Origin of the sequence: Fibrobacter sp. UWB11 (genome assembly GCF_900143015.1) — a bacterium.
Classification (GTDB): Bacteria; Fibrobacterota; Fibrobacteria; order Fibrobacterales; family Fibrobacteraceae; genus Fibrobacter.
Window position 1 is genome coordinate 1 of sequence record NZ_FSRT01000002.1, and the last position, 115,343, is coordinate 115,343.

Below are 115,343 nucleotides of genomic sequence, written 5' to 3' on the forward strand. Positions count from 1 at the left end.
CTCTTGATTAATTTGACTTCCAAGAAATTTTCTTGGGCCGTCACTAAGCACATCTCCGATTCCTTCAATCTTCCCGAAAGTCTCGCGGGCTTTCGTTTTACTCTCGATTCTTCGTTTTGACCGTCGTTTCGAGGGTGAGACCAATTATAGAATTTTCAGGAATAAAAACAAGGGGTCATTGGCAAAAAAATTCACTTTTTTTCACTTTTTTCGTTAAAAACGGGTTCTATCCCGTTTCTACATCATGATATTCACATTCTATTCACCACTTTTTTAGGAGACCTCAAAAAGAAAAAGGGCACTTTGCCCTTTTCAAGCCCAATTTTTGGTGAAAAAATTTTTGGAGAGTCCTAAAAACGGCCCTTTTAAGGGGCAACCACCCTATTATGGATGTATTCCAGAGGATTTGTACAGGTATCCAAGTCTACTTCCGTCGATTTGACCTGCCAACGGAACCATGTCAACTGCCTTTTCGCATAATTTCGCGTTTTTCGCTTCACTTCTTCAAGGACTGATTGCACTTGATTGCCGTCTTTTGCACACAAAAGTTCTTTATAACCAAGGCTCTGCCATGCAGGAGCTTCTAGCGGAACCGTTTTTGCCAATTCATGAATTTCATCTAGCCAACCATCTGCAATCATTTGATCCACACGCGTATCAATTCTTGCATAAAGATTTTCACGAGCTCGATTAAGCCAAAACACAGGCAAGACACCAATTCCCCCTTCACGTTCCTTTTGCCATTCCGAGAGTTTGCGGCCTGTCAGCTGGAACACTTCAAGAATACGAATAATGCGCTGAACATTATTCTCTTCGACCTTTTCCATTGCCTCGGGATCCACTTCTTTTGCTTTTTTAAACAAACTATTACTTCCAAACTTTACTGCATCATCTTCGAAAGATTTTCGAATAGACTCATCAATTTTGGGAATCTGCGGAAGTCCTAGCATCAAAGACTGAAGATACAGGCCTGTTCCCCCAACCAAGATGTAATTCTGGTTGGTATTTTCAGACAAAAGTTTTTTCGCATTTGCACAAAAATCGCCCGCAGAATAAACCTTGCGCGGATCAAGAAAATCAATCTGATGGTGTTTCACCCGAAGCATGTCTTCCGTAGAGGGCTGCGCAGTTCCAATGGCAAAACCTTTGTATATCTGACGAGAATCTACGCCGATGATTTCGGCGTTAAAGCGTTCCGCCAGTTCCAGTGAAAGGCGAGACTTGCCAACACCAGTAGCTCCAACAAGTGCAAACAGAATAGGCATACGCGCTCAATGTAGTTATATTTATAGGCGTAATGATTAAGCTTAAACACATTGTCGCACTTTTTTTAGCGTCGGGGATTTTTGCCGGTTTGGCATTTTTTTTGAACAACCAAGATAAGGCGCATCATATTCTCGAAAAAATCGAGGAAACTACCGGTATGCACTCCCCCGAATCAGCTCCGGTTGAAAACGACACAATCCCCTTCGAAAAAGGCTTGCAAGACGAGCTCAAGATTATTTCGTCGACTTATTCCAAACGTTCCAAGCGTACTATTTGGACCCTTGCTCGCGGAAAGACCATCGTTGTCTATCTTATGCAAGCGCAAAAGTTTATCCAGAAGCGCGGAGGAACCGTACTCTTGATGGAAGAACTGAACGACAACCCAAATTCATACCAATCCGCAAAGGTGGATATTTTAACGCCCAAGGGCGATTCGCTTCAGCTGACACTTCAAGTTTCGGACAATATATTCATGAAAAACGCATCGCTCATGTCGATTGCGTTTCAAACAACAAACTTGTCTCATGAGATTATCGAAAAGCTAAACCACCTAGATTTTCCGTTCGACTTACTCGTTCCTCCATTTGGTTTAAACGATGATTTCTACAAAGACCTAAACAAAATAAACAACAAAGAAATTGTTCTATGGCTAGCCATGGAATCAACCAAGTTGAACAAAGTCCACAACAAGCTCCGTCCGCTCCGCATACACCACACCGAAGAACAAATTGAAGAAAACATCAACGATGCAAAGGACGTTCTCCCGAATGCAGCAGGCATAGCAACTCGTTATGGAGAACAGGCGGTCAAGCATAAACAACTTTTGCAAGCTATCTTAAAGCCCACCGAAAAGAAGAACATGTGGTTTTTGGATTTATCCATGGAAGAACGTACGGTCGTTCCGCAAACATGCAAGGACTTTGATATTATCTGTAAAATTGCATTCCCGTATAATCCGGACAATAGTTCTGTCGAAGACTATGTCCACCAGAAACTCAGGGAAGCCCCCAAAAGCGGAACATCTATAATGATTCTCCCGCTGACAGAACAAAATTTGTCTAAAATTGAGGACATTGCCAAAAAAGCTGCCAAGCAAGGCACGACCCTCGTTGACTTATCTACTTTATTCAATTCTAAATAGGAGAGCCTATGTCTATCAAACTCGGTGTAAACGTGGACCACATTGCTACAATCCGTGAAGCCCGTAAAGGCAAGGAACCAGACCCAGTCGCAGCAGCCATGATCGCTGAACTTGCCGGCTGCAACGGCATCACCGCCCATCTCCGTGAAGACAAGCGCCATATCCAGGACCGAGACATCAGACTCCTCCGCGGAACTGTTACGACCAAGCTGAATCTTGAAATGGCACCGACACAAGCAATGGTGCAGTTTGCCATCAACCGCCAACCGGACATGGTCACCCTCGTCCCGGAAGTCCATACCGAACTTTCTACTGAAGACGGCCTTAACGTATCTGCAAAGATTGATGAACTTGCAAAGTACATCATGACGCTTCGCAACAACGATATTCTCGTAAGCGTGTTTATCGATGCCGAAACCGAACAGGTCAAGGCAGCCAAGAAGGTCGGTGCAAATTTTGTTGAATTCAATACAGGCAAATATGCAACGGCATTCGAACTTGGCAGCCGCGAAGAAGTCGACCGTGAAGTTTCTGCATTGCAGGACATGACTGTTCTTGCGCACAAGTATGGTTTGAACGTGCTTGCAGGTCGTGGACTTAATTACAGAAACGTAGAAGCAGTCGCCCAGATTGACGGCATTGACGAAATCATCATCGGACACAGCATCGTAAGCCGCGCCGCACTCGTCGGCATGGAACGCGCTGTAAAAGAAATGATTGAAGCAATTAGAAGTTAGTCACTAGCAGCTAGTCATTGGTTATTAGTCATATCATCGCGCCAAAGGCGCCAAACTTTAAAACTAAAGACCAAGAGCCAATGACCAACAACTAAAATCAATAGTCCCTATATTCCACGTTCTCTAGCACAAGCCCCTGCGGGGGCGCCCATGTGCGCTCGCCTTTAAATTGCTTGGCGAAAATTTGATTGACCGTCCCTTCGGGATAGCGACCTCGCCCAACATCAAAGAGTGTGCCGACCATGGCACGAACTTGGCGATGCAAAAAACGATTCCCTTTAATGTGGAACATGCAGCTCCAGTCGTTCAATCGTTCCAGGCGAAATTCACTTAACGTACAAAGTGTCGATTTTCCGTCGTTACGCGGAATGCAAAAATCAATAAAATCGTGTTCTCCGAGGAACGAGGCGGCTTCACGCCCCATCGCATCGATATCGAGATTGAGAGAACCACATTCCCAGCCAAAGTCACGCATCAACGCAACCGGACGAGTAAAAATCGTGTACTGGTAATAGCGCAATACGGCATCGTAACGCGCATTAAAGTCTGCAGCACAAGGTTCCAAATCACGGATACGGATAAGGCGTTTTGTAAGACCATTAACAGAGCGAACAACCTTCACTGGATCAAGTTCACCGTCAAAATCAAAGTGAACGCACTGTCCACGAGCATGTACGCCCGTATCGGTTCGGCCCGACCCCGTCACGCGGATTGGTGTACGCAAAGCAATCGACAACGCTTCTTCGAGCGTTGATTGCACAGTTACAAAGCGGAGCTTGCCGCCACAATTCTGTTCTTGCCAGCCGTAAAAGGCACTGCCTAGATATTCGCAACGAAAGCGGTAACGCATTAGTTACCTGCTTCTACAGCTTCCTTGATAACAGCCTCGACCTTAGCCTGAGGAATTTTCAACTTCGAAGCAATTGCCGAAGCAGGGAACCCTCTACGAGACATCTGCAAGATCTTGCTATTCACCGAAGATTCTCGATCAAAGCGGTTCATCTCAAGCGGATGAGCGACAGCCGTAGCTACAACTTCGGGTCTCGGTGGGGTTTGTTCCTTTGGATGCGAGACCTTGGATCGGTCATGATGCAGCACGTCAGAAAGCGACTGCATGGCTGAAGTAATACGTTCTCTTGCGGTCGGACGAAGTACAGTCTTTCCGTTAAACGGCGATGTCAAAATGCGATTTTCAGGAACGCCATGTTCATCTTCAAAAGCAGCCTTTGTCGCACCGACACTAGAAGATTCCACATCAGCGCCCGTCTTTGTTTGCATTTCCATCGTTTCACGACGCTTGGCTGCAAATTCCTGAGCTTCGTCGATAATAGATTTTTTCGGGGTATGAACTCGTGTCGTTGTAATCGTTTCGGTATCGTCAACAGCAGGCATCTCACCCGTTTCTTTTGCTTTAGCAAGCGCTTCCATCATTCGAGTTTCAACCACTTTTTTGCGATGGATAAGCACAAGCACGAGAATCACGGCGCAAAGGAGGACCGCAAGTGAGCCTCCGATAATCCAAAGCAAAACGCCACTAGAAAAGCCGCCTACGTTTTCTTCTGATTCTTCAGCATCGCCTTCCGTATTAGAACGCATGGCCGAAAGATCTTCCCAGGCATTGGAAAGCTCATCGCGGATTTTTACCTGAGTATCGACATTGCCCTGTGCATTCCACAATGCAATTTCCAAAGAATCAATTTTGGCACGAGTCTGCATGTATCGGTTAACGTCGAACGAAGTGGACGAACCCGAGAAATCAACTTTGAGATAAACAATTAAGGCGCAGGCCAAAACAAAAAGAACAACTGGAGCAGCATATTTCTTCATGCCCGGAAATCTAGAAATTATTCCCGCAACATTTTCATTTTGAAAGTTTGACACTAAGCAAAACCTCTTTTTAACATACCTATTATTAATTGTAGAAAAATTGCAACGCCTCATTGAGATGTTCACAACACTTTTCAACACGAATCTAGTGAAAAACACCTTTAGGTTACAAACTTTAGATACCTTTATGTTCAAGAACTCTTTGTTCTCCTCCTAACCCCAAAAAAAACACCATAGCCCCAACAGCTTTGGTGTTTTTTCGTTTTTACCGTAATTTCGTGCGCAATCATTCCAATTTATACGGTCTATATACGCACTTTTTCGCCTCTATTCGCTCAAAATGAGACTTTTTGCGAAAAGTTTTTATAGTTTCAAGCTATGCAGCAGCAAGCACTTAGATTGTCCCGTATTACGATTTCGAATCTCCGCTCTATCCAGCGCGAGACGTTTCCGCTTAGTGATTTTACCGCTTTGATTGGCTATAACAATGCCGGAAAAACGAATATTTTGATGGGAATTCGCTGGTTGCTAGCCAATTTTTCGCTGGATATCTCGTATTTTGACGACCCGAACCACCCCGTTGAAGCCGAAGGGATTTTCGAGGGAATTACAGAACAAATTTTAAACCGCCTTGGAGACGAAAAGGCGGCAGAACTCGAGCCGTTCCTTGCAGGCTCCACACTCCGCGTCAAGAAAGTCCAGCGCATCCCGGGCGAGCTCCCCGGCAATATTGAATTTTGGGCATTTAGCCCGTCTAACGGCAAGCGCAAAGGCAAGGACTGGGTCCGTGTCAACGACAAATTCATCGCAGCGTTCAACCGTATATTCCCGGAATCCATCGCAATCTGGGATTTTGAGGGGAACAACGCCTACACAAAGCTCATGCACGAGATTTTCAAGCCACTCGAGCGCAAGTTCGGTGGCGAGCTGAGTCAAGTCATTGAGCAGTTTACAGAATTGCTCGCTCCAGGGAGCGACAAAAGAGCTGATGAAATCCAGGCTTTCGATAGAGAAGTCAACACGGCTCTCCGTCCTCTTTTCCCGAGCGTTAAAGTAGAACTCGACATTCTTGTACCGACTCTTGAGACATTCCTCAAGAGTGCAACGATTAAGGTTGTCGATGAAGATGACGGTTTCGAACGCGACATTTCACGCATGGGTGCGGGTTCGCAACGAGCCATCCAAATGGCGCTTATCCGTTACCTCGCCGAAATCAAAAAGCATCACAACAATCATTATCTGAGCCGCACGCTCATGCTGATTGATTCACCGGAACTGTTCTTGCACCCGCAAGCTGTTGAACTTGTGCGCGTTGCCCTCAAGAACCTTTCGAACGAAGGCTATCAGGTTGTCTTTGCAACTCATTCCGCACAGATGGTCACGAGCGAAGATGTGAGCACATCTCTCTTGATTCGCAAGAATAGGCAACGCGGTACATTTATGCGCAAACGAATGGAGGATGCCGTTCGTCAAGTCGTGAAGGATGCGCCGAGCCAGTTGCAGATGCTGTTTAGTTTGTCTAACAGCAATGAACTTTTATTTGCCGATTATGTGCTGCTTACCGAAGGAAAAACGGAATGGCGAGTACTCCCCGCCCTTTTCGAACGCATTACCGGGCAATCTTTTGCACTTATCAAATGTGCGCTCGTGCGTCAAGGCGGCGTGAGCAATACACGCAAGAGTATGCAGGTTTTGAGCGCGATGGACATTCCCGTGCGAGCCATAGTCGATTTGGACTACGCGTTTACCACGGCAACCCGCGACGGATTTTTGAGCGCTAACGACCCGGACATTACCGAATGTCGCAACTTGTTCCGCGAGCTCGCCTGCCACAACCATTTGCGCTTGGTGAACGGCCTCCCTGTCAACAAGCACAGCAATATCAGTGCCTCTACGGCGTATGCAATGATGGCATCTATGCCCGAAGCTGAACGCCCCATCCGCAATATTCATAACAAGCTTTGTGAGCAAGGCATTTGGGTCTGGACGCGCGGCGCAATCGAAGAGCACCTTGGGCTGAATGGCAAAAACGAGATGGTGTGGCGAAACTTCATTGAACGCAGCAAGTCCAAGAACTTTATCCAGACGCTGCCCGACTACGACGGCATTGAAGCCTTGTGCCAATGGATTATCAACGGGAGCCGCGGGCAATTCTAAGAATTTCACAGCGAAGCAAAAAAAGGAGTGCGCATTTCTGCGACACTCCTTTTTTAATGCCTTGGATCCTATCGCTACGCTCCAGGATGACAAAGTCCGGGGTGACATTCTAGATGTTGTCGATAATCGCGTTGAACGCTTCGACGGGGCGCATCCACTTCTTGAGAAGTTCTGCCTTCGGGATGTAGTAACCACCGATATCGGCAGGCTTACCCTGTTCGGCAGCAAGAGCAGCGACAATTTCCGTTTCCTTTGCGGAGAGAGCAGCGGCGATCGGAGCGAACTTGCCGGCGAGTTCTGCATCGTCCTTCTGAGCGGCGAGAGCCTGAGCCCAGTAGAGAGCGAGGTAGAAGTGGGAACCACGGTTGTCGAGTTCACCGATCTTACGAGCCGGCGTGCGGTTGAATTCGAGAATCTTGCCGTTGGCAGCATCAAGCGTATCGGCCAAGACCTTAGCCTTCTTGTTGCCGTCCTTCAGCGCGACCTGTTCGAATGCAGGCACGAGTGCGAAGTATTCACCGAGAGAATCCCAGCGGAGATAGTTTTCGGCGAGGAACTGTTGCACCTGCTTCGGAGCAGATCCACCTGCACCCGTTTCGTAAAGGCCACCACCAGCCATGAGCGGCACGATGGAGAGCATCTTTGCAGAAGTACCGACTTCGAGAATCGGGAAAAGGTCCGTGAGGTAGTCGCGCATCACGTTGCCCGTCACACCGATAGTATCGAGGCCAGCCTTGGCGCGCTTCATCGTTTCGACGATAGCCTTGCGCGGGCTCATAATCTTGATGTCGAGACCCTTGAGGTCATGTTCCGGCAAGTAGGCTTCGACCTTCTTCTGGATTTCGCGGTCGTGAGCGCGTTCCGGGTCCAGCCAGAAAATCGCGGGCGTGTTGCTGAGGCGGGCGCGCGTCACAGCGAGCTTCACCCAGTCGCGCACCGGAGCGTCCTTCGCCTGGCACATGCGGAAAATGTCGCCCACTTCTACATTCTGCTGCAAGAGCACTTCGCCCTTGCTGTTTACAGCGCGAATAACGCCCTTGCCCTTTGCAACAAACGTCTTGTCGTGGCTGCCGTATTCTTCGGCGCCCTGAGCCATGAGGCCCACGTTCGGCACAGTACCCATCGTCTTCGGGTCGAAAGCGCCGTTCTGCTTGCAGAATTCAATCGTTTCGTCGTAGATTCCAGCGTAGCAGCGGTCCGGAATGCAGGCGACAACTTCTTGAAGCTTGCCTTCCTTGTTCCACATGCAGCCGGAATTGCGGATCATTGCCGGCATCGAAGCGTCGATAATCACGTCGCTCGGCACATGCAAATTCGTAACGCCCTTAGCAGAATCAACCATGGCGAGGTCCGGGCCTGCGGCGAGCGCGGCGTCAATAGCAGCCTTGACTTCGACTTCCTTGGCATTGCCTTCGAGGCGCTTGAACAAGTCACCGAGACCGTTGTTGGCATCGATCCCGAGTTCCTTGAAGAGGTCAGCGTACTTCGTGAACACATCCTTGAAGAACACGCGGACAAAAGCACCGAACAGCACCGGGTCAGAGACCTTCATCATCGTGGCCTTGAGGTGCACGGAGAAGAGGAGGCCCTTGGCCTTGGCTTCCGCCATTGCATTGGCGATGAACTTTTCGAGAGAAGCCATGCGCATGACGGTCGCATCGATGATTTCGCCCTTGAGAAGCGGCTTTGCGGCACGGAGTTCCGTCACAGCACCAGCTTCATCGACAAATTCAATCTTGAAGGAGTCGGCTTCGGCCATCGTGATGGACTTTTCGTTACCGTAGAAGTCATCGGCCTGCATGCTGGCGACATAAGTCTTCACGGATTCGTTCCACACGCCGTTGCTATGCGGATTGTTGCGAGCATAGTTCTTGACAGCATTAGGAGCGCGGCGGTCGGAGTTGCCCTGGCGAAGCACCGGGTTCACGGCAGAGCCCTTCACCTTGTCGTAGCGGGCGCGGATAGCCTTTTCTTCGTCGTTGGCAGGAGCATCCGGATAGTCCGGGAGAGCGTAGCCGTTCTTCTGGAGTTCGGCGATAGCGGCCTTGAGCTGCGGCACCGAGGCAGAAATGTTCGGGAGCTTGATGATGTTTGCATCCGGTTCAAGCGTGAGCTTGCCGAGGAATGCGAGGTCATCCGTCACCGGCTTGCCTGCAAACGTCGTACCCGCCGGGAGCGTGTCCGCGAAAGCGGCAAGAATGCGGCCCGGCAAGGAGATGTTCTTAGTTTCGACATCGATATCTGCAGTCTTTGCGAAAGCAGATACGATAGGAAGCAAAGACTGAGTCGCCAAGAACGGCGACTCGTCCGTAAGGGTGTAATAGATTTTAGTATTCATACGCCCCTAAGATAGAAAATAGCTCATGAAAGTTAAGTTCTATATCTTGGAAATGGGCTAGTCTTTACCTACCAATTTTAAATAGTTATCTTCACCAAAATGTTCTATAAATCTTTCTTTACCACCATACAATTCTACATATCTATCCGTTTCAAACAAAGCAAACCATTCTTCATAATATCTGGACCCATCAAACGAAATTGTCCATTCACCATAAGGTTCTATTTTTTCAAGAGTTTCCGGCTTGTCGCAATTCCAATTATCGCTCACATAAGTCGTTTTAACAATGGGGCGATTCATAACATCCCAATCAGGAGAATCCAGCAACAAAATCATCGAATAGTGGACAGTCGTATCTTCAGGGCAATTTCCACTTTTCACAATATCCGTCACGTAAATTCCGTTTGCATCAAAATTTGTTACAAAATGTCCCTTTGCCCCAACATCTTTCAGAACGATGATGTAGAAAATTTCCGGGGGATACCACTTGAGTCCCTCTAATCCATCCGCCGGATAAGTCGCCAGATTCGGGAAGAATTCAGCCACCAAGGAATCTGGCAATACATAAACACCCTCTTTGCGATATGCATCTGCATTTTTAGTATCGGGCAATGTGTTATAAGCGTAGCCTAAGCTATTAACATGCTTGAGAGCGAGTTCGTCATCTTCTCTTTCTTGATAAACAAAGTTATCGCAATCATCTAACCCTACCGTACTATCAATTATCGAGAATTGCCATCTATAAGCATACATGGAATGCTTTTGAGCCCTACTCCATTCATAAACTAAATTACTAACCCTATTCACACTATCTCTATACAAACTATCCGAGAAAGGATCAATATAGACATAATTTTCATCATCGTAAGGAGCGTATTTTATTGAATCTTCAAGGCACTGAATTTTATACCCTTCGGTATAAGAATTCAATACTTCATCAGGCGTTTTACCTTCAGGAATAAAAGATGCACAAGCTAAACTCAATTGATTCATATTACAGCCATCTCCAAAATCCATGAAAAGGCCGTTTGATGCGTTGCAAGACTGCTTGAATTCTTTTAAGTATTCACCACAAGAGACGCCATACCCAAAAAACTGATTGAATGAAGTCATGCCAATCGATTTTATAACAACAGGAACGCCATCCACATCAGTAATTTTAGCATCAACAACCGTTTCATTGCGGTGAGTACCCAAATAATCATCTGCAAGGCACCTTTTTTCTTCAAATTTGGAACCTTCCCATTTACATCTATGATTGTGTTCATCGTATGACATCGCGAGAAAAACACCTTTTTGATCTTTTCCATTTTCTTGCTTATATGTCACAACATCACAAACCTTACGCCCATCTTTACTTGGATAACTGAAAACCTGATCGTTCTTGACGCTATACGGACGCGTATTGAAATATTCAATATAACGGTGATCAATCTTTGTTATATCAGAACCAAAAATGGCTTTTAAAGAATCAACTTTCGTTGAATCCACCAATGTGTATAGCGAGTTCGCCAAAATGGTTTTCTGCGCTTCAGTCAGCTCAGCCATCGGCGATGTGCTCGGTTCCGTTGTCGCCCCTGTAACATCAGGAGTCGTCGATACCTCCGCACAAGACACCCAAAAAGCGGCAAGTCCACTCACGATTATTTTATTAGCTCTCATCATCTCATTCCTCCTTCCCTTTTGTAAGTGGGAATAGTTGTAAGTTCAATCGATAAACTTTATCGTATTCTTTTTCTTTTGCAGCCATGGCAACCACCTGCTGCCGGAGCGTTTCAAGCTTTTGCACAAGCCACTGGTACGTCGCTTCGGAAATACCAAGCGTCACGCCTGCGATGTGGCGTTTTTCGGGCGGCACTTCGTCAATTGCCTCGGTTGCAAATTTTGACATTTGACGGTTCATGGAACGCAGCGCCAAAGGAATCGCCTCGGAAGATCCCGTCACGACCTTCTCGGTCTGCACATAGGTATCTTCGCCGACCTTCTTTAGGAATTCCGCATGGCACATAAAGTCGAGCGAATGGCGAACTTCGGCGGCACTCACCACTGGGTAGCAGTTACGCGCGAGTTCGAGCGGTTTTGCGCCCGGCATAATCGGAGCAAGTTCACGCAGCACCGGATTTACCCACGATTCGAAATACTTGAACGCCTCGGCATCGACGACTCGTAAGCGGTTTTCCTTTGCGATTTTCTGCATTTCATTAAACGCCTGGATTTTCGTCGCATCGTTCTTGGCATCGCCAAAACGTTCCATCGCAAAGAAATAGTCGCGGTCAGCGCCGGCAAGCTCCATGGCATCGGCCACTTTTCCGACGCCCGTTTTGCTCAAGCGGCTTTTGCCTTCGCACACCAACTGGATGTAGTTTGGCGAAGAGAACCCCGCCAATTTGGAGAATTCACGCCATGAGAACAAAGAACTGCGTTTGCGTTCTTCGTAGAAGTCTCGCATGTATTCTCGGTAGTCTTGATATTCAGTGATTGGTTTCATACCTATAAATTAGTTTTTGCGGCATAGCTCTGCAATAGATTTTATTATACAAAATCAAGATTTTTAAAGAAATTTCATCAATTTTTAGATTTTATAAAAATTTTTAGAAAAATATTATACAGAGCGTATTATAAATAGCCCCATTGTCCAAAGACAACACTTAAAAGAAATTCATAACAAAAATCGGCCTATTATAATGTAAATTATAGAAGCGGTGTGGGTTTAAAAACTCTTCTATAGGTCTTTTTATGAAGAATTTTGGGTTTGGTAACTACAAGTTTTTTGTAGCGGCAATGTCTGTCGCGTCTTTTTCGTTTGCGGCAACCTATACTCCCCCATCAACAGCAGTTTCGAAAATCAACAGCTATCGAGGCTATTCGGAGCTGACCTCGGCGGCATCCGACATGGATATCGACCAGTACACCTACAACATGACCACATGGCAAATCGCAAACGGCGGTTTTTACAAAGCCATGGCCGACAAGTATAAAAGCGCGTATGGCGGCGGTCAAAAATCCGAATGGCAAGCTAAAGGCGGTGGCGACCTCGGCACTATAGACAACAACGCCACCATCCAGGAAATGCGCCTCCTTGCCGTGCGTTACAAGGCGACAACGAACAACAGTTACAAAGCCGCATTTAAGACAAGTTTCAATAAAGCCGTCAATTTTCTTTTGACCATGCAGCGCTCCAAAGGCGGGCTACCGCAAGTTTGGCCCAAGCGCGGCAACTATTCCGACCAAATCACGCTGAATGACAACGCCATGATCCGCGCCATGGTCACGATGATGGATATCGCCAACAAGACAAGTCCATTCGACAGCGACATCATCGACGACGCCACCCGCAGCAAGATGAAATCGGCTCTTGACAAAGCGGTCGATTACTTGCTCAAGGCGCAAATCGTGAACGACGGAAAACTCACGGTATGGTGCGCCCAGCACGACACCAACAGCTTTGCCCCAGTTGGCGCACGAGCCTACGAACTCCCGAGCAAATCTGGCAACGAATCCATGGGCGTTGTGTGGTTTTTGATGAACTGGCCAAACCAAAACGAAGCAATCCAGAAGGCGGTCAAAGGCGCAATCGCTTGGTACAAAAAGAATAAACTAAAAGACAAGGCGTTTAGCAAGACCGCAGGCGTTGTGGACAAGGCGGGTTCATCGCTGTGGTTCCGCTTTTACGAAGTCAACAACGACAACTACTTTTTCTGCGACCGCGATGGTGCTAGCACCAAGACGCAGGACTTCATGAAAATCAGCGAAGAACGCCGCAAGGGCTACCAGTGGGCAGGCGATTACGGCTCTGCAATTCTAGGCACCGAAAATGCATACCTTGAAGCACTCGCCAAGATGGACGACAACTATGTTCCACCTCCGCCAGCACCAGCTATGTGCGGAAACGACACATGCAAAACGTACATTGACGGTGTAGACTTTATCGACATTCAAGGCGTCAAGGAAACAACCAACACGGGATTCGTCGGCGAAGGTTACGCCAACGTTGACAACTCCACAGGAAGCTATGTGACCTACGGCGTCACCGCATTCAAGGAAGGCAAATACACTTTGTTCATCAGCTTTGCAAACGGTGGCGGTTCTGCACGCGGTTACAGCGTTTCTGCAGGAGACAAGACGTTACTTGCAGACGGCAGCATGGAATCGACCGGTGGTTGGACCGAATGGAAAATACAAAAAATCGAAATCGAATTGCCAATGGGCTATAGCGAACTCAAGTTCACAAGCCTTTCGAAAGACGGTATGGCGAACATCGATTACATCGGCTGGATGAACGATGATTTAAAAGTGGGTGAAGTTGAAGTTCCCCGTTCATCAATTGAGGCAATGCGTGCAATTCGCAAAACGCAGCAAGGCAACCGCTACTTTGTAGATTTTAGCAACAAAGCCAATGGCGCAGGGGCTTACTTTATGCGTGGCGGCAATACATTCCGTGTGAATGGGAAAAGTACGAAATAGGAGATTCCCGCTCGGAGTCGGGAATGACAATCCGGAACAAGTCCGGGGTGACAAGCAAAGAAGAGGTCTTATGTTGAATAGTTGGGTTTACAGGTTTGCAGTTTGTATGCCGCTTGCGATGGCGGTAAGTGCGTTCGCCATTACGAAGCACGGGTTTGACTTTGTCTTGGGCGTCGATGGAGATTTTAAGGCGGCTATCGCAAAGGCCTCCTCTTCGGGCGCAAGCGAATCTAACCGTTTTATCTTATTCGTGCCAAATGGTGAATACAACATTACCAAAGTCACCGGCGATGAACACGGCAAAACGACATTCAGCGGCTCGAACATATCCATTATCGGGGAGTCTGTCGACAAGACGATTATCTGGAACACGACCGACACCGAAGGCATCAGCACAACGGCAACGCTGTACTTCCCCAGCAACAAGAACATGTACATGCAGGACATCACCCTGCAAAACAGAAGTTCCGTCAGTTCTTCAAATGCGGCCCGCCAGGTGGCCTTGCAGCAAAACGCAGGAGACAAGTTCATCTACAAGAACGTACGCCTCTTGAGCGGTCAAGATACGTACTACACCAAGAAAGGCCGCACGTATTGGGAAGGTGGCGAAATTGACGGAACCGTAGACTTTATCTGTGGTGGCGGTGACGTATTCTTTGAAGGCACCAAACTCGTGATGACGCGTAACGGCGGCTACATCACTGCATCGCAAAACCCTGACACCTGGGGATACGTCTTTAACAACGCCATCATTGAAGTCAGCAATTCTAGTTTCAACAAGACATTCTATCTCGGGCGTTCTTGGGGCCGCGCAAAAGTGGTCTGGTTGAACACCATCATGCGCGCAGAGCCCAAAGCCGAAGGCTGGGGCCCCGACATGAATTCCGCCCCCGTAGTTTTTGGTGAATACAACAGCAAAAACGGAAGCGGTGGCGCTATCAACACAAGCCAACGCAAAACATATTTTAACGGAGGCAAAGACGCATCGACAGCAACAACACTCAAGACCGTGTGGAATGCAAACGATGCCGCGAAATACACGCTCAAGAATGTACTTGGCGGCAGCGACAACTGGGAACCGAACAAACTCACAGCGCAAGTTTCAGCACCTAAAATTTCTCAGGAAGGCGCCAACATCGTTTGGAACGATGACGACAACGCCATTTGCTGGGCAATCTTTGTGAATGGCAAATACCACAGCAATACCACCACAAATTCCATTGACGTCGGCGGCATCGCCGCAGGTTCCAAAGTTACGGTCCGCGCCGCAAATTCCATGGGCGGCCTCGGTGCAAGCTCCAACGAAATCACCGTCCTCGAAGCAAATGTCACCTACTACAACTTAACAATCAACTCTTCTATTGGCGGCTCCGTTATCGCCTCCCCGAATCGCGAAAAAATTGCAGAAGGCACTTCCGTCACATTTACAGCGAAACCCGCCAGCGGCTGGAAATTTGCAGGATGGACCGGCAAAAGCGCAAGCGATGCCGGCAGCGAAAGCACTTGGAAAACAACGATGACAAAGGACATCGAACTCGGAGCCATCTTTGAAGCCAAGGGCACAGACACTTTCCAGGCCGAAGACGGCATCATCGATAACGCCATCAACGAAAGCACAAACGCAGGCTTTGCTGGCACAGGCTACATCAACTTCGGCACGGGAAAATCGACCGTGCAAATTCCCGTATATGTAGAATACCCAGGCGAATATACAATGGAAATGACATACGCAAACGGCAGCGGCAAAGCTCGCAGCCTCGCCTTCGCAGCCCCCGGCACATGCACCGCAGGCGTTGACGGATGCAAAGGCGCCGAAGTCGTTTCGTTCGAAGCCACCGACAAGTGGACCACATACCAGACAAAAGAATCAACCATTACGCTCCCCAAAGGCGCAAGCTACATCACGTTCTCCATCGTTGATGGCAATGACGGCCCGAACCTCGACCAAATCAAGCTTACCGAAAAGAACGTTGAGAAAAATCCTGTGGCACTCCCCAAGATTAAGCGCACCGACAGTGCTGTTTTGGAATCGCGAATCTACGACACGAAGGGCAATTTGGTCCGCCAAACAAAAGGAAATGCAAACATGGCTGGCCTTACTCCGGGCATTTACATTGTAAGGACCTCCAGCCAAGGTAAATACAAACAAAAAATTGTTCAAGTCCGCTAGAATTTGTTAATTTTAGAGCATGCTTGGAATTGAACAGAAAAAAGGAAATGACGACCAGTTGTGCGGCAGAATGATTGCCTATGCACGCATTTTGCCCTCCCCCGACGCCGAACCTAGCGAAACTCCGTTTAATGACATGATCAAAAACGGGCTTTTGACATTGGAAGGCGATTTTCGTCAGGCAGAACACAAGCCAAGCAGAAGAGAAGTCAACCGCGCCGTCGACGCAAAGTTCAACAATTTTCTCAAAACCATGGAAGAAAACGGTGTTGAACTTCCTGAAAACATAGACGTTGACGCCATGCGCGAACGCCTCCATGAACTTTCGAACATGGAAGTCATCCCCATTCCAGCTCGCATCGGAAACTTCAACAGCGAAGAAGACATTCTCAAAGAAGAAGCCGACATTTACTATATCGGTGAATTCATTGGTGCAAACCAAGCACACTATTGCCTTACGACGCTCCCGATATACTATCAAGCAAAGTACCGCGAACAAGCGAAACGAAGCGAAATGGACATGCTCAACGAAATGCTTTCGCAGTTCGAAGAAGGTGACTTTGTCAATACAGAAGATATCCAGAAAGACACTGAAGAGCTTTTCCCGAAAGGCCTCACGCTCAACACTTTCATGGGCGACCTTTCAAAACTCCTTAACGTGCGCGTGATTCCGTTTTTGCTTGCCTGCGAATCGGACAACGACTACAACACGCAAATTCAACTTTTCTACACGTTCATGAAGGGATACCCCGATCAGAACGACATCGAAAGAATCGATAAGGCTTTGAGAATTCTGCGCAAACAAAGCGATTCCATCGAAGCCCGCAACTTGCTCGAGCTCAGCTGCCAAAGAATCAGCGCTATCTACAACGAAAATTCGCAACTCGCAAACGAACTCGGGAAGCAGATTCAAGCAATCGAAGGCATTTAATTAAGACTTCTAAAAAAAAAGCGGCGCGGATGCGTCGCTCATTTTTATAATGAAGATGCCCGCTCGGTGGCGGGACTAGCACAATTTTTATTCTTTCACCAAGAAGCCGACCGTTGACTTTTCACGGACAAACGTTTTCTTGGCAACATTCTGGACATCAGCGACATTCACCTTATCCAAATTATCTGCCCAATTGATGAAATAGCGATAATCGCCGTAAACTTCATACCAACCAAGCATGGTTGCCACATTTTCCATATCGGTCAAACTGCGGATAAGGCCTGCATAGGCGCGATTTTTTACCTTCTGGAACTCACGTTCACTCACTTGTTCTTTCTTGAGTTTTTCGAGTTCTTCCCACACGATTTTCTCGACCTTTTCGCGGTTGGCATCGGGGCGGAGGTTCACGCGGACCGAGAACTCAGAAACATACTTGTTCGGGCTATTGCTTGCGCTTACGCCAACAGCAAGTTTTTCTTCTTCGACAAGGCGCTTGTAAAGGCGGCCAGAACGTCCGTTTAAAACGCCTTCAGCAATATCGAGCGCATAGAGCGTGCTATCACCAACTGCCGGAGTCTTGAAGACGAGCGTGTACAAATTCGGAGCGTCCTTACGCTTTACGATCAAACGCTTTTCGCCCGCCTGTTCCGGATCGCGCACCGTAAGTGCCGGGAACGAATCGCCCGTCGGAATCGGTCCAAAATATTTCTTGACAAGAGACATCGCTTCAAGCGTATCCAAATCACCAGCCATCACGAGAATAGCATTACGCGGTTTGTAATACTTGCGGTAATGTTCATCGGCCTGTTCTCGCGTCAAGTTTTCAATATCGCTAGGCCAGCCAATGGTCGGCACGCGGTACGGGAACGCCTCATAAATCATAGAATTGAGCGTTTCGTAAAAGCGGCCTGTCGGACGGTCATCATAGCGCATGCGGCGTTCTTCACGCACAACAGAGCGTTCCGAATAGAACTCACGCAAAACGGCGTTCTGCATGCGGTCGGATTCGAGCCACATGAAGAGTTCCATCTTGTTCTTGGGGAGCGTGACCGTATAAGCCGTCAGCAAGTCACTCGTAAATGCATTAAGCCCTGTGCCACCTGCAGCCTGATAAGCGCCCCAAAGTTCATCCTTCACAAAAATCTTGCGGTGTTCATTCACCACGGAATCGTGTTCAGCCGTAAGCTTTTTAACAAGCGCTGTGTCACCCGCCTGCTTTGCAGGACGGATTAGAGCTTGCAAGGAATCTTGAGTCGCCATGAATTTGGCATCGGCAATGCTATCCGAGATGCCGACTTTTTTGGTACCCTTGAACAATTCATGTTCCAAAATGTGGGCAAGTCCCGATTTACCCGGAACTTCGTGAACAGAACCGGTCACATAAAACAAACGGAAGCTCACCGTAGGTGCCTGCTTGTTGGGGTATAAAAGCACCGTAAGTCCGTTATCCAGAATTTCCTTATGTACGGGCAAATTTACAGCAGCTTTAGACGTTCCGGCAAGCAACGCAGGAACCAAAGCGCAACTTAAAGCAATTCGAGCGAAAAGTTTTTTCATGATAGATAATTTACTAAAAAAAATATGGAGATTTTTTCTCCATACGCGAAAGACAATAAAAAAGGGGGCTTTCGCCCCTAGTTTACTTCACTTTAATCTTTTTCGATTTCACGACTTGCCCATTCAATTCGAGCACAGCAATCACAAGCGCTTTTCCACGCAGATTATCCATGTGAACTTCGCAGTATTTGTCGGCAAACGATTTCTTCATAAGAAGAGTTCCGTTTACATCGAACAAAGCAACCGTTTTAAGTCCATCTATATCTGCATGGACCTTCAAAGCTCGGTCAGCAACAGAGAATTGAACTGCAGACGGAACTATGTTTTGCGTTGCAAACATAAATGGTTCTGATGACGAACTCAAGTCTTTTGAAGTACTAGAAATAACGTTAGAAGAAGAAGACTTCGCCTTACTGCTAGACGACACAGACGAAGAACTTACGCTTGAAGAACTCGAAGCAGGCTTGCTCGAAGAAGAAACCGCCTTGCTTGAAGAAGAACGAACGGCACTAGAAGAAGATGCCGGTGAAACTGGAGATACTCGGCTTCCGCGAGTTTTGAATTCCACATGGTCATCTACAATTTTTATATCATAAACTTCAAGTCCAAGACTATCACCACCCCATGTCACAAAGCCATTATAGCTATTAACGCCCCTACTCGTCGGGAAAGCATCATCTTTAGCACTGTAGACATCCGCTTTACCATCAGCTTCAACTAAATCGACTTTCATGGGATCCGTGGTATTGACTTCGTTGTACATCCAAGAATATCTGTCATAATTGATATGCCAAATCAACAAACCCTGATTCGGAAGACCCTCGTCAAAATCTTGTTTTAAACGGAAATCGACAAAATAGTATTCAGCATCGTTTTTCGAGGTCAGTACAAGACCATCATTTTCTTGAATAGTCTTCAAAACAAAAGTCGTATCCGAAATTTCTAACCGGCGCGGTTCAAGCCAACCTAAACTAAAGCGTTCAAAAGCGGACAAATTCGCAGGCGAGCACGAAGTCGACTTATACTTATTTTGCGGACAGTTATAAGAACCTGCATCCATCAAGTCCCAAGCGCCCGGCGTATAACGAACCTTCGTACGCGTGTCATTGACATAGACATCATAGTGGTCCTGCAAGCCAAGGACATGGCTAAACTCATGGCAGAATGTTCCAATACCATTTAATGCATCTGTACTTTTCCGGTACAAATAGGCCTGACCATCTATTTCAGGAGAACAGGCGTAACGATACATGGACATATTGCGCGTAAGACGCTTGCTTACATTATAAGAATGTGGCCAAATAGCGGATTGCACATCCGTATCAGCCGAACCGACACCTGCATAAATCATGTAGACAAAATCTACAATTCTATCGTTGTCACTATCGTAAGGCGTAAAATCGACACCAGCTGCCACAAGCGAATCCATAGCTTCACTGACGGCATTGACAGCTCCTGCCGCTATATTATTGGGGTCAACCAAAGCGCCATAGGAATCGCGAGTACCCTTAAGGGTTATAGGTCCATACACATCAAATGTAGGACGATATTTTCCAGAAGAATTCAAAATAAAAAAGTCTCGCGCGCTACCTTTCATAAAGTAATTCGAATAGCCCTCTTTATTAAGGAAATCGTGGTATTCCTCATAGGCATTATCGCGCTTAAACTTTACATCGCTAAACTGGACAAGAATAACAAGCCCGCGAACATCACCTTCTTTTTTGACGTTATTCACAGACGGGCGCATCGGGGTATTGGTATTTTGGGTTGTCCGCCCTCCCCAAGCATTAGCCTTCATGGGAGACGAGGACTGGAGCACCTGAGGCTCGGAAGAGCGCTGTTCCTCCAACTGTTTTAGGCGTTTTTCGCGAAAATTTTCAAGAATTTGACGAGAATTGCGTTTTTTGAGGAAATTTTTCTCTTTGGCACCACGTTTGGACTTGGCATGGACCCTCATCCCCGTCTTTTTGCCATGTTCGTCGGCATAATTCCAATAGCCGCTGGAGTCACGTACCACAAGTACGCTATCATCTCCAGTAACGGTGTAATTAAAGTGTTCGTTTCCGACCTTTCTAATCTGCACAACGGAACCATCAGGCTGCGTTGAATTGATTAAAAACGGTGCAGCTTTAACGGCCCACACAGATGCGGTACCGACTAAAGACCCAATCAATATACACTTCCACCAACTCATATTATAAACATATATTCTGATGGCGGATTTAGCAAAACAACAATAAGTTTTTTACATGTTTTTCGTTGACAGAACGCCAAAAATTAGCAACAGCCGATACAAAAACTTACATTTTTGACAGTGCAAGAAGCGCTCCGCCGCATAAAATCACAGAAACGGCAATCGCAAGCTTGATTCGTTCCGGTTTTGTCGGATATTCACCGAAAACGACCACGCCCCAAAGCAAGTTCACCAAAAGGTTCAACTGCGTCAGCGGATAGCCCACGGCATACCCCAAGGAGCCCTTCGTGTCGATAGCCCAGAAGCAGCCATGCTGCCCGACAACCCACAAAATGCCCATGAGCATGGAAGAAATCGAAGGAGCCAAGCCATATTCAAAAAGGGCACGGCGCTTTATACACAAAATTGCAACCAAAAGTTCTGCGGCTACGAAAATACCTATAGAGAACGAGCTCATGAACTCGAGTATAGGAACTTCGGCAAACTTGTACGGTATGAGGTAAAGACCAAAAATGAGACCGCCCAAAAGAGAACGCCAATTTCTAAAAATATTCCCCTGCGGAGGAGCAAGCCTACTCAAACCAAAAAGCAACAGAAGAATTGCCGGAATTGAAAAGTAAAGTAACGTCGATTCCGAGAAAACAAGCACGCCACTTATAAATGAAGCAAGAATGCTCACGCCCATCGAGCGCACACCGGCACCTGTCAAGTCCTGTTCGGCCTTTACGGCCCAAAAGCAGAACGCCCCCGCACATACCCAGAAGAACCCGCAAAGGAGGCCCACCGGCAAAACACACAGCGTGTCCGTTGCAATCGAAATGGCAAGTTGGCCAAGGAACATACCCAAAGCCATGCAAGAGAGGTACGCCCAAGACGAGAACTTGGACCAAGCCTTGAGAGGGACCATGTAAGTGCCGAACGCAAATACGGCTAAAACGAGACCAACGTAACTATTTCCCAATGCAGAACCCCGCAAATATTTTTTGTAAAACGTCTTCGGACGAAATTTCGCCCGTTATACTTTGGAGAGACCGGCGCACCAGTTGCATTTCAAACGCAATAAGTTCCACCGCCGGATTCGTACGAATAAGAGAAAGCGTACGGTCGATGCCCGCGAGAGCATCTTCGAGGCAGTTCTTTTCGCGCTCGCTCGTAATCCAGAGGTCTTCGGAATTTTCCATTTTCTTGAAAAGAGCGGCATTCATCTTTTGGCGAAGTTCCGCGAGACCATCGCCCGTTTTCGAGGAAATGTGAAGGTTTCCGTCCTGCTGAGATGCGCGCAAGTCCGATTTCGAAATGACGACAAGGTCCGGTTGGATTGCTTCCGCCACGCTCTGCTCGCGGCAGGCTCCACTATCGTTCCTCGCAATGACGTTGTTTCCATCCACGACAAGAATCTTCATGTCAGCTTCAGCGAGGATTTCCTTGCTCTTTTCCATACTGAGCGCATCGAGCGCATCAGAAGCCTTGTCCGCGATACCCGCGGTATCAATCAAGCGGATTTCACCGCCATCCAAGAACAGGCGAACTTCAACAAAATCACGGGTCGTGCCCGGAATATCGCTCACCAAAATTCGATCTTCGCCAAGAAGTGCGTTTACAAGGCTCGATTTGCCCGCATTCGGAGCGCCGTACAAAACAGCAAGCGGCAAACGGCTCACATTGGCTTTTTCCTTGAAGCTTTTCAATATAGATTGCACACTTTCGCGAATCGCTTCAATCTTTGTGCCCCAAGTTGAGTAATCCGGGTCGGCCTCTTCTTCGGCAAAATCAACATCAAGTTCGAGACGCGCCGAAATGTCCATGACCTGTTCCGTGAGCGTCTTGACCTTTTTCGAGAGCGCACCGCCGAGCAAACGATGGGCATTCTTAAGCTCATCACGATTTGCACTATGGATCACATCCGCGACAGATTCTGCTTGCACCAAGTCCATGCGACCATTCAAAAACGCACGGCGCGTATATTCACCGGGTTCCGCAAGACGCACGCATTCAACACTCTTGATGACCTGAATCAGTTCGCGAACGATAATCGGGTTTCCGTGCGGATAAAGTTCCAGCACGTCTTCGCCAGTATAGGAATTTGGACCTTCGAAAAAGATGTACAGGAGGCTATCGATAACCTGGGCCGTTTTCCGGTCGCCATTCACGATAGTTCGGTAATCCCTTGCCGTTGCAAGTCTCGCTTCGCGAGCCTTTAAATTTTTTATCGCAGATTCGCCAAACAATAACCGAATTACATCACGCACTTTGGAACCGCTTACGCGGATTGCGGCAACGGCACTCACGCCGGCCGGCGTCATCGGGGCAACAATCGTTTGAGAATCCATGAAGAAAAAGATAGTAATTAGCAGTTAGTCATTGGTCATTAGTCTTTGGTCGTTAGATAATAATCGCTCCCTCACCCACATTCTTTCGTCTCTCGTCTGTAGCGAGCCTGCGAGCGGTCTCTCATCTAATTACTAAATTCTCTAACAACTAATAACTATTAACTAGCAACTACGATATGAGCAACTTCAAACTTATTTCCCGTCCTTTGGGCACTGTGCAGTGCTACGTTTTGCAGCGCGACGACGGCGCTGAATTTGAAATTTTAAGCGGATACGGTGCAGGCCTCAACGCCTGGCGCATTCCCGACAGCAAGAGCGGTAAACTTGCCGACCTCCTTTTCGGCTACCGCGAAGGCGATGACATTTACAAAATGGGGCCCGACACAAACGCCGGTTGCCGACTCGCCCCCTTCCCGGGACGCGTGGCCTATGCCAAGTTCAATTGGAACGGGAGCGTTTACCAGCTCGTGAACAACGTGAGCTGGGCCCCGCACGCGCTCCATGGATTCTTGCAAAACAAAGAATGGAAGTTCGTGAGTTTCGAAAGCGATAACGAAAAATGCACGGCAACATTCGGCATCGACTGGCCGGGTGCATTTACCGGATTCCCATTCCCCTTCCGCGCCATTAACAAGATTACGTTCACCGGCGAAAGTTACAGTGTCGAATCGACCGTCACGAACATCGGCAAGGGCGACCTCCCCTATTCCGAAGGTTGGCACCCCTATTACACGCTCGGCGAAAAAATCAACAATCTCGTCATGAAGCTCCCCGAAACGGACCTCGCCCTCCTCGACAAAGCCGATATTCCGACAGGTGAATTCAAACCGGATACCCGTTTTGTAGGCGGCCGGCTCATCAACGAAGAATTCATCAACGACTGCTTCGTTCTCAAAAATGAGCAAAATTTTGAGAACATTTTAGCCACCACGGAACTCAAAAGCGATTCCAAAACTCTCCAAATTTGGCAAAAAGCCGGTAAAGAACAATATAACACCATCCAGATTTATACTCCACCCGACCGCATGAGCATCGCCATCGAACCGATGACCGCGGAACCCGATACTTTAAACCATCACAGAGGTTTAATCGTTATCAAGCCGGGTGAATCTCGTACATTCAGTTTTGGGGCAAGTATCCAGAAAAACGCCTAAAAACGCTCAAAAACACCCTTATATTTTCTATAAACATATTTTTTCCTTTCCAAGCAAAAATGTTGTTGCATTTTTGCTTTTTTCATTATATTTTTGAGAACATAAATACTAAGGAGTGAACATGGGATTCAAAAAGGTTTTCTTAGCATGCAGTCTTTCCGCAGCATGTTCCGTTTTTGCAGCACAATACGAAGCTGAAAGCGCAACCCTTTCCGGGGACGCAGCCGCAGCCTCTAGCACAGCAGCTTCTGGCGGCAAATACGTCAAAATGAACGGTGGCGACATCACATTCTCTAAAGTCGTAGCCGAAAAAGCGGGCAAATACACCATCGTCATCCATTACATGAATAACTACGGTGGTTCCAAGATCAACAACGTAGAAGTTGGCGGAGCCTCTTCCGCAGTCACATTCGACGAGACGGACAAGGGCAAATTTGCCGACGTCGAAACGGTCATGAACCTCGCCGCCGGTGAGAACACCATCGCTATCACCAATAGCTGGGGATGGATCGACGTGGACTATATCGAAATCAAGGGCTATGAAGCAAAGGCATTCAACCTCTGCAACGCCCCGGTCACAAAAACCGCTACCCCGTCCGCCATCAAGCTTTATAACTTCCTCGTCAACAACTTTGGCAAAAAGACCATTTCTGGCGTGATGACCGGCAACATGGATGCCTACACCAAGGGCGACGCCACCCAGCACGAAGACGTTCAGGCCGTATTCAAGGCAGGCGGCAAGTACCCCGCACTTGTTGGAGTCGACCTGATGAACGCTACCGGCGCAAGCAAGGACAACAGCTGGTTCCAGGAATATACCGAAAAGGCCATCGATATCGCCAAGAGCACCTGGAAAAAGGGCGGCATTCTGGCATTCACATGGCACTGGCGTCCAGGTGAAGAAGAGAACTTCTATGTCAAAGGCGCAAATGACAACTACACCGAATTCGACTTCACCGAAGCTTTCGTGACCGGCACGACCAATTGGGATACAGTTTCGACCGCTTACAAGGCTCTCGTCGCAGACATTGACCTCGTTTCCAAAATCTTCCTTGACCTCCAGAAAGAAGGCATTGCCGCCATCTTCCGCCCGTTGCATGAATCTGGTGGCAACTGGTTCTGGTGGAGCACGCATACCGGCAAGCAGTTCGCCGCACTCTACCAGTTGCTCTACGAACGCATGGTTTTCACGAACGGCGTAAACAACCTCATTTGGGACTTTAACCCGAAGGACGCCGCCACGATGTCCTGGACTCCGGGCGAAACCTACTATGACGTGTTGAGCGTAGACATTTACAACAATGCAAACGATCACCAAAGCAACAGCGCCGCATTCATCGATCTCACGAACAAGGCAGGCACAAACAAGATTATCTCCCTCAGCGAAAACGGCCCGATTCCTGACGTCGACAAGATGTACGAAGACGGTGCCACTTGGAGCTGGTGGATGCCGTGGTACGAATCCCCGAGCTGGAACGGTGGCTACGTAAGCCAGACCGCAGCCAATGTGTGGACAAAGAACCTTGCCGACGAACGCATCATCACCCTCGACAAAATGCCGGGCTGGGACAACTATAACGAAGCGGCCGCAGCAACTAACGTTTGCCCGACTTCTACGCAGAACGCCAAGTTCGGCGCAGACACCGCCAAGGCTAATCCGGAAAATGTTGACCTTGTCATGGGCGTGACCTACAAGGCTATCAACGATAGCGGCGCTAACATCCAGTACACCAAGGTTCCGAACTTGACTGGAGCAAAGAGCATTGCAGTCACGATCGAAAACAAGGGTTCCGGAGGCGAAATGAATGGCATCTGGATTGGCATGGCATTTGTCCGCGACGGTTCCGCCGATAAGGCATGGACCTGGGAACAGTCACCGTCTGACGGCTGCTGGCTCAACGACGGCGCCAAAGCCACTTGCGAATTTGCCATCGAGACTTACACCGATGACGCAGGCGTTGAACACCCGATGGACCTCGACAAGCTTTTCTCCGTCACCTTCATCTTGGCTGGCGCTAACGGATTCGAAGGCACGGTGCTCTTTGACAACATGGTCACGGACAACGGCATCATCATCAACGGATTCAACAAGAAGACGGAACTATTCACCGCCGCAGACCAGAGCAAGGGCCACATCGCAAGTATCGAGCTCTATAACAAGGACGGCACTCCGGCAACTCCTTCCTCTATCAAGCCGATTGCAGCAACAAAGAAGGCCGGAATCCGCATGAACGGAACTAGCATCGCCTTTACCGCAAGCAAGGCAGGCTTTGCAAGCATCGACGTATTCAACATGAACGGCAAGCGCGAAGCAACACTCTACCGAGGCACCCTCAGCGCAGGCGAACATTCGTTCAGCCTCAAGAACCTCTCCAAAGGTCAATACATACTCCGCGTAAAGGGCAACGGAATCGCAGCCTCCAAGCCGATTCTTGTCAAGTAAGTTTATAACACATAAAGCTGAATACACAAAGGCGACCGTGGAAGCGGTCGCCTTTTCTTTGTAAAGAGGAAATCAAGCTTCTTAGCTAAATCTAGATACTCGCGAACTCTCCGTCAACTGTTTGAATTTTTGTCAGAAAACGCCTCAAGGAACTCATCTTAATAAAAAATCAAGGCGCTGAAAGATTTACGCAGTGATTTCCTTTTCGTGCAACAAGTTCATAACCAAGAGTCGAAAGCAAAGCATTCAACGTCTTTAAGGTTATGTTCACCGGTTGCATGGCTCGTAGATTTTGAATCACCGATGTCGAAATTCCAGACGCTTTCGATAAAGCACGAACACTAACATCCTGTTCCGCCATGGCATCTAAAATAAGCTCAGACAAAAGGAAATTTGCATATTCCTTTTCAAAGGCTTTCTTTTGTTTCGGGTCGGACATGATCCTTTCAAATGTCGATTTAGCCTTCTTCATAATACTCTCCCTTCTGTACACGAGTGTTATAGCTTTGCATAGAAAATATTGCCCTTTGTTTTTCGTTTTCAGGAAGCTTTTGCGATTTTTTGCAAAACGCATTCGTTATGATAATTTTCTTCCCGACATAAAAGAAGGAAAGAAATCGATCCGGTTGTGGTTTGAATGCATAAATCTTATCACCTTCATTCCTGAACTTGGTTATATCTGAAATTTTTCCTGAATCACCTATTCTTTTAAACAACATTAGTACTTTACGCTTTTGCGCATCACCTAATCTATTGAAATAGTCAAACGCCTGACTTGTACCATTTTCATCGTAATACCATTCTACAGTAAAGCACGGACCTTCATAAGCTAAAATTTCTCTCATTACAAATGTATCTCCTTTTTGATACGCTGTCAAGAGCGGCAATTTCAAATACGGATACATTTGCGAAATTCATGCCAGCAGAAAAATTACCGTTTTCACGCGAAAAACGGCAAATTGCAATTTGAGAAAAAGTGATTAATCGATTTAATCACTGATAAATCAGTTCATTAACTCAGCAAATCACTAGTACATTTAAGGTATTAAGATGTTTGTCTATTTTAATGACAAAGTCCATCATTTTCTGTTTGTTAAAGACTCATTTCCACTACAATGCTGTTGCTAAAACGCATTATTGTTACTAGTTTTACTAGAGCATAACCCCCCCCCCCGGAAATGCGACCATACCTTGAACTCTTGTAGTCCCCAATAATCAGCAACGAGGAAAAAATCTCGCCTAAAATTATTTTACCGCAGCAGACGGACGATAAATTTTACTAAGACGTCTAGACTTGGTTATAATACTCACTGTGTTTTCCGTCACGTTTGGCCCCGTCCAAACATTCATTTTTCTTACAATCGTGTGAAAAACTTGCACTTTTTCACAGCGCTTATTGACTTCATTTTTCACGAATTTATTTTTCTATAGACGATATTTAGGATGTTTGGGGGTGTGGACATTTTCCACAAGTTTTGTCAACACTCAAAAGTCGGGATTGCCCTATTTCATCGTTATTTATCTAGTTTCAGAGAAAAATAAGGATACGCTATGAATTGCATCAAGACTTTAATCGCAGTTTCGCTTCTTGGAACAGCCGCATTTGCAGCTCCGGGACTCACCGTGAGTGGCACAGACCTTCAGTACAACGGAAAGAAAATTTTCTTCTCGGGTACAAACCTCGCTTGGAGCGACTACAATTCCGACGTGGGAGCCTCCCCTCTTGACGAAAACGCATGGCGCAAAGCCGTGGAAGGCACGCGTGCCGCAGGTGGTAACGCAATCCGTTGGTGGCTCTTTAACAACATGAGCCAAAGCCCGACAATTGACGAAACAACGCACTTGGTCACTGGCCCGAAGGAAAATACCATCGCCAACATGAAAAAAGCTTTGGACATTGCCGAAGAATACGGCGTGATGGTCTCGATGTGCCTCTTTAGCCACAACTTGATGGAACCGAACCAGTGGGGTCTTTACAACGAAAAGCTCGACATCACTGCTAACGAATTGCTTTTCGAAGACGCGGGCACCAAGGCGTTTATAGACAACGTTCTTATTCCGGTCGTAAAGGCTATTGGCAACCACAAGGCTCTCATGACTTGGGAAGTCTTTAACGAACCCGAGGGCATGACTAGCGAATGCAGCGGTTGGACCACAAAGAAGATGGCACTCGCCAAAATCCAGAAGTTTACGAACAAGGTTGCAGCGGCCATCCACACAACAAACCCGGAACTTCTCGTTTCGACGGGTAGCGTGAACATCAAGTATCAGAAGCATTGGAACGATGCAGCCCTCATCGAAGCGGGTGGCGAAGCGAATGGTACGCTCGACTTTTTCCAGACCCACTATTACCCGTACTGGCAAGACAATTCCGTAAGCCCGTTCGTAAACACTGCGGCCCAGATGGCAACAAAGTACAGCTACGACAGCAAGCCGATGATCATCGGTGAATTCCCGGCAAGCGGTTGGGCTGGCAATACATACCGCTCCAATTTTGCCGCAAAGACAGAAATTACAACGGAAGAATGCTACCGCAAGGCTTTTGACGGTGGTTATGCGGGTGCTCTCGCTTGGCAGTACATTGGCGACAAGACCGAAGCAAACTTTGGCGGTTACAGCTACACGATTGAACCTGCGCTCGATGCCATGAAGAAGCTCGCCGCAACGGAAGAAGCAAGCATCAAGATTAAGGATGTGAACATTGAAGGCGGCAATGGCGGAAACGGCATGATGGCTGTGACCTACGGTGCCGACAATGGCCAGGTGGAATACCAGAACAAGGGCGGTTGGGACCTTTCCGGTGCAACGACGTTTACGTGGACCGCAAAGAATAATGGTTCTTCTGACGCAGACATTTACCTCATCTTCAAGCTTACGGATTCTTGGACATGGACCGAAACGGATGGAAGCTGCAAGGTTCCGGCAGGCGAAAAGGTCACTTGCTCTATCGACATTTCTAGCTTTGCCGACCGCAACAAGACGCTCAGCATCACGTTTGCGAACTACGCCGCAGGCTACACCGGCACGGTGATTTACGATGACATCAAGGCTGGCGCCACGACACTCTTTGACTTCAATACCGACAAGTACGACGCCTTCAAGCGTGGTTACGAGAACACCGAAGAAATGATTCCAGAAATCAAGATTGTGTTCGATGAAAACTACGTTTTTGGAAAGACCAGCTTGGTCAAAGGAAAGGTCGCAGCATCGTCCAAGTTCACCATCAACGGCGACAAGATTATGCTCAACACAAAGGCTAAGGGCCAGGTCAGCGTCGACGTGTTCGGCATGAACGGAAGAATCATCGCCACGCTCTTTAACGGAAAGCTCAGCGCTGGTAATTACGTGTTCAGCCTTGCTGACATGCCGAAGGGCCAGTACATTGTTCGCATGAAGGGTGCAGGCCTCACAGCCACGCAGCCGGTGATTATCAAGTAAAATTAAAAAAAGACCCCAGCCGGGGTGATAAGCAAAAGAGTCCCGACGATGTCCGGGACTTTTTAGTTCGCAACAAAAATCCTTTGAATTTAAGGTGCAAAAATATAGATTTAGAGATGGAGAATGGAATGTTTATGAAGAACTTTAACTACACAAATTTTGTCGCTACGGCAACTGTCGCAGCACTCGCAGGCACCGCTTTTGCGGCCACCCCCATCCGTTTAGAAGCCGAAGACGCCGTCCTTGCCGATGACCACAAAGTCGTCGTAATCACAGATGCCAAAGCTTCGGGCGGAAAGTCCGTCGATATGAAAGACGGCAATTTGGAATTCAAAGTAACAGTCCCCGCAACAGGCTATTACACGCTTTGGGCAACATACCAGATACCATCGAATTCAACCAACAAAATCCAGAACTTGACCGTCAATGGCGTTTCTGCAGGGCAGATTTCTTTTGGAATTTCTGACGAATTCACGACCATCAAGGGTGCGGGCAAAATCAAGCTCACCGCAGGTGAAAACAAAATAGGCATCATCCACAGCTGGGGTTACGTCAACCTCGACTATATCGAGCTCACCGAATACGAAGCTAGTCCGTGGAATCTTTCCCCGACGCCAGTCACGCCTGAACCGACCGAAAGCGCACAGAAGCTATACAACTTCTTGCTTGACAACTTCGGCAAGCGCGTGATTAGCGGTGTCATGACAGAACGCCCGTTCGAAAACAACGGCCAATATACACCACAAAACTACGAAACGCAAACCGAGCTCAAATACATTCACGATGCAAGCGGCAAGAACGTAGTTCTAGTTGGTTTTGACTTTTTGCACGCCTCCGGCAAGAATTCTGAAGAACAGTGGTATCAGGGCTACACACACGCTTCGCTAGAAATGGCAAAGACGGTCTGGAAAGCAGGCGGCATTCCGCAATTCAACTGGCATTGGAAAGATCCAACGCACGAAATCGAAGCATTCTACACAAAATCAGGCAACGAAACCTCATACACCGAATTCAGCATCAACAAAGCTTACGACGAAGCCTCCGGCAAATGGAAAACTGATAGCGATGCATACAAAGCTATGGTCCGCGACATGGAAATGATCGCCGATTCGCTTTTGACCTTGCAAAAAGAAGGGGTCGCTGTTCTTTGGCGCCCGCTCCACGAAGCCAGCGGAAAATGGTTCTGGTGGGGCACCGATGGCGCCAAGCCGTGCGTTGCTTTGTACAAGCTCATGTTCGATATTTTCGTGAACAAGAAAGGTTTGCACAACTTAATTTGGGTGTGGACTACCGACGAAGCAAGCGATGCTCTCGACTGGTATCCGGGCGATGAATACGTGGATGTTGTTGGTCGCGACTACTATTACTACCCGCGCGAATCCAATCACTCTAGCCTTGTGGGCAGCTTTGAAACAGTGAAGGAAATGTTCGGTGGCAAAAAAATTGTAACGCTCAGTGAAAACGGCTCCGTCCCCTACCCCGACGAAATGAAGGCTGATGGCGCCAACTGGAGTTGGTTCATGCCATGGTATGGTGATTACGCCATGGAAAGTTGGGCAAACGACAACAATGCCGAAAGCTGGAAAACCGTGATGAACAATGATTACACGATTACTCTCGAAGACATGCCGGGCTGGGAAAAATACCAGATTGTTGAAGTCCCGACGACGGGAATCAAGAGCGTTATGGCAGCAACAAAGGCTACCGCTAATTTAGTTGTAATCGGAAAGAATTTGCAGATTAGTATTCCGGGCATTGCTGCAGGTGCTACCGCAAAAGTCGCCATTTTCGACATGCAAGGCAATCAGGTGGTGATCCGTGCCATCAATGGTGCAAATGCTAGCATCAACTTGAACGGAATTGCGGTTGGGCAGTACCTCGTGAAAGTGCAAGGCAAAGGATTTGCACAAAACGGAAGGATTCTGGTAAAGTAATAGGAAATGGTGATCCCGGCACTGTGGCCGGGATGACAATGTAAAAGCAACGCTTCCGGCGCAAGTCCGGGATGACAATGCAAAAAAAATTGGAGTGTATGTTATGGAATGTAAATTAATCGCGGGCGCATGCTCCGCAATGGCTTTTGCCACAACAGTTGCAACAACATCAGTTTACGCGGCACCGACTACTTACGAAGCCGAAGACTTGAGCGGCGCCACCGTTGCTGAAGGCACAGAATTTTCAGGCGGCAAATACGCAAAGCCCGCCGATGCTAGCGGTATCACGTTTACGGTCAAAGTCGAAGAAACCGCCGTTTACGACATTACCACGAAAGTTTTCATCAAGCAATACGACTGGATTACCTCTAAAATCGTAGTGAACGGCGTTGACGCAGGTTCGCTCCTTACTACTCCGCGCAATTGCGATTCCACTTACGTCATCAGCGCATCGGCAAAGATGAAAGTCGGCGAAAACAAGATTACAGTGGGCAATCAATCCATTGGCGTCGACTACATCACCGTCGAAAAGCATCCTGATCCAGAATTCAAAATCGGAGCAGCCCCTGTAACGCCAAACGCTTCGGAATCTGCGCGTAAAGTATTCTCGTTCTTACGCGAGAACTTTATGAAAAAGACAATCAGTGGCATGATGATCAGCGACCAGAATTTTAATTACGATTATGGCAACATGAAACTTTTAAAGCCTGGTGAATGTACTCCGGCGGATTCCTGCAAATATAGCGATGCAGAAGTTTCATGGAAGGGTCAAACCGATATTGCCGAATTCTACAAACGTAGCGGCCATTACCCCGCTATTGGCGGATTCGACATGCTCTTTGCTACAGGCGGTCATCATGAAGAAGGTTGGTTCAAAGGTTACACCGAAAACAATCTTGCCATGACCGAAGAACTTTGGAAAATGGGCGGCATCCCGACTTATACTTGGCATTGGAAAGTCGGCAAAGACACCGTATTTTATACAAAAGATACTTATCCGAACAACGGATTTAACGCTAGCGGTTGTACAGAAGGCGTTCAAGGAACCTCCGAAAGCAACACATGCTTTAACTACACCAAGGCTTTCAAAGGCGAACAATGCAAAGAAATTGACGAAACCTCTCAAGAATATAAAGACATTGTCGCTGACATCGATATTGTTTCGGGATATTTCCAGGAACTGCAAGACAAGGGTATCGCTGTCGTATGGCGTCCGCTCCACGAAGCTAGCGGTGGTTGGTTCTGGTGGGGTGCAGGTAGCCCTGAATGTTATGTACAACTTTATCGATTGGTTTTCAACCGCATGGTCGGCACAAACAAGCTCAACAACTTGATTTGGGTTTGGAACATCAATACTGATCCGAAATACGGTTACGATTATAGTGCACTCAATGCAGCATGGTACCCCGGTGACGAATACGTCGACATTGTAGCCGTCGATATTTACGACCCGCTCAACAACCACAATTCCGGAGCCAACTACTTCAACAAAATCATAAGTGATGTAGGTACAAGCAAGATGATTGCTTTGAGCGAAAACGGAGCCATTCCAGACATCGACAGCATCGCCGAAGACAAAGCCTATTGGAGCTACTGGATGACATGGAGCCAGACTTGGAGCGGAAACTTCTTGGAAAAGACCCCCACGGACATGTGGAAAAAGAATCTTGATGACAAACGCATTATCGCTCTCGACAACATGCCGGGTTGGGACAAAATGACCGTACACAATTCCGTTCAAAAGCGTACTACCAAAATTTCAAACAACATAAATCTTGCTATAAATGGTAAAAATTTGTCACTTTCAACAGCCACTAACGGCAACGCCACAGTCACTATTTTTGACATGACCGGGCACCGTGTTGCAACGCTTTTGCAGGGAAATATTTCGGCCGGAACTCATAGCTTTAGCTTGCAATCCATCACAGCAGGAAACTACATTGTAAAAGCAAGTGTCAACAATCACACTACAATGCAAGTTTTGCGTTTAAAATAGTGAGTGATGCAACATGTATTTTAAAAAAAAGGTTCACTTTCGAACCTTTTTTCTATTTTTAGAGCATGACCGAAAAGAACCCCCTTTATTTTACAATTCACGGACATTTTTATCAACCGCCCCGCGAAAATCCTTGGACTGGCGTTATCGAAAACCAGCCGAGTGCACGTCCGTTCCACGATTGGAACGAACGCATTGCAAGCGAGTGCTATAGCCCGAACTCCGCAAGCCGTATTTTAAATTCTAAAGGCAAGATTGTAGACATCGTAAACAACTACGATTTCATGAGTTTCAACATCGGCCCGACTCTCATGGGCTGGATTCGTACAAATACGCCTGACACATACAAGCGCATTAAAGAAGCGGACAAGCGCAGCCAAGATCGCTTGAATGGCCATGGCAACGCCATAGCCCAAGTTTACAACCACATCATCATGCCGCTTGCAAGCGAGCAAGACAAGCGTACACAAATCCGCTGGGGCATCGAAGATTTTAAGTTCCATTTCGGTCGCATGCCCGAAGCCATGTGGCTCGCCGAAACAGCAATCAACTTCGAAACCGTCGTTGAACTCATCAAGGCGGGCATCAAATTCACAGTTCTTTCGCCTACGCAGGCTGACAAGTTCCGCAAGTTTGGCGACAAGAAGTGGACCGATTGCAGCAACACGAACATCGACACTACGCGCCCGTACCGCATTTACCCGCGCGACAAAGAAGGCAACCTCGTCTGTGACGGTTACCTCGACGTATTCTTCTACAACCCGTGGCTTTCGAGCGCAGTCGGCTTTGAACATTTGCTCCGCGATGCAGGAACATTCGGCCACCGCATTGAAAGCGCCTGGGACGCCAATCGCAATGAACCGCAACTTGTAAGCATCGGTACCGACGGCGAATCTTACGGTCACCACGAACCGTTTGGCGACATGTGCGCTGCATGGCTTTATAACAAGTTCGCACCGCAGAACAACATGGTCCCCGTAAACTACGGCTGGTACCTTGAAAAGTTCCCGCCCAAGTACGAAGTCGAACTCAAGAATTTTTATGGCGAAGGCTGCGCATGGAGTTGCGCCCATGGTGTTGGTCGCTGGTACAGAGACTGCGGCTGCTCCACCGGTGGCGGCGCCGACTGGAACCAAAAATGGCGTGGCCCGCTCCGCGATGCATTCAACCACCTCAAGGAAGTGGCCGACAACATTTTCGTTCGCGAATTCGAAAAGATTTCGAAAATCGACCCGTGGGATGCCCGCAACAATTACATTCAGGTACTCGTTGCTCCGGAAGACGAATCCCGCAAGGAACAGTTCCTCAAGGATACGCTCAAGGACTACGACAAGCAAGAAGACCGCGCCAAGGCAATTCGACTTCTCGAAATCCAGAAGTTCTGCCTGTTCAGCTTCACGAGCTGCGGTTGGTTCTTCAACGATATCGAAGGTTTGGAACCGGTTCAGAACATGCGTTACGCCCTCCGCGCCATGCAGCTCTTAAAGCCATTCCTCCCGATGGGTGATAACCTCAAGAGTGAAATTCTCTATATTCTCGCTCGCGCCACAAGTAACGAACACAAGTGGAACGGCGCCGAAGTCTTCACGAAGTACGCCGAAGAAAACGTCCCGTCCGTCATCAAGCAGATGGCAGAACGTGCCGCAATTTACCACCTCGAACTCGAAGAAGACTATCTCAACAAGGATTCCCGCATCACCGCAACAAAGATTGCCTCCCGCCGTCGCCAGACGCTTGTGCGCACATCTTACGAAGACAAAGATCTCGGTGAATCTTGCGTGACCACGAACTTGGTCGTCACCGACCAGCTCAGCCGCGTGAACATCGTTGTCGCCATGGGCGAAGAAAAAGAAAGCGGGCTCACGTTTGTTGAAAATACGAACATGACGACGGAACAGCTCCACGAGCTCTATCCGACAGCATACGTTGTCCGCATGAGCAACCTTGCGAGCGATTCCTTGAAGCGCATCAATTTACTTTCGACGCAAAAGCACCTCGAGAACATCACAAAGTCGTTCTCCGGTTTTGCTCTGAACCACGGCATTTCCATCGACAGCCTTGCAGACCCCGACCATACATTACCGGACACCATGAGAAAGATTCTCACGGTGGAAATCAACGCTCGCATTCACCATGCTGCATTGCAGTTGCTGAACGAGCATAACAAGGCAACCATCGAAGAAATCCACGAGCTCATTGACGAAGCTACAGCACTCAACACGCACTTTAGCTTTGGTGGGCTTGGCCACATGTTCTTCCACAAGCTCACGCTTCTCATTGACGAAGTTGCAAAGAAGTACGACGAAAGCACTCTCAACTACATCACAGACCTGATTACAGTTGCAGATTGGCTAAAGCTCTACATCAACAAGACTTCTCTTGAGAACTATGTCTTTGGATTCTACAAGGAATACAAGGCAGAGCCGAAGGGCAAATTTGCAGCCCTCAAGCTCATGTTCCAATGGCTGAACTTTGAGGTCGATAATGTATAAATTGTCAAATGCCCCGCTTCTAAACGCGCCGCAAATTGACAAGCGTCTGGAATCACTCGCCCAAGAACTAAAGGCGTGTGATTTCGACATTATTTTATCAGCACTCACAGGCAGCTACATTTTTACCGCCGATTTGTCTCGCCGTATCGCAACTCCGAAATTGCGCATTGCATTTATCAAAGCATCTAGTTACGGCGAATCCGATCAACCGAACGCAAACGTCCATATTTCAGGCCTTGAAGGTCTCGACATCAAAGGCAAACGCGTTTTGTTGATTGACGATATCCTTGACACTGGCAACACGATGTACTCCCTCGTGAAAGCCCTCGCGGACTACTCCCCCGCTTCTATCAAGACTTGCGTACTGTTGAATAAGGAATCAAGACGAACTGTTGATTATCACGCTGATTTCGTCGGTTTTGAAATAGAAAATAAATTTGTGGTCGGTTACGGTCTCGACTATGCAAACGATTACCGTACCTTGCCCGAAATATGGACTCTTGAAGAAGTATGACAGACAACAATAACAACCTGAACGAAAATGATGACTTGAACGAAGTCAAGAAACATGCGACCATGACGTTTGCCGCCATCGAGCGCAGTTTTACAAGAATGGCATACCGCAAGAGGAATGCCATCCGCATCATCGTCTGCCTTTTATTCTTTATTGCAGGCTACAAAGCAAATACGCTATTCAGCAGTAAAATCCCGACTGAAAAGATCATCGAGAAAATTGCGGCACAGCCGGACCTTCCGAACAAATGCAAGTACCGCTATGACCGTTCCATGGAATACGCCATCATGCACGAATGCGTATTCTCTCACGACACGCCTACGGATGTAACCAAGCTCATCCAGCGCATCAATTACTGCTCTTGCGCCTTGGAACGCGTACAAAAAAAGAAGCCCTTCCAGAAGATGTTCGAAAACAATCTGGAGGACTTCACATTCAAAATCCGCGAAGAAATTCTGTGCAAGGATGAAAAGATTCCTCCCGCACTCGAAATGGATTCTGTTTCAACTCCAAAATAGCGTTTTACAAAATAAGCATTCCGTCGCCGTAGCTGAACAGTTTAAGTTTGTTCTCTACGGCCATTTTGTATGCAGCGAGCGTATTTTCGCGACCATAGAATGCAGACACAAGCAAAATAAGCGAGCTCTTTGGCCAATGGAAATTGGTTAAAAGCCCATCCACCAACTTGTACTTGTATCCCGGATAAAAGAACGCATAAGTGACACCCTTTTGCGGTTTCAAGAATCCGTTCGCATCGGCAATAGTTTCGACAACACGCGTACTTGTAGTGCCTACAGTCACCACGCGGCCACCATCCCGTTTTGCCTTGTTGATGATGTCGGCGTTTTCCTTGGTGAGTTCATAATGCTCGCCATGCATCTTGTGTTGCGAGAAATCTTCGACAGAAATATTCTGGAACGTGCCCGGCCCCACATGAAGCGTCACTTCAGCAACGTACACGCCCTTCGCTTTCAAATCGTTGAGCATTTGTTCGCTAAAATGGAGGCTTGCCGTCGGCGCTGCCACAGCACCAGCATACTTTGCAAAAATCGTCTGATACGCTTTTTTATCATCTTCGTCATCAGGGCGATCAATGTAAGGCGGCAGCGGAACGTGGCCTTCCCTATTCATGACTTCTTCCATTTCGGCAGGAGTCTTTTCAAAGCGGAGAACGCGGTTTCCGTCTTCTTCATGAACTTCTTCCACAAACGTGCGCACGCCAGCAAGTTTAAGTTCGCGCCCGACCTGGAAAGCCTTGCCCGGATGCACCTTGGCTTCAAAGCGCGCCTCGCCCGCCGTGGACGGGTTTAACGCCTGTACCAAGAGAACTTCCACCTGGCCACCAAACTGAGTTTCGCCATAAAGGCGTGCCGGAATCACCTTCGTATTGTTCACCACAAGACAATCGCCCGGACGGAACAAATCGACAATTTCAGGAGCCTTCATGATGCGGCGTTCACCGCCATCTTTCGGGCAATACAGAATATTCGTTTTGCCCTTACCTGCTGTACGCGAGGCAATCAATTCTTTCGGGAATTCAAAGTTATAATCAGAAAGACGGTATTCCATTACTACGCCTTCATGTCCTTCAATGTATTTTTCAAACGTTCAAGCATTTCCGTTTTCAAGGATTCCGGCTTCAGGATTTTCACATCCGGCAATACGCCAAACAGCCATGTTTTAAAGTCCGGAGTCAAGCGGAGTTTCAACGTCACAATCATATTCCCGTCCTTACCTTCGCTAATTTCTGCAACCGGAGAAAAACGAGACTTGTTAAACTGCGTTTTGAGCCAGCCCGACTTGATCTGGAGCGAAACCGTTTGCGGGTCTTCTGTAGACACGTACTTTCCGAAAGCGTACTTGTAATGTTCATAGACACAGAACGGTTCATCCAAACGAATCGCACACTTATTAGTCTGAGCAATATTCAAGATATTTTCAACAAGATAATTCTTGAAAATATGGGTTTCGGGATATTCATCATCGGCAGCGATCAAATAAAGAGTATCAATTCTCATCACAAGCTTGACTGGGCAAACTTCAATCGTTTTCTTTTCGCCATCTTCATTTGTGCTCTTGTAAGTAATGCGAATTTTAAAGCCTTCGCGAATTGCAGACAAGAGTCTCGAAACCGTAGAATCTTGAGCTTTGTGATCGCAGAATGGGCCATAATCCATAATGTAGTTCGGATCAAGCGTAATCGCTTCGGCCTTGAATCCATCCGGATCGGTCGTCTGCATAGACGAAATGACACTATCAATGAGCTTTCTATTCTTCAAATCCAACGGAGTCGTATCGTTCATCGTCTTTTTCAGTTTTTCCAACTGCTTGACGATTTTCTGGTTAAAGTCGACCTTTTGCTCGGTTTGAATAACATAAAAAGTTTCACCATCTTTTTTGAACTTATGGAGTCCGCAATTTTCCTGTTCCAAAGCATTCAAGTGGCGAAAAATCGTTCTCGGTCCGCAGCCCATAGCATCTGCAAGCATCGAGACCGTCATCGGCACACGAAGTTTGCATTTGATATTATTTATTTTTTCATATCCAGTAGCCATTATTCCTCCTTAATTAATCAAGCCTTAGATATTCTAAGACGGTTCCCAACAGCGACTGACCGTGCAAAGCCTGCAACAGCCAATAACGCAAATTCTCTCTGAATAATATTGGTCACTCTTCCTTCCACCAAGAATCGTTTCCCAACATATGTCACATGGACAAATGAATTTTTCAGGAATCGATATGACGCCAGTTTATTCATAATACGGCGACAAAGATCCTGTTTTCCCAAATTCTCTTTTAAAATTGCCGTTCCGTGCATGTTCAACGAGATAATGCCAGGAATACTTTCTAACCGAGACTTCAATTCATCTGGATAGACTTCATCTTCGTAATAGAAAGTTACCTTTGCCGCCCCCGACTTGACTTTAACACCATATTTGAAAATGGGATGGGCTGCATCGTCCATGACATTCCAAATACTTTTTTCCAAATCTTCATCGGAGACTTTTGAATTTTTGCGAACACGCACCATATTGACGCAGCCACGCAATCCAGCAATACTATTAACTTTTGTTTGTATTGCACGTTTCGTTGCAAGGCTATCTACAAAACCTCGCAAATAAACAATTCCCTGGCCTGCTTCTACCGTAATATCTTCACTCAGCCCATTCGACAAAAGTTCAAGTTGCTTGCGCACAACAGAAATCACCTCGGCATTAGGCGGATTTTCTGCATAACGCGGATAGCTCATAAAGACAATCAAGCCATCATCCATCTTCACGACCAGCTTGTCCTTCGTCTCGTCCTTAACGACACCAACGGCAATTCCAAACTGTTTGCGAATAACGTGATAGACATGATCGCCAAGCAAGGTAAGTACGCACTGGGCCGGCAAAAGCCTATAGCCTTCAGGCGCCACCTCATGCTCTATCGAAATTTTCGGACCTTCGTACTTTTCGTCCGGCAGGCCATTTCGTTTATAAACAACAACTTCCCTGTCATTAGACTGGAAGAAGCTCTTTACAATGCAAGGCCGAGCCGCACCTTCGAAATAAAGCCAGTCTCCCGGAAAAATTCGATTGTGGCCATAAACCTTTGCGTACTCGGAGTTTTCGTCATCCTTGTGGCAAAAGGCAAACTCTTGCGAAAAAGCCACATGGAACGTGCCGCAATGTGTACAAACACAAAGCAGCGGAATTCCACGTTCAATTCCCCCATACGTCGAATGTTCTTCCATGGCGCAAACGTCATGGCGCACCGCCTGTCGGCATTGCCGACAGAACAGCTGTTGCGAGTATAAACGATAGGGGAAATATTGGCGCATTACTTCATCAGCGGCATCGCCACATCCATGCGGCGGAGCACTTCTTCCTTGCCAATGAGTTCGAACATTTCCCAGAGACCCGGGCCAGCGGTAACGCCAGACACTGCAAGGCGCGGAGCACCGACAAGTTCACCGACCTTGTGACCGCAACGTTCAGCAAGTTCATAGAAGCCTTTCTCGATGACCGGAGTCTTGAAGTCTTCGATGGAAGCGAGCATGTCACGCACGAGCGTTGCAATTTCCTTGGAGCCTTCGCCAAAGTGCTTCTTCGCGCCCTTTTCATCATAAGTTGTCGGAGCAACAAAGAAGTACACAGCCATTTCAGCAAGATCCTGCACAAAGTGAGCGCGCGGCTTGAGCTGCTTCACGATTTCATCGAGGCGTGCTTCAGGTTCGTTGGAAAGGTCAATTCCCTTTGCGGCAAGGCCTTCCTTCATGATGCCCTTGAGGAACGCGTCGTCGCACATGTGGATGTGCTGACCGTTCATCCACTGGAGCTTCTTTTCGTCGAAGCTTGCAGACTTCGGGTTAATGCGTTCGAGCGTGAAGCTTTCGACCATTTCCTTGATGGTCATGACTTCGCGGTCATCACCCGGATTCCAGCCGAGGAGTGCCAAGTAGTTCACGAGCGTTTCGGGCAAGTAGCCGAGATCGCGGAAGTCACCCACGGAAGCTGCACCCTTGCGCTTGGAAAGCTTACCACCGTTCTTGTCGAGAATCACCGGCAAATGGCACCATACAGGCGGCTGCCAGCCGAATGCCTTGTACAAGAGTTCGTGCTTCGGCGTGGAGCTGATCCATTCATCGCCGCGGAGCACGTGAGTGGTTCCCATGAGGTGGTCATCCACGACACTTGCAAAATGGTAAGTCGGGTAACCGTCGCGCTTGATGAGCACGAGGTCGTCCAAAAGTTCGTTCTGGTAGCTGATGTGGCCACGGATCATGTCATCGAATTCCGTGACGCCCGTTTCAGGAACCTTGAAGCGGATAACAGCCTTTTCGCCAGCAGCAATGCGAGCTTCGGCTTCTTCGCGGCTAATGTTACGGCAGTGGCGGTCGTAACCCGTGACCGGCACATGAGACTTTTCTTGTTCAGCGCGAACTTCTTGCAGACGTTCTTCAGAGCAGAAGCAATAATAAGCATAGCCCGCATCCAAGAGCTTCTTGATTTCGCGGTGATAAATGTCCAAACGTTCGCTCTGGAAGTACGGACCACAATCGCCTTCGCAACCCGGACCTTCATCCCACTGGAGTCCGAGCCACTTGAGATCGCGCATCAAGTCATGGAGGGCCGTTTCATTATAACGCTTACGGTCAGTATCTTCGATGCGCAGGTAGAACGTACCACCCATGTGTTTTGCAAAGAAGTAGTTATAAATTGCGGTACGTGCTCCACCAACGTGCAAATAACCCGTGGGGCTCGGAGCAAAGCGAACACGAACTGGACTTTTTTCAGTCATAATTTCCTCTAATGAACCTTTTTACTTTTTATGACAAAAATTAGCAAATTCAATTGTGTAAAAAAAATCCATAGCTTTATATGAAGCGACTTATTAGAACTCAAAACCATAACGCTTCCCGACAAACTTTCAAAAATACGCCGCAAATATTACGCAATTATTTTTTACCCTACAGAATGAAAACACAAGCCAAGGACCTGCCCCTCTAATTTCTAACTTGCGAGCGCAAGTAAACTATGGAGTCTCAATGATTATCAAGCCAATGATCCGCAGCAACATGTGTGTCAACGCCCACCCGAAGGGCTGCGCTGCCGATGTCAAGCATCAAATCGAATACGTCGAAAAGAAATTTGCCGAACGAGGCATTCTTAACAACATCCCCCAAGACGCTCCCAAGACAGTCCTCGTTCTCGGTTGCTCTACCGGTTACGGTCTTGCAAGCCGTATCACAGCAGCCTTCGGTTACAAGGCTACAACCATCGGAGTTTCCTTTGAAAAAGAGGGTTCCGACGGATTGACCGACGGTTCACGCGAAAAAACGGGCACGCTAGGCTGGTACAACAACATGGCTTTTGACAAATTCGCAAAAGAAGCAGGCCTTGAATCCGTAACATTTAACGGGGATGCTTTTTCGCACGAAATGCGCAAGAACGTTATCGATACCCTTAAGAAGATGGGCAAAAAAGTAGATCTATTAGTTTATAGTGTCGCAAGTTCCGTCCGTGTCGACCCGGATAACGGAACAGTCTATCGCAGTGTTTTGAAGCCCATCGGCGGCGTATTTACCGGAGCAACAATTGACTGTATCACCGGCAAAATCAGTACCATCAGCGCAGAGCCCGCTACCGAAGAAGAAGCGGCTAACACGGTAAAGGTTATGGGTGGTGAAGACTGGGCGCTTTGGGTGCGCAAGCTCAAGGAAGCAGGCGTTCTCGCCGAGGGCATAAAGACAGTAGCTTATTCGTATATCGGTCCAAAGCTTTCACATGCCATTTACCGCGACGGCACCATCGGAGGCGCCAAGAAGCACCTTGAAGCAACAGCTCTTGAGCTCAACAAGGAACTGCAAAACGACCTGCATGGCGAAGCCTATGTTTCTGTGAACAAAGGACTCGTGACACGCTCCAGTGCCGTCATTCCCATCATTCCGATGTACATTTCCGTGCTCTTTAAGGTCATGAAAGAAATGGGTAATCACGAGGGCTGCATCGAGCAAATGGAACGTCTCATGACTGAAAGACTTTATACAGGTTCCAGCGTTCCAACAGACGAAAATCACCTTATCCGCATTGACGATTACGAATTAGATACAAAAGTCCAAGAAGAAGTCGACAAGCGCATGGCAACAGTCACGCAAGAAAACCTTGCCGAAGTCGGCGATTTCGAAGGTTATCGTCATGATTTCCTTGCCACAAACGGTTTCGATATTGATGGCGTGGACTACAGCGCCAATGTTAAAACGCTTACCAGTATCTAATTTAAACGTATATGGCGCCCCCGGAATAAATCCGGGGTGACAAAAGCAATCGACATTGCGTTCCATAATTTCTAACTTTAGGACAAAACCCCTTAACATCAAGGACAACTTATGGAAACACTCAATTCCATTCTCGATGCTATCGATGGGTACGTCTGGGGCGTTCCCCTCATTGTCATCATTCTCTTTGTAGGCATCCTCCTCACCATCCGTCTCGGCTGTCTGCAGGTCATGAACTTGCACAATGCGCTGCGCTTCATGGCCCACAGCGAAAAGGATGGCGCAGGCGAAGTCTCTAGCTTCGGTGCACTCTGCACGGCTCTCGCTGCCACAATCGGTACGGGTAACATCGTCGGTGTGGCAACTGCTATCGGCACCGGTGGCCCAGGCGCTCTCTTCTGGATGGAAGTCGCCGCATTCCTCGGCATGGCTACAAAGTACGCCGAAGGTTTGCTCGCTGTCAAATACCGCACGGTCGATAAGGACGGCAAGGTTCTCGGCGGTCCGTTCTATTACATTGAAACAGGCATTAAAGAACGCTTTGGCTGGAACATGAAATGGCTTGCCGTGATTTTCGCCATCTTTGGCGTATGCGCAGGTCTCCTTGGCATTGGCACCATCACGCAGGTCAACGGCATCACAAGCGCTATGGCTCGCCTCACCCCGAATGCCGCTGAATTTGTCAACATTGGCGGAAACTCCGTGAGCATCACCACCGCAATTGCCGGATTCCTTGTCACTGCATTTGCGGCAACCGTCATCATCGGCGGACTCAAGCGCATCGCGAAGGTTTCGATGTACATCGTTCCCATCATGGCAATTGTCTACATCATCGCCTGCGTACTCCTTTTGCTCCTCAACTTCTCGCAGATTTCTTCTGCCATCGAAACGATTGTGAAGGCCGCATTCAACCCGTCCGCAGTCACTGGCGGTGTTGTCGGTTCCATCTTTGTTGCCATGCAGAAAGGCATTGCCCGCGGTATTTTCAGTAACGAAGCGGGCCTCGGTTCTGCACCGATTGCAGCAGCCGCAGCAAAGACAAAGGAACCGGTACGTCAGGGTCTCGTTTGCATGACGGGCACGTTCTTCGATACGATTATCATTTGTACGATGACCGGCCTTGCAATTGTGGTCTCGGGCGCTTGGGATCCGAAGCTCGGACTCGAAGGCGTGAACATCACGATGGAAGCATTCTCCCGCGGCCTCGCCATTATCCCTGGCGGTGCAGTGATTGCTCCGTACTTCCTTGCAACAGCTCTCGTATTCTTCGCTTTCACGACGATTCTCGGCTGGGCCTACTACTCTGAAAAGTGCTTGCAGTACTTGATTGGCCGCAAAGACAAGAAGGCAATACTTACCTACCGTTGGCTTTATATCTTCGCAATTTTCATCGGACCATACCTCACAGTAAGTGCCGTTTGGACAAGCGCAGATATCTTTAACGGTCTGATGGCATTCCCGAACTTGATTGCACTCATTCTCCTCTCCGGGATTGTGGCAAGCGAAACAAAAACATTCCTTACTAAGTTCAAGAACGAAAAGTACTAGTCATTAGTCTTCGGCAATAAACATTGATTATTAGAGCCCGCGAAAGCGGGCTTTAATTTTATAAGCAAAACAAATCCACGAAATATCCAGTTTTTTCTTGTAACTAGACATGACTGGATCATTCGCTTCGCTCAGGATGACGAAGCATGCAAAAAGACCCCCCATGCGGGAGGTCTTTTTAAATTCGTTTCTAAGCTATTTGATTAGTAAGCAATCTGGCACTTTGCAGCAAGATCAAGACCAACCACAATTGCAGACTTATTCATCGTGTTTTCCACAGGGATAGAAAGCGTTGCGGAGTAATCAGCCTTAGAAGATTGCGTACCGACCGTAATCGTAACAGGGCCACCAGCATCATCGCATCTCAAGGTGCAAGTACCTGTATTAGCACCACCATGCCAACCAGACGGTAAGTCAAGCACCAAGGTCGATTCACCCTTCGGCAATTCAATCTTCGTATTCTGTTCTGTGAGAATGTAGTCCGGATCAGTTGCATCAACGGAAACAACCTCATCGCACTGGACAGGTTGAACCGTATTGTCATTGTTAGAAACATTCACAACCGGAGCAGCCATCTGGTTCTTTTTCGTAAATGCCTGAGTTGCAGTCGGGCCATTACCAACAGCGCCAAGCCATTCATAACCAGTAATCTCAGCACCAGCAGAAGTACAGCCAGTCACGGTCCAAGATCCGCCAACAGAGACATCCGGTTTCTTATCAGCAGCAGAGCACTTGCAACCCGTAATCGGAGCACCGTTCACCTGAACCGGCGTGCAAGAAATATTGTAAGTAGCACCCGAAGTCTTCACAAACACAGACACCGATGCATTATGCTTACCTGAGGCAGCATACGTTACTGTATCGATACGTCCCTTATAACCGCCAATCGTTGCAGTAGGCACATTTGCATCAGATGTTGTCCACGTGAAGTCAGAGTTCAACATCAGGTTACCCGGAAGGTCCTTACCGTTCTTGAATACCCAGACAACTTTTTCACCACTTTCTACAGTCGGCGTTTCCGGACCGCAGGTACCAATATCTTCACCGATGATAATGTTCGCAGATGAAGAAGAGGAATATACAGGAACCGGGTTTGGGTTATACGAAGATGACGATTCGTACACCGGAGGTGTAGAAGACGAAGTTGCGCTATTAATTATAAGCAGGGAACTCGAAGAAGAATGCACAAACGGATTTCTAGAGCTAGAGGATTTAGGAGTCGGAATAGCCCTGGAGGAACTAGAAGCAGTACCTTTAAGACATTCCGGGCAAAGAGTATCAAGGACTCTAAGGTTTACCATTTCGGTAAGCTTTGTAGGTTCCTGATCTTCCAAAGCAGCAATAACTAAAGCATTCTTATCCGTCAGTTCATCGGGTTTCAAAATTTCACCACTACCACAAGCCCAAAAACTTGCGGCGACACCGAAAGTAATCATTCCAGCATAAATCTTTTTATTCATAAAAAACCTCTTAGCTGAAAAATAAATTAAATCAAGCCAATATGCAAATACTGTAAGTGATTTTTATTCAGGAAATTAAGAAAAAACGTCCCGGATTTAGCTCCAGAACGTTTTGTAAACTTAATTATACAGTTTATTGTATAATATCATCAGAAGATGCAGCTTTCAGGGTCTTCTAGACACGGATCAACCGCCTTCGAAGAACTGGACTTTTCTTCTTCTTCAGAAGAAGAACTTTCCTCAGGAATCTCTTCAGAAGAGGAACTCTCAGGCAATGTTTCTACGACAAGCAAAGCATCGAAATCATCTTCATCCAATTCATTACGATCACAGCTAACCGTTTTACCATTCCAAGTGACCATAGGCTCAACCTTGGAATTCGGCCTTGTATACTTCACTTGAATTCGAGTGCTTCCAGACCCGCTGCGTTCACCATCAATCAATTCGGCAGTATCATCGCCTAACTTAACCCACTGATGCACACCAGAAAGTTCGTTTCCATTGACATCCACGATATACCAGTCAACCATTTCACCCGTAAATATCTTACGCTTGCTTACAGCGCAATAGCCCTTCACAGAACTTGAAGACTGTGCCGACGAAGATTCCGGTTCCGAAGAAGACGATTCCGGTTCCGAAGAAGAACTTACAGGATCGTCCTTGGCGGCCACCTTCACATTCTTACATTCGAAGCCCTTACCGTCAAATGTCAAAGTCGGAGCCACCTTTGTTCCCTTCGATTTGAAGGTCACAAAAAGCTCAGGTGTTCCGGTACCCGAAACTTTACCATCGACAACCCAGTTTTTGGCATCGTCGTCATTAAAGCTCCATGTGAATTCAGCTTCTTCCAAAGAGCCTTCATCCGGGACATAACGCCAGCTAATTTGATCGCCAATATAAACAACATCCGGCATAGTCAAGATGCACTCGCCCGAAGCCTTCAACTTAGCACTAGAGCTGCTAGCGCCACTAGAAGAGCTGTTCACTGGTTTAGAGCTGCTGCTCGACCCGCTCGGGCTGGATTTTCCGTCATTGGAGCTGCTGGAATTTGTTTTACCAGAGCTAGAAGACTTCGATGTAGTGCTGCTAGAAGAGTTCGAAGAAGCACTTCCGCCATCACTGCCCTTGGAGCTGCTGCTCTTTTTATACTCAGCCTCGCAGCCATCCTTATGGCCTTCCTTGCCATTGCAGTATTCCAAGAATTTGTCTACAAATTCATGAACGTTTTTTTCGTAGTCTTTCTTCGTCGAATCAAGCTTTTCTAACAAATTCGCTTTAGCTCTTTCATCCACATCAGTGACTTCATTGATGCTTCCTTCGCCGCAGGCCCATAAAAAAGCCATCGCAGACGATAATAATAACGGTATAAACTTTTTCCTTTCCATAATTTTCCCCACTTTTTAAAATCTACTCTTGAGATTCCCCATCCACCGATATTTTTCGTTGCCCAGTAATGAACTGGTGCACATACGGATTACTCGTATTCTTGATTTCATCGACAGTTCCCACTTCGATGATGCGGCCATTATAAAGCATGGCTATGCGGTCAGCGACCTTGAAGGCGCTCACCATGTCGTGTGTCACCACGACAGACGTGACACCGAGCTTGCTCTGCATATCGAGAATAAGATCGTTAATCACGTCACTCGTAATCGGGTCCAGACCCGTCGTCGGTTCATCGTACAAAAGAATTTCCGGGTTCAGCGCAATGGCTCTTGCAAGCGCAACACGCTTACGCATACCGCCCGAAAGTTCAGACGGCATCTTTGTACGGAAAGACGGCACGAGGTTGATCATCTGGAGTTTTTCAGTGACCACATTCTGGATTTCCGATTCTGACATTTCCGGGTGATGTTCACGCAAGGCAAAGGCAATATTTTCGCCTGTGTCCATGGAGTCAAACAAGGCACCCATTTGGAACAACATTCCCATCTTGCGGCGGATCGTTCGCGTATCGAAGAATTCCGGCGTACTGATAGTCACGCCATCAACAGTCACTTCACCGCCATCCGGCTGCAAAAGTCCAATCATGTGCTTCAAGATAACGGACTTACCACCACCGGACTTTCCGATAATCACCATCGTTTCGCCACGGCGAATATCGAGGTTCACGTCTTCAAGAACCGTTTGAGGGCCAAAGGACTTTTTAAGTCCCTTGAGTCGAATCGCAATGTCGTTCGGATCGATTTTTACATTCGGCATAACTCAACCTCTAGAAGAACATGAACGCATCAAGAATAAAGTCAGAAACCAAAATCATAAGGCAACTTGAAACCACGACGCTCATCGTTGCAAGGCCAACACCATGGGCACCCGGCTTAGAGTGCGTTCCGTGATAGTAAGCCAATACAAAAATAATCGTCCCAAATACTATCGACTTGATAATCCCCGCCCACAAGTCCAAATTTTCGAACAGATACTGCATACCGGTCGAATAGGTGTAGGTCGTGATATCCAATGCAAGCACACAAACAATCCAGCCTCCAATCAACGCAAGCGCATTAGAAATAGCAGTGAGGCACGGAATCATCGTCAAAAAAGCAAACAACCTCGGCATCGCGAGATAGCGGTACGGGTCAAGCCCAAGAACCACGTAAGCAGATAGTTCTTCTTTTTCTTTCATGGAACCGATTTCAGCAGCAACTGCACTCCCCACACGTCCGGAAAGCACGATAGCCGTAAGGAGCGGTCCAAGTTCAATGAGCACCATTTTGCATGCGGCAGTTCCCACAAACTTGTCGGACACGAGATTGTGGAATTCGAATTCAGCCATGATGGTTGCTACCATGCCCGTAAAGATGGACGTCACAAACAAGAGCGGAAGCGAAGAAACGCCAACAGAAATCATTTCCTTTACAATCAAGGAAGGATTCTTGTGCACATAGCGGAACTGCTTGAGTGTAACAAGCAGGATGCAAATGCACTCGCCCACGGAGGCGATTGCATCGACAATCTTTTGCCCTATCCAGTATATCGGTTTCAGAATCAACGGCATCTTCACCTCTTAGAAATCGCCGAAGTCGGCAACCTGCGGTCCACCGCCCTCGTCATCTGAACCATACTGATAATCTTCGTCACCGCCAGCCTGCTGGTCGGTAGCATCGTAGAACGTCGTGTATTCGGGCACGAAGCTCATGTCGATATCTTTGACGGAACCGTTACGGTGCTTCGCGACAATGAGTGTTGCCTTGTAGCGGTCTTCGTCCTTATGCGTCTGCACAAACGGGCGTTCCACGAACCACACCATGTCGGCGTCCTGTTCGATAGAACCGGATTCACGCAAGTCCGAAAGTTGCGGGCGTTCACGGCCTTTTTCTTCGACTTTACGGCTGAGCTGAGCAAGCGCAATAACCGGAATACTCAGTTCCTTTGCCAAAATCTTAAGACCACGAGAAATCGCACCGATAGCGACGGCACGGTTTTCTTCCTTGCCGGTCTTCATCAACTGCAAGTAGTCGATGATGAGCAAATCAAGGTGGCCCTTGTGCTTGAGCTGGCGCGCCTTGCTCATGAGTTCCATGATGCCGAGGTCGGCGTTGTCATCGACAAACAGCGGAGCCTGGTTAATCGGAGTCACGGCGGCGATAATCTTCTTGATTTCGTCAGAATTGAGCTTACCATTGCGGAGCCTACTCTGGTCCACTTGCGCCTGCGAGCAGAGCAAACGTTGAGCAAGCTGGATGCCGTCCATTTCCAAGCTGAAGAAGGCAACGTTCTTGCCGTAGCGAATGGCCGCATTTGCAGCGACAGTCATGGCGAAAGATGTTTTTCCAACACCTGGGCGCGCCGCAAGGATAATCAAGTCGGAATTCTGGAGACCGTTCGTAAGTTCATCCAGTTCCGTAATGCCCGTAGGCACACCTGTAATGCCGCCTTCCCTGCGATTGTTAATGCGTTCCAGAAGAGGCGCCACAAAGTTGTCGATAGACTTTAAGGTGTTGCGCACCTGGTTATCGGCAATCGCAAAGATATCACGTTCGGCATCTTGAAGCACATTGTCCGGAGTAGAAGCCGGGTCCATCGCCTGGCGGATAATATCGGATGACGTGCGGATGAGCTTGCGGAGCACCGCCTTGCTGCGGAGGTGTTCCAATTGCCACGGGACATTCGCTGACGATGCGACGGATTCCATCAATTCAAAGATGTATTCACGGCCACCGACAATGTCGAGCTTCCCCATCTTCGTAAGTTCCGCCGAAAGCGTCACGGGATCGATGGGGGTCACCGCCTTGTTCAAACTGCAAAGCGCATTCCAAATCAACTGATGACGTTCCATGTAGAAAAAGTCATCGTCACTGATGGCCATCACAGCGACGCCCATCACTTCGGGGTCACGCAAAATACCGCCCAACAGGCAGCGCTCCGCCTCAACATCGGCGGGCATTTGGCGACCATCAAACGACTTGGAATTATTTTCTTCTGACATAACTATACCGATTTAAATATACAATAAAAATTTACACAGGACCTTTAGTGACAGCGCAAAAGCGGGGGGAAATGTGCCATAAATGGCGACCCCGTCCCGGAACAGAGTCCGGGATGACATTGCGTCCGAGGTGACAATGCAAAGTGAAAATGCGCGGGGGTATGCGCGGGCTACTTGGCGGCGGTGAAAAGGCCGCTACGCGGAATATGAACTTTCCACGTGAGCCATTTAAGCTGTTTGTCCGTTGTCATCGCATAGGCATCGACAAGCGAAACAGTCTTTGTGCCGTTGAAGTCGAGCGCTGTACCGGCGAGATCATTGAAGTTCTTGCCCTTGCTGAACACGTCATAGAAAAGCGGTTCACCAAAGGTTATCATGATTTCAGGTGCAATAAAGGAAAGTTCCTTTGTTAGCATTCGGCGGAGCGAGGCGAGCAGGATCGGAGATAGTGCTCGCGGAGCATCCTTGTAGAAATACGTGACGCCAAGAGATTCCGGAGCGTAGCCGAGGCTTCCGAACAAACGCACAAGCATTTCGCCGGTGGGAGACTGGAAAAAGTTGCCAATCTGTTCGCCCTGTTTGGGAGCAGCAAGGAGAATTAAAAGACGCGGGTGCTCCGGGCCAGCGTAGCGAACAACGTTCGCAGTACGCGCGTAGAGAGCATCTGTCTTGAGCGCATCGTAGAAGGCGCCGATGGAATCGGCGAGTTCGTACGCGGCAGTCGTCTTCTTGACGGCACGCGGAGCAATGGTGAGACCCGCATCGAGCTTTGGCGCCGGGGCCGGCGCGGGTTGCGCGGGAGCGCCAAATGCAGACTGCTGAAAAGCGGGCTGTACCGGATTTGCAAATGGTGCGGGATTCGAGGGGAACGGCGATTGTTGTGGAATCGGCGCCGGGTTCTTCGGAATCGAAGGCTGCGGGAATGGCGCCGGATTCGCCGGACGCATCATTTGCGGCATCGGATTCGCAGGGCGCGGAGCCCCAGCAGGAACGACAGACTTTTTGCGAGTCAATGTCCATGGTTCATCAAGGAGCAAGTCCTCCTCGCCCATGTCCATTTGGCCTTGCAGATATTTGCGAAGTTCGCTAAAATCAAATTCTTCGGGCATGTCGTTCCTCTAAACGTTCTTTAACTTATCTAGGCTAAAATCTACAATTTCTTGCGCCAAATCGATTTTTGAGCCCATCTTCATCTCGGGAATTTCAACCTCGGTAGCGTTACAAGAGTCACCGGAATCCTGTACATTGCGAGAATCGCCGGGAACATTACAAGAGTCACCGGGAACTGCCGCGCGAATCAAAGTATAACGGACTTCATCAAAACCGAAACCGCTGTTCGCTGCGACAGGGGCATTGAGGAGGAGCGCATCGGCGCCGCTCTTCTTGAGCTTTTCTGCCGCATGTTCCTTGAAGTGGTCCGTTTCTAGCGCAAAACCGACTATCACTTGATCTGCACGCTTTTGCGCGACGCTATCGCGCAAGATGTTCGGATTCGGCTCGAGTTCCAAGACGAGCTGGCTACGGCTATCCTTGATTTTTTCGGTAGCGGCAACCTTCGGACGGTAATCGGCCACGGCAGCACAATGCACGAGCACATCGGCATTTTTCATCTGTTCGAGAACGGCCTTGTGCATGTCGCAAGCGCTCTTGATTTTTGTCACGTGGACAGCACCTGGAAATTCGGCTTCCATCGGGCCCGCGACAACGCTCACGTTAAAGCCATTTGCAAGGAACGTCGCAGCGATTGCAACAGCAGTCTTTCCGCTGCTGCGGTTGCTAATATAACGCACGGGGTCAATCGCTTCTTCGGTGCGGCCAGCCGTAATGAGAACCTTCTTGCCGTAACCGGGAAGCGTCGGATCCACTTCATTTTCAGCAGGAAGAGTTTGAAGATCCTTCGACTTCGCGCGCGGCGCTTCGCTCAGGATGACACTACTAGCTTCTAAATAAGCGACAATTTCAGCGGGGTCGAGGAGACGGCCTTTGCCGACTTCGCCACAGGCAAGTTCGCCCGCAGGGCTGTCCATCACGAACGTATTTTCAAAACTACGAAGCGTTTCAAGATTGCGCTTGACCGCCGGAGAATTGAACATCGCGACATTCATCGCAGGGGCGATAAAACGCGGGCCCGTGCAGCTCATAAAGCAGAGGCTCACAGGGTCATCGGCAATGCCATAGACGAACTTTCCGATGACATTTGCGGTCGCCGGAACGACGAGATAAAGGTCGGCCCAACGCGGGAAATCGATATGCTGGAAAGGACGCGCTTCGACGGCGCCATTTTTCAGGTAAACCGGGCACTTGGATAGGCTAGCAAACGTAAGCGGGGCCACGAACTGTGTAGCGGCTTCGGTCATGCAGACGCGCACTTCGGCGCCTTTCTTTTGCAACAGGCGCAAAAGTTCACAAGACTTGTAGGCGGCAATTCCGCCCGAGACTCCAAGAAGAATTTTCTTTCCAGCGAGATTCATGAAGTGCAAGATAGAAAAATAAAGAGAAATAGCTTAGTTCATAGTCATTGGTCAATAGTCATTAGAGATTTCCGTGATTCGAGCTGTGCAAGGAGTCCCCCAGCACTAAGGGATTCTTCTTTATGTCATGCCCGCGAAAGCACGCACCTCCATCTTGTATCGAAAGGAGATTCCCGGTCGGAGCCGGGAATGACATGCAATGGTATCAAGCGAGAGGTCTCTTGTGATCTCACATCATGCTCCGTTAGGGGAACGACAAATTAACAAGGTCAAGGAGACTGAGCAAAGCGTGAGAAGAATTTCACAACGGCATCGCTTATCCGCTTTAAAATCCAAGAAGCAATTAATATGACGCCCATAGTTAGACCAAGCAGTACCATGACATTCCATTCCGTAAAGTTCCAGTGCATTCTTTCGAAAATCTTGACAAAAGCCATTTGAGCCCATACAATGCCCACATGCTGCACTAAAAATACGCAATACGAAAGCGTCGCAAGTTTTTGAACAGTAAGGTCAATCATCTTATAACGCAACAGGAACGGGGCTACATATAACACCACCACAAACAGAGCAATGGCGGCTACAGCCCCCAAGCAATCTGTATTGATTCGACCGGGGATATCGACAAACGTGAGCACAACAAACACTACAGCCGAAACCAAAACGAGTCGCAAATCTTTTAAACGATCCAAGTTTTCGACCAGCATAAAACCGATGCAAAATTTCAAAGATAAAGTCACAGGTAAGGCACCAAACACATCATCATATTCTGCAGGAATCAAGTATTGACAAGAATAAAGCACCGCAAGAGTAGACAATGTCAAATAAGGCCTATGATGGTAGCATTTGGCAAGCAACGGGAACAATAAGTACAAAATTACAATGGCCCCAACAAACCAATCACCGCAAAAAACATAGGTATCAACGCCATACTGCCGAACGTAGCCATCAAAGCCCACTATCGTAAACAACAGCTTAAGCGGATGCCCCATAAAGAATACGTTGCCATCCGCCATAAAATGGCGGATCATCGTCAAGGGAATATAAAGGCTCAAAATCCAAAACGGCGGATAGATTGTCTTGAAACGCTTTATATAAAATTCTTTAAAAGCACCTTTTTCAGAAAAACCGATTGTTCCATACTTTTTATAAAGTAGCCCTCCTGAAAGAGCTATAAAAAGTGTAACAGCAATATTCCCAAAATCATAGTTTACTGTTGTGCAGAACAAATTAAAGCAAGGGATACCCTCTGCTACATATTGCAATGCGAAATGGTATGTAACCACAAACAACATCGCCAACACACGCAAAACATCTAATTCTTGAATACGTTTTTGCATAAAGTTAAAATAGCAAACTAATTAAAAAAAGAAATCCCACAGTTGCCTGCGGGATTCCTTTAAGCTTTAGTTTGAAACCAAATTAAGCTTCAGCTTCTTCGGACTTTTCAGCCTTCTTCTTGGAAGCCTTCTTCTTCGGAGCAACAGCTTCGCCAATCGTGGTGCCGTTTTCGCCCGGCTTGTGGGAGTCCATCCAAGCCTTGAGTTCAGCGGATTCACGGTTCTTGAAGTAGTCAACAACGGAGAGATAGATCTTGCGGTTGTTCTGGTCGATTTCAGTGACAACAGCCGGAACTTCGTCGCCAACCTTGAATGCATCGGCCGGAACCTTGATGTATTCAGCGGTGAGCTTGGAGACCGGGATGAAGCCTTCGATACCGTCAGCGAGTTCAACCACGACGCCGCGGTCGAGCATGCGAACGATCTTGCCCTTGACTTCAGAGTCAACCGGGTAGGTGGAATCGATAGAATCCCACGGGTCTTCGGTGAGGTGCTTCATGGAGAGAGAAATGCGGCGCTTTTCCTTATCGACGGCGAGAACGACGCATTCAACCTTGTCACCCTTCTTGACCATTTCGTTCGGGTGGGTGATCTTCTTGGTCCAGGACATGTCAGAGACGTGGATGAGACCATCAACACCTTCCTTGATTTCGACGAATGCGCCGAAGGAAGCGATGTTGCGGATTTCACCGACGACACGTGCGCCCGGCGGAAGTTCGGTTTCGATAGAATCCCACGGATCAGATTCGAGCTGCTTCATGCCGAGAGAGATACGTTCTGCATCTTCTTCAACCTTGAGAACAACAGCTTCGACTTCCTGACCGACGGTGAGGATTTTGGACGGGTGCTTGACGTGCTGGGTCCAGGACATTTCAGAAACGTGGATGAGACCTTCAACACCGCTGTCGAGTTCGACGAATGCACCGTAATCAGTGATGGAAACAACCTTACCCTTAACGATAGCGCCTTCCGGATAACGTTCGGCGATATCCTTCCACGGATGCGGCTTAAGCTGCTTCATGCCGAGAGAGATGCGTTCCTTCTTGTCGTTGAAGTCGAGAACCATGACTTCGACTTCCTGACCGAGCTGGAGCATTTCGGACGGGTGGTTGATGCGCTTGTAGCTCATGTCGGTGATGTGGAGGAGGCCATCTACGCCGCCAAGGTCGATGAATGCACCGAAGTCGGTGATGTTCTTGACGATACCCTTGCGGACCTGGTTCTTCTCGAGAGTTTCGAGAACGTCGCCACGCTGCTTGTTGCGTTCTTCTTCGAGAACAACACGGCGAGAAACGACGATGTTGCGACGAGCCTTGTTGACCTTGATAACCTTGAGGTCGAATTCCTGGCCGATAAGAGCGTTGATGTCCGGAATCTGACGGAGGTCGATCTGAGAGCCCGGGAGGAAGGCATCGATACCAAAGAGGTCGACGACAACGCCGCCCTTGATGCGCTTCGTGAGAGTGCCGCGTACGACTTCGTTGTTTTCGAATGCAGCGTGGATGCGATCCCACACGCGAACGAAGTCAGCCTTCTGCTTGGAGAGGATGAGGCGACCGTCTTCGTCTTCGAGCTTTTCGACGAACACTTCGATTTCGGAACCGAGTTCGAGAGAATCAGTATCCTTGAATTCGGCGCGATCAATAACGCCTTCGGACTTGTAGTTCACGTCGACGAGAACTTCCTGTTCGTTCACCTGGCTAATCTTACCCGTGACGAGCTTGCCCTGTTCGAGGCAGCCCATGCCGGCATAGACGTCAGCGTTGGCCTTGCGGAAGTCCGGGGAGCATTCACCCTGAGCGGCGAGAATTTCTTCGAGATCTTCTTGAGTTCCGAATTTGAGATTTTGAGACATATTAGTTAATTGGGTTGTGGTAACAAAGGATTCAGGCTACGCCACTACACCTACGTAGTCGAGAATCTTTTGAACCTGTTGTTCGATTGAGATGTGTGTAGTGTCAATTTCAATAGCATCGTCCGCCTTCTTTAACGGGGCGGTCGCACGAGAGGAGTCCAGGCGGTCGCGTTCGACCAAATTGTTAAGGACTTCTTCGAGGGTAACTTTTTCGCCTTTTTCAAGGAGTTCCTTGTAGCGGCGTTCGGCGCGGACCTTCACGTCCGTCACCATGAAAAACTTGTACTTCGCGTCGGGGAAAACGACCGTTCCGATATCGCGGCCATCCAGAATGCAGCTCTGCTTCTTGCCGATTTCGCGCTGCTGCTTGGTCATCGCGGCGCGGACCGACGGGAGGGCGCAGTAGATGCTCACATTGCTCGATACGCGCATGCCACGGATTTCAGATTCGCGGCAGACACCGTTAATGAGGATGTGGTTTTCGGAATCGAACCCGAGCGTGAGGTTAGAGAGCAATTCGTCCATTGCCGGGCCTTCTTCAGCAGCAAGGCCAGCATCGAGAGCGGCAAGCGTCACGGCGCGGTACATCGCACCTGTGTCGAGGTAGGTAATGCCCAATTTCTTTGCAATAATCTTTGCAGTGGTACTCTTGCCAGTGCCAGAACCCCCATCAAGGGCAATAACGAATTGTTCAGAATTACTCATGAGTGGGGCATAAGATAGAAAAAGTAGGCAGTAGGCAGAAGGCCGTTGACAGTAAATGTAAGCGAAAAAGCCCCTTATTTGCCCCTTTTTTAATAGTAGTAGTCGTAATCTCGGTAATAGTAGTAAGCTCTGCCCTCGTAACTATCAATATAGACGAGCTCGGAGCCATCTTCATAGATAGTCATCCTTACATCGTCCCCTACAAAATCATAATAGCGATCCCCATGATCATAACCCACATCGTACTCACCCGGATCGTAATACGAGCATTCACCATCGACGCAAAGAGTTACATAACCATCGCGAGTCACCTGCAAACGCGCCCCCACAGACGGAGACAAGGAGTAATAATCGGTACAGTCGTAAGAGCCAAAGGAATCATAACGACAGTCAACCCCATAATAGTAACGGTAACTTCTGTTGATTGAGGCGCCACCGTCATTAGGGCCAACACTCCAATCCCCACCACAAGCCACAAGAGCAAGGGCAATCAGCAAAAACGGAAGAGCAGAGAATCTTTTCATGGGGCACTCCTAAAAAAAATCCCTCGAACATGTCGAGGGATTATAATCTACAAAAATTGAACTCAGACGATTCGATTACCTGTAAGAACCATTGTAGGTTTCTTCGGTCGTGCCATCGTCACGGGTTGCTTCCGGAGCGAGGAGTTCACCGGTGCTGCCATACTTACGCTTTTCGTCGTCGGTAAGGCGGTTGGTGAGAACTTCGACCTGCTGTTCCTGGTGAGCAGTAGCTTCTTCTTCCTGAAGAATCTTCTGACCTTCTTCAAGACGGCGCTTGATGCGATCGTCTTCCATCTGCTTCAGGTTCGTACCGACCTTAGCCTGATCTTCAGAAACCTTGTAGCGTTCGTTGGTTTCGTCCATCACAGCCTTGATACCCACGAGACGGCCATCGCTATCGACGCTAAGTCCGGCCTTGCGGAGTGTAGAAAGCGGAAGACGGCTTGCTGCAGTCTGGTATTCCGGCAAAAATTCATAGCCGTCCGAAGTGCCAATCAGGCGTGCTTCGTCCGGAGTCACATAGTTAAGAGCTTCTTGCCAGCGAGAGCTCTGGACACTAGAGGTAAACGACACGAGGGCATTATCCAAAGCCTCGCCATTATCTTCCTGCGGGGTGCCAGCGCAACCCAAAAGGAACAAACTCATTGCAGACAAAAGAACTAATAATTTTTTCATGGGGTACTCCTCCGAAAAAAATCCTATCAAAATATACACATATTTCTCACATTTTTTTTAAGTTGTTCCGTTTTTTACTTAAAATGTACCCAAATTCGGCATTTTGCGATTTATCCCCCTATCTTTTTCTACATTACCTCTACCGTATGAATGAAGTCAATTCTCAGTCTGAAGAAATCAATAAAACCGTAACGGGTGATAAGTCCGACGTTTACCGTATCCACACCAAAGACAACAGAGAAATCGTCCTCGTCGGGACCGCCCACATTTCGCAAGTATCCAAAGATCTTGTTCATGAAACCATCGAAACCGAATCCCCGGACACCGTCTGCGTGGAACTCGACGAAGGCCGTCTCAAGTCCATCCAAGACCCGAACCGTTGGAAGAATACAGACCTGAGAGACGTCATCCGCAAAAAGCAACTCGCCACCCTCATTGCAAACCTTGTTCTCGGCTCTTACCAAAAGCGCATGGGCGCACAGACAGGAGTCAAACCGGGTTCCGAACTGAAGGAAGCGGTCGACGTTGCAAACGAAAAAAATATTCCCATCGTGCTCGCGGACCGCGATATCAAGATCACGCTCAAACGAACCTGGGCCTGCACTCCGTGGTACCGTAAGTTCAACTTGCTCGGCGGGCTATTCGCAAGCATTTTCGACAAAACCGAGATTAGCGAAGAAGAACTCCAGAGAATCAAGGAGAAGGACGCCCTCAACTCCATGATGCAGGAGTTCGGAAAGACGTTCCCCGAAGTTAAGCAAGTGCTCATCGACGAACGCGACCAGTTCCTCGCAAGCAAAATCAAGAACGCTCCAGGCGACAAGGTCGTGGCTGTTGTGGGCGCAGGGCACATGCGCGGCATCGCAAGCATCATCGAAGAAGACAAGGAACTGCCGAGCGAGGAATCCATTTCTGTCATCCCGAAGGGAACGGCCATCTGGAAGATCATCGGTTGGACCATCACGCTCGCAATTATCGCAAGCATCGTGCTCGTTGGCTATTTCGCAGGAATCGAGAAGGCCGGACAGTTGAGCCTGCAGTGGGCCATGCTGACTGGCGGTGGCGCCATGCTCGGTGCAATCATCGCAGGTGGCCATCCGTTGACCGTACTTGTGGCGCTGGTCATGGCTCCGTTTACGGGGCTTACACCGCTTATCGGCGTCGGATTCTTTACAGCACTGACGCAGGTTTACGTACGACCGCCGCGCGTCTCCGAAATGGAAACACTAACAGACGACATTTGGCAGGTCAAGCGCTGGTGGAAGAACCGCGTGACGAGAGTCATCCTCTGCTTCTTGTGCCCAGGCATTCCGGCCATCATCGGAAAGATTCTCGCCATACTCAAGATTTATCAGGCGTTCTAGTTTAGTAGGCGTCAGGAATTAGGTTTTAGGGATTAGGAAATTTGTACAAAAAGTCCGCTAGAAAACGCGGACTTTTTTAGTTTGTATAAATTTACCACGTCACCACCTTATTCACAACTTCACGTTGTTCACTTGCAGTCTGGCGCAAATATATACGTGTAGTTTCGATATGTTCGTGCCCCATAAGGTCAGCAAGCAAAGCGATGTCGTTTCGTTTTTCCAGAAAGTTCTTAGCAAACCGGTGGCGAAACGAATGTGGATAAATGACGGCTTCATCTAGGCCATATTTCTTTGCGAACGTTTTCAGTTGCGAGGCAATCCCCCGCGGGGTAATCTGCTTGCCAAAACGATTCAAGAAAAGGTATCCACTCGACCGTCCATCCTTCGCAAGCCATTTCAAAGCTTCTTTTTGCAAAGTCTCAGGAATGTAGAGCCGACGCAACTTTCCACCTTTTCCGTAGATGTCAAAAAATCCGCACTCGACATGCTCCACTTTGAGTTTCACAAGTTCCCCTACACGGGCTCCCGTCGCCGATAGAAACCACACGACAAAATACCACTTAGTCTGACCATCTTGCAATAGACTAGTTTTCAAAAATTTGTAATCGGCATCGCTAATGACATTTTCCAGAAAACTTTTTTGCTGAACCTTGACATTCTTGATCCGTAACTTCGATTTGCCTGCAAAATCCAAATACTTGTTGATGCCCTGAATTCGCAAATTAACAGTTTTGGGTTTGTAATTTTCTAAAAGAAAACTCTTATAATCAGCCAGCGACTTACGACCGAACCGTCCGAAATGCGACTTGAAGAAGTCCGCTGTCCAGCAATACGAATCCATCGTATTGACAGCAAGGTTCTGCCCTTCCAGATACTGGTAAAACGAAGGTCTTTCTGCAAGGTAGAAAACGGAGCAGATCATAACAAGTTCTCAAACACGGCATGGTAAATCGAAACATCATCCAACTGAACAATAGACGTAATCTTGTTCCCGGCATCTTTGGAAGATGCTCCGCAGTGGAATATTTTTTCGTTCTTTGAACCAAAATCAAGCAGTATATAGCGGTCATGAAATATATTTCCGGCTGTTTTCGGATCTTCAAGCACAACATCTGGGCGCGCGGCCCTAAAATCAGCCAGCATGTTCTCGGTCAACCGGGTTCTTCCATATTGATCACTGAAAATCGTAATGACAATACCCTTGGCGACATTCCGCAGTAAATCTAAAGTCTTGACATCCACATAATTGTCGATAATGACCACCGACTTCTTTGCCATACCATAAATTTGCGCGTACGCAACATCGGCTTCAAGTTTCTGTCCGTTCAAAATCAAGAAGTGCTTAAACATCGAAGGATCAATGAAGTTTTCCATAACCTTTTGCAAATCAGACTTCATTGCAAAAACATCCGTGCGGGTTTCGGCAAGTTCTCCACGAATTTCTGCAACTTCCCTTGTATTTTGAACCATATAAGAGGAAATTTGCGGACTATTGCCCACGTTGAGCAACTGCATGTTCTCGGAAACAATGTAGTCCTTCATCTGCTTGAAAAGGCGAATCAGAGCCTTGCTTTGAGCTATAGCCTGTTCCCCCTTGAGGACCGTCATGAGCATATAAATACCCTGTTCGGTAAAGGCAAACGGCATTTTTCGCAAGCCGCCCCAACTTGAAGTCAAAAATTTTGACTTCAAGTCTGATGCCGGATGCAGGGATATAAGATTTGCAAGTTCATTGCGGTCAAGCTGAAACCGAAAATCATCGTCAAACTTTTCAATATTATTTTTGACCTGCTGGTTAAAAACCTTTTTGTCATACCCATAAATTTCCGCCAAGTCGGAATCCAACATCACCTTGAGACCACGAATCGTGTAGATTCTGGATTTCAGGAAATTTTCGTCTATCAGGGAGAAATCGTTTTTGCCGACTGCTTTTGATGCGGTTAATGCCGGTGCTTCTTGCTTGCTCATATACTACCTCACTCCGTTTACAACGCAAAAAAAACAGATTACTGCACAAATATACACTATTTTGAAAATTTGTCAAGAGGTTTGGAGATTTTTATTGAAAAAAAATGTGAGGCATAACCCCCATTATGAGAAGTTGACCGATATTCCCTTTGAAATCCCTGATTCCTGGGAGTGGGTAAAGTTGGGGAATATATGTACAATTTCGTCTGCAAAGCGAGTTCTAAAGGAAGATTGGAAAGAAACAGGAATACCCTTTTATCGTGCTAGAGAAATCGCTCAGTTAGCCAATGGTGAAATTGTAAAAGACGATTTGTTCATAACCAAAGAATTGTATGAATCACTGAAAGATTTATATGGTGTTCCTCAAACGGGTGATATATTGATGTCAGCAGTGGGGACTATCGGAAAAACATATATTGTGAACAAAGACGATTGTTTTTATTACAAAGACGCAAGTGTTATTTGTTTAAAGAAAAAACATGCAGACATTTCATCAAAATATTTAAAAATGCTTTTTTCTAGTAATTACTTGCAAAAACAAATGTTCGCCAATTCCAACGGAACAACGGTGGATACGATAACAATATCTGTTGCGCAAGGATATACAATTCCTTTCCCGCCGTTGGCAGAGCAGAAAAGAATCGTGGATAAGATTGATGAAATCTTTAAGTCGTTAGACGAGATTTCTCTCCATTTGGTCTAGTGTAGAAAACAACTCTTCAATCTTTGCGACAATCCGAGATTGCTCATTAAGTGGTGGTAATGGAATTTGACACCGTTGAATTATTTCAAGAGTGAGGTTTGGAATAGATGTAACTTTTGTTTGGTTTAATAACAACTCTTGTATAAAAGACGAATTAAGAGCGTATACCACATATTTTAAGAAATCATCTTTTTTTAAATAAAGACGGACAATGGAAATGGCTTGGTTTGTATTAAGTGGCAAATCTGATTTATGAACGATAGCTGTTCGTCCTAACGAACCTGCAATTGTAATAAGTATATCCCCTTCTTTAATAATAGATCGCGCGAGAAAACCTTGATGGGTTGCGGAATCTATAAATTTCATATTCGAGGAATTAATTTTTAGCATTCCAGGAATGTTTTCTGCGCGAATAAAACCGACACCGTTGTCTATATAAGCGACATTTCCCCCGCGTGGAGTTGTTCCTTTTGTAATTAAAGAAGAAAGACTACCCAAAGCAACCCAATACCAATTTTCGGGTATTTCGAAAGGTTCGTCCTCTATCTTCTCATAATGGGGGTTATCACGTGTTATTCGTTCTAGCAAAACGCTGGCGGGTTCGTCGGATTTGTTTTGTGGAACGAGTTTTCCGTGGATGGCGAGGTCAAGGATTTTTTGGCGGGTTTGCTTGATATGGGTTTTGAGGAGTTCCTTGTTCTTTTCGATGGCATCGATTTCGGCGAAGGCTTCTTCAATTTTTGCGACAATACGTTGTTGTTCCGCTAAGGGCGGGAGTGGCACAGTCAAGTCTAAAACAACACTTCGAGCAATGCCAGGAACAAGTCCATTACCCTGAAATTTTAGGCGCTCATATTGCGAACCAAGAAAATTATACACATAAGCATTCAATGTTTTATCACTTATTCTAATCGCCATAATTTGTCTGGCAATATGTGCTTTTTCAAAATCAGCGTAAACATAATTACCATAACCAGATCCTTTACACACAAGCAAGATATCACCTTTTTGCGCAATTACCGAAGGATATTCAGTCCATCTATTCAATATCACATGATTATTAACAAAATTACTCGCTCCAGTAATATAAGGCAATCCTTTTTTTTCTGCATTGTATTTTTCTGGAGGAAAATCCTGTCCAGAAATTAATTCGCAAACATCACCCAGTCTCACCCATTCCCAATTCTCGGGAATTTCAAAGGGGGCTTCGCTTTTGTCGAGAGGGATAATTTGCTTGAGATCCTTCGACTTCGCGCCCTTGGCGCTCCGCTCAGGATGACATGCAGAGGAAATTTCTTTCAACAGGTCGGCGGTATTGCCGTCACTTTTGAGTTGTTGCGTGAGCTTTCCGCGAATGGCGAGGTCAAGGATTTTTTGCTTCAGGAGTTTCGTGTTCATTCTTATTCTTGATAATAACAATAAATCAACATTTCCATAAATTGTGAGTTTTCCAATCGGCAAGAAAACCTATGCATTCAAACGGCAAATCCGAATATTCAGCCATCAGCGTTTCTATGCGTGTTCGCCATTCTGTTTTCGGAGCGCACTTCTTTAGCATCTGGCTCAATATCATCAAAACAACAAATGGCTTGTCGTTTGAAATTTTCGCCCATTCCGGATGCTTTTTCACTGTTGGAATTTGCGGGCGAATGCCAAGACGACGATTCCATAATCTAGCATGGTGCGCACAGATATTACGAACGTGATTCAAGGTCAACAACCAAGATTCCATAATAACAACGGGCACTCCAAATTCAGATGCAATTTCCTGTTGTATTGGGCGATGCATTTTACGATATATCGTCAAGATGTTCCCAAATGTCAGCAACTCAGCGACCATCCAAAAAGGCAAATTTGGTTCGTCGTACTTATCCAAATAATGGGTAACAAACTGCTCTTTACTTTTGATATGCCGATTTACCTCCGCATCAATTGTCGCCATCAATTTCTGAAAATCAGCATCACAAAAGTTATTGTAATTGGCCTTATCCAAATAACCGAAGGGACCGTACTTTTGCGTAAAGACGGTTACCACTTTTGCCTTGAGCGCCGTTTCAACACGTTCCAGTGCGTCCATAATCAGACATCTCAAACGACGGTCAAAACGATAACGGCGATAAATCTGATCCAACGACGTTCCTGGCTTTAGACAATCAGAATTATCTTGCTTGAACGGGAACAAGTAAGCACTAAAATGATAATAACTGATATTGGATAAAATATCAACTAAAGACGCCTTCTCTGCAACAAGCCCCCTTTCTATTAATCTATCGGCTTGCTGTTCATAAGATAATGACGGCTTTAAGTACTTCATTTCACCTCTGGATACAAAAACACCCCGGACATTTGAGCATTGTTAAGAGGCTTCCGGGGTTCGCTGTTAAAAATATACTCATTTTCTCAAGAAATGTCAAGAAACATCAAAAGAATCATCCGTCGATTCCCTTGAGCATCTTGGCGAGTTTTTCGGAGTGGGCGGCAATTTCCTTCGCTTCGTCCTTGATGTTTGCCAAAAGGTCGGCAAGCGTTACGTCTTCGATATCGTCCTTGTCCTTAATCCAAGTTATGTCGAGGCTCGTCTTGTCGCGGGCCAGAAGTTCCTTGACATCATACTTGCGCCAACGCCCGGTCGGGTTTTCTTCGCTCCAAGTTTCTTTGCGCTTTGTTGCCGTATAACAAGTCACAAAGTCATCCAAGTCGCTACGCTTCAAAGGTTTTGTCGCCTGCGTGTGCTTTACACCCGTACGATAATCATAGAACCAAGTTTCCTTAGTTTCACTTCCCTTCTCAAAAAACAGCACATTCGTCTTGACCCCATTTGCATAAAAGATACCCGTAGGCAAACGCAAAATGGTATGCAAATTAAAATCCTTGAGAAGTCGTTTGCGGAGCGGTTCTCCGGCAGCATCAAAAAGCACATTGTCCGGGAGCACCACACCTGCACGGCCACCATTTTTAAGCAAAAGCATGATATGCTGCAAAAAATTCAACTGATTGTTGGTCGTGGTTATATAAAAATCAGAGCGTTTTGCACTAATATCCACACTTCCCGCCGGACGCGTTCCAAACGGCGGATTCGCCAAAACCACATCTACAAGTTTTTCTGGAGCATTTTCAAGAGAATCAGCTTTGTGAATGGGGGTAGAATCTACGCCAATTCCATGAAGATACATATTCATAGATGCAAGCGTCACCACCAGCGATGTATTGTCGTTTCCACAAAGGAGCTCATTGTTCAATTTCTTGAGCTTCGCCTTTTCATTCGTCTGAGCCGACATGTAGTCGTGCGCAGCTAGCAAAAATCCTCCCGTTCCACAAGCAGGATCGCAAACGGATTCGGTTATCTTAGGCTGAACACAATCAACAATCGCCTGAATCAACGGGCGCGGAGTAAAGTACTGCCCCGCACCGCTTTTTTTATCTTGACCATTCTTTTCAAGAATATTTTCGTAGATGGCGCCCTTAAGATCACCTTCTAAAAGCCAAGTTTCATCGTCCACCATGGACACAAGCTTACTCAAATAAACAGGAGTATTCACCTTGTTTTGAGCATCCACAAAAATAGTGCCGATAAGTCCCGTTTGCTTACTTAACTTTTCCAGAATGGAATTGTATTTATCGACAAGGTCAGTTCCTTTCATCTGGACGGCAAGCAAATCTTTCCATTCACATCCCTTGGGGAGTGCGCTTTCAACGCCAATCATTTCGACCTTTTCACTGTCCATTTTCAAGAACAAGAGATAGGTGAGCTGCGTTATATAATCTGTAAAACCTACGCCTGCCGACGAAAGAACGTCAGCCATATTCCATACTTTCTTGACAAGAGATTGTTCGTTCTTTCCGCCTTGCGTAGCGGAGGGAGTTATTTTCTTGGGCATGTTATGCAGCCTTTATCTGTAGCAAGAATTTGGAAAGATAATCCAATTCTTTATCTGCTTTTGCTGGTGAGTAAATGTTTATGGTCTGAACGGCCAATGTTTGGTCAAATTCAAAAAGGTCTTTGCGACTAGTACATCCATTTTGGGCAACATACTGTGCCACTTTTCGAAGGACTTCAACCTGTGCGGGTGTAAAATTACGCGGAGTATCGCCCATTTGCTGGCCAACATAAAGTCCGAATCGCTTAGCAGCAATACCCTGAATTGACTGGAGCGTTTCTGTACGACCAAGCGCATAACGCACAAGCTGAATCAAATTGGTAATGGACTCTATTTCATTTTTGCCCTTAAGCGGGATTACCATCTTATGGTTCTCTGAAGCGGACACACGGTAATAATCCCACAGAAGCGGGACACGGAACATTTTACTTTCGACAAGGAGTTTCTGTTGCAAGTCACAAAGCATCGCATTAGTAATGCTCTGTGATTCGTCGTGATAGATAATGCGCAACGCCTCAATTTCATCGGCGTGATCGTGGATGTACTTCTCAAATGCAGAAGTATGCTTTAAGGCATCCTCTTCTAAAAACTCTGAATAAATAACACGGTCTTCACCAGGATTCAAGATAGACAAATAGCCCGCATGAAGTTCCGACAATTTTACGCGCGCATTATTATTGTTAATAAGCGGCGACACCAATTTTCGACGTTCCAAATTCGGCTCGTTTATATCGGTATATTCAGGCAACAAGTTCTTTTCAAAAGCATCAAAAATCGTCAACGAAAAATCACGCAACGTAAAGCCCGCAATTTCACGGAACTCAGTATTATGTTCATCGTTTGTGCGATTGTAAATAGTTGAACATTTTTCAGCAAGCAGTTCTAAGTTCGCGTCACTGACTTCTCCATGAGAAATTCGTTCTAAAAGATCGCTCAATTTAAGAGGTTTCTTGTCAGAAGAATTTTCGCAAGCCTTTGGCATTCTCTTTTCGCTTTGAGCAACACCTACTGCATCCAAAAGAACAAAATTTGCCTTTGTGTCTGCGTTTGGAGTTACAGTACGCAACAGATCATCACTCATACTACGGCAACCGCGCCCAACCATCTGCGTATAGAGGACATCAGAATGGACATCACGCATAAACGCGACTACTTCCAATGGTTTTACGTCGGTACCCGTTGATACAAGCGTTACCGTCACGGCGATTCTAAAATTTTTGTCGTTATTAAAAGCCCTAATACGGTCATTTGGCTTTTCAACAGAACAAGTAATCTCTTGCACAAAACCATCAGGCACATGGCCTTCAGGGAATTTTTCTGCAAAGACACGTTTGATGGTTTCTATAATGTTTAGTGCATGCTGACGGTTCTTCGCAAAGAAAAGCGTCTTAGGAATATAGCGATAATCAGGCTCACCATTTTCAGGAATGCGATTCGGGAAAAGCCTTTCAAAGACCACATCGCGGAATTCAGTTATAACTTTTTCAATCTGCGTTGGGTTCACCACGCTACGGTCAAGTTCCGTACTTGTATAAACCGAAGATGTTGTTTGAACTTTGGCTTTTGTCTTGCCAGTCTTTTTCGTAACCTCGGTAACTTTATCGCCTTCACTTATTAAGCCACCACCTTCGGTAACTTCCGTCTTGATGCGATAAATACGCGGAGGAACGTTAATACCATCGATATAAGATTGTTCTCTCGAATATCTATAAGTGGCCTTATTTACGTTATTGAAAAATGCATAAGCTTGAGGAGTAGGAGTCGCCGTAAGACCAATAATACGGGCTTTATTAAAATATTTCAGAACCTTTCCCCAACGACTATAAATGGAACGATGACATTCGTCCACAATAATCGTGTCGAAAAAGTCCTGAGACAACTTTAAATCATTACCCAATTCCACTTCGGGCCCATCATCATTCTCTTCTGCAAAGAACGTTTCTTCTTCCTCGGCTTCATCGATAGAATCATCATTGTCGGGCTCGCCTTTCAATATCGAGAACAACCGCTGGATTGTACAAATGCAGACGTTTGCCTTGGAAAGTCTCCGCATATCGTCGGGATCATCTGCATTAAAATGGCGTGGACGAAGCACATCGTAAATTTTGTTAAAAGCTTCGCCATTTTCAGTAAGTCGGAAGGTGCCAAATTCCCCTTCGGTCTGCACGCCCAAGTTGGTGCGATCCACCAAGTAAAGAATCCCTTCTGCATGCATGTAATTCAATTGACGATAGCACATCATACATGCCGTGAAAGTCTTGCCTGCACCTGTAGCAATATCCAGCAAAACACGGCGTTCACCAAATTTAAAAGCGAGTTCTACGGCTGCAATCGCATCACGCTGACAAAGGCGCAAACCGTTTGGTCCCACAGGAGGTAACACCGGAAGTGCCGCAAATTCGCTATCAATCTTAAGATTATGTTCACGCGCCAGTTTTACGAGTTGCTTTGGAGTGAACAATTTTTTGATAGGTTCAAATTTACTTGTCGGGTCTAGCGTATTACGGAAAAACAACTTGTCGCCATCACACATGAAAAGGAATGGCAACGGATTAGCCCAGGCCTGATTCCATGGAAGGGTTCCAACAGAATACTTTGCCACTTGTTCCGCAACACATGCCCCCAAATTCTTGCCCAAACGTTTCGCTTCCAAGACGCCAATCGCTCTGCCGTCCAGATAAAGTTGATAATCAGCTCTATTATTCCCTTTGGTCAGCGCCTCGGTAACCGCCTGTGCATGCGGAACATCCATATACTCAGAACGAGGAACAACTGCCCAGCCGGCTGCGGCGAGCATTTCATCTATCAAAACACGAGCTTGTTCTTCGGGCTTTAATTCATCCATGAATTTCTAAACCCTAAAATAACTTATTTTCTAAAAATAGGAGAAGCCCGCCTACGCGGGCATGACAAAAAAGCGAGGATGACATTAAAAAACAGATCCCCGCCTAACGACGAGGATTATGCAAGATAGAATCTGAAGCTATCCGCTTACTGCACACATCTCACCGAGAACCCGAACGTTTTCGGTTTCATCATGTAGCTAAAACCCATGGACTTTGAGGAAAGATACCACACCGATGCATCGTTCCCTTCTACGTTTGCACTCCAGAAGAACGCGAACTTGTTTTCATTGCCGTATGTTCCGTCATCGAACATGTTGCCCGCCGGCATGGCGCTAAACTTGAACGTATCGTTTCCGTTCGTCTCGCCGGACCAACCGTAATTTGCCTTGATCAAATAACCGGCATTGAAATCGCCGCCAGCGGCTTTCCACAAGCTTTCAAAGTCTTCGTTTGTAGGCAAGCGAAACCCGGCTGGGCACGCAGACTTTGCCGCATTCCATGTGTAGAGGCGACCGTAGACCATGCAATTATCTTCGTCTTCGCGATAGCAAGTACTGCCCGGAGTTTTAAAGTTTAAGTTATCCGCCATCCAAGTGCGATCGGCAATTTTGACAAGGCGGTACTTTTGTTTATCACGCGGGTCTTTGAGTTCCTGCTTTTTTGCTTTGGGGGCAGCAAAAGATGCGTTGGACGCAACGAGAGCTATTACAAGAGCAGATGATAGATAGTTCATTGTGAAATTTTGATTGTATAGATTGCTTCGCTACGCTCGCAATGACGTTATGAGAGATGCCCGCCTGTCATCCCGGACTTGTTCCGGGACGGGCATGACTAATTTACTTTTCTACGCCGATGAGTTGAGTTTCGCCACGGCCTGGAAGCGGCTTGAAGATTTTCACATTCGCCTGTTCCGCAGGGCCACCGAAAGCCTTCATTTCGCAAACAAAGATGTAGTTCATGCCAGCAACCACTTGCGAAGAAACGCTGAGCGGTTTCAAATTCAAATACGCATAATCCTTCGTGCCTTCGGCAAATGCGGCAGAATCTTCTGCCGTAAGCGGACGCTGTTCCGAGAATCCGCCCATGAGCATTTCTTCGGTCTTGCCCGTTTCAAGATTTGCAAAGAACGCCGCAACTTCGGCCTTAGCAGTTTCGACACCGCCTTCGGCATTGATTCGCTTGTTAGAAATTCCATAAGCGAGTGTCACGTTAGCATTCGGTTCAAGCGTTTTGAGTTCGTTTGCACTTGCCTTGCGACCGCCGCTACCATAAGTGCAGAAGGGCACCACGACCTTTCCGCTCAAATCGTTCGCTTCGAGGAACGTGTAAATCGGAGTCGTAAATGTCCCGAACATAATCGGATAACCGAGGAACACGGTATCGTACTTGTCAACGTCGAGTTTCGCATTTACGAGAGCGGGCCACTGCTTGCTTTCGCGTTCGGCACGGACTTCGGCAATCGTGCTATCGTAAGTCGAAGGGAACGGCTTTACAAGCTGGAGTTCAAATTCATCGGCATTGCGGGCTTCCTTGAAAATCTGTGCCAGCTTTTTGGTGGCACCCGTCTGCGAGAAATAAACCACGACGGACTTGGACTGTTGCGGAGCGCTTTCCGCAACTAGCGCAGGCTGGGTTTTGGACTGTGCAACTTCTTGCTTGTTGCAAGCGGAGAACATCGCCGATGCGGCAAATACCGCCGACATAGCGAGAACAAATTTCAAGGAACGGGACATAATCACCTCCAAATTAAACTTTTTTCAATGAAAAGATATTTATTTTTAAAATGAAGGAGTCCCATGGAATTTATAATCGTCCTATTTTTCATTTTTGCACTGTTCGTATTTATTTTCGGATGGGCAATAACAAAAAAAGAGCGGCAAGCATCCGAGCTACCGCAAAATAAAGACTTATTTACTCAAGCCAGCAAAGCCGCAAAAAGATTCAAAATAGCCACAATCGTATCTTCATCCCTCCCCTTATTATTGCTCATTCCATTCCTCTTCGATGAACCAACACACTCCACCGGGGATGACCTTCTTATATTTTTCATTTTTTTATCTATAATCATACTCTTTTTGTCAGGGACCTGCATTCTCAGCTACAATTACCTTTTCTTCACATCTAGCGATACAAAGGCATTCTATATTCTGCTGACTCCATTTATCCCCATTTTTGCCATAGGTTCTTTTATAATACTTGTGGGCGGCGGATTTCTCGGAGTTGTTCTGATGCTGCCATACGTTATTATTTTGGCTGTAATGGCGAAAATTTTGTACTTTAAAAGGCAAAAATTCAACGCAAAACAGAGCGAGAGTTAATCCCCAAAAATATCATATTCGCAAATGTGGTAAGTATCTTCGAAACTGGTAAAAGTTCCGTCTTTTTTAGCATGGCGGCAGACTACCGGAAGCGAGCGTTCTCTATTAACGCATCCATTATGGACAAGAGTTTTTCCGTCAGCTTCATAGACGTTCATACAATCGACATCTTGGCAAGGGCGACCGCCCATGCCCATCGTAGAATAACCGTAATCAAAAACTTTGCCTTTGTATGTAAACCTGATTGAATAAGTTCCATGCGATCCGCCACCGTAGTATTTCACATCCGTAATTTCTTGTTTGGAACCGTTGACAAAAAATTCCGCCTTATAAACATCATATACAGGGGTTAGCTCGCTTCCGATGCATTTTGCCGGATTACTCTGCACATACACAAAGCCTTCTTCGCCATCATACTTAAAGCTACAAATGAGATCTTTTTCTTCAACATATCTTTTAAACACCGTATATGCAGTGCTGTCCATACAGAAAAGAGCTTCCTGATTTGGAACGCGGGTATCGAAAAGTTTCGTCGGGTCCGCGAGCGTTTCGCTGCTGGACGACACGGCAACAGTCGCAGAAGACGAGGACACTGCAAGAATCGCAGAACTAGAAGGGGTAGCAACGCTTGATGAACTGCTCACGTCATTGCGAGAGTTCGAAGAGCTCGAAGCAATCCAAGAGGAACTGGAAGATTCCGGGTCAGGCACGGAATGACGGGAGGAACTGGAAAGGAGATTCCCGCTCGAGGCGGGAATGACAACCAATGAGGAACTTGTTAAATTTTCAGATTCCACATTAAATATACTATCGGAATTTTCATCAGAGCAAGCAATAAAAAGCAATGAGCAAATTGGCAATATTTTATACAAATTCATGTCTACACCTCTTAAAAAATATACGGACGAACCTGTTTAAAAATCAATTTGCGATCCTCCCCCATGACCTTAAATTCTATATCAAGAGCTAAAGCATCAGAGTACACATTGTACAAATTCGCAAAGTAGTTCTGAATTTTCTGCACAAATTGATATAGCTGGTAAATTTCGCCATCGGTGAGAATCAGCGAATCTGGACTCAGCGAAGAATGTTGCAACAAGACACTCTGCACACCACGAGCCGGTGGCGGGGACGGAATTATCGAAATAATTTCTGGGAGTTCGCCGCCCTCGGGGTTTGTAATTGACGTTTCGCCCACTTGAATGTTTGCGTAAATACCCGCCACAGAATAGTCCGCGATGTTCTGTGTAATGATGACCCCATTCGCCACTTCGTCCGGATAGGCTTCATGAACTGCGACAGCCATCTGCACCGACATGTGGTCGATGTTCCAAAGAGTCCGTTCCTCGAACACCTTAAAACTCCACACAGAAGCCCAGACCTTGCGAATTTCATCAGACGGCAAATCCTTTTCGCGCGCCGTCGCCTTGACAGACTTGTAAAGCCCTGCGCCGTTGAAGTCTTCCAAATCCTCGGAATTTGTACTGGAACGCAGACGCACACCTGCTTCGCCGTAGAGCGTGCGAACTTTAGCATCGAGAGATTCGCCAAAAGTTTTATCTACGGGAATATGCTTGAACATGTAACGGACATTGTCGAGCATCGCTTCGCGGAGGCGCGTATCGGTCTTAAAATCATCACGAGCGATAATGTTTGTGATGTAACCACGGAGAGACGCTCGCGGAGCCACAGCAGGCTCTGCATCCCTAGATACAGCACTCTGCGCTTGCCGAAGGGTGCTTATGCACGCATTCTTCACTTGCGTACAAATTTCAGACGAACGGCCTTCTTTTCCGCAGTCTTCAAAAGAGCATCCGCACAGTTCTTCCGTGACTTGAGCGTAATCCATAAAATGGCTGTAATGATAGAACGGCACAGCAAAACCATCAGGAGTATTTTCGGGCAGCAGTTTGTGGAGTTCAGCAAGATTTGCGGCCTTCACGCCCACCGATTTTGACGACTTGAAATTGAGATTTGCAAAATCGATGAATCCCGAATCAGACAAATCATACGTCAATTTTATCGGGTTTCGCACATTCTTATTCCAGAATGCTTGAGCTTCTTCAAGCGAAGTTTCGCCCACCGTGTAGGAGTTCGCCTTGACATCGAGTTTCACCAACTTTCCGCAAAGTGCAAGCAAACTATCGGGGAGTTCGTTCCCGTTAAAGGCTATGTTTGGCGTCTTGCGTGCTTGAGCGGCAAGATTCACATGCGAAAGCGGAGTCTGCGCGTCCTTGCTGATAGTCGCCGCAACCAGCGGAATTTCGGCCGGGAGCGTTTCGAGAATCAGAATGTCATGCGAAGAGACTATTGCCGTGTCGAGTTCTGCTGCGGTGAGCTTGCGGAGCGTCCCGTAAGCCGTTCCCGTATTCATAATCTGATACGGAATATCGCCAAACAGTTCCGCATGCGTAAAGACGAGAATGTCCGCTTTTTTAAATTCGTTGGCGTATTCTGCAGCAGCCCTCTCAGCGGTCGAGCCCGCCGGCATATAGAACAGCCGGTTCTTTGCACCTTTTGAATTGAGGAAAAGCAAGCGATCTTGAACTAGCCTATAAACCGCAGCGACTTGCACAGGCGTAATATAATCCGTCGGGAAAAACGTCAATGCAATCATGGAATCCACAGAGGCGTAATACGCAAGCGTTCCAGCGACAGTATTTTTCTCCGCACTGAAATAAGTTTCCTGATTGAAAACAGCAAGCGAGCGAGTTTCACCCAACACCATTTCCGCAAAATCATAATGATAAAAGAACTTCTTCGAGTTCATAAAATGAACTTCGGCAGAATCCGTACCAAAATCGCTAATAAGTATTTTTACCAAATAGCTTGCGCCCATTTCTGTTTTGGACGTATACGATAATTTGCGGAAGGCCTCATAACCGTCTTCTTTGTAAAAACCGGTATATTCATCATCATTCTGGATAAAAATAGGGAGCGGAGAATCGCTAGAAGATTCCGGGTCGGGGCCGGATTGACGGGAAGAACTAGAAATTGCATCGCCACATTCTCCAGATTGTTCATCACAAGGAAGAACGAGTGCAGGATTGTCATCGCTACACGCCAATAACGCAGCCATCAGCGACGCAAGCAAGAATTGAACATAAGCAAAACGACCCAAACGCATTCTAATCTCCTAACAAACTATTCTACATTAATTAGACAAACGACTATCGCCCGGACAAAGTTCAAAATTGTCGGTAAAATCACCAAACGAGCCATCTTCTAAATTAGAAAAACGGCACACAATCGGCAGTTGCCGAACTTTGCTTAAATCATCACTATTAAAATTGCAACCGTCTTCTATAAGCGTTGTACCATCGGCCTCATAAACTTTGAGACAATCCATTTCTTGGCAAGGACGAAAAGCAAAACCATTTATTGAAGAACGGGAATATTCAAATACTTTGCCGTCATAGCTAAAGCGGAACGAATCGTTATGGTGATTTCCGCCCCAATCATAAGTCACGTCATTCAGCGTTTCATACTTTCCGTTGACATAGAACACGGCCGAATCGACCCCAATATCAGGGTAAAAGCCCCAATGCGAAGTGCACCCCGTAGGCGAAGATTGCACATAAACATAGCCTTCCATACCCGCATACTTAAAAGAGCAAATCCAATCTTTCTGGTCGAAATCGCCTTCGAAGCCACCTATTTCTTGCGTTAAGTCGCAGTGATAAACCGCTTTTTTCGGGACCCTCGTTTTGAAAATTTGCAGCGGATCGCCAGAGACTTCTCCCGACAATCTTTTTGCAGATGAACTTGAGGAAGGCTCGGTCGAGGATGATGAAGCAGCTACGCTTGAAGAACTTTTCACGTCATTGCGAGAACTCGAAGATTCTTGAACATCTTCGCTCGAGCTCGAGCAATTTTCCGCCCATTGATAATTTGCGCTGGAAGAATCATCACCGCAAGCGATAACGAGAACAGCAATACAACCGAACAACAAATTACAGTATTTCATAGTAATAATATACCTCGTAAAAGCCTAAACGCTCCAGTTCATTCTAAAAACAACCAAAACACGATAAGTTTTAATTTTTTCTCAATTTCGCGAATCCCCGTCGCAAACCTTAAACGTGTCAGTAAAGTCAAAAACTGGATTTTCCGCATTTACCCCTCTACAAACGATAGGAATAGAACGCTGTTCATCACAACCATTCACAACATAAGTTTTTTTATCTGATTCAAAGACATTTAAGCAGTCCATTCCTTGACAAGGACGCCCTCCCCAGCCCAACGATGATTGTCCATAACGGAATACCTTACCTTTATATGTAAACCACAACTTTTGCACGTGATGATTTCCACCCCATTCATATTTAACATCCGATATATCCACAAATTTTCCATTAACATAAAGTTCCGCTTTATCAACGTCATAATTGGGCGTTAAGGAAAATCCGAAAGAACAAGAAGTAGGCGACAACTGCACATACAAGAATCCTTTTTCGCCATCGTAATCGTATGTGCATACAAAATCATTCTGCGAATATGTTTCTGTAAAAACGCCGTCTCCCCAATCTCCTTTTGCCTCGCATGTGTAAGCATCCCGTTTCGGGACTCGCATTTCGAAAATTTTCGAAGGATCTGTAGGGATTTCACTAGAAGAGCTGCTTACGTCATTGCGAGAGCTCGATGAGCTCGAAGCAATCCATGAAGATGAAGAGCTAATCACGCTCGACGATGAAACCGCATCGTTCGATGAACTGCTACTGGATCCTTCGCTAGAGCTCAGGATGACGTTATGCGATGAACTGCTCAAGTCATTACGAGAACTCGAGGAACTCGAAGCAATCAATGAGGAAGAACTTATTGCACTCGATGATGATTTGTCATTCTGGAAGCTCGAAGAGCTGATAGAATCCATGCTACTTGAAGATTCCGGATCGGGCCCGGAACGACGGGATGAACTTGAAGATTTCTCGGAATTCGAACTCGATGAACTTTTCACGTCATTGCGAGAACTCGAAGACTCTTGAACATCTTCGCTCGAACTCGAGCAATTTTCCGCCCATTGATAATTTGCGCTAGAAGAATCATCACCGCATGCGATAACGAAAAGCAACACACCCAAAGGCAATACCATTCGTTTCATAAACATATCCTCAACCATTTTTACAATCCTAAATATACTACCTCCACGAAATCTAGTCAATACGTTTATGCAACAAAATATCAATTTTTATTAAAATTTAGCCATTTTTATTAATTAAAAACACAAAATAAGTCTATATGCTACATTTGTAGCATATAGACGATTACTATTCCACACCTCTCGTTCCATTAATTTATCCCACACGCGCACGCATATTTTTGTTTACATCTTTTGCGTCTCTTTTTATTTATTTTCTATACGGGTTATAAACTAGGATTAGGGTTAAAGGAGTACCAAAGATGAGAAAGACTCACGCATTAGCGGGTCTTGTGTTAAGCACAACCCTTCTTGGCGCCGGCCTAACAAACGCCTTCGCCGCAGATGAAACCCTCAGATCCCTTGCAGATAAAAACAACATCTATATCGGAGCCATTCTGAACTCACAGTGGTTTGGCGGAGGCCTTCCCGGCAATTACGAACAAATCCACAAATCCCAATTTAACATCGTCGTCGCCGAAAACGAAATGAAATTCGACGCGACCGAGCCGCAGGAAGGCCGATTCAACTACGGCAACGGCGACAAGATGGTCAAGTACGCCCAGCAAAATGGAATGCGCGTCCGCGGCCACGCCCTCGCCTGGCACAGCCAAGTTCCGGGCTGGGTGAACAACTACAGGAACGACAAGCAGAAACTGCTCAAGGTGCTCAAGAACCACATCCAAAACGTGGTCGGGCACTGGAAAGGCAAAGTTGCCGAATGGGACGTGGTGAACGAAGCCATCAGCAACAACGAACCGATGTGGCGCTCCCAATCCGTCTGGTACCAGGGCATCGGTCCGGAATTCATCGACTCCGCATTCGTGTGGACGCACGCCGTTGACCCTGATGCAGAACTCTGCTATAACGATTACAACCTCGAACAAGGCGTCAATCCGAAAGCCAAAGCGGGCTTCTTGCTGGAACAAGTGAAGCGTTGGGTCAAAAACGGCATTCCCATCCATTGCGTGGGCTCCCAGACCCACGTGGAAGACACCACCACCGACAAGCACTTTATCGGCTCACCGGACAGCCTCCGCTCCCTCGCTAAAGAACTTGCAAAACTCAATGTCAAGCTGAAAATCACCGAACTTGATATCGGCTTCAAGAGCGGCATCAATGTCAGCAAGAGCGATCTTGAACGTCAGGGACAAACATTCCGTCAATACCTTGATATTATCCTCGAAGAACCGAATGCAGACACCTACTTGATTTGGGGCGTTTCCGATAAATGGAGCTGGCTTGGCGGCCTGAACAGACAAAAAGGCCTTATCTATGACGACAACTTAAAACCGAAGCCCGCATTCGACAGCATTATGGTGAGACTCCAGACATTCGAACCGCCCAAGGACACCACCAAGAAGGATACTGTAGCTACGGACACGACCAAAAAAGATACAACAGCAAAGGATACAACTAAAAAAGATAGCATCGAATCCATCAAGCCGTTCATCACGCCGAGCGGTATCTCTATGCAACTTGTAGGTCGCACGCTGTTCGTGACGGGTTCCAAGACCGCAAAGATTGACGTATTCGACATGCAAGGCCGCCCGATTTTCAGCGCCGAAAACAACAAGGGCGTTTTTGACCTTACCTCAATAGCCGAAGGCCTTTACGTGGTACGAGTGCAAAGCGGATTCTCGAATTTAACCAAACGGATTTCCATAAAATAGATTTCACCTCTTAATTAACTAGGGACTAGGATTTTTCCTGGTCCCTTTTCATTTGACTTTCGCAAGCGTTTTATGTATCTTTCGGGTTGGTGCAAATGGGTTTAAGAGGAATAAAATGAGAAAGAATCATTCTTTGTCACGTATTGCACTAGGTGCCGCAATTATTGGCGCTGGCTTTATGAACGCCAACGCTGCTGACGAAACCATTCGACAACTCGCTAAGGAACGCGGTCGCTTTATCGGCACCATTTTGAACAGCGAATGGTTCAACGATGCGATTGAACCGGAATTCGAAGAAATCCACAAAACGCAATTCAACGTGGTCGTCGCCGAAAACGAAATGAAATTCGACGCCACCGAGCCCAAAGAAGACGAATTCAACTTCGAAAAGGGCGACAAGATGGTCAAATACGCACAGGCAAATGGATTGCGTGTTCGCGGCCACGCCCTCGCCTGGCACAGCCAAGTGGCAAACTGGGTGAATAACTACAGCGGTCAAAAAGAAAAGTTACTGGCCGTACTCAAGAACCACATCACAAAAGTCGTCGGCCACTGGAAAGGCAAAGTTGCCGAATGGGACGTAGTGAACGAAGCCGTCAATGACGACTACAATGCCGATTGGCGTTCTACAAATTCCGTTTGGTACGAAGGCATCGGTGCAGAATTTTTGGATTCTGCATTTGTCTGGGCGCACGAAGCTGATCCAGATGCAGAACTTTGCTACAACGACTATTCCCTTGAATGGGGCTTGCGCGAAGGTTCCAAGGCAAGCTTTGTCGTAGAACAGGTCAAGCGTTGGAAAGCAAACAACATTCCTATCACTTGCGTGGGCACACAAACCCACATTGAAATCGCCCACGAAACGACTCCGCAAAATGTGCGCGCTTTGGCAAAAGCACTCGCAGAACTCAACGTGACTTTGAACATCACCGAACTCGACATCGGATTCCCGAAGGGTTCGGCAGGCAACCTCACCAAAGCGGACTACGCCAAGCAAGGGCACTTGTACCGCCAATTCATGGACGTGTTCCTCGAAGAACCAAACATGGGCGAATTCGTGATCTGGGGATTGACCGATGCTCACAGCTGGCTCGATGATCAACAAGGCAAGACCGAAGGGCTTCTTTATGACAAGCAATACAAGCCGAAGCCCGCATACGATAGCGTCATGGCAAGCCTCAAGGCACACCCCGCTTCCGAAGTTAAAACACCATATTCAGAAAAGATCCTCAATCCACCGAAAGATTGCGGAACAGAGAACTGCGGAGATTCCACAATCGCAATCAAGCCGAGCTTAGTTGCAAACAACATTTCAATGCACATCACCGGTCGTACGTTATTCATAACAGGAGCAACTGCAGCGACTAGCGCAAAAATCGATATATTCGATATGCAGGGGCGCCCCATGTTCAGCACAAAGTGTAAAAACGGTCGCGCGGACCTTTCCACAATCGCCGAAGGACTTTACGTCATTCGCATAAATAACGGTTTTTCAAGCATCGTCAAAAGAATAGCAATCAAGTAGAAAAAAATTGAAAGTTTCTATTGGAGTTGAGATTCTCCAAGAAAAAAAATCAACAGGTCGCAAATAAATTGCGGCCTTTTTTGCGTTTTTAGCCTATTTTCTGCAAATTTCCGGCTCAAAAAAATTTTTTCGTTAATGTAACCTAGTCACAGATTAAAGCCTTGGAATTATCTAAAATATAGGTGTAAAGAAAAGAGTTTAAAATAAAAAAAAGGAAAGGTAAAACAATGGCAGAATTACACATCACCAAAGACAACTTTGAACAAGAAGTCCTCAAGTCCGACAAGCCCGTTCTGATTGATTTCTGGGCGCCGTGGTGCGGTCCGTGCCGCATGCTTTCGCCGACCATCGCAGAAATTGCGGAGGAATGCAAGGACAGCATCAAGGTCGGAAAAGTGAACGTCGACGAAGAAGAGGAACTCGCAAGCATGTTCCATGTATCGAGCATTCCGACTCTCCTAGTCATCAAGGAAGGGAAAGTCGTCAACTCCTCTGTCGGCGTCCGCCCGAAAGACCAAATCTTGAAAATGCTTTAATCTATTCTCCTCTACCCATAACCCCCGCCAGCAAAAGCTGCGCGGGGCTCTTCGCTTTAAGAAACAGCCAACTTTTATATATTACAAGAGGGAGCATTTTATGAGCACAGGACACAACGCAACGCCAATCAGTCAAATTCTTTCAAAAATTCCATTTTGGGCAAACCTTTCTTCCGAAGAGAAGGCGCTCGTTTCGCAACGTGCCTTGACAAAGAGTTTCAACAAGGACCAAATCATAACAAGCGACCGTTCCGCATGCCTCGGGATTATCCTCATCCTCAAGGGAGGGGTCCGCATCAGCCTCATTTCTGATGAAGGCCGCGAAATTACACTCTACCGCGCCCATGCAGGTGAATTTTGCGTTTCAACTGCTTCGTGCGTCATTCACCAGCTGACATTTGAAGCGAACGTTTCAGCCGAAGAAGATACGACCGTACTCGTCATTCCTTCATCCGTTACAGCTCGGCTCATGGAAAAGAACATCTACGTGCGTTCATTCGTCTTTGAACAGGAGACTGAACGTTATTCGCAGACAATCTGGGCAATCCAGCAGATGCTCTTCAAAAAGTTCGACCAGCGCCTCGCCGCTTACTTCATTGAAGCCTACCAAAGCACAGGCAAGCCCGAAATCAAAAAAACGCAGGAAGAAATCGCCCGCGACGTGAATTCCGCCCGTGAGGTAGTCGCCCGCATGCTCAAGGATTTTGCTGCCAAGGGGTTTGTCGAAATCCAGCGCGGGAAAATCGTACTCAAGAACATCGAAGGGCTGAAAAAGCTGCTGTAAAAACTAAGTTTTATTTTGCCGCCCACTCCAAAAAATTCTAAATTGCCGCTCGTTCGGCGCATGTTGCGCCACATTAACCGGAGGCTAAAATGGCACTTCAATTCTACAACACAGCATCGCGTAAGAAAGAGATTTTCACACTTCCTGAAGGCGTTCCCGCCGTGCGCATGTACTGTTGTGGCCCGACGGTGTACCATTTCGCCCACATCGGTAACCTCCGCACCTACATTTTCGAAGACTTCCTGGTCCGCACGCTGAACTACTACGGCTACAAGGTGAATCACATCGTGAACATCACCGACGTGGGCCACTTGACCAGCGACGCCGACTCTGGCGACGACAAAATGGAAAAGGGCGCCGCCCGCGAAGGCAAGTCCGTTTGGGACATCGCGAAGTTCTACACCGACGCATTCATGGCCGACTGGCACCGCTTAAACATCCAGGAACCGACCCGCTGGACACCTGCCACGCAGCACATCCAGGAACAGATTGACCTGGTGAAGACCTTGGAAGAAAAGGGCTACACCTACCGCACTAGCGATGGCATCTATTTCGATAGCCTCAAGTTCCCGCGCTACGCCGATTTTGCCCGCCTCGACGTGGAAAACCTCCGCAAGGGTAGCCGCATCGACATGGGCGAAAAGAAGAACGCCACCGACTTTGCCTTGTGGAAGTTCAGCCCGAAGGACAAGAAGCGCGCCATGGAATGGGACAGCCCGTGGGGCGTCGGCTTCCCCGGCTGGCATATTGAATGCTCCGCCATGGCCATGAAGTACAACGGCCCGACGCTCGACATCCACTGCGGCGGTACCGACCACATCCGCGTGCACCACACAAACGAAATCGCCCAGAGCGAATGCGCCAACGGCGTGACGTTCGCACGCTTCTGGATGCACGGCGAATTCCTCCGCACCGCAAGCGAAGAAAAGCTGGAAGACGGCACGACCGAACAGAAGTTCGGCAAGATGAGCAAGTCCTCGGGCGAATTCTTGACCGTCTCGCTCCTCATGGACCGCGGCTTCAACCCGCTCGACTACCGCTTCTTCGCCATCGGCAGCCACTACCGCAACTACCTGAACTTCACTTGGGAAGCCCTCACCGGTGCCAAGGAAGCATTCAAGAGCTTGCACAAAAAGACTGACCCGCTGATCGGCAAGGCAACCGCCATTACAAGCGATGCTGCCAAGGCTTTCCAGCAGGAATTCAAGGACGCCATCGGTGACGACCTCAACATGCCTCGTGCCCTCGGCATCATGAACACGATGCTCAAGAGCGATATCGACGACGGCGAAAAAGCCGCTCTCGTAATGGACTTCGACAAGATCTTTGGTCTCAAACTTGACCAGCCTCGCGAAGAATACGCCAAGAAGGGTGCCAACGACGAAATCGACACCGCCAAGATTGAAGCCCTGATTGCCGCCCGTAAGGAAGCCCGCGCCAACAAGAACTGGGCCGAAAGTGACCGCATCCGCGATGAACTTGCCGCGATGAACATCGTGATCAAGGACTCTAAGGAAGGCACGACCTGGAGCATAAAGGAATAAGCCATTTTCCTCCTCGTTGTCATATACGTTGCATTTATTGGGCTAGGCCTCCCCGACACCATTCTTGGAGCAGCTTGGCCCTTAATGCATCTAGACCTTAAAACGCCGATTTCTGCGGCAGGCGTACTTTCCATTATTGCCTCCCTTGGAACAATTGTCTCTAGCCTTTGCACGCCGAAAGTTCTCCGCATTTTTGGCACAGGAAAACTCGTTGCCTACAGCATCGCGCTTACCGCAATCGCCTCCATCGGTTACGGTTTGGCGAACTCGTTCAACATTCTTTGCCTTTGGGCAATCCCCATGGGCATTGGCGCAGGAGCCGTCGATGTGGCGATGAACAACTTCGCCGCAGTTTATCTAGAATCCAAACACACAAACTGGCTGCATGCAAGTTGGGGCATCGGAGCTACACTCGGACCATCGCTCCTTTCGTTATCGATTTTGATCGGTGGCGGTTGGCGCGGGGCTTACGAATATGTCGCCGCTGCTCTCGCTGCAATTTTCGTACTGATTCTTATTTCACTCCCGCTTTGGAAAAAAACGGAAGCCCGCGGAGGGCTTTCGGAAAACGTCACTATCCAGGCAAAATCACCCGTAAAAGCACCGCAAATCAGCATTCGCGAAGCACTTCGGGTCCCGGGAATGAAGCTTTCGTTCCTCACGTTCTTCTTTTATTCGGCATTGGAAATTTCCACAAGCCTTTGGTGCGGCACCTACCTCATCGCCTGCGGATTCAAGCCCGAAATCGGAGCATTCATCGTGTCGCTCATGTTTGCATCCGTGATGATCGGCCGCATCGCAAGTGGATTTTTTGCGATTAAATTCACCGACCATCGCCTGATTTATGCCGGGATTTTCATCGTCGCCGCAGGCTGCCTTGTGCTTTCACTCCCGCTTCCGCTATGGATGCAGCCCGTTTGCATTTGCCTGCTCGGCCTCGGTTGCGCCCCTGTTTATCCATCACTAATTCACGCCACCCCTGCGCGTTTCGGCGAATCGCTCTCCAGCCAAGCCATCAGCATCCAGCTCGCCGGTTCTTACGTGGGTTCCATTTTGATGCCGCCTGCATTCGGTCTCGTTGCAACCAAATTCACAGTTCATCTTTGGCCAATTTCACTCTCGATTTTTGTCGGATTGTTACTTTTGTGCGTGTGCCTGCTGGACTACGTAACGCACAAGAAACTGAACAAATCTTACGCCCGCGAACGTGTCATTGACATCCTCCACACGGTCTCGATGGAAACGCTCAAACGGGAGCGCCGCATACAACGCCGTTTACGCAATCGTCATAGAAAACATTAAGGGTTTATTATGGAGATAAAGCAATTTGTATTCAATCCGTTCGGAGTGAACTGCTACATTCTGAGTAACAGCAAGGGCGAAGCCATTTTAATTGACCCGAGCGTGAGCAATGCCCGCGAACAAGCGGCTCTCGCTGATTACATCAAGTCGGAAAACCTCAAAGTCTGCCGCAACCTGAACACGCATTTGCATCTCGATCACGTGCTTGGAAACGCATTCGTAGAACGCACATATGGCATCAAAGCCGAAGCGCACAAAGATGACACGTTCCTTCTCGAAGCGCAAAAAGAACAAAGTCAATTGTTCGGACTCCCGTGTAACGATTTAGCGCCAGCATTGGGTAATTACCTGAACGACGGCGACATCATCGAAATTGCAGAAATCCGGTTGCAAGTGATTCACGTCGCAGGGCACTCCCCGGGCGGTCTTGCCTTCTTCTGCGAAAATCCGGGCAAAGTCAACGGACAAGATAACGTACCGCCGCTCCTTTTTCCAGGCGATATCATTTTTGCAGGCAGCCGCGGTCGCAGCGACCTCTACGGCGGTGACGAATTTGCCCTCGTAAGCGGCATCAAATCAAAGCTCCTTACGCTCCCGGCAGAGACTGTAGTGTTCCCCGGACATGGGCCAAGCACAACCATCGAGAATGAAAAGGGATGGTACTAATTTAAGCCAGAAGGAGATTCCCGATTAAATCGGGAATGACAGTGAAGTAACAAATGAACAACGGGCAAGCGAGAATCGGTTGGATTGACGAATTCAAGGGATTCGTTCTTTTGCTCGTTTGCCTTTTTCACATCGAGCAAAATTTCCCGAACGCACACTTGGGAATGTGGCATTTGAGCGCACTCCGCATGTCCGCATTTTTCTTTATTTCAGGGTTCCTATTCAGCACAAAGCGATTCACAAATTTTAAGGGGTACTTTACCCATAAAACGCGAGTCCTGTTAGTCCCCTACCTTTATCTTTCGTTCCTCTTTTTCGCCATTGACCCGGTCGTTTACAATTTTGCGCTGTACCCAAAATCGCCCACGATGACGGTCGTGAACACCATTCCTGACATCAATAACACTTGGCAATACATCTATTGGAACATCGCTAAAATTTTCATCGCCGGGAAATCTTCCGTTGGCGCAGGGCCACTGTGGTTTGTATTTACTTTATATTCCGTCAGCTTGCTTTTTTACCTGCTTCACGAGATGTCGAAAAAGCAAGTCCACCCCAAACTTTTTTTCGCCGTGATGTCCATAGAAGGTCTTCTTTGCGGTTGGCTCCTAAACGAGAACCACATTCACTTGCCGCTTGGCATTGAGCGCGACCTCACGATTCTCTTTTTCTTTGGATGCGGTTTTCTCTGCAAGGATCCTATCAAAAAGATTCACAGCGCCATTTCCGTAGGTGACGCTCACGCCGCAAAAAACACAGCCATCGTTGCTGCCATCGGAATTGCAAGCTTTATCGCCTACGCATTTTTGGAATCGCCCAGCCCGAATTTCAGCATCATGAACAATGACTTGGGCAAGAACCTCCCCCAATTTGTCGCAAGTTCCATTACAGGCATTATCGGCCTTATCGCCACGTTCCTGCTTGCAAGCAAAATTCCTGACTTTGCACCCATCCGAATTTTCAAGGGAATCCTCCGCAATATTTCCCGCAACGCACTTGTGATTCTCGCAGTCCATTGGTGGATTGTCCTGATATTGAGACTCTTCTTCAGGCCGCAAATCAACCAACCGGGAATCGCCTACATTGCCATCGTCATTGTCGCATTGGGCACTATCGCCGCAATTCCGCTTTTCCGCAGCAAGCTCCACCGCCTACTCGGCAAAGAAAAAATCAGCGTAAAAGAAAGCCTGAACATAAATAGCTAATTATTTCGAAAATCATTTAACATGTCATGCCCGCCACCGAGCTCTTTGATCACTTAGTGCTTTAGCACTTATGTGAGCATGATCCGCGAATGGGGAGGGCATCACCCTTTTAAAACGCAAAAAGAAAATTGAGCAAAATTTAGCTCGATGGAGATTCCCGCATTCGCGGGAATGACAAGATAATAATCGCTGAGCATCTCGAAAACGACTGCGCAGCGTGCAATTACAAATAGCTCTTGAACTTGGGCGTTGGTGCTTCGGCAGGCTTTTTCTTGGGCACGTAGATTTTTACGGCGTACACGTTAAAGTCAGTCTCCGCCAAAATATCGCCTTCCTGCAAGTCCTCGTAGACATCGATTTCAATTTCGACACCATCGCGTGCGATGCAGCGGATAGAACGTGCCGTCAGTTCCTCGCGCAAAAGAGGAACATCAACAACCTTCTTGTAAGTGCCGTGATGAGTCGTACCAAGAATTCGATTGCAAATCATGAACCGAAATATAGAAATTTCGAAGCAAGACTTCACTGGATCCTTCGACTTCGGGCTATGCCCTTCGCTCAGGATGACAACCTCAATTTTACTTACTATTTTTCGTCTGATAACATGGCTCGCGCACGTAAGACTATTACTCCTGATCCGTATGCAAAACCGATAGCGAAACCGCTACCGCCTTCTAAGAGCTTGCCCGGCAAACTCAAGCAGTTCCAGGCGCCCACGCGTGCGGATTTTGACCTCGTGAGCCCTTACGGTGCTGCTGGCGACCAGCCCAAAGCCATCGAAGAATTGACCGAAGGATTCAAAAACGGCGAACAGTTCCAGACGCTTCTCGGCGTAACCGGTTCCGGCAAAACTTTCACGATGGCAAACGTCATCAAGAATGTCGGGAAGCCAACGCTCATTCTCACGCATAACAAGACGCTCGCCGCCCAGCTCTATCAAGAATTCAAGTCGTTCTTCCCGAACAACGCGGTGGAATACTTCGTCAGCTATTACGACTACTTCCAGCCCGAAGCGTACATTCCGCACACGGACACGTTCATCGAGAAAGACGCGAGCATCAACGATGAAATCGACAAGCTCCGTCTGCGCGCAACGGCCAACCTCCTCACACGCCGCGATGTCATTATCGTTGCTTCCGTGAGCTGCATTTACGGTTTGGGAAGCCCGAGTGAATACTTCGACTTGATGGTACGCATCAAGAAGGGTGACATTTACGACCGCGACAAGATTCTGCGAGACCTTGTCCACATCCAGTATTCACGCAACGATTTTAGCCTCGACCGCGGCACATTCCGCGTCCGCGGCGACGTCATCGAAGTGCACCCGAGCTACGACGAAGACGGGCTGCGCATTGAGCTTTTCGGAGACGAAGTCGATCGCCTTTACCGCTTCAACATCGTCACCGGCGAAGTCATCAAGGAAGTTGAAGAACTCACCATCGCCCCCGCAAAGCACTTTGTCACCAAAGAAGAAAACCGCGCGGGCATGTTACAGCGCATACAGATGGAACTCACCGACCGCCTCGCCGAACTCGATAAAGAAGGCAAAGTGCTGGAATCGGCACGCCTTTCAAGCCGCACCCGCTACGACATGGAAATGCTCCGAGAAACCGGCATGTGCAACGGCATCGAAAACTACTCGCGCATCATCGAAGACCGTGCTCCGGGCACACGCCCATTCACACTCATCGACTACTTTGGCGACGATTGGCTTTTGATGATTGACGAATCGCACGTGAGCATCCCGCAAGTGGGCGGCATGGCCGAAGGCGACAAATCCCGCAAGACCACGCTCGTGCAATATGGGTTCCGCCTTCCCTGCGCTCTCGACAACCGCCCGATGAACTTCGCCGAATTCGAGTACATGTACCCGAAACAGGTGCTCTTTGTGAGCGCCACGCCTGGCGACTACGAACTCAAAAAGACTAGCGGTGTCGCGACCGAACAGATTAACCGACCGACCGGACTTTTGGACCCGAAGATTGAGCTGTTCCCGATCCAAGGGCAAATGGATGTGCTCCTGTACCGCATCGAAGAAGTCGTGAAAAACGGCGACCGCGTACTCGTCACGACGCTTACCAAGAAGATGGCGCAAGACCTCACGGAATTTTTCATCGAAGCAAACATCCGAGCCAAGTACCTCCATAGCGATATCAAGACACTCGAGCGCCACGAACTCATCCGCGGGCTCCGCAGCGGCGAATTTGACGTACTCGTGGGCATCAACCTCTTGCGCGAAGGCCTAGACCTCCCCGAAGTGAGCATGGTTGCCATCCTCGACGCCGACAAGGAAGGCTTTTTGCGCAACTACCGCAGCCTTATCCAGACGATGGGCCGCGCAAGCCGCAACGTGAACGGCACCGTCCTTTTGTTCGCGGACAATATGACCGAAAGTCTGCAAAAGGCCATTGACGAGACGAACCGCCGCCGCGGCCTCCAGGAAGAATTCAACAAGGAACACGGGATTACCCCAAAGTCCGTCACCCGCAAAATCGAAGAAGACCTGCGAATCATCGACCCGCTCGGTGACATCGGTGACGACAACGAAATTGACGAGCTGTGTCATCCTGAGCGAAGTGAAACGGAGTCGAAGGATCTCAGCGAAGACTTCACCCCCGGCATCCGTCCGATGGAACCGTTGCAGCCCTCACGCTTCAGGAAAAACTCCTCGAAGAAAGCGTCCCCCGGCAACCGTTCCGCGGCATCCCCCTCTAACGTCATTGCGAGCCAAGGGCGAAGCAATCCAGGCGCTTCCAAGCTCGCCGACCTGGAACGCCAAATGAAAGAGGCTGCAGCCCGCCTGGACTTCGAGGAAGCCGCCCGAATCCGCGATATTATACGCTCCATGGACGTTTAGTGTATAAAATTGTTTACAAATTTATTATAATGTCCATCACAGTCCTGTAATTACACTACTGTTTCGTAAACAATTTTTTGTATTATTATAAAAAGAAAAAATCTTGGTGCTTTTTTCCCATAATTTGTTTATTTTAACCTAAAGATTACATAGAAAGGGTATTACAATGAATTCAAAATTTGTCACACCTCTTATTTTTAGTTCGGCTCTCACATTGGGAGCGTTAAGCTTTGTTGCTTGTGGTGAAGATAGTAACCCCGGTTTTCCCGGTGGCCAGTCTACCGGTAATAGCTCTTCCAGCGTTTACGTTCCGCCAGAGCCAACACCGACCACAGCTATTGTATTCTCGGCTCTCAGCGCACCTCCGAGCCTTACAAAGATTGTTTTCGATGGCACTTTGACACTTGACCTCAGCGACTCGAACACGGTCATGGACATTAATGCAGTCCGCTTCACTGGTGTCGACTTCATGATTGTCAAAAAAGAAACCCAAGTACCGCAGGGTACCGTAAACATAGCTCAGCCTAGGGACTACGTAAACACCTTGGTCTCTACAGTCAGCTTGTCTGAAATGGGTGTCACCACGGACCTCGATGTCGGCTATACCGATTGCGGTGAGTTCGAACTCATCATCACGGCATACGCAGACGATGGCTACGTGCCTTCGACCTCTGTTGCAAGAATTCCGTTTACTCGTAGCGAAGAAAAGTGCAAGGTTCCGGAAAGTTCTTCTTCTGCAGAACCGGAAGCACCGGGCATTCCGCTCACGTCTGTCGAACTCCAGTTCAACACCAAAATCAACAGATGCTTTAGCGCTGCAACCGGAGCAATCTCTGCAGACGAAACCGGCGATGTTTGCTTCAAGGCTACAAGTTCAACGGCTATTGGTTTGTACAGCACAACCGGATTTAAGTTTGCAATCTACAACAACAGAAACGATGGTGATGACTGGAACGACTGGACACCGAACTGGCTGCCGGATGTTCCGCAAACAACTAGCTTCACCTACCTTTCTAGCTCCTTGCAAGAAACCATTGGAAACTTCATCAGTGAAATCGGTGAACAGTTCGTCGTTGGCGTAGCCCCGACATACGCTCCGCTCACTGGTTCTGCAGCAGGTTTCGTAGCATTCGGCGTAAAGGAATCCATTCCGCCTGATGCAAACGGCAACGTCACAATGACGCTTATTATCTACAAGGCCGCTCAGTAATTAAAGTTTCTATGCTTTTTCAGGACCCTCGTCACGAGGGTCCTTTTTTGTATGTCATTCCGGCCTCCGTGCCGGGATTGTCTTTTCATTTTTCTATCTTTGCGCCGTAAACATTAAAATGGAGTAAATCATGCTCAAGAAACTTTCCAATTTCCCTGGCATCAAGGGCCCGGTCGTCACCATCGTGATGGACGGTTTTGGTATCACCGATAAGGTCGAAGGCAACGCCATCAAGGCTGCCCGCACCCCGACTCTCGACAACCTCTTCAAGATGTACCCGAACGTTCTCTTGAAGGCCCACGGTCGCGCCGTCGGTATGCCGACCAACGAAGACATGGGTAACTCCGAAGTCGGCCACAACGCTATCGGTGCTGGCCAGGTGTACAACCAGGGTGCAGCCCTCGTTGCAGACGCAATCAACAGCGGCGACATCTTCGGCCGCGACGCTTGGAAGGAAATTGCCGGCAACGCCCGCGAAAAGAACACCGTCCTCCACTTCATCGGCCTCTTCAGCGACGGTAACGTTCACTCCAACATTTCTCACCTCAAGGCCATGGTCGCTCAGGCCAAGAAGGAAGGCCTCAAGAAGGTCCGCGTTCACATTCTCCTCGACGGTCGTGACGTTCCGGAAACCTCCGCTCTCGATTACGTCGGCCCGTTCGAAAAGTTCCTCGACGAACTCCGCTCTCCGGAATTCGACGTTTGCATCGCTTCTGGCGGTGGCCGTATGCAGATTACCATGGACCGTTACAACGCTAACTGGAAGATGGTGGAACTCGGCTGGAAGACTCACGTGCTCGGCGAAGGCCGCTACTTCGACAACGCTACGCAGGCTATCGAAACTCTCCGTGGCGAAACCAAGGCTATTGACCAGGACCTCCCGCCGTTCGTGATTGCTAAGGACGGCCAGCCAGTCGGTACCATCAACGATGGCGACTCCGTGGTGTTCTTCAACTTCCGTGGCGACCGCGCTATCGAAATCACCCGCGCCTTCGAAGAAGAATCCTTCAACGAATTTGACCGCAAGCGCTTCCCGCACGTCTGCTACGCTGGCATGCTCCAATACGACGGCGACCTCAAGCTCCCGAACCGCTTCCTCGTTCCGCCTCCGGCCATCAAGGAAACCAGCGGCGAATGGCTCGCTGAAACGGGCGTGAAGCAGTTCGCCTGCTCCGAAACGCAGAAGTACGGCCACGTCACTTACTTCTGGAATGGTAACCGTTCCAGCAAGTTCGACGGCGAAACCTACCTCGAAATCGAATCTGACGTTGTTCCGTTCGAACAGCGCCCGTGGATGAAGGCCGCCGAAATCACCGACGCCATGATCGAAGCCTTGAAGAGCGGCAAGTACCAGACGCTCCGCTGCAACTTCCCGAACGGCGATATGGTGGGCCACACCGGTAGCTTCCGCGCCGCTACGATGGCTATCGAAGCTGTGGACATCGGCCTCGCACGACTCCTCCCGGTGATCGACGCCCTCGGTGGTGTTGCCATCATCACGGCTGACCACGGTAACGCCGACGAAATGTACGAAATCGACAAGAAGACCGGCATGCCGAAGGTCAACAAGGACGGTACGTTCAAGGCCAAGACCAGCCACACCCTCAACAAGGTTCCTTGCATCCTTTACGATAACGTCACTGGCGGCAAGCTCGGCCTTAAGGAAGGCGACTGGGGTCTTTCCAACATCGCTGCAACGACAGCAAACCTCCTCGGCCTCGAAAAGCACGAAGCCTGGGACGATTCCATGCTCATTATCAAGTAAAAACGTCATTGCGAGCCCTGCAAGGGCGAAGCAATCCACAAGAATTCAAAAAAGGAACCCTTCGGGGTTCCTTTTTTTGCATATAGCCCATTTTTGGGGTGATACTAGCCACGTTGCAAAAATATTTTTTCATTTTACTATCAAAAAACGTATTTTTAATTGTAAAAAAGACGTGGTGATGAGGAAATTTTTATGACCGATCCCAAGAAGAGCAAAGGCGGTTTTGGAATAGTCGAAGCTTTGGTAGCGGCGGCTGTACTTGGTTTTATGTACATGGCTATAATGAACATGCACGGAGGAAACCACGATTCCCTGCTACGCATTCGAGGCCGTGACGGAGCAACCGAAGTCGCCCAGAACCTTATCGATTCCCTTGGGGCACTTGGACTTGCCAGCCTTTACGACGAAAATCTCGCCAAAGACGATGCCGGCAACATAAAACCTATAATTATCGACCCTATCGTGCGCACCTGGCAAGGCCAGCCTGGAGCTGTCACCAATACTATGACAGTGAACTACAGAGCCGAAATTACCGTTTCGCGCGATGACGAATACAAGACCAAGACCTCGTCCATGCTCCTTGGTACAGACAGCGTTGAGCACGTGTACGCCAAAAGGCTAGACGTCACCATCAGCTGGAAATTCAAGAACTCCACGCAGTCCATAAGCGTATCGGGGGTAGTCAAATGATTCCTTTTACAGACGAAAGGCAAAAATATAAAGCCGGTTTTACCCTCATGGAGCTCATGGTCTACATGGGCATTGTTGGCATTATTGTAGTTATCGCTGGCGAAGCATTTAGCAATTCTACCAAGGTCCGCGTACGCACCGACAACATGATTAGGGCAAACCAAGATGCAGGAAATATCGCATCAATCATTAAAGAAGACGTAGAACCGTTGGGAACAAAAAGCGCCAATGCGACTGGAAGCACCTCATTTACTTTTTCTGGAAAAAGAATCTACATGGACCCCGATAACGCAGACGGCGACAAAAGGGATTCATCCTCCTTCAGAATTGAATCTAGCGGCGGAAACAGCGTACTGACTTTCAAGCGCACGCGATACAACGAAGAAACAGGTGCATACCAAGCAATCGACTCCATTCGTTGGTACGTTGAAGACCGAATCCTCAAGCGCAGCTGTATCACTATAGAACCAGCATCCGGCTTTGCCTTACCCGATGACGATCCTTGCGTTACTTCGGGCAATGAACCCAACCCCGTAGAGATGGTCCCCAATGTTTCAGCCTTTAATGTCGAAGCCGCACAACCAGGAGCATTGGAAGGCGCCACGCAAATATTCCCGGCAAGCGGATCGAGCCAATACATGCTTTTTCCGCGCTTGGATGCAAGTGGCGAATATGACAGAACCTTTGTCTCTTTCAACACCGCCAATGAAACAAACGAAGCTTTTGCCGCAGGTACTGCAATTACACTTTCTGGTTTTTTCTCAAACTACAAGAACCAAGAAGACAATCTTGAAAACGCAATTTACGCCGAAGGTGATCAAAGAGTAAACCAAGCGATTGCCATAAACCCTTCCGATTACTTAGATGCCGACTGGAAAACGCAATGTGCAGAACACGGCGTCATGAACTTTGGTCCTGACACGGTCTACGAAATTTCATTTGAAGTGACATCTCAAGCCGATAAGGATAGAAGCATTAACTTTGTCCCAAATAAAGACCACATGTCTGTAGGCTTTAGAAAAAGTACTGGTGGCTATGCCATGTCACACGGTCACATTATATTGCCAGACTTTTTCTTTTATCCGCCCAATGCTGCAGATGGCGCAGGAAAGCGCGTCATGAGGTTTACAGTCCCTGAACACGTAGGAAGTGTATGCCTAGCATTCACCTTCGCATTCTATTCACCTCTAGTCGCATCGGGCTTGGTGACCATAAAAGATTTGAAAGTAACGCAGGTGGCTACAGCCAACTACAAGTTCAGCGGATTCAACTCAGAAGCAAGTAGCAATATAAAAGAAAAGAAAAAAGTGAAAGCATTAAAGCTCAGGTTGCAAATAAGCCGTGGTGCTAAAAACGGCGGCAGCGGTGAAACAGGTAACGTGGACTTGATTATTCCTATTCCGAGCAACGGAACGGGCGACTAATTTTAGTGTGAGAAGTGAGGTTTTCGATATGAGAACGGATTATTTAAAAAGCAGAGCCGGTGTTTCTCTTATCACCGTACTTATGTTTATGCTCGTTGCCACAATCGCAGCGACTGCCACTTGGAAATTTATCTCAAGTGAAGGATTCTCTAGCGCGAGTCGTATGCTCAAGCGCGAAGCCTACCAGAGCGCACAAGCGGGTATCGAAAACGCCCGTAGTTGGATGACATTCCACGGAAACGATGTAGGCGCCCTCATCAAGCAGTTCCAAGAAAAAGGTAAGCCCATCAACATTGATGACCAGTTGCGTCCCTTGCAAAAGGCTGGGCAAAACTATCACGTGTGGGTGACCGGTGTAAACACGACTAATTCGACATACAAGATAAAAGTTCTTTCTACAGGTGAATCCCGTAACGAAACGAGCCATACCGAAGTGGCCATATTCAATGTAGACGGCTTGTATCGTGTCAAATTACCTGTTACGCAATCATCTTCCAATTTTGCAGAAGCATTCCACGGAGAACTGAAATCCATTGACAAACTCAACATCGACAAGGCTGTAATCACGCAAACTCCAGACGTAAGAAACGCTGGAGGACAAGCCATGAATGACGTCACCGTAACAAATTATCTTATTTTGGATGGTTCCTTTTACGCCAACGATAAAAACAACATCAAAGAGCTATACGTAACAGGAGACGTCGGAACCTGTTCGGGAATCAATGTGACAAACAACATGTATGTTCACGGCAACTTTTATCCCGGCAACGTTAAATCCACTATTGGCGGTTCACTTTACGCAGAAGGGAATATTAATTTAAGAGATTTTTACCCTTACACAGCTATTACAGGGGGATGCTACAATGATAAACCTGGAGATCTAGAAGTTGGTGGCAACATCACGGCCGACACTCTTATTTATTATGACCATGGCGGTGCACACGCTTTTAATGCAAAAAGCAGCGTGGTATTCAATTCCATTAGATTTCCTTCGTCTTTCAACGATGCAACCGTCATTGACAGCATAATAGTAGGACACAATGTTTATGTCAAAGGAAATTCTCCAGGAAAAATGGGTAACGCCCAACCATGCACAGGTTACCCTCATTTCAGCAACAAAATCGACGGACGAGATGCAATTCGAAGAACCAGGTTTGGTTCAGGAGATGGAGATAAAATTTGGATTTATGGATTTTATACTTATCTAAGTGGTACCACTCCAAATAATTTTACAGTCTGCACAGAGACCGGTTCAACAACCGGCAAAAAAATCAATACAAAATGCAGAACAACGGATGGATTTACTTGTGCAAGATCACTAAATTACAACAAATGGCTTGGTTACAAAGGTCAATTCTTAGAAACAGAACCTTCAGAAGACGAAATCGCCAGTTGGAAAGCAAACAAACTCGACATATACAAAGCCAAATTAGAAGAAAGAGATGAATCGTGCGATCGAATAAAAACACCTATCCAGGTGAATACCAAAATTTTTGAACTCGGACTCACACATAGCAAGACATCTCCCAATGGTTGCAATGCCAATATATGGTCTGAATGGGATAACTCGACAGAACTTATGAATGAATGTTACCAAATAGCCAAAAACAATGGTAAACTATACAACGACAACTGGTTGATATTAGAGTTCGGCACCCCCATGGGGTGGCAAGCACACAAGATGGGCGGAACTTTAAACGGCAACTTTATCTTCAAGTTCAACGCAAACAGTACGAACCACTCGGCCTATCTCCCCGCAACATCAGGAAATTCCAAAGTGTTTCTGTATTTGCCGAATGGTTGGCCAAGCCCATCAAACTATGCTATTGAATTCGCCGAGAAAAGCGGCGACCACCGTTATTTCGTCTTTAGCGAAGATGATGTAGTCCGCTTTGACATGAATACTCTCGAAAACCCCATGAGCGGTTCTGTGGTCATGGGCAAAAATGCCTCTACCGGAAAATGCGCCAGCTTTAACACCGTAGGCAACAACACCTTATACGCCCGTTTTGACCAAGAATTGACAGAAGACCTTTCTGACGCCTCTATTATTTGCGACAACGACGGATCAAATACCTGTTCCGGCATGGCCGCCGCAAGTTCGAGTTCTGGAGGATCAGGTGGCGACGACGGTTACGACCATTACTATGTATCCATGGCCCCACAACTGGGCATTTCTCTTGAATCACAAACAAAGAGCTTTGAAAAAGTAACCGACAGTGACAACTTGGCCTCCTCATTTATCATATTACCCCGTGTAATATCCTTGCCCAATGACCCTTATGGAACTCTCGGCGACTATATCAACGTAATTACATTAAATAAGCCACAGAATGCAGCTCCACTAGCCAAGACAAACTTGGATCTCGGTTCGTGCACCAAGGTAAACAGCTACTCCTCTTTGGATATAAGCAGTTTGAACTCAAAAATGTTTTCTCCTGATGGGAACAGGCTCCCCAAAGGAACATACAAGTGCGATATTTCAGCAGATGGCTATGACGAAACCGTCCCGGTATGGCTTGCTATAGACAACAAGGAATTACGCAATTTGCACCAAGTTTCGTTTGCCGAACCAAGCCAAGAAATTGGTGGAAGCGAGACCAAGGACATCTATATACGTTTACAACCCAAGATTAATTCAATCGATTTGCAAGTTTCTTGCCCGACACCACCAAGCAACTGGAGTTATGAATATGTACTTAATGATGTTACTACAGGTGGCACATGCACATTTACTGTAGCAAACCCCTATAACACAGAAAGACTGATGAAGTTGTTTACCATAAAAACAGATGCAGCCACAAGTGGAACCATGACGTTCCAGATTCTCGACGGTGAAAACTACATTCCAACCGCTCCGACCACTACAGGTCTCTACATGGGCACCACCGGATCTGTTAACCGAGCTCAAGCAACATTCGAACAACTCGATGATTATTGCCACACACATGCAGACGAGTGCCCCACCGAAGAAGAACGATACAACTGGAGGGATTGCGAAGTCCCTGCCGATGAGAAATGGGTCGAACCCGATGGAACAGGATTCCAAACCACAGAACTTAACAACGCCTGGTTAGTATCCTCTGCCATCAACACCACTGTAAAGTTTATCGATGTGTCAAAACAAGACTTGCCCTGTATAGTCATCATCCCTGAAGAAGATAATTCTTGTACCTTTACAGAGACACACAAGAACTGCATATTGAACGCCTCAGCCAAGGAAAAAGTTCACAAAGTCAAATTCAAGTTTAAAAATGTCGAATCGGGCAAAAACCCGTCCTTTACAGTACATAGAGGCTCTGACCCCAAGGTCTGTCGATATAATGAAGCCAACGCAGAACACGAATGTATCGTAAACGTGTACAGGGAAGGTAAAATATCCATGAGCATCGATACAGACAACGATGACAACAAGGATTTTAAATACTGGCAATGCGAAGGCCCCAGCTGTCCCAATCACGAAAAGTGGAACTCGAACAACTTCTCGGAATTTACAGTCTCTGATAACGAAACCGTCATAACAGTGATGTATAATGAAGTCGACAAGCATTGCTTCTTTGACAAGTTCGAAAACAGTGCCGCAGCCTGTAACGATCTTCCGTCAAACGAAAGAAAGGAATACTGCATTGACTACTGCGCCCCCGCAGACCATTGCGAATCGGCATCCATCACTGACGGCAACTTTGCCGATGCAAAATGGCACTTGGTCCGTGGCAAAATAAGCATGGTTGATTACGAAAACGGTATATTATCCATTCAAAAAAATGGCGACATCACCTTAATGAGCACCATCAATGCCGATGCAGGAACACACGGAACACTGAAGGCTTTGGTTCGCTTGCCTAGAGACGACTCTCAATCAGGATTCTTGTTGGGTTCCGATGCAGAAGCAACAAGCTACCTAAAACTCAGCGTTTTCATAGACGACTACGGCAGTGCCGCAGTTCGTGTATGCAATGCCGGTGGCACAACATGCCGTGAAGAATCACTGTCTTTGTCCGTAACAGAAAATGACATGGTCATGATTGAAGCCGAAATTACCGCTACAGAAATAACGGTTGCATTATCGAAGGGTAACGAAAGCACGAAGGCAAGTACCAAATTCCTTCTTGGCACATGGAGTGGCTACTTTGAAGGTTCGCATGTCGGATTGCGCATGGCAAGCCCCAAGTTCAAGATTTACGGTATTGGCTGGAAGAGTACAAACTACGAATGTTTCAACACCTACCCCACAATCAAATGTTCTTTCGCGGCCGTAGCCTATTATGGAGTTATTCCGACAACAAAACCGGTAAAGCCATGGGTCGGCTATTCTGGCTGGGAAGGCTGGAATTCAAGCGATTGCACCGAAAAATACTACTACCGAGGTGACGACGCTTGCAACGGTGACAATTATGGGTACACCACATGCGAAGACGATGGCTACATTTTTGATTTCACAAGTAGCGGAAAGCATGGTTACACTGATTTGAGTGGAACCGACATAAGAACCGCAAAAGTCGGCCTCGAATGTCAAAACACTTATTCATCGGATAATACCGAAGAAATGATGTGGGCAAATGACAGTGCTCATTGCGGTGTTTTCTGGACGGGTCCTCAGAACGTATGCTCTACAACAGATAAGATTACTGGCGAAATTTCTTTGCCCGGATCGGGCCAACAATCTGCTGCATTTACAAGAGCTATAAATATGCGTTCCGGCCAGCTGAAAATAGACCTCAAAAACGACGATAATAGCGAAGTATGGGTATGGTTATACAGCCAAGGAACAGGAGATGAGCTCTACCCCAGCGAACACGTTTCCATGAATGGAGAAACAAAGACATTTAATGCCAGCGATTTCGAAACAGAAACGGGTGGATTCGACATTTCTAAGGTAAAGAGTGTACACTTCGAAAACAAGGGTAGCGGAAGCGTAACCGTAAAGAACGTTTCTGCTCTCTGCGAAACGGCAGTTCGAGTCAAGAGTTGCCAAGCCGAAGACAAAGTAAAAGGAACTTCCAGCTTTATGTTTATAGGAGGCAAGACATATATGTATGTCCAACTTACGGCTGCTATAAACAATAGAGATGGTGTGGACAATTACCAAATTATCGCCCATAGACATTCCACCAATACGACCAAGACATACGAAATAGACAAAGCAGATATCGTGGTATATGGTACAGAAAATGCTATGATTACCATACCGAGAGGTCTCGATGACATCAATGGATTACTTAGCGACTGGTCATTCAGCCTCAAGTTAAAATCGGATGGCGCAGACTATGGCGAAGAAAAAGAATGTCGAACAATCACAGGATTTACACCGGCTTGCAAAATCGAACAACCCGGCCCTGGAGAAGATCCTGAAGTGAATCAAAACGCAGCACATTTCAAAGCATGGATATACAACTGCAATGGTTGCAGTTACACAGTCACACTCGATGGCGATGAAAAAATCAGTGGAAACTGCACGGCCAAAACAGGACATGGGCTTGTGTACGCCCCCAGTAATAAATGTGACATCAAAATCGATAACAAAGACATGCCCACCCTAACTGTCGGAACAACCTATAAGTTTAGGTTATATAGCCCTGATGGAGATTTTGACGAGTGCGAAAAGACATTTACAGTTAAAGAAAACGGCACGGAACCACAGCCAAGCAATGTGAATTTGGATTGTGATAATCTTAATGTTACAGTCGACGGTACTTCTGTAACGATTGAAACTAAATCAACGGGATGTGGTCCAGCAGAAGATTGCACATACAACATAGTACCTGCTGCCGATGGAAGTGGCGATTACAGTGATAACCAAACCATCAATTTCTCCTATGGAGGAAGTCAAACTTCAGTGACGCACAAACTTACCATAAGCAACGGGAAAAAATCTGACGATTGCAACTTTAACGTAACCTACAGTTCTAGTTCAGCAAAGAGCAGTAGTAGTTCTGCGAAGAGCAGTAGCAGTTCTGCAAAGAGCAGCAGTAGCTCTGCAAAGAGCAGCAGTAGTTCTAAGACCAACGATTTCGATTGCAATGATCATAATTCAATTGTAATGCAACCAGGAACTGGAGATGTACAAGATATCGAAGTTAGCGCAGGGCAATGTGTAAAATACACTATGCAACAGTCTAACACATTAAGAATCGGAAGTTGGTGGTCTCCACACTGTCCAGTTAATATCAAAATAAAGAATTGCGATGGAACATTTACCACTATATCACACGATTGTTCTGGTTGGATTAGTGTATATCAAACGCAAAAATGCACCATTTACGCAAAACCAGAACTAGACATAAAATGGAAAATCTATGACTGGAATTAACAAATAACAGCAAAGCTCCCCCCACCGGGGAGCTTTTTTCATATTTACTCGTGCAAGAAATGCACATTTTTTCTAAATTTCGCCGTACTATGAGTGAAGCTATTAACAATGTCAAGCAGGCCTTTGATGCAGAACTTGCACAAACGGACCTCACCAATCAAGAAGCGGTCAACAATCTCCGCGTAAAGTACCTCGGCAAGAAGGGCGCCGTCACCGACCTCATGAAGCAGATGGGTTCGCTCAGCGCCGAAGAACGCCCTGCTTACGGCAAGCTCGTGAACGAACTGAAGGTTGCTGTTTCCGAAGCAATCGACAAGGCTATCGAAACGGCAAACGAAGCCGCTCTCCAGAAGAAACTCGCCAGCGGCGCTGTCGATATCACGCTCCCGGGCGCAGGTATCGCCGCCGGTTCTACGCACCCGCTGTACGACGTCCGCGAAGAAATCATCGACTTCTTTGCGCAGATGGGTTTTGATGTGGACTTCGGTCGCGACATCGAAACGGATTGGTACAACTTTGAAGCGCTCAACACTCCGCCTGACCATCCGAGCCGCGACATGCAGGACACATTCTACGTCGACAACAAGGTCATGCTCCGCACGCACACGTCGGGCACCCAGATTCACTACATGGAAACGCACAAGCCGCCTTTCCGCATGATTGCTCCGGGCCACGTGTTCCGCGTCGATAACGATGCGACCCACGCTCCGATGTTCCAGCAGTGCGAAGGTCTTGTCGTTGACGAAAACATTAGCTTCGCCGACCTCAAGGGCGTGCTCCAGGTGTTCATGAACAAACTCTTTGGCGCAGGCGTCAAGACTCGCTTCCGTCCGAGCTTCTTCCCGTTCACGGAACCGTCTGCAGAAATGGACGTGAGCTGCGTGTTCTGCGGTGGCAAGGGTTGCCGTCGTTGCAAGGGCACGGGCTGGATGGAAATCGGTGGTTGCGGCTCTGTGGACCCGAACGTGTTCAAAAACTGCGGCATTGATTCCGAAAAGTTCACAGGCTTTGCATTCGGTTTCGGTCTTGACCGTATCGCCATGCTCCGCCATGAGATTCCGGAAATCGGACTTTTGACAGCCAACGATCAGAGATTCCTGAGCCAATTCTAAGTTAATTCGAAATTAGGAATTAAAAAGTGAAAAGGCGGGCTTAAGCCCGCCATTTTTCATTAGATCCTTCGACTTCGTGCTTCGCACTGCGCTCAGGATGACAGAAGCGGGCGAAGCCCGCCCATGTTTAAGAGCGCTTGTAGTCGTCCTGCACGCGGATGATGTCGTCTTCGCCGGTGTATTCGCCGACCTGGACTTCAACAATCACGAGCGGAAGCTTGCCTTCGTTCTGCAAACGATGAACCGTTCCCGACGGGATGTATGTCGATTCATTCGGACGCACATAGAACACCTTGTCGCCAACAGTCACTGTAGCGGTACCGCTCACAACGACCCAATGTTCAGAACGGTGCAAATGCTTCTGCAACGAGAGGCGTTCGCCCGGACGCACGACAATGCGCTTCATCTTGTAGCGGTCTGTCGATTCGAGCACGGAGTAAGTACCCCACGGACGATTGACCGTCTGCGGCACAGTCGGCAAGTCAGAGCCGCGAGCCTTGAGTTCGTCAACAACTTTCTTTACCTTCTGGCTGCTTGCAAGCGGAGCGACCAAGAGTGCATCCGGCGTATCGACAATCAACATGTTATCCAAATCGATTGTGCAAATCTGACGCTGACCGCCAAGCACGAGCGAGTTCTTGGAACCAATGCCCAAGTGCTTTGCGTTTATGTTGTTGCCGTTTTCATCGTGATCGAATTCACCATAGAGAGAATCGAATGCACCAAGATCAGACCAGCCGATATCGCTCGGCACGACCTTCACCTTCGAAGATTTTTCCATCACAGCGTAGTCAATCGAATTCGAAGGAATGTTCATCATGTCTTCATGATCGACACGAATAAGCGAGTCCTTATTTTCTTTCTTGGCATTTGCAAAGGCTACCTTAGCGGCGCTCAAGATATCCGGAGAATAAACTTCAAGTTCGCTCAAGAACGTAGAAGCCTTGAAGCAGAAGATACCGCTGTTCCAGAAGAATCTTCCAGAAGCGACATACTTCTTTGCAGTTTCCAAATCCGGCTTTTCAACAAAGCGCTTGACATCTTCGCCATTCGCTTCAATGTAGCCGTAGCCAGTTTCCGGGCCCGTCGGCGTAATGCCAAACGTCACCAAGAAACCTTTCTTAGCAAATTCTTCGGCCTTGCGCAAACAATCTTCGTAGGCGTCAGCCTTGCGAATCACGTGATCCGAAGGAGACACGAGAACGATATCGTCCGGATTCAAGCCGAGGCAGGCAAGAGCAATTGCCGGAGCCGTATTGCGACCCACCGGTTCCAGGAGGAAGCGTGCCTTGTCAGCGCCGACTTCCTCGAGCTGGTCCTTAGCCAAGAAATACTGATCCGCATTGCTAACAATGTATTGAGCTTCACAAATGCGAGAATTGGTTTTTACAGTACGCTGGAACAAGGATGCACCGTCAAAAAGACGTGCAAACTGTTTCGGCATAAGGGAGCGGCTAATCGGCCAAAGACGCGTTCCGCTACCACCACACAAAATCAAGTTAATCATTTTAATAGCCCTGATAACTGTTATTTAGAGCTGGCTTTCTTTTGAGAAGGAGTCTTCCAACCAGCGTTATTAATTTCCTGGATATTCTGAACGATATTCGTACCAGTGTAAACAGCATTCATCGTCGGCAAGATCAAGCTAAGAAGACGGTTCCAAGTTGCAATACCAGAAGCATCGACATAAACGATATCACGCGGATTCAATTCGAAGCGGTCGGCCATTGCTAAAGCCAAAGCATTCTTTGCATCCAACTGATAGATATCAATCTTTTCTTGGGACGTGTTTCTTATAACATAAACATCTTTCGGCGAAGCATTGATGGCATTCACACCACCGGCAGAAGCAAGAGCTTCAGCCAAGGACAAATAGCTATCCATGCGGACAATGCCGGTTCTGTTCACTTCACCAAGGACGTACACCTTTCTGTCACGTTCCATTTGGCTTCTTAACGGGACAAAGAGTTGGTCACCCGGCTTCACGAGAATACGGTCAATGGCAATATTATCCTTGAATGCACGGACATAGTCGATGTTATAGATTTTTTCGCCACGACGAAGCTGAACAAACGAAGGATCGGCCAATTCACTAAAGCCGCCCACATTTGCAATCATATCAGAAATCGTCATCGGGTTTTCATCAAACCTTACAACACCCGGTCTATTGACGGCACCAGAAACAAAAGCCTTACGGCTGTGGTAACCAGTCACGCGAACATCCACCTGAGGATCGTTAAGAATCTTGTCCGAAAGGCGTTTTGTAATTTCGGCGCGAAGTTCCTGAGCGGTAAGACCAGCAACCTGAATTTCACCGGCATACGGGTAGAAAAGCTTGCCATCGGTCGTCACCTTTTGGCCGGCCGGCTGGTATTGACCCATCGGGGAAGTCAGTTCCGGATGTTCCCAGACAACCACCTGAACCATATCCAAAGGTCCAATCCTGTATTCCAAGTCAGGAAGGGAATCCACCAGCAAATCTTCCAATTTGCCTTCGTACGGATTCGGGGCGACCTGCACCGGTTCACCCATGTCACCTTCGTCAATGGAATGTAGTTTGAACGTAATTCCATTATAGGTCGTGGAGTCTGTGGGAATGTCCATTCGCATCTGAGGAGCAGCAAAGCAACCGCTCAAGATAACTCCGGCTACACCACAAAGAGCAATACCAATTTTATTCATACGTTTCCTTTTTAGAATTATTTTGCGGCTTCACTCTGCCTAATTTTTTCAACCCAATACGGAGTCAGTTTGGAAATAAAATTCCAGGCCATGACATACGCATTTTCCGGTCTTCTGTACGGGTCAGGAATATCGACCTGGCGGGATTCACCATAGCGAAACACCTTACCTTCGAGCCACGGGTATTTGTGCAAAAGTTCCCTTTTATGCCCATTTTCCATTACCAAAATCAAATCGGCCCATTTAAGAATGTCCAAATTGATTTGACGTGCCTTGTGAGCGCTCATGTCAATGCCATGCTGCAAGGCTATCTTCTGGGAAATTTCGTGAGCAGGATTATCCACCAAAGCACCAAGGCCCGCACTCATTACATTGAAGTCCGGTCCGAGTTCTTTTTTTAAAAGGTACTCCCCTGTTGGGCTGCGGCAGATATTCCCTGTACAAACGACAAGAATGTTTTTCATGATAGCGTAATAATAGAAAAATAAGTTTAAGTTTACAATCAATAGGCATCAGTCATAACTAATGACAAACGTCTAAAACTATAAATCAAAAGCGAAGCCAAGATCCTTGAGGCACGGGTTCTTGGTATCCTTTTCGGAGAGGAGCGGTTCAAAACCGTCTCCCACCGGCCACTTGATGCCAATTTCCGGATCGTTCCACATCAGGCCACCTTCGTCGCCCGGGGCGTAGAAACGCGTGCACTTGTAAACAAACGATGCCGTTTCGGAAAGCACTACAAAGCCGTGAGCAAAGCCTTCGGGAATGTAGAATTGCTTCTTGTTTTCGGCAGAGAGCGTAACGCCCACCCATTTGCCGAACGTCTTGCTGTTCTTGCGGAGGTCGACGGCCACATCAAAGACTTCGCCTTCGATGACGCGGACAAGCTTGCCCTGCGGATTCTGCTTTTGGAAATGGAGACCGCGAAGCACGCCCTTCTTGCTGCGAGATTCATTATCTTGCACGAAATCGACATCAATGCCACCTTCGGCAAAGTCGCGGCGGCTGTAGGTTTCCATAAAATAACCGCGGGCATCGCCGAACACGGTCGGTTCAATGATTTTCACACCTTCGATTTTTGTATCTATAAAGTTAAACTTTCCCATTTTAGCAATTACCTGTTCTTGTACATCGTTTCGTAATACTTTTCGTAGTCGCCGCTCGTGATGTTGTCCAGCCATTCCTGGTTGTCCAAGTACCAGCGCACGGTCTTTTCGATACCTTCTTCGAACTGCAACGACGGTTCCCAGCCGAGTTCCTTCTGGAGCTTGGTGGAATCAATAGCGTAGCGGGCATCGTGGCCCAAGCGGTCCGTCACGTAAGTGATGAGGTTCAAGTCTTCGCCTTCAGCACGGCCAAGGAGCTTATCAACGGTCTTGATGACGACCTTGATGATATCGATGTTCTTCCATTCGTTGAAGCCACCGATATTGTAGGTTTCGGCAATATTACCATTGTGGAAAATCACGTCAATCGCGCGGGCATGGTCTTCGACAAAGAGCCAGTCGCGGACGTTTTCACCCTTGCCATAAACCGGGAGCGGCTTCTTGTGGCGGATGTTGTTGATGAAGAGCGGGATAAGCTTTTCGGGGAACTGGTACGGACCGTAGTTGTTGGAGCAGTTCGTCACGATGGTCGGCATGCCGTAGGTATCGTGGAACGCACGCACAAAGTGGTCGGAGCCAGCCTTGGATGCGGAATACGGGCTATGCGGCGTGTACTTCGTCGTTTCGTAGAAGAAGTCGTCACCGTAAGCCAAGTGATGTTCCGAGCTAGAAGCCGTCGTCGTGAACGGAGGCGTGATGCCTTCCGGGTGGTTCATCTTGAGGGCGCCGTAGACTTCGTCGGTCGAAATGTGGTAGAAACGCTTGCCTTCGTACTTTTCGGGGAGGCTTTCCCAGTAGAGCTTGGCGGCCTGCAAAAGCGTGAGCGTACCCATGACGTTCGTACGAGCAAATGTGAACGGATCCTTGATGGAACGGTCCACATGGCTTTCGGCAGCAAGGTGGATGATGCCATCGACCTGTTCGTCCTGCATAAGCTTGTAGAATGCGTCAAAATCGCAAATATCCATTTTCACGAACTTGTAGTTCGGCTTGTCTTCGACATCCTTCAAGTTCGCAAGATTACCCGCATAAGTAAGCTTATCAAGGTTGATAATCTTGTATTCAGGATACTTATTGACAAAAAGACGAACGACATGGCTACCAATAAAGCCAGCACCGCCTGTAATCACTATTGAACGTTTCATGCTTTTCTCCAATTTACAAGAACAATATAGAAATTGTAAAAACAGATTCCATTTAAAGCGCCCTACAATAACAGTATTTGACATAAAAAAAGAACCCGGCAAAGAAAGCCGAGTTCGTTGAGATAATAAGAAGTTTAGAACTAAAGTCCTGCGTCTTGAAGCAATACAGGATACAAATAATTTCGATAAACCCACATAGCCTGTTCTTGGCCTAAATTTTTATATGTAGTCGCTTGCAGGACTATTTCATCATGTTTTCCAGGATTAAAAGTTGCAGCAAAAGTTGAAACAACACCAACACTTTTCCCACGAGGCAACTCATCTACGCACCTATTTTCAACAGCGTTTGAAACCGACACGGGAACACTTGATTCTGTATATCTACCCACACCTGAAACTTCTTTGCAATTTCCAAAATCATCACAGTCTTGCACGCATATAGTTCTAATATAAAGTAAATCAGCCTTTGTAGGAGCAGCATCTTTTGCAATCATTATTTTTGCATAACCTTGATTAACGCTATTCACTAGGAGTTCTTGACGATAATGATACGTATGGCCCCAAAGATCAACTCGTCTAAAATAATTATGATCAGTATCGCCACACACATTTTGAGGGCAATCATCTACAACAGCCTGCAAATTAGGTATTTCAGCAAATTCTATAACAAGTCCTTGCTGAGCAGCACCTATTGAAGACGTAACAGAATTATCCATGCCCGATTCAGAGCAACCCATCATCGCCAAAGCCCAAACAACGGCCCCCAAAGTAACTTTTTTCATAATTATCTCCTTTTAAAAAAAGTTGGGCCACAATATATTTTATTTTAATTTAGATTTCAATACAACATTTTCAATTATAACATAAAAATAATTTATCTATTAAAACTCCATACATACTACAAACTAATAACCCTTTATCGACAGTCAACAAACTAATTTATAATAAAACTCAAATTAATTTATTTTCATCATACAAGCAAACAAAATCCAAAAAGAAAAAAATCCAGCTACAAGAGCCGGATTTCATTTTCAAAAGAATGATTTTATAACAGAGCGTTGCGTCTGAGCTTAATAATGAATTTTTCCTTCAGCAACTTTTTTCAAGTGCTGGCCGTAAGGAGACTTACCATACTTGGCGGCTGATTCCAAAAGTTTTTCTTTGTTGATCCAACCGTTGATATAGGCAATTTCTTCGATTGCAGAAATCTGGATACCCTGGCGGTTTTCGACCATTTTCACGAACTCGCCCGCTTCGATGAGGCTATCCATCGTGCCGGTATCAAGCCATGCAAAACCACGGCCCAAGAGTTTCACGTCAAGTTCGCCCTTGTCGAGATAGGTCTTGTTAAGGTCGGTAATTTCAAGTTCGCCACGAGCACTCGGCTTTTGCACCTTTGCAAATTTCGAAACGCGATTGTCGTAGAAATAAAGGCCTGTAATGGCATAATTGCTCTTCGGTTCCTTCGGCTTTTCTTCCACCGAAATCACCTTGCCATCCTTATCGAATTCCACGACGCCAAAGCGTTCCGGGTCCTCGACATAATAACCGAACACACTTGCACGTCCGTTTTCTTCGGCGTTTTTCACAGCGGCCTTCAAAAGCGGGCTAAAACCGTTTCCATAGAAGATGTTATCGCCAAGGACCATTGCACAGCAATCATCGCCAATAAATTCTTCGCCAAGGATGAATGCCTGAGCAAGTCCGTCCGGGCTCGGTTGTACCTTGTAACTCAAGTTGAGACCCATGGCAGAACCATCGCCAAGCAAGCGTTCAAAATTCGGTAAATCCGTCGGAGTCGATATAATAAGAATATCACGGATACCCGCCAGCATAAGCGTAGACAACGGATAATAAATCATCGGCTTATCATAGACCGGCAAAAGTTGCTTCGACGTAACCATCGTAAGCGGATACAGACGCGTGCCGGAACCCCCAGCGAGTACGATACCTTTCATAACAAATCTCCTTGATTTCGAAAATAGAAAACTTCCTACGAAATATTTTCAAAAAGTTATCTTTGCACCACTATGGCAGAGCAAAACAAGCGTATTCTCAAAGATTTTTTGAATGAACTTCTCGAAAAAGTCAACGGACACCGTTCCGACATATCGTCCGAAGACGTTTTAGAACAATTTATGGCATGGGCCGAGGCCCGCGGAACAACGTTATATCCCGCTCAAGAAGAAGCAATTTTGGAAATTTTAGACGGCAAAAATGTCATTCTCAACACGCCGACCGGAAGTGGAAAATCCATGGTTGCGCTTGCTCTGCATTTCGACAGCCTTGTGCACAACCGCCGTAGCGTTTACACGTGCCCCATCAAAGCATTGGTGAACGAAAAATGGATGGCGCTCTGCAAGGAATTTGGCGCCGAAAACGTCGGACTTTCGACCGGTGACGCAACCGTCAACCGTGATGCGCCCATCATTTGCTGCACGGCAGAAATTCTTTCGAACATGGCGCTCTGTGAAGGCGAAACGCTCACCATCACAGACATCGTGATGGATGAATTCCATTACTATTCCGACCGCGAACGCGGTGTCGCCTGGCAAGTTCCGCTTTTGACGCTCCCGCAGTCGCGATTCCTTTTGATGAGTGCAACCGTTGGCGCTACGGAATTTTTCGAACGCGACATGACAAAGCATACAGGTCGCGAATCGGTAACGGTCCGTTCTTCACAGCGCCCGGTGCCTTTGGACTTTAGCTATAGCACTACAGAAATTTCGACCGAAGTGCAAAAGCTCGTGAACGAAGGCAAAGCACCTGTTTACGTTGTTCACTTTACGCAGGCTGCGGCCGCAAGCAACGCCCAGAACTTTATGAGTCTGGACCTCTGCACCAAAGAAGAAAAAGTCAAAATTAACGAAGCGATTAAAGAGGTCCGTTTTTCTAGCCCATACGGCCCGGATGTCAAGCGCTGGCTCAAGCAAGGCATTGGCATTCATCATGCAGGGCTCTTGCCCAAGTACCGCATTCTTTGCGAAAAGTTGGCGCAACAAGGTTTGCTCAAAGTCATTTGCGGAACAGACACGCTCGGCGTTGGCGTGAACGTTCCTATCCGCACGGTCCTTTTCACGCAGCTCTGCAAGTACAGCGGTGACAAGACCGCCATTTTGACCGCGCGAGATTTTCACCAGATTGCAGGACGCGCAGGTCGTAAAGGTTTTGACAATGTCGGTTACGTTGTCGCGCAAGCGCCGGAACATGTCATCGAAAACTTGAAACTTGAAGCAAAGTCCCGCACGACCGGTAAAAAGTTCCAAAAGCGCAAACCGCCTGAACACGGCTACATTCCGTTTGACGAAAACACATTCAAACGTTTGATTGACTCCGCACCGGAACCGCTTACATCAAGTTTCCAAGTCAACCACGGGATGCTTTTAAACATTTTAAGCCGCCCGACGGACGGCTGCCGTGCCATGCGAGCACTCCTTAAGGATTGCCACGAAAGTGCAGCAAGCAAAAAGCAGTTGCAGCACCGCGCCTTCCTCTTGTTCCGCAGTCTCGTCGAAAAGAAGATTATCGAATTTGTTCCAGCGGTAGCCAAAGGTTACAGCCACTTACGCGTTAACATGGACCTGCAAGATGACTTTTCGATGAACCAACCGCTTTCGCTGTACCTGCTCGACACACTGCCGAAGCTCGACAAGGACTCGCCAGAATACGCACTCGATGTCATTACCTTGTGCGAAAGTATTCTTGAAAATCCTGATGCCATTTTGCGCATCCAGCAAAGCAAAGCTCGCGATGCCCGCATGAACGAACTCAAAGCGCAGGGCATGGAATACAACCAGCGTCTCGAAGAACTGGAAAAAGTCGAATACCCCAAGCCGCTCCGTGACTTTATCTACGATACGTTCGACGCCTTTGCCGATATTCACCCATGGGTAGACGAAAACATTGAGCCAAAATCTATTGTGCGCGAAATGTTCGAGAATTTCAGCACATTCAGTGGTTACGTAAAGCAGTACAATTTGCAACGCATGGAAGCAATTTTGCTGCGCCACTTGAACGGCGTTTACAAGGTGCTTTCGCAGACAGTTCCCGACGGCTACAAGAACGAAGAACTCTTGGAAATGCAGGATTACCTGGGCGAAATGATCCGCCGCGTAGACTCGAGCCTCTTGGAAGAATGGGAAAAGATGGCGCATCCGGAAGATTACCAGAAACGCTTGGACGAAGGTACCGCCGAAGACGAAGCCGAGAAAGCATTCGGTGCAGACAAGGCCGCCGCCGACATCACTTACGACAAGAAGCGTTTCCTCAGCTTGGTGCGCCAACGCATTTTCCAGATTATGATGAGCTTGCAAAAGCAAGACTTCAACGATGTGCTGGACAGCCTTGCCGACGACCTCGCCGAAGGCGAACTTTTGGCAGATGCCGATGGCACGCCATGGACCGAGAAGTGCCTCATCGAAACGATGGCCGCTTACACTGCCGAACACCACAGATTCCGTATGGATGTGGAAGGCCGTTCCCTCACCCACACTATCGTCACCTACGAAGGCAACATTATGCAAATCCAGCAGATGCTGCAAGACGAGGAAGGATTTAACGATTGGAGCATTGATTTCACGGTCAATCTCGACGAAAGCCGAGAAGCCGGAATGCCATTAATAAAACTTGCACGGATTGGAGAAGTTTAGATTATATTAAAAGAGGATGTTGGTATGGATAACTATTCTCTTTTTAAAAATCTACTTTCGAGGGGCATTTCGACAATTGCATTTGTTGTAATTGCCAGTGTTTCTTTTATCGGTTCCGCTCACGCCGAAGAATCAAAAAAAATTTCGCACGCGCTAAAGGTCGATTTCGCTTACTATCCCCAAAGCGACTATCAAAAAGGTGGTGATCACTTCGCTAAAATAACGGGCCCCTTTGACGGAATTCTCGCCAAGGCAACATGGAAATCAACATACACAATTCCCACGCCACTCGGCGAAGGCGAACTCCTTTCGGGAGCGAATGTAGAGCTCAACGGATCTCTAGAATTTTCACCTTTGAGCATACGTCCCATAGCAAAAGTTTCATTCACGCCACTTCCATTCCTTGTTTTTGACGTTGGTTCTAGTATTGGCTCGGGCTGGAACGCACTCGGCTTCGAAGGTTTCTGCAAATACAACGGTAGCACCTATAAAAACCTAACACCCTTTGCTCATTACTATCACGACCATTGGGTCGGCGCAACATTCCAATTCGACACAGGTGAAATTTTTGAAGGCGACTGGACTCACGTCGTCATGGTCGCTAATTACCAGATGATTTACAAAGGAATCACGGGCCTCGAAAAAGGACAATTGTGGGCATGGCAAACAACCGAAGGCTACGCAAACGGACTCGGTTATGAATTCATTGCATTGCTCGGCTACCAGATGCCCAAAGTTGTCAACTTCGTTGGAATCATGGCCGATATGTACGGGAACTATAGCAAAAAAGATTTTGGAGACTATGCCGATACTTTTGGCAAATTCATAACCGTCAAATTAAACTTTCTTGCAAGACTTGCTTTAAACAAAACAAACTCCCTTACTATTGATGCTATAATAGCAAGCCGTAGAAGCTTTACCACAGACCACAAAAAAGGCGAGGAAGAACCTCACCTTATTCAGTCTGGACGCGAATGGTATTTTGACAGCATTGCGTTCAGCTGGGAACGATCTTTCTAGGCTTCGCCACCGAATTCAAAGCCAGCTTCTTCGATAGTTTTCTTTAAAGCCGCTTCGTCCACAGAACCTTCGATAACGAGTTCTTTTTTTGCGACATTTGCCGCAGCAAAGACAACGCCTTCGAGCGCAAACGCAGCTTTTTCGACACACGCTTTGCAGTGACTGCAAGTCATTCCAAAGACTTTGTATGTTTTCGTTTTCGGTTCCGATTCGTGTTCGTCATGTTCCTCGTCATGGTCTTCATCATGACTGTGGCAGCAGCAATGTTCATGTTCTTCATCATCGTCATCATGGTCTTCGCAGCCACAATGAGAATCACAGCAACCACATCCGCAATGTCCATCGCAACCTTTATGTGCGAACTTTGCATAAATCATAAACAAAGCAAGGAGACCGGCACAAATGTAATCGAATACGCCTAGCGCTCCATGACCATGACATTCAGCAGCGCCCTGCGGAAACATTGCCGAAAGGAACGTATCCATGAAGAACGTATCGACAATGAAGCCAAAGAACATCGCACCAAAAGCAATCGAGAACAAGTATGCAACGAGAGTGCGCTTACCAAAAGCCTTGCCAACCACAAGCATCGAAGCGATACTCGTTGCAGGGCCAGCCATCAAAAGCACAAGAGCTGCACCAGGAGTAATACCCTTTGCTACAAGCGCAAGCGCAAGCGGAATGGAGCCCGTCGCACACGTGTACATCGGCATCGCCAAAAGCAACACACAGACCATGCAAAGAATCGGGTATTCACGCAATGCAAGGAACAGTTCGTTCGGGACAAATGCAGAAATCAACGCACCAAGCAAAAGACCAATCATAAGCCACTTGCTCACATCGCCCACCATATTGACGAGTCCATATTCGATGGTTTCACCGAGTTTTTGAACAAAAGTTTTTTTCGCGGTCGCTGAGTTTTTCGAGATGTCACACTCACAATGTTCATGATCGCCACAACCACAATGCTCATGATGATGTTCGTGAGAATCCTTGTATTCCGCACCAGCAACTTCCGCAGATTCATTGCGCGTTGCAAAATTTGTCAGCACACCGCCAAACATAGCAGTTGCAAAAGCAGCGATCGGACGCAGAATGGCAAACGGAAGTCCAAGCAAGGAGTATGTTGCCAAAATAGAATCTACGCCCGTCGCAGGAGTCGAAATCAAAAAACTCACGCTTGCGCCCTTGCTAGCGCCTTCACGCCTGAGCGCAATCGATGTCGGAATCACGCCACAACTGCAAATCGGAAGCGGCACTCCAAATAAAGAGGCCCAAAGCACAGATGCAAAATTCGGCTTCGAAATTTTAGGCACATACACTTGATTCGGCACCCACACATGCAAAATTCCTGCAAGCAAAAAGCCCAAAAGCAGGAACGGAGCCATTTCCGAAAACAGCGTAATAAATTCAAGAATAAAAGTTGTAATGTATTCCATGACTATGCCTTTTTCTTATGCAAAATATGAGCAAGACCCGTATTGAAAATTTCGCCAATATGCTCGTCGTCGAGCGCGTAATAAATTTTACGCCCGTCACGAGTCGGCTTGACCAAGTTCGCCGTGCGCAAAATACGCAACTGGTGACTTACCACGGATTGTTCGAGGTTCAGCTTTTCGGCAATGGCACTTACCGACATCTCGCCCGAAAGCAAAAGATGAATCACACGGATACGTGTCGTATCGCCAAAGAACTTGAAAAACTCCGAAAGTTCAAACAGAGTATCGATAGAAATATTTTGCATATTCGATGCTTTGCACATACTCGTTCTCTTTTTTTAATTGTTTAAATACATGAACAACAATTCATATATACATATTTTCATTCATTATGTCAAGACGAACGCCTCATATTTCAGTCATTTTGGAGCAAAACACATCAAAACAGATTAATCTGTTTATTATATTATCATTACAAGCCAGGAAATCCTTTAAAAGGATTGTATTAAAAAGGAGTTTTTATGAAAAAAATCGCAGCCAGTCTTTTGACCGTTCTCTGCGCTACCGCAATCGCAACCGCTCAAGACTATTCACAATCTTCTGAATGGGATAACGCACAACCCGTAACAACAACCCCGGCTGCCGTTGAAGTTCCTGCTCCGGCATACAACGAACCGCAAGCCGCACAAGCGACTGCACAGCCTGCAACAACAACACAGGCCGAAGCCGCCCCAGCCGAAAGCAACGATTCCATGCCTATCGATGAACAGCCCGCCTACAATCCCAAAAAACAAGCAATCGGATTCGGCGCACGCGCATCATTCATCTATGGTAACTTCTGGGGCTTCAAGGACCTCGACGACTTGGACGCGCCTACAGGTTTCGGTGCTGATTTCGGTGTTGCAGCACGCTTCACCATCACGAAAGGACTTTTGTTCACTCCAGAAATCGCCTTCCGCCTCCTTTATCTTGAACACGGAGACGACGATTACACCAGAAACTTCGACATGACCTTCCTTGATTTCGCATTTTATGTACGAGGCGAAATTACAAAAACATTCTATCTTGAAGTCGGTCCGCAGATTTCTATCAACACAAGCGGTGATTACACTATAGAAAACGAAAGCGGCGCTTACGATGATTTTGAAAACATCGAACAAAGCGCTGTCGAACTCGGCATCAATATCGGTCTCGGCTACCACATTTTGGACAATTTAACTGTCGGTTTTCGTTGGTACATGGGCTTCAACGACGTATTCCCTGACACGAAGTACCTCGACGAACTCACTGCAGACGACTACGAAGGATCCAAAATCAAGAGCAGTGTCAAATGCTCGTTCTCTAACCTGAAGGGCGCACACACGATGATGTTCAAACTCGGTGTCACCTACTGGTTCATCTAATACGGTGTAAAAATGTATTCGCTCCAGTCTTTGAATTTGCAACCCATCCTTTCAACTGATGGCATGCGCGGTCTTGATACTGCGTCAAAGAATTTCTTAGCAAACGAGAATACGAGCGAACCTTCCGAAAAAGACGTTATCCAAAGCGGATACACGTTAATGCAAGAAGCAGGGCTTGCGCTTTTCAAATTTGTTCAAGAAAAAGCGCTTGAGCCCATCGCTATTTTTATCGGTG

At 47.4% G+C, this 115,343-nt stretch carries 88 protein-coding genes (1 of these 88 running past the window's edge); 38 read left to right on the forward strand and 50 right to left on the reverse strand.

Features of this window, described 5'->3' with window-relative positions; translation table 11 throughout:
- Positions 1–365 precede the first annotated feature (365 nt).
- A complete protein-coding gene (gene miaA / locus BUQ91_RS08705) occupies positions 366–1,265 on the reverse strand; it encodes a tRNA (adenosine(37)-N6)-dimethylallyltransferase MiaA (RefSeq protein ID WP_074208969.1) in 900 nt (299 codons plus the stop codon).
- A gap of 32 nt (positions 1,266–1,297) precedes the next feature.
- On the opposite strand from miaA, the gene BUQ91_RS08710 reads away from it, so the two are divergent.
- The gene (locus BUQ91_RS08710; protein WP_072827990.1) at positions 1,298–2,407 is read left to right on the forward strand and encodes a divergent polysaccharide deacetylase family protein; all 1,110 of its coding nucleotides are present in this window, start codon (positions 1,298–1,300) and stop codon (positions 2,405–2,407) included.
- An 8-nt stretch (positions 2,408–2,415) separates the two neighbouring features.
- The gene (locus tag BUQ91_RS08715) at positions 2,416–3,144 is read left to right on the forward strand and encodes a pyridoxine 5'-phosphate synthase (RefSeq protein ID WP_072827989.1); all 729 of its coding nucleotides are present in this window, start codon (positions 2,416–2,418) and stop codon (positions 3,142–3,144) included.
- Between the two features lie 97 nt (positions 3,145–3,241).
- On the opposite strand, the gene truA is transcribed toward BUQ91_RS08715, so the two are convergent.
- Both truA and BUQ91_RS08725 read right to left on the reverse strand, forming a co-directional pair.
- Positions 3,242–3,994, reverse strand: coding sequence for a tRNA pseudouridine(38-40) synthase TruA (truA, locus tag BUQ91_RS08720; RefSeq protein ID WP_074208970.1), 753 nt, complete (start codon positions 3,992–3,994; stop codon positions 3,242–3,244).
- Positions 3,994–4,971 carry a hypothetical protein gene (locus BUQ91_RS08725; RefSeq protein WP_254842300.1) on the reverse strand — a complete coding sequence of 326 codons (978 nt, stop codon included), beginning with the start codon at positions 4,969–4,971 and terminating at the stop codon, positions 3,994–3,996. The genes truA and BUQ91_RS08725 overlap by 1 nt, the downstream gene beginning before the upstream one ends.
- A gap of 378 nt (positions 4,972–5,349) precedes the next feature.
- Here BUQ91_RS08725 and BUQ91_RS08730 point away from each other — a divergent pair, with 378 nt between their 5' ends.
- Positions 5,350–7,128, forward strand: a complete 1,779-nt coding sequence (locus BUQ91_RS08730; protein ID WP_074208972.1) for an ATP-dependent nuclease — start codon at positions 5,350–5,352, stop codon at positions 7,126–7,128.
- Between the two features lie 109 nt (positions 7,129–7,237).
- Here the strand turns inward: BUQ91_RS08730 and BUQ91_RS08735 are convergent, their stop codons facing one another.
- Genes BUQ91_RS08735 through BUQ91_RS08745 form a run of 3 tightly spaced genes read right to left on the reverse strand, consistent with a single transcriptional unit; the run spans position 7,238 to position 11,954 of the window.
- On the reverse strand, positions 7,238–9,466 hold the full coding sequence (locus BUQ91_RS08735) for an NADP-dependent isocitrate dehydrogenase (protein ID WP_074208973.1): 2,229 nt from the start codon (positions 9,464–9,466) through the stop codon (positions 7,238–7,240).
- 57 nt (positions 9,467–9,523) lie between these two features.
- Positions 9,524–11,131: a hypothetical protein gene (locus BUQ91_RS08740; protein WP_072827984.1), complete on the reverse strand. Its 1,608-nt coding sequence runs from the start codon at positions 11,129–11,131 to the stop codon at positions 9,524–9,526.
- A gap of 1 nt (position 11,132) precedes the next feature.
- Positions 11,133–11,954: a TIGR02147 family protein gene (locus BUQ91_RS08745; RefSeq protein ID WP_074208974.1), complete on the reverse strand. Its 822-nt coding sequence runs from the start codon at positions 11,952–11,954 to the stop codon at positions 11,133–11,135.
- Between the two features lie 248 nt (positions 11,955–12,202).
- Here BUQ91_RS08745 and pelA point away from each other — a divergent pair, with 248 nt between their 5' ends.
- The 3 genes from pelA (at position 12,203) to BUQ91_RS08760 (ending at position 17,031) form a co-directional block, all read left to right on the forward strand.
- The gene (gene pelA, locus BUQ91_RS08750; RefSeq protein ID WP_074208975.1) at positions 12,203–13,930 is read left to right on the forward strand and encodes a pectate lyase; all 1,728 of its coding nucleotides are present in this window, start codon (positions 12,203–12,205) and stop codon (positions 13,928–13,930) included.
- Positions 13,931–14,000: 70 nt separating this feature from the next.
- A complete protein-coding gene (locus BUQ91_RS08755; RefSeq protein WP_074208976.1) occupies positions 14,001–16,100 on the forward strand; it encodes a pectinesterase family protein in 2,100 nt (699 codons plus the stop codon).
- Between the two features lie 19 nt (positions 16,101–16,119).
- The gene (locus BUQ91_RS08760) at positions 16,120–17,031 is read left to right on the forward strand and encodes a hypothetical protein (RefSeq protein WP_074208977.1); all 912 of its coding nucleotides are present in this window, start codon (positions 16,120–16,122) and stop codon (positions 17,029–17,031) included.
- Between the two features lie 87 nt (positions 17,032–17,118).
- Here the strand turns inward: BUQ91_RS08760 and BUQ91_RS08765 are convergent, their stop codons facing one another.
- The 4 genes from BUQ91_RS08765 to mnmE all read right to left on the reverse strand — a co-directional run bounded on the left by BUQ91_RS08765 (position 17,119) and on the right by mnmE (position 23,112).
- Positions 17,119–18,588 carry a M16 family metallopeptidase gene (locus BUQ91_RS08765; RefSeq protein WP_074208978.1) on the reverse strand — a complete coding sequence of 490 codons (1,470 nt, stop codon included), beginning with the start codon at positions 18,586–18,588 and terminating at the stop codon, positions 17,119–17,121.
- An 82-nt stretch (positions 18,589–18,670) separates the two neighbouring features.
- Positions 18,671–20,782, reverse strand: coding sequence for a M6 family metalloprotease domain-containing protein (locus BUQ91_RS08770; RefSeq protein ID WP_074208979.1), 2,112 nt, complete (start codon positions 20,780–20,782; stop codon positions 18,671–18,673).
- 106 nt (positions 20,783–20,888) lie between these two features.
- The gene (locus BUQ91_RS08775; RefSeq protein ID WP_254842301.1) at positions 20,889–21,743 is read right to left on the reverse strand and encodes a GRP family sugar transporter; all 855 of its coding nucleotides are present in this window, start codon (positions 21,741–21,743) and stop codon (positions 20,889–20,891) included.
- Positions 21,733–23,112, reverse strand: coding sequence for a tRNA uridine-5-carboxymethylaminomethyl(34) synthesis GTPase MnmE (gene mnmE, locus BUQ91_RS08780; RefSeq protein ID WP_074208980.1), 1,380 nt, complete (start codon positions 23,110–23,112; stop codon positions 21,733–21,735). The genes BUQ91_RS08775 and mnmE overlap by 11 nt, the downstream gene beginning before the upstream one ends.
- Before the next feature lie 176 nt (positions 23,113–23,288).
- Between mnmE and BUQ91_RS08785 the strand changes: the two genes are divergently transcribed.
- Together BUQ91_RS08785 and BUQ91_RS08790 are read left to right on the forward strand one after the other, a co-directional pair.
- Positions 23,289–24,266: an aldose 1-epimerase gene (locus BUQ91_RS08785; RefSeq protein ID WP_074208981.1), complete on the forward strand. Its 978-nt coding sequence runs from the start codon at positions 23,289–23,291 to the stop codon at positions 24,264–24,266.
- 121 nt (positions 24,267–24,387) lie between these two features.
- Entirely contained in the window at positions 24,388–26,709 is a 2,322-nt protein-coding gene (locus tag BUQ91_RS08790; RefSeq protein ID WP_074208982.1) for a glycosyl hydrolase, read from the forward strand.
- A gap of 169 nt (positions 26,710–26,878) precedes the next feature.
- Here the strand turns inward: BUQ91_RS08790 and BUQ91_RS08795 are convergent, their stop codons facing one another.
- Both BUQ91_RS08795 and BUQ91_RS08800 read right to left on the reverse strand, forming a co-directional pair.
- Positions 26,879–27,181 (reverse strand): helix-turn-helix domain-containing protein, encoded by a 303-nt coding sequence (locus BUQ91_RS08795; RefSeq protein WP_072827974.1) that lies wholly within the window; start codon positions 27,179–27,181, stop codon positions 26,879–26,881.
- Positions 27,168–27,554, reverse strand: a complete 387-nt coding sequence (locus BUQ91_RS08800; protein WP_074209459.1) for a type II toxin-antitoxin system RelE/ParE family toxin — start codon at positions 27,552–27,554, stop codon at positions 27,168–27,170. Before BUQ91_RS08800 ends, BUQ91_RS08795 begins: the two co-directional genes overlap by 14 nt.
- A 706-nt stretch (positions 27,555–28,260) precedes the next feature.
- Here BUQ91_RS08800 and BUQ91_RS08805 point away from each other — a divergent pair.
- The 6 genes from BUQ91_RS08805 (at position 28,261) to BUQ91_RS08830 (ending at position 37,601) form a co-directional block, all read left to right on the forward strand.
- Entirely contained in the window at positions 28,261–30,147 is a 1,887-nt protein-coding gene (locus BUQ91_RS08805; protein WP_074208983.1) for a T9SS type A sorting domain-containing protein, read from the forward strand.
- A gap of 134 nt (positions 30,148–30,281) precedes the next feature.
- Positions 30,282–32,081 carry a glycosyl hydrolase gene (locus tag BUQ91_RS08810; RefSeq protein WP_254842302.1) on the forward strand — a complete coding sequence of 600 codons (1,800 nt, stop codon included), beginning with the start codon at positions 30,282–30,284 and terminating at the stop codon, positions 32,079–32,081.
- A gap of 103 nt (positions 32,082–32,184) precedes the next feature.
- A complete protein-coding gene (locus tag BUQ91_RS08815) occupies positions 32,185–34,077 on the forward strand; it encodes a glycosyl hydrolase (RefSeq protein ID WP_074208985.1) in 1,893 nt (630 codons plus the stop codon).
- 65 nt (positions 34,078–34,142) lie between these two features.
- On the forward strand, positions 34,143–36,569 hold the full coding sequence (locus BUQ91_RS08820; RefSeq protein ID WP_074208986.1) for a DUF3536 domain-containing protein: 2,427 nt from the start codon (positions 34,143–34,145) through the stop codon (positions 36,567–36,569).
- Positions 36,562–37,083 carry a hypoxanthine phosphoribosyltransferase gene (hpt, locus tag BUQ91_RS08825; RefSeq protein WP_074208987.1) on the forward strand — a complete coding sequence of 174 codons (522 nt, stop codon included), beginning with the start codon at positions 36,562–36,564 and terminating at the stop codon, positions 37,081–37,083. The genes BUQ91_RS08820 and hpt overlap by 8 nt, the downstream gene beginning before the upstream one ends.
- Entirely contained in the window at positions 37,080–37,601 is a 522-nt protein-coding gene (locus BUQ91_RS08830) for a hypothetical protein (protein ID WP_072827967.1), read from the forward strand. Before hpt ends, BUQ91_RS08830 begins: the two co-directional genes overlap by 4 nt.
- A gap of 4 nt (positions 37,602–37,605) precedes the next feature.
- Here BUQ91_RS08830 and queA read toward each other — a convergent pair whose 3' ends face one another.
- The 4 genes from queA to gltX all read right to left on the reverse strand — a co-directional run bounded on the left by queA (position 37,606) and on the right by gltX (position 42,366).
- Complete coding sequence (gene queA, locus BUQ91_RS08835; RefSeq protein ID WP_072827966.1) at positions 37,606–38,652, reverse strand: tRNA preQ1(34) S-adenosylmethionine ribosyltransferase-isomerase QueA; 1,047 nt, start codon at positions 38,650–38,652, stop codon at positions 37,606–37,608.
- A gap of 2 nt (positions 38,653–38,654) precedes the next feature.
- Complete coding sequence (locus tag BUQ91_RS08840) at positions 38,655–39,638, reverse strand: helix-turn-helix transcriptional regulator (RefSeq protein ID WP_072827965.1); 984 nt, start codon at positions 39,636–39,638, stop codon at positions 38,655–38,657.
- 17 nt (positions 39,639–39,655) lie between these two features.
- Positions 39,656–40,819: a BON domain-containing protein gene (locus BUQ91_RS08845; protein WP_254842303.1), complete on the reverse strand. Its 1,164-nt coding sequence runs from the start codon at positions 40,817–40,819 to the stop codon at positions 39,656–39,658.
- Between the two features lie 86 nt (positions 40,820–40,905).
- Positions 40,906–42,366: a glutamate--tRNA ligase gene (gene gltX, locus BUQ91_RS08850; protein ID WP_072827963.1), complete on the reverse strand. Its 1,461-nt coding sequence runs from the start codon at positions 42,364–42,366 to the stop codon at positions 40,906–40,908.
- Positions 42,367–42,613: 247 nt separating this feature from the next.
- Between gltX and fabV the strand changes: the two genes are divergently transcribed.
- Entirely contained in the window at positions 42,614–43,843 is a 1,230-nt protein-coding gene (fabV, locus tag BUQ91_RS08855; RefSeq protein ID WP_074208989.1) for an enoyl-ACP reductase FabV, read from the forward strand.
- Positions 43,844–43,954: 111 nt separating this feature from the next.
- Positions 43,955–45,391, forward strand: a complete 1,437-nt coding sequence (locus tag BUQ91_RS08860) for an alanine/glycine:cation symporter family protein (protein ID WP_074208990.1) — start codon at positions 43,955–43,957, stop codon at positions 45,389–45,391.
- A gap of 203 nt (positions 45,392–45,594) precedes the next feature.
- Here BUQ91_RS08860 and BUQ91_RS08865 read toward each other — a convergent pair whose 3' ends face one another.
- The 12 genes from BUQ91_RS08865 to BUQ91_RS08920 form a co-directional block, all read right to left on the reverse strand.
- Positions 45,595–46,851, reverse strand: a complete 1,257-nt coding sequence (locus BUQ91_RS08865) for a hypothetical protein (RefSeq protein WP_074208991.1) — start codon at positions 46,849–46,851, stop codon at positions 45,595–45,597.
- A gap of 149 nt (positions 46,852–47,000) precedes the next feature.
- A complete protein-coding gene (locus tag BUQ91_RS08870; protein WP_254842304.1) occupies positions 47,001–48,194 on the reverse strand; it encodes a hypothetical protein in 1,194 nt (397 codons plus the stop codon).
- 64 nt (positions 48,195–48,258) lie between these two features.
- Positions 48,259–49,053, reverse strand: coding sequence for an ABC transporter ATP-binding protein (locus BUQ91_RS08875; protein ID WP_072827958.1), 795 nt, complete (start codon positions 49,051–49,053; stop codon positions 48,259–48,261).
- Positions 49,054–49,063: 10 nt separating this feature from the next.
- On the reverse strand, positions 49,064–49,846 hold the full coding sequence (locus BUQ91_RS08880; RefSeq protein WP_074208993.1) for an MlaE family ABC transporter permease: 783 nt from the start codon (positions 49,844–49,846) through the stop codon (positions 49,064–49,066).
- Positions 49,847–49,855: 9 nt separating this feature from the next.
- Positions 49,856–51,277: a replicative DNA helicase gene (dnaB, locus tag BUQ91_RS08885; RefSeq protein ID WP_072827956.1), complete on the reverse strand. Its 1,422-nt coding sequence runs from the start codon at positions 51,275–51,277 to the stop codon at positions 49,856–49,858.
- Between the two features lie 170 nt (positions 51,278–51,447).
- Complete coding sequence (locus BUQ91_RS08890) at positions 51,448–52,386, reverse strand: uracil-DNA glycosylase family protein (protein ID WP_074208994.1); 939 nt, start codon at positions 52,384–52,386, stop codon at positions 51,448–51,450.
- A gap of 9 nt (positions 52,387–52,395) precedes the next feature.
- Positions 52,396–53,748, reverse strand: coding sequence for a bifunctional phosphopantothenoylcysteine decarboxylase/phosphopantothenate--cysteine ligase CoaBC (gene coaBC, locus BUQ91_RS08895; RefSeq protein ID WP_074208995.1), 1,353 nt, complete (start codon positions 53,746–53,748; stop codon positions 52,396–52,398).
- A gap of 269 nt (positions 53,749–54,017) precedes the next feature.
- Positions 54,018–55,088 carry an acyltransferase family protein gene (locus BUQ91_RS08900; protein ID WP_074208996.1) on the reverse strand — a complete coding sequence of 357 codons (1,071 nt, stop codon included), beginning with the start codon at positions 55,086–55,088 and terminating at the stop codon, positions 54,018–54,020.
- 82 nt (positions 55,089–55,170) lie between these two features.
- Entirely contained in the window at positions 55,171–56,943 is a 1,773-nt protein-coding gene (locus tag BUQ91_RS08905) for a 30S ribosomal protein S1 (RefSeq protein WP_072827952.1), read from the reverse strand.
- Between the two features lie 36 nt (positions 56,944–56,979).
- Positions 56,980–57,648 carry a (d)CMP kinase gene (gene cmk, locus BUQ91_RS08910; protein ID WP_074208997.1) on the reverse strand — a complete coding sequence of 223 codons (669 nt, stop codon included), beginning with the start codon at positions 57,646–57,648 and terminating at the stop codon, positions 56,980–56,982.
- An 89-nt stretch (positions 57,649–57,737) separates the two neighbouring features.
- Positions 57,738–58,172, reverse strand: a complete 435-nt coding sequence (locus BUQ91_RS08915) for a hypothetical protein (RefSeq protein WP_074208998.1) — start codon at positions 58,170–58,172, stop codon at positions 57,738–57,740.
- 75 nt (positions 58,173–58,247) lie between these two features.
- Positions 58,248–58,847: a hypothetical protein gene (locus tag BUQ91_RS08920; RefSeq protein WP_074208999.1), complete on the reverse strand. Its 600-nt coding sequence runs from the start codon at positions 58,845–58,847 to the stop codon at positions 58,248–58,250.
- 146 nt (positions 58,848–58,993) lie between these two features.
- On the opposite strand from BUQ91_RS08920, the gene BUQ91_RS08925 reads away from it, so the two are divergent.
- Complete coding sequence (locus BUQ91_RS08925; RefSeq protein WP_074209000.1) at positions 58,994–60,211, forward strand: TraB/GumN family protein; 1,218 nt, start codon at positions 58,994–58,996, stop codon at positions 60,209–60,211.
- 91 nt (positions 60,212–60,302) lie between these two features.
- Here the strand turns inward: BUQ91_RS08925 and BUQ91_RS08930 are convergent, their stop codons facing one another.
- Positions 60,303–61,133: a tyrosine-type recombinase/integrase gene (locus BUQ91_RS08930; protein ID WP_074209001.1), complete on the reverse strand. Its 831-nt coding sequence runs from the start codon at positions 61,131–61,133 to the stop codon at positions 60,303–60,305.
- Positions 61,130–62,179 (reverse strand): ORF6N domain-containing protein, encoded by a 1,050-nt coding sequence (locus tag BUQ91_RS08935; protein WP_083601217.1) that lies wholly within the window; start codon positions 62,177–62,179, stop codon positions 61,130–61,132. Before BUQ91_RS08935 ends, BUQ91_RS08930 begins: the two co-directional genes overlap by 4 nt.
- A 94-nt stretch (positions 62,180–62,273) precedes the next feature.
- Between BUQ91_RS08935 and BUQ91_RS08940 the strand changes: the two genes are divergently transcribed.
- Positions 62,274–62,882 (forward strand): restriction endonuclease subunit S, encoded by a 609-nt coding sequence (locus tag BUQ91_RS08940; RefSeq protein WP_074209002.1) that lies wholly within the window; start codon positions 62,274–62,276, stop codon positions 62,880–62,882.
- Here BUQ91_RS08940 and BUQ91_RS08945 read toward each other — a convergent pair.
- The 6 genes from BUQ91_RS08945 to BUQ91_RS08970 all read right to left on the reverse strand — a co-directional run bounded on the left by BUQ91_RS08945 (position 62,853) and on the right by BUQ91_RS08970 (position 71,339).
- The gene (locus BUQ91_RS08945; RefSeq protein ID WP_074209003.1) at positions 62,853–64,280 is read right to left on the reverse strand and encodes a restriction endonuclease subunit S; all 1,428 of its coding nucleotides are present in this window, start codon (positions 64,278–64,280) and stop codon (positions 62,853–62,855) included. The genes BUQ91_RS08940 and BUQ91_RS08945 overlap by 30 nt on opposite strands.
- Before the next feature lie 25 nt (positions 64,281–64,305).
- Entirely contained in the window at positions 64,306–65,196 is an 891-nt protein-coding gene (locus BUQ91_RS08950) for an Abi family protein (RefSeq protein WP_074209004.1), read from the reverse strand.
- A 115-nt stretch (positions 65,197–65,311) separates the two neighbouring features.
- The gene (locus BUQ91_RS08955) at positions 65,312–66,760 is read right to left on the reverse strand and encodes a type I restriction-modification system subunit M (protein WP_074209005.1); all 1,449 of its coding nucleotides are present in this window, start codon (positions 66,758–66,760) and stop codon (positions 65,312–65,314) included.
- 1 nt (position 66,761) lies between these two features.
- Positions 66,762–69,605 (reverse strand): type I restriction endonuclease subunit R, encoded by a 2,844-nt coding sequence (locus BUQ91_RS08960; protein WP_074209006.1) that lies wholly within the window; start codon positions 69,603–69,605, stop codon positions 66,762–66,764.
- Positions 69,606–69,751: 146 nt separating this feature from the next.
- Positions 69,752–70,339 carry a fibrobacter succinogenes major paralogous domain-containing protein gene (locus tag BUQ91_RS08965; RefSeq protein ID WP_074209007.1) on the reverse strand — a complete coding sequence of 196 codons (588 nt, stop codon included), beginning with the start codon at positions 70,337–70,339 and terminating at the stop codon, positions 69,752–69,754.
- Between the two features lie 103 nt (positions 70,340–70,442).
- The gene (locus tag BUQ91_RS08970; RefSeq protein WP_074209008.1) at positions 70,443–71,339 is read right to left on the reverse strand and encodes a flavodoxin; all 897 of its coding nucleotides are present in this window, start codon (positions 71,337–71,339) and stop codon (positions 70,443–70,445) included.
- Between the two features lie 63 nt (positions 71,340–71,402).
- Here BUQ91_RS08970 and BUQ91_RS08975 point away from each other — a divergent pair, with 63 nt between their 5' ends.
- Positions 71,403–71,924 carry a hypothetical protein gene (locus BUQ91_RS08975; RefSeq protein ID WP_074209009.1) on the forward strand — a complete coding sequence of 174 codons (522 nt, stop codon included), beginning with the start codon at positions 71,403–71,405 and terminating at the stop codon, positions 71,922–71,924.
- On the opposite strand, the gene BUQ91_RS08980 is transcribed toward BUQ91_RS08975, so the two are convergent.
- The 4 genes from BUQ91_RS08980 to BUQ91_RS15550 all read right to left on the reverse strand — a co-directional run bounded on the left by BUQ91_RS08980 (position 71,921) and on the right by BUQ91_RS15550 (position 77,025).
- On the reverse strand, positions 71,921–72,802 hold the full coding sequence (locus BUQ91_RS08980; protein ID WP_074209010.1) for a hypothetical protein: 882 nt from the start codon (positions 72,800–72,802) through the stop codon (positions 71,921–71,923). The two genes, BUQ91_RS08975 and BUQ91_RS08980, sit on opposite strands and share 4 nt — an antisense overlap.
- Before the next feature lie 11 nt (positions 72,803–72,813).
- On the reverse strand, positions 72,814–75,051 hold the full coding sequence (locus tag BUQ91_RS08985; protein WP_074209011.1) for a PEP/pyruvate-binding domain-containing protein: 2,238 nt from the start codon (positions 75,049–75,051) through the stop codon (positions 72,814–72,816).
- Positions 75,052–75,078: 27 nt separating this feature from the next.
- Positions 75,079–75,891, reverse strand: coding sequence for a hypothetical protein (locus BUQ91_RS08990; RefSeq protein ID WP_074209012.1), 813 nt, complete (start codon positions 75,889–75,891; stop codon positions 75,079–75,081).
- 81 nt (positions 75,892–75,972) lie between these two features.
- Positions 75,973–77,025, reverse strand: a complete 1,053-nt coding sequence (locus BUQ91_RS15550; RefSeq protein ID WP_139299726.1) for a hypothetical protein — start codon at positions 77,023–77,025, stop codon at positions 75,973–75,975.
- 299 nt (positions 77,026–77,324) lie between these two features.
- Between BUQ91_RS15550 and BUQ91_RS09005 the strand changes: the two genes are divergently transcribed.
- The 8 genes from BUQ91_RS09005 to BUQ91_RS09040 all read left to right on the forward strand — a co-directional run bounded on the left by BUQ91_RS09005 (position 77,325) and on the right by BUQ91_RS09040 (position 86,296).
- The gene (locus BUQ91_RS09005; protein ID WP_074209015.1) at positions 77,325–78,734 is read left to right on the forward strand and encodes an endo-1,4-beta-xylanase; all 1,410 of its coding nucleotides are present in this window, start codon (positions 77,325–77,327) and stop codon (positions 78,732–78,734) included.
- Between the two features lie 115 nt (positions 78,735–78,849).
- Positions 78,850–80,259 (forward strand): endo-1,4-beta-xylanase, encoded by a 1,410-nt coding sequence (locus tag BUQ91_RS09010; RefSeq protein ID WP_074209016.1) that lies wholly within the window; start codon positions 78,850–78,852, stop codon positions 80,257–80,259.
- A gap of 227 nt (positions 80,260–80,486) precedes the next feature.
- Positions 80,487–80,795 (forward strand): thioredoxin, encoded by a 309-nt coding sequence (gene trxA / locus BUQ91_RS09015; protein ID WP_072827939.1) that lies wholly within the window; start codon positions 80,487–80,489, stop codon positions 80,793–80,795.
- Between the two features lie 100 nt (positions 80,796–80,895).
- Positions 80,896–81,579, forward strand: a complete 684-nt coding sequence (locus tag BUQ91_RS09020) for a Crp/Fnr family transcriptional regulator (protein WP_074209017.1) — start codon at positions 80,896–80,898, stop codon at positions 81,577–81,579.
- Between the two features lie 89 nt (positions 81,580–81,668).
- Positions 81,669–83,123, forward strand: a complete 1,455-nt coding sequence (gene cysS / locus BUQ91_RS09025; protein ID WP_074209018.1) for a cysteine--tRNA ligase — start codon at positions 81,669–81,671, stop codon at positions 83,121–83,123.
- A 36-nt stretch (positions 83,124–83,159) separates the two neighbouring features.
- Positions 83,160–84,425, forward strand: coding sequence for an MFS transporter (locus BUQ91_RS09030; RefSeq protein WP_256382319.1), 1,266 nt, complete (start codon positions 83,160–83,162; stop codon positions 84,423–84,425).
- Between the two features lie 9 nt (positions 84,426–84,434).
- Positions 84,435–85,091, forward strand: coding sequence for an MBL fold metallo-hydrolase (locus BUQ91_RS09035; protein ID WP_074209020.1), 657 nt, complete (start codon positions 84,435–84,437; stop codon positions 85,089–85,091).
- A 53-nt stretch (positions 85,092–85,144) separates the two neighbouring features.
- Positions 85,145–86,296 carry an acyltransferase family protein gene (locus tag BUQ91_RS09040; RefSeq protein ID WP_074209021.1) on the forward strand — a complete coding sequence of 384 codons (1,152 nt, stop codon included), beginning with the start codon at positions 85,145–85,147 and terminating at the stop codon, positions 86,294–86,296.
- 223 nt (positions 86,297–86,519) lie between these two features.
- Here BUQ91_RS09040 and BUQ91_RS09045 read toward each other — a convergent pair whose 3' ends face one another.
- Complete coding sequence (locus BUQ91_RS09045; protein ID WP_072827933.1) at positions 86,520–86,786, reverse strand: hypothetical protein; 267 nt, start codon at positions 86,784–86,786, stop codon at positions 86,520–86,522.
- A 57-nt stretch (positions 86,787–86,843) separates the two neighbouring features.
- Between BUQ91_RS09045 and uvrB the strand changes: the two genes are divergently transcribed.
- The 7 genes from uvrB (at position 86,844) to pheS (ending at position 101,664) form a co-directional block, all read left to right on the forward strand.
- On the forward strand, positions 86,844–89,153 hold the full coding sequence (gene uvrB, locus BUQ91_RS09050; RefSeq protein WP_254842305.1) for an excinuclease ABC subunit UvrB: 2,310 nt from the start codon (positions 86,844–86,846) through the stop codon (positions 89,151–89,153).
- Positions 89,154–89,319: 166 nt separating this feature from the next.
- Positions 89,320–90,363 carry a hypothetical protein gene (locus tag BUQ91_RS09055; RefSeq protein ID WP_074209022.1) on the forward strand — a complete coding sequence of 348 codons (1,044 nt, stop codon included), beginning with the start codon at positions 89,320–89,322 and terminating at the stop codon, positions 90,361–90,363.
- Positions 90,364–90,493: 130 nt separating this feature from the next.
- The gene (gene gpmI, locus BUQ91_RS09060; RefSeq protein ID WP_074209023.1) at positions 90,494–92,128 is read left to right on the forward strand and encodes a 2,3-bisphosphoglycerate-independent phosphoglycerate mutase; all 1,635 of its coding nucleotides are present in this window, start codon (positions 90,494–90,496) and stop codon (positions 92,126–92,128) included.
- A gap of 192 nt (positions 92,129–92,320) precedes the next feature.
- Positions 92,321–92,818 carry a type IV pilus modification PilV family protein gene (locus BUQ91_RS09065; protein WP_074209024.1) on the forward strand — a complete coding sequence of 166 codons (498 nt, stop codon included), beginning with the start codon at positions 92,321–92,323 and terminating at the stop codon, positions 92,816–92,818.
- Positions 92,815–94,242 carry a prepilin-type N-terminal cleavage/methylation domain-containing protein gene (locus tag BUQ91_RS09070; RefSeq protein WP_074209025.1) on the forward strand — a complete coding sequence of 476 codons (1,428 nt, stop codon included), beginning with the start codon at positions 92,815–92,817 and terminating at the stop codon, positions 94,240–94,242. The genes BUQ91_RS09065 and BUQ91_RS09070 overlap by 4 nt, the downstream gene beginning before the upstream one ends.
- Before the next feature lie 28 nt (positions 94,243–94,270).
- A complete protein-coding gene (locus BUQ91_RS09075; protein WP_139299727.1) occupies positions 94,271–100,552 on the forward strand; it encodes a pilus assembly PilX family protein in 6,282 nt (2,093 codons plus the stop codon).
- A gap of 89 nt (positions 100,553–100,641) precedes the next feature.
- The gene (gene pheS, locus BUQ91_RS09080; protein WP_072827927.1) at positions 100,642–101,664 is read left to right on the forward strand and encodes a phenylalanine--tRNA ligase subunit alpha; all 1,023 of its coding nucleotides are present in this window, start codon (positions 100,642–100,644) and stop codon (positions 101,662–101,664) included.
- 127 nt (positions 101,665–101,791) lie between these two features.
- Here the strand turns inward: pheS and BUQ91_RS09085 are convergent, their stop codons facing one another.
- From BUQ91_RS09085 to rfbA, 7 genes are all read right to left on the reverse strand, one after another.
- Entirely contained in the window at positions 101,792–103,171 is a 1,380-nt protein-coding gene (locus BUQ91_RS09085) for a mannose-1-phosphate guanylyltransferase/mannose-6-phosphate isomerase (RefSeq protein ID WP_072827926.1), read from the reverse strand.
- Between the two features lie 20 nt (positions 103,172–103,191).
- On the reverse strand, positions 103,192–104,346 hold the full coding sequence (locus tag BUQ91_RS09090) for a polysaccharide biosynthesis/export family protein (protein ID WP_072827925.1): 1,155 nt from the start codon (positions 104,344–104,346) through the stop codon (positions 103,192–103,194).
- A gap of 17 nt (positions 104,347–104,363) precedes the next feature.
- Complete coding sequence (locus BUQ91_RS09095; protein ID WP_072827924.1) at positions 104,364–104,810, reverse strand: low molecular weight protein-tyrosine-phosphatase; 447 nt, start codon at positions 104,808–104,810, stop codon at positions 104,364–104,366.
- A 78-nt stretch (positions 104,811–104,888) separates the two neighbouring features.
- Positions 104,889–105,452 carry a dTDP-4-dehydrorhamnose 3,5-epimerase gene (rfbC, locus tag BUQ91_RS09100; RefSeq protein ID WP_074209027.1) on the reverse strand — a complete coding sequence of 188 codons (564 nt, stop codon included), beginning with the start codon at positions 105,450–105,452 and terminating at the stop codon, positions 104,889–104,891.
- An 8-nt stretch (positions 105,453–105,460) separates the two neighbouring features.
- Positions 105,461–106,597 (reverse strand): dTDP-glucose 4,6-dehydratase, encoded by a 1,137-nt coding sequence (locus BUQ91_RS09105; protein ID WP_074209028.1) that lies wholly within the window; start codon positions 106,595–106,597, stop codon positions 105,461–105,463.
- Positions 106,598–106,737: 140 nt separating this feature from the next.
- Positions 106,738–107,379 (reverse strand): hypothetical protein, encoded by a 642-nt coding sequence (locus BUQ91_RS09110; RefSeq protein ID WP_074209029.1) that lies wholly within the window; start codon positions 107,377–107,379, stop codon positions 106,738–106,740.
- Between the two features lie 288 nt (positions 107,380–107,667).
- The gene (gene rfbA, locus BUQ91_RS09115; protein ID WP_072827920.1) at positions 107,668–108,555 is read right to left on the reverse strand and encodes a glucose-1-phosphate thymidylyltransferase RfbA; all 888 of its coding nucleotides are present in this window, start codon (positions 108,553–108,555) and stop codon (positions 107,668–107,670) included.
- A 72-nt stretch (positions 108,556–108,627) separates the two neighbouring features.
- Between rfbA and BUQ91_RS09120 the strand changes: the two genes are divergently transcribed.
- Both BUQ91_RS09120 and BUQ91_RS09125 read left to right on the forward strand, forming a co-directional pair.
- Positions 108,628–111,246, forward strand: coding sequence for a DEAD/DEAH box helicase (locus tag BUQ91_RS09120; protein WP_074209030.1), 2,619 nt, complete (start codon positions 108,628–108,630; stop codon positions 111,244–111,246).
- A 24-nt stretch (positions 111,247–111,270) separates the two neighbouring features.
- Positions 111,271–112,266, forward strand: a complete 996-nt coding sequence (locus tag BUQ91_RS09125) for a hypothetical protein (protein WP_074209031.1) — start codon at positions 111,271–111,273, stop codon at positions 112,264–112,266.
- Here BUQ91_RS09125 and BUQ91_RS09130 read toward each other — a convergent pair.
- Both BUQ91_RS09130 and BUQ91_RS09135 read right to left on the reverse strand, forming a co-directional pair.
- Positions 112,263–113,705 carry an SO_0444 family Cu/Zn efflux transporter gene (locus BUQ91_RS09130; protein ID WP_074209032.1) on the reverse strand — a complete coding sequence of 481 codons (1,443 nt, stop codon included), beginning with the start codon at positions 113,703–113,705 and terminating at the stop codon, positions 112,263–112,265. The two genes, BUQ91_RS09125 and BUQ91_RS09130, sit on opposite strands and share 4 nt — an antisense overlap.
- Before the next feature lie 2 nt (positions 113,706–113,707).
- Positions 113,708–114,010 carry an ArsR/SmtB family transcription factor gene (locus tag BUQ91_RS09135; RefSeq protein WP_254794356.1) on the reverse strand — a complete coding sequence of 101 codons (303 nt, stop codon included), beginning with the start codon at positions 114,008–114,010 and terminating at the stop codon, positions 113,708–113,710.
- 216 nt (positions 114,011–114,226) lie between these two features.
- Here BUQ91_RS09135 and BUQ91_RS09140 point away from each other — a divergent pair, with 216 nt between their 5' ends.
- On the forward strand, positions 114,227–115,108 hold the full coding sequence (locus tag BUQ91_RS09140) for a porin family protein (RefSeq protein WP_074209033.1): 882 nt from the start codon (positions 114,227–114,229) through the stop codon (positions 115,106–115,108).
- A gap of 12 nt (positions 115,109–115,120) precedes the next feature.
- A protein-coding gene (locus tag BUQ91_RS09145; protein ID WP_074209034.1) for a bifunctional ADP-dependent NAD(P)H-hydrate dehydratase/NAD(P)H-hydrate epimerase crosses the window boundary here: on the forward strand, positions 115,121–115,343 show its start. 1,466 nt of this gene lie beyond the right edge of the window; only the first 223 of its 1,689 coding nucleotides appear in the window; its start codon is at positions 115,121–115,123; the stop codon falls past the right edge of the window.

Coding starts and splice junctions, on each gene's coding strand:
- BUQ91_RS08875 (WP_072827958.1), bottom strand. CDS start 49,053: ATGCCGAATGTAAAAATCGATCCGAACGACATTGCGATTCGACTCAAG.
- rfbC (WP_074209027.1), bottom strand. CDS start 105,452: ATGGGAAAGTTTAACTTTATAGATACAAAAATCGAAGGTGTGAAAATC.
- BUQ91_RS08905 (WP_072827952.1), bottom strand. CDS start 56,943: ATGTCTCAAAATCTCAAATTCGGAACTCAAGAAGATCTCGAAGAAATT.
- BUQ91_RS08985 (WP_074209011.1), bottom strand. CDS start 75,051: ATGCGTTTGGGTCGTTTTGCTTATGTTCAATTCTTGCTTGCGTCGCTG.
- BUQ91_RS08890 (WP_074208994.1), bottom strand. CDS start 52,386: ATGCCCGAAGAATTTGATTTTAGCGAACTTCGCAAATATCTGCAAGGC.
- gpmI (WP_074209023.1), top strand. CDS start 90,494: ATGCTCAAGAAACTTTCCAATTTCCCTGGCATCAAGGGCCCGGTCGTC.
- BUQ91_RS08925 (WP_074209000.1), top strand. CDS start 58,994: ATGAATGAAGTCAATTCTCAGTCTGAAGAAATCAATAAAACCGTAACG.
- BUQ91_RS08860 (WP_074208990.1), top strand. CDS start 43,955: ATGGAAACACTCAATTCCATTCTCGATGCTATCGATGGGTACGTCTGG.
- BUQ91_RS08715 (WP_072827989.1), top strand. CDS start 2,416: ATGTCTATCAAACTCGGTGTAAACGTGGACCACATTGCTACAATCCGT.
- BUQ91_RS09075 (WP_139299727.1), top strand. CDS start 94,271: ATGAGAACGGATTATTTAAAAAGCAGAGCCGGTGTTTCTCTTATCACC.
- hpt (WP_074208987.1), top strand. CDS start 36,562: ATGTATAAATTGTCAAATGCCCCGCTTCTAAACGCGCCGCAAATTGAC.
- BUQ91_RS09065 (WP_074209024.1), top strand. CDS start 92,321: ATGACCGATCCCAAGAAGAGCAAAGGCGGTTTTGGAATAGTCGAAGCT.
- BUQ91_RS08790 (WP_074208982.1), top strand. CDS start 24,388: ATGGGATTCAAAAAGGTTTTCTTAGCATGCAGTCTTTCCGCAGCATGT.
- mnmE (WP_074208980.1), bottom strand. CDS start 23,112: ATGGATTCTCAAACGATTGTTGCCCCGATGACGCCGGCCGGCGTGAGT.
- BUQ91_RS08900 (WP_074208996.1), bottom strand. CDS start 55,088: ATGCAAAAACGTATTCAAGAATTAGATGTTTTGCGTGTGTTGGCGATG.
- BUQ91_RS08970 (WP_074209008.1), bottom strand. CDS start 71,339: ATGTCCCGTTCCTTGAAATTTGTTCTCGCTATGTCGGCGGTATTTGCC.
- BUQ91_RS08730 (WP_074208972.1), top strand. CDS start 5,350: ATGCAGCAGCAAGCACTTAGATTGTCCCGTATTACGATTTCGAATCTC.
- BUQ91_RS08920 (WP_074208999.1), bottom strand. CDS start 58,847: ATGAAAAAATTATTAGTTCTTTTGTCTGCAATGAGTTTGTTCCTTTTG.
- BUQ91_RS08815 (WP_074208985.1), top strand. CDS start 32,185: ATGGAATGTAAATTAATCGCGGGCGCATGCTCCGCAATGGCTTTTGCC.
- coaBC (WP_074208995.1), bottom strand. CDS start 53,748: ATGAATCTCGCTGGAAAGAAAATTCTTCTTGGAGTCTCGGGCGGAATT.
- BUQ91_RS08965 (WP_074209007.1), bottom strand. CDS start 70,339: ATGAACTATCTATCATCTGCTCTTGTAATAGCTCTCGTTGCGTCCAAC.
- truA (WP_074208970.1), bottom strand. CDS start 3,994: ATGCGTTACCGCTTTCGTTGCGAATATCTAGGCAGTGCCTTTTACGGC.
- BUQ91_RS08955 (WP_074209005.1), bottom strand. CDS start 66,760: ATGCCCAAGAAAATAACTCCCTCCGCTACGCAAGGCGGAAAGAACGAA.
- BUQ91_RS08915 (WP_074208998.1), bottom strand. CDS start 58,172: ATGAAAAGATTCTCTGCTCTTCCGTTTTTGCTGATTGCCCTTGCTCTT.
- pheS (WP_072827927.1), top strand. CDS start 100,642: ATGAGTGAAGCTATTAACAATGTCAAGCAGGCCTTTGATGCAGAACTT.
- BUQ91_RS09020 (WP_074209017.1), top strand. CDS start 80,896: ATGAGCACAGGACACAACGCAACGCCAATCAGTCAAATTCTTTCAAAA.
- gltX (WP_072827963.1), bottom strand. CDS start 42,366: ATGACTGAAAAAAGTCCAGTTCGTGTTCGCTTTGCTCCGAGCCCCACG.
- dnaB (WP_072827956.1), bottom strand. CDS start 51,277: ATGTCAGAAGAAAATAATTCCAAGTCGTTTGATGGTCGCCAAATGCCC.
- BUQ91_RS08980 (WP_074209010.1), bottom strand. CDS start 72,802: ATGAATTTGTATAAAATATTGCCAATTTGCTCATTGCTTTTTATTGCT.
- BUQ91_RS08765 (WP_074208978.1), bottom strand. CDS start 18,588: ATGAAAAAACTTTTCGCTCGAATTGCTTTAAGTTGCGCTTTGGTTCCT.
- BUQ91_RS09005 (WP_074209015.1), top strand. CDS start 77,325: ATGAGAAAGACTCACGCATTAGCGGGTCTTGTGTTAAGCACAACCCTT.
- pelA (WP_074208975.1), top strand. CDS start 12,203: ATGAAGAATTTTGGGTTTGGTAACTACAAGTTTTTTGTAGCGGCAATG.
- BUQ91_RS08930 (WP_074209001.1), bottom strand. CDS start 61,133: ATGATCTGCTCCGTTTTCTACCTTGCAGAAAGACCTTCGTTTTACCAG.
- BUQ91_RS08820 (WP_074208986.1), top strand. CDS start 34,143: ATGACCGAAAAGAACCCCCTTTATTTTACAATTCACGGACATTTTTAT.
- rfbA (WP_072827920.1), bottom strand. CDS start 108,555: ATGAAAGGTATCGTACTCGCTGGGGGTTCCGGCACGCGTCTGTATCCG.
- BUQ91_RS08935 (WP_083601217.1), bottom strand. CDS start 62,179: ATGAGCAAGCAAGAAGCACCGGCATTAACCGCATCAAAAGCAGTCGGC.
- BUQ91_RS09055 (WP_074209022.1), top strand. CDS start 89,320: ATGAATTCAAAATTTGTCACACCTCTTATTTTTAGTTCGGCTCTCACA.
- miaA (WP_074208969.1), bottom strand. CDS start 1,265: ATGCCTATTCTGTTTGCACTTGTTGGAGCTACTGGTGTTGGCAAGTCT.
- BUQ91_RS08785 (WP_074208981.1), top strand. CDS start 23,289: ATGAGCAACTTCAAACTTATTTCCCGTCCTTTGGGCACTGTGCAGTGC.
- BUQ91_RS08795 (WP_072827974.1), bottom strand. CDS start 27,181: ATGAAGAAGGCTAAATCGACATTTGAAAGGATCATGTCCGACCCGAAA.
- BUQ91_RS09040 (WP_074209021.1), top strand. CDS start 85,145: ATGAACAACGGGCAAGCGAGAATCGGTTGGATTGACGAATTCAAGGGA.
- BUQ91_RS08960 (WP_074209006.1), bottom strand. CDS start 69,605: ATGGATGAATTAAAGCCCGAAGAACAAGCTCGTGTTTTGATAGATGAA.
- BUQ91_RS08950 (WP_074209004.1), bottom strand. CDS start 65,196: ATGAAGTACTTAAAGCCGTCATTATCTTATGAACAGCAAGCCGATAGA.
- BUQ91_RS09085 (WP_072827926.1), bottom strand. CDS start 103,171: ATGATTAACTTGATTTTGTGTGGTGGTAGCGGAACGCGTCTTTGGCCG.
- trxA (WP_072827939.1), top strand. CDS start 80,487: ATGGCAGAATTACACATCACCAAAGACAACTTTGAACAAGAAGTCCTC.
- BUQ91_RS08865 (WP_074208991.1), bottom strand. CDS start 46,851: ATGAATAAAAAGATTTATGCTGGAATGATTACTTTCGGTGTCGCCGCA.
- BUQ91_RS09105 (WP_074209028.1), bottom strand. CDS start 106,597: ATGAAACGTTCAATAGTGATTACAGGCGGTGCTGGCTTTATTGGTAGC.
- BUQ91_RS08870 (WP_254842304.1), bottom strand. CDS start 48,194: ATGGCTTTTTTATGGGCCTGCGGCGAAGGAAGCATCAATGAAGTCACT.
- BUQ91_RS09120 (WP_074209030.1), top strand. CDS start 108,628: ATGGCAGAGCAAAACAAGCGTATTCTCAAAGATTTTTTGAATGAACTT.
- BUQ91_RS08845 (WP_254842303.1), bottom strand. CDS start 40,819: ATGGAAGAACATTCGACGTATGGGGGAATTGAACGTGGAATTCCGCTG.
- BUQ91_RS15550 (WP_139299726.1), bottom strand. CDS start 77,025: ATGAAACGAATGGTATTGCCTTTGGGTGTGTTGCTTTTCGTTATCGCA.
- BUQ91_RS09070 (WP_074209025.1), top strand. CDS start 92,815: ATGATTCCTTTTACAGACGAAAGGCAAAAATATAAAGCCGGTTTTACC.
- BUQ91_RS09135 (WP_254794356.1), bottom strand. CDS start 114,010: ATGCAAAATATTTCTATCGATACTCTGTTTGAACTTTCGGAGTTTTTC.
- queA (WP_072827966.1), bottom strand. CDS start 38,652: ATGGAATACCGTCTTTCTGATTATAACTTTGAATTCCCGAAAGAATTG.
- BUQ91_RS09095 (WP_072827924.1), bottom strand. CDS start 104,810: ATGAAAAACATTCTTGTCGTTTGTACAGGGAATATCTGCCGCAGCCCA.
- BUQ91_RS08810 (WP_254842302.1), top strand. CDS start 30,282: ATGAAGAACTTTAACTACACAAATTTTGTCGCTACGGCAACTGTCGCA.
- BUQ91_RS08735 (WP_074208973.1), bottom strand. CDS start 9,466: ATGAATACTAAAATCTATTACACCCTTACGGACGAGTCGCCGTTCTTG.
- BUQ91_RS09130 (WP_074209032.1), bottom strand. CDS start 113,705: ATGGAATACATTACAACTTTTATTCTTGAATTTATTACGCTGTTTTCG.
- BUQ91_RS08945 (WP_074209003.1), bottom strand. CDS start 64,280: ATGAACACGAAACTCCTGAAGCAAAAAATCCTTGACCTCGCCATTCGC.
- BUQ91_RS08755 (WP_074208976.1), top strand. CDS start 14,001: ATGTTGAATAGTTGGGTTTACAGGTTTGCAGTTTGTATGCCGCTTGCG.
- BUQ91_RS08760 (WP_074208977.1), top strand. CDS start 16,120: ATGCTTGGAATTGAACAGAAAAAAGGAAATGACGACCAGTTGTGCGGC.
- BUQ91_RS08740 (WP_072827984.1), bottom strand. CDS start 11,131: ATGATGAGAGCTAATAAAATAATCGTGAGTGGACTTGCCGCTTTTTGG.
- BUQ91_RS08710 (WP_072827990.1), top strand. CDS start 1,298: ATGATTAAGCTTAAACACATTGTCGCACTTTTTTTAGCGTCGGGGATT.
- BUQ91_RS08830 (WP_072827967.1), top strand. CDS start 37,080: ATGACAGACAACAATAACAACCTGAACGAAAATGATGACTTGAACGAA.
- BUQ91_RS08840 (WP_072827965.1), bottom strand. CDS start 39,638: ATGGCTACTGGATATGAAAAAATAAATAATATCAAATGCAAACTTCGT.
- BUQ91_RS08975 (WP_074209009.1), top strand. CDS start 71,403: ATGGAATTTATAATCGTCCTATTTTTCATTTTTGCACTGTTCGTATTT.
- cysS (WP_074209018.1), top strand. CDS start 81,669: ATGGCACTTCAATTCTACAACACAGCATCGCGTAAGAAAGAGATTTTC.
- BUQ91_RS09010 (WP_074209016.1), top strand. CDS start 78,850: ATGAGAAAGAATCATTCTTTGTCACGTATTGCACTAGGTGCCGCAATT.
- fabV (WP_074208989.1), top strand. CDS start 42,614: ATGATTATCAAGCCAATGATCCGCAGCAACATGTGTGTCAACGCCCAC.
- BUQ91_RS08770 (WP_074208979.1), bottom strand. CDS start 20,782: ATGAGTTGGTGGAAGTGTATATTGATTGGGTCTTTAGTCGGTACCGCA.
- BUQ91_RS09035 (WP_074209020.1), top strand. CDS start 84,435: ATGGAGATAAAGCAATTTGTATTCAATCCGTTCGGAGTGAACTGCTAC.
- uvrB (WP_254842305.1), top strand. CDS start 86,844: ATGCCCTTCGCTCAGGATGACAACCTCAATTTTACTTACTATTTTTCG.
- BUQ91_RS08880 (WP_074208993.1), bottom strand. CDS start 49,846: ATGCCGTTGATTCTGAAACCGATATACTGGATAGGGCAAAAGATTGTC.
- BUQ91_RS08990 (WP_074209012.1), bottom strand. CDS start 75,891: ATGAAATACTGTAATTTGTTGTTCGGTTGTATTGCTGTTCTCGTTATC.
- BUQ91_RS09140 (WP_074209033.1), top strand. CDS start 114,227: ATGAAAAAAATCGCAGCCAGTCTTTTGACCGTTCTCTGCGCTACCGCA.
- BUQ91_RS08725 (WP_254842300.1), bottom strand. CDS start 4,971: ATGAAGAAATATGCTGCTCCAGTTGTTCTTTTTGTTTTGGCCTGCGCC.
- cmk (WP_074208997.1), bottom strand. CDS start 57,648: ATGAGTAATTCTGAACAATTCGTTATTGCCCTTGATGGGGGTTCTGGC.
- BUQ91_RS08800 (WP_074209459.1), bottom strand. CDS start 27,554: ATGAGAGAAATTTTAGCTTATGAAGGTCCGTGCTTTACTGTAGAATGG.
- BUQ91_RS08745 (WP_074208974.1), bottom strand. CDS start 11,954: ATGAAACCAATCACTGAATATCAAGACTACCGAGAATACATGCGAGAC.
- BUQ91_RS09125 (WP_074209031.1), top strand. CDS start 111,271: ATGGATAACTATTCTCTTTTTAAAAATCTACTTTCGAGGGGCATTTCG.
- BUQ91_RS09090 (WP_072827925.1), bottom strand. CDS start 104,346: ATGAATAAAATTGGTATTGCTCTTTGTGGTGTAGCCGGAGTTATCTTG.
- BUQ91_RS08805 (WP_074208983.1), top strand. CDS start 28,261: ATGAATTGCATCAAGACTTTAATCGCAGTTTCGCTTCTTGGAACAGCC.
- BUQ91_RS09110 (WP_074209029.1), bottom strand. CDS start 107,379: ATGAAAAAAGTTACTTTGGGGGCCGTTGTTTGGGCTTTGGCGATGATG.
- BUQ91_RS09045 (WP_072827933.1), bottom strand. CDS start 86,786: ATGATTTGCAATCGAATTCTTGGTACGACTCATCACGGCACTTACAAG.